The 115343-nt window shown below is 51.7% G+C and carries 99 protein-coding genes and 1 pseudogene (2 of these 100 cut by a window edge); 59 read left to right on the top strand and 41 right to left on the bottom strand.

The genetic code is table 11. The features are described 5' to 3' along the window. Positions 1–158: the 5' end (the start) of an alanine/glycine:cation symporter family protein gene (locus tag LDB27_RS18720; protein ID WP_001113804.1), read on the bottom strand. 1273 nt of this gene lie to the left of the window's left edge; only the first 158 of its 1431 coding nucleotides appear in the window; it begins with the start codon at positions 156–158; its stop codon lies off the left edge, out of view. 268 nt (positions 159–426) lie between these two features. Between LDB27_RS18720 and tal the strand changes: the two genes are divergently transcribed. Together tal and mog are read left to right on the top strand one after the other, a co-directional pair. After that, a complete protein-coding gene (tal, locus tag LDB27_RS18715; RefSeq protein WP_000130179.1) occupies positions 427–1380 on the top strand; it encodes a transaldolase in 954 nt (317 codons plus the stop codon). A gap of 110 nt (positions 1381–1490) precedes the next feature. Further along, positions 1491–2081 carry a molybdopterin adenylyltransferase gene (mog, locus tag LDB27_RS18710; protein WP_000380373.1) on the top strand — a complete coding sequence of 197 codons (591 nt, stop codon included), beginning with the start codon at positions 1491–1493 and terminating at the stop codon, positions 2079–2081. Between the two features lie 56 nt (positions 2082–2137). Here the strand turns inward: mog and satP are convergent, their stop codons facing one another. The 3 genes from satP to LDB27_RS18695 form a co-directional block, all read right to left on the bottom strand. Beyond that, the gene (satP, locus tag LDB27_RS18705; RefSeq protein ID WP_000528525.1) at positions 2138–2704 is read right to left on the bottom strand and encodes an acetate uptake transporter; all 567 of its coding nucleotides are present in this window, start codon (positions 2702–2704) and stop codon (positions 2138–2140) included. Between the two features lie 149 nt (positions 2705–2853). Continuing rightward, positions 2854–3567 (bottom strand): acidic protein MsyB, encoded by a 714-nt coding sequence (gene msyB / locus LDB27_RS18700; protein WP_001103472.1) that lies wholly within the window; start codon positions 3565–3567, stop codon positions 2854–2856. Between the two features lie 35 nt (positions 3568–3602). Further along, positions 3603–4007 (bottom strand): DUF2541 family protein, encoded by a 405-nt coding sequence (locus LDB27_RS18695; RefSeq protein ID WP_001258082.1) that lies wholly within the window; start codon positions 4005–4007, stop codon positions 3603–3605. A gap of 348 nt (positions 4008–4355) precedes the next feature. On the opposite strand from LDB27_RS18695, the gene dnaK reads away from it, so the two are divergent. From dnaK to LDB27_RS18675, 4 genes are all read left to right on the top strand, one after another. Next, positions 4356–6272 carry a molecular chaperone DnaK gene (gene dnaK / locus LDB27_RS18690; protein WP_000516126.1) on the top strand — a complete coding sequence of 639 codons (1917 nt, stop codon included), beginning with the start codon at positions 4356–4358 and terminating at the stop codon, positions 6270–6272. Positions 6273–6357: 85 nt separating this feature from the next. After that, a complete protein-coding gene (dnaJ, locus tag LDB27_RS18685; protein ID WP_001119009.1) occupies positions 6358–7497 on the top strand; it encodes a molecular chaperone DnaJ in 1140 nt (379 codons plus the stop codon). A gap of 280 nt (positions 7498–7777) precedes the next feature. After that, on the top strand, positions 7778–8725 hold the full coding sequence (locus LDB27_RS18680) for a LysR family transcriptional regulator (RefSeq protein ID WP_000534916.1): 948 nt from the start codon (positions 7778–7780) through the stop codon (positions 8723–8725). A gap of 126 nt (positions 8726–8851) precedes the next feature. Continuing rightward, on the top strand, positions 8852–9196 hold the full coding sequence (locus LDB27_RS18675) for a phage holin family protein (RefSeq protein WP_000026889.1): 345 nt from the start codon (positions 8852–8854) through the stop codon (positions 9194–9196). 60 nt (positions 9197–9256) lie between these two features. Here the strand turns inward: LDB27_RS18675 and LDB27_RS18670 are convergent, their stop codons facing one another. Together LDB27_RS18670 and LDB27_RS18665 are read right to left on the bottom strand one after the other, a co-directional pair. Beyond that, positions 9257–9790, bottom strand: coding sequence for a glycoside hydrolase family 108 protein (locus LDB27_RS18670; protein ID WP_001068134.1), 534 nt, complete (start codon positions 9788–9790; stop codon positions 9257–9259). Positions 9791–9806: 16 nt separating this feature from the next. After that, positions 9807–10250: a winged helix-turn-helix domain-containing protein gene (locus tag LDB27_RS18665; protein ID WP_000860681.1), complete on the bottom strand. Its 444-nt coding sequence runs from the start codon at positions 10248–10250 to the stop codon at positions 9807–9809. 380 nt (positions 10251–10630) lie between these two features. Here LDB27_RS18665 and LDB27_RS18660 point away from each other — a divergent pair, with 380 nt between their 5' ends. The 12 genes from LDB27_RS18660 (at position 10631) to LDB27_RS18605 (ending at position 25211) form a co-directional block, all read left to right on the top strand. After that, the gene (locus LDB27_RS18660) at positions 10631–12730 is read left to right on the top strand and encodes a glycosyl hydrolase family 18 protein (RefSeq protein ID WP_000235811.1); all 2100 of its coding nucleotides are present in this window, start codon (positions 10631–10633) and stop codon (positions 12728–12730) included. Between the two features lie 92 nt (positions 12731–12822). Further along, positions 12823–15819, top strand: coding sequence for a hypothetical protein (locus LDB27_RS18655; protein WP_000155788.1), 2997 nt, complete (start codon positions 12823–12825; stop codon positions 15817–15819). 288 nt (positions 15820–16107) lie between these two features. Beyond that, complete coding sequence (locus LDB27_RS18650) at positions 16108–16803, top strand: winged helix-turn-helix transcriptional regulator (RefSeq protein ID WP_000980522.1); 696 nt, start codon at positions 16108–16110, stop codon at positions 16801–16803. A gap of 430 nt (positions 16804–17233) precedes the next feature. Further along, entirely contained in the window at positions 17234–17776 is a 543-nt protein-coding gene (locus LDB27_RS18645; RefSeq protein ID WP_000743357.1) for a fimbrial protein BcfA, read from the top strand. Between the two features lie 101 nt (positions 17777–17877). After that, entirely contained in the window at positions 17878–18564 is a 687-nt protein-coding gene (bcfB, locus tag LDB27_RS18640; protein ID WP_000742551.1) for a fimbrial biogenesis chaperone BcfB, read from the top strand. 4 nt (positions 18565–18568) lie between these two features. Next, positions 18569–21190: a fimbrial usher BcfC gene (gene bcfC, locus LDB27_RS18635; RefSeq protein WP_001245844.1), complete on the top strand. Its 2622-nt coding sequence runs from the start codon at positions 18569–18571 to the stop codon at positions 21188–21190. Continuing rightward, positions 21191–22198: a fimbrial protein BcfD gene (locus LDB27_RS18630; RefSeq protein ID WP_000701257.1), complete on the top strand. Its 1008-nt coding sequence runs from the start codon at positions 21191–21193 to the stop codon at positions 22196–22198. Further along, positions 22199–22744 carry a fimbrial protein BcfE gene (locus LDB27_RS18625; RefSeq protein WP_001082038.1) on the top strand — a complete coding sequence of 182 codons (546 nt, stop codon included), beginning with the start codon at positions 22199–22201 and terminating at the stop codon, positions 22742–22744. It begins immediately after the preceding gene. Positions 22745–22759: 15 nt separating this feature from the next. Further along, positions 22760–23278 carry a fimbrial protein BcfF gene (locus LDB27_RS18620; RefSeq protein ID WP_001243228.1) on the top strand — a complete coding sequence of 173 codons (519 nt, stop codon included), beginning with the start codon at positions 22760–22762 and terminating at the stop codon, positions 23276–23278. Next, a complete protein-coding gene (gene bcfG, locus LDB27_RS18615; protein WP_001135036.1) occupies positions 23244–23975 on the top strand; it encodes a fimbrial chaperone BcfG in 732 nt (243 codons plus the stop codon). The genes LDB27_RS18620 and bcfG overlap by 35 nt, the downstream gene beginning before the upstream one ends. A gap of 64 nt (positions 23976–24039) precedes the next feature. Beyond that, positions 24040–24885, top strand: coding sequence for a DsbA family protein (locus tag LDB27_RS18610; protein WP_000291395.1), 846 nt, complete (start codon positions 24040–24042; stop codon positions 24883–24885). 38 nt (positions 24886–24923) lie between these two features. Beyond that, entirely contained in the window at positions 24924–25211 is a 288-nt protein-coding gene (locus tag LDB27_RS18605; RefSeq protein ID WP_000839834.1) for a hypothetical protein, read from the top strand. A gap of 99 nt (positions 25212–25310) precedes the next feature. Here LDB27_RS18605 and LDB27_RS18600 read toward each other — a convergent pair whose 3' ends face one another. After that, the gene (locus tag LDB27_RS18600; RefSeq protein WP_001250357.1) at positions 25311–25760 is read right to left on the bottom strand and encodes a winged helix-turn-helix domain-containing protein; all 450 of its coding nucleotides are present in this window, start codon (positions 25758–25760) and stop codon (positions 25311–25313) included. A 369-nt stretch (positions 25761–26129) separates the two neighbouring features. Here LDB27_RS18600 and LDB27_RS18595 point away from each other — a divergent pair, with 369 nt between their 5' ends. Then, positions 26130–27134 carry a LysR family transcriptional regulator gene (locus tag LDB27_RS18595; RefSeq protein WP_001247389.1) on the top strand — a complete coding sequence of 335 codons (1005 nt, stop codon included), beginning with the start codon at positions 26130–26132 and terminating at the stop codon, positions 27132–27134. Positions 27135–27141: 7 nt separating this feature from the next. Here LDB27_RS18595 and LDB27_RS18590 read toward each other — a convergent pair whose 3' ends face one another. After that, entirely contained in the window at positions 27142–27579 is a 438-nt protein-coding gene (locus LDB27_RS18590; RefSeq protein ID WP_000158342.1) for a winged helix-turn-helix domain-containing protein, read from the bottom strand. Positions 27580–28101: 522 nt separating this feature from the next. On the opposite strand from LDB27_RS18590, the gene LDB27_RS18585 reads away from it, so the two are divergent. Next, positions 28102–29820, top strand: a complete 1719-nt coding sequence (locus tag LDB27_RS18585; protein WP_001036504.1) for an aryl-sulfate sulfotransferase — start codon at positions 28102–28104, stop codon at positions 29818–29820. 45 nt (positions 29821–29865) lie between these two features. Here the strand turns inward: LDB27_RS18585 and LDB27_RS18580 are convergent, their stop codons facing one another. Both LDB27_RS18580 and LDB27_RS18575 read right to left on the bottom strand, forming a co-directional pair. Then, positions 29866–31437: a bifunctional metallophosphatase/5'-nucleotidase gene (locus LDB27_RS18580; RefSeq protein WP_000262864.1), complete on the bottom strand. Its 1572-nt coding sequence runs from the start codon at positions 31435–31437 to the stop codon at positions 29866–29868. A 98-nt stretch (positions 31438–31535) separates the two neighbouring features. Beyond that, positions 31536–32297 carry an outer membrane protein OmpK gene (locus tag LDB27_RS18575; protein ID WP_000791536.1) on the bottom strand — a complete coding sequence of 254 codons (762 nt, stop codon included), beginning with the start codon at positions 32295–32297 and terminating at the stop codon, positions 31536–31538. A gap of 594 nt (positions 32298–32891) precedes the next feature. Between LDB27_RS18575 and LDB27_RS18570 the strand changes: the two genes are divergently transcribed. From LDB27_RS18570 to nhaR, 6 genes are all read left to right on the top strand, one after another. Continuing rightward, a complete protein-coding gene (locus tag LDB27_RS18570; RefSeq protein WP_000831252.1) occupies positions 32892–34385 on the top strand; it encodes a sulfatase in 1494 nt (497 codons plus the stop codon). 98 nt (positions 34386–34483) lie between these two features. Continuing rightward, on the top strand, positions 34484–35674 hold the full coding sequence (locus LDB27_RS18565) for an anaerobic sulfatase maturase (RefSeq protein WP_023231150.1): 1191 nt from the start codon (positions 34484–34486) through the stop codon (positions 35672–35674). Between the two features lie 18 nt (positions 35675–35692). After that, positions 35693–36946 (top strand): hypothetical protein, encoded by a 1254-nt coding sequence (locus tag LDB27_RS18560; protein ID WP_001055827.1) that lies wholly within the window; start codon positions 35693–35695, stop codon positions 36944–36946. Between the two features lie 126 nt (positions 36947–37072). Further along, entirely contained in the window at positions 37073–38788 is a 1716-nt protein-coding gene (locus tag LDB27_RS18555; protein ID WP_023231151.1) for an aryl-sulfate sulfotransferase, read from the top strand. A 162-nt stretch (positions 38789–38950) separates the two neighbouring features. Further along, complete coding sequence (gene nhaA, locus LDB27_RS18550; protein WP_000681340.1) at positions 38951–40117, top strand: Na+/H+ antiporter NhaA; 1167 nt, start codon at positions 38951–38953, stop codon at positions 40115–40117. Between the two features lie 61 nt (positions 40118–40178). Beyond that, complete coding sequence (gene nhaR, locus LDB27_RS18545; protein WP_000062872.1) at positions 40179–41078, top strand: transcriptional activator NhaR; 900 nt, start codon at positions 40179–40181, stop codon at positions 41076–41078. A gap of 54 nt (positions 41079–41132) precedes the next feature. Here nhaR and LDB27_RS18540 read toward each other — a convergent pair whose 3' ends face one another. The 3 genes from LDB27_RS18540 to rpsT all read right to left on the bottom strand — a co-directional run bounded on the left by LDB27_RS18540 (position 41133) and on the right by rpsT (position 45309). Beyond that, positions 41133–43172 carry a TIM-barrel domain-containing protein gene (locus LDB27_RS18540; RefSeq protein WP_001116451.1) on the bottom strand — a complete coding sequence of 680 codons (2040 nt, stop codon included), beginning with the start codon at positions 43170–43172 and terminating at the stop codon, positions 41133–41135. 39 nt (positions 43173–43211) lie between these two features. Continuing rightward, positions 43212–44585: an MFS transporter gene (locus tag LDB27_RS18535; protein ID WP_000099988.1), complete on the bottom strand. Its 1374-nt coding sequence runs from the start codon at positions 44583–44585 to the stop codon at positions 43212–43214. A 460-nt stretch (positions 44586–45045) separates the two neighbouring features. After that, positions 45046–45309, bottom strand: coding sequence for a 30S ribosomal protein S20 (gene rpsT, locus LDB27_RS18530; RefSeq protein WP_001518655.1), 264 nt, complete (start codon positions 45307–45309; stop codon positions 45046–45048). Positions 45310–45414: 105 nt separating this feature from the next. Here rpsT and LDB27_RS18525 point away from each other — a divergent pair, with 105 nt between their 5' ends. The 8 genes from LDB27_RS18525 to rihC all read left to right on the top strand — a co-directional run bounded on the left by LDB27_RS18525 (position 45415) and on the right by rihC (position 53850). Further along, the gene (locus LDB27_RS18525; RefSeq protein WP_001538903.1) at positions 45415–45630 is read left to right on the top strand and encodes a DUF2575 family protein; all 216 of its coding nucleotides are present in this window, start codon (positions 45415–45417) and stop codon (positions 45628–45630) included. Positions 45631–45637: 7 nt separating this feature from the next. Next, complete coding sequence (ribF, locus tag LDB27_RS18520; protein WP_000767311.1) at positions 45638–46576, top strand: bifunctional riboflavin kinase/FAD synthetase; 939 nt, start codon at positions 45638–45640, stop codon at positions 46574–46576. A 44-nt stretch (positions 46577–46620) separates the two neighbouring features. Further along, positions 46621–49455: an isoleucine--tRNA ligase gene (gene ileS, locus LDB27_RS18515; protein WP_001563101.1), complete on the top strand. Its 2835-nt coding sequence runs from the start codon at positions 46621–46623 to the stop codon at positions 49453–49455. Next, on the top strand, positions 49455–49955 hold the full coding sequence (lspA, locus tag LDB27_RS18510; protein ID WP_000042736.1) for a signal peptidase II: 501 nt from the start codon (positions 49455–49457) through the stop codon (positions 49953–49955). Before ileS ends, lspA begins: the two co-directional genes overlap by 1 nt. Positions 49956–50109: 154 nt before the next feature. Next, positions 50110–50559 carry an FKBP-type peptidyl-prolyl cis-trans isomerase gene (fkpB, locus tag LDB27_RS18505; RefSeq protein ID WP_000047269.1) on the top strand — a complete coding sequence of 150 codons (450 nt, stop codon included), beginning with the start codon at positions 50110–50112 and terminating at the stop codon, positions 50557–50559. Between the two features lie 2 nt (positions 50560–50561). Next, positions 50562–51512 (top strand): 4-hydroxy-3-methylbut-2-enyl diphosphate reductase, encoded by a 951-nt coding sequence (gene ispH / locus LDB27_RS18500; RefSeq protein ID WP_001166423.1) that lies wholly within the window; start codon positions 50562–50564, stop codon positions 51510–51512. 199 nt (positions 51513–51711) lie between these two features. Then, positions 51712–52914 (top strand): XAC2610-related protein, encoded by a 1203-nt coding sequence (locus tag LDB27_RS18495; protein WP_023214725.1) that lies wholly within the window; start codon positions 51712–51714, stop codon positions 52912–52914. Positions 52915–52929: 15 nt separating this feature from the next. Continuing rightward, complete coding sequence (rihC, locus tag LDB27_RS18490) at positions 52930–53850, top strand: ribonucleoside hydrolase RihC (RefSeq protein WP_000741408.1); 921 nt, start codon at positions 52930–52932, stop codon at positions 53848–53850. A 21-nt stretch (positions 53851–53871) separates the two neighbouring features. On the opposite strand, the gene LDB27_RS18485 is transcribed toward rihC, so the two are convergent. From LDB27_RS18485 to citS, 6 genes are all read right to left on the bottom strand, one after another. After that, the gene (locus LDB27_RS18485) at positions 53872–54558 is read right to left on the bottom strand and encodes a response regulator (protein WP_000377415.1); all 687 of its coding nucleotides are present in this window, start codon (positions 54556–54558) and stop codon (positions 53872–53874) included. 1 nt (position 54559) lies between these two features. Further along, on the bottom strand, positions 54560–56179 hold the full coding sequence (locus LDB27_RS18480) for a sensor histidine kinase (RefSeq protein ID WP_023215404.1): 1620 nt from the start codon (positions 56177–56179) through the stop codon (positions 54560–54562). A gap of 134 nt (positions 56180–56313) precedes the next feature. Continuing rightward, the gene (locus LDB27_RS18475) at positions 56314–57615 is read right to left on the bottom strand and encodes an oxalacetate decarboxylase subunit beta (RefSeq protein ID WP_000444883.1); all 1302 of its coding nucleotides are present in this window, start codon (positions 57613–57615) and stop codon (positions 56314–56316) included. 12 nt (positions 57616–57627) lie between these two features. Next, positions 57628–59397: a sodium-extruding oxaloacetate decarboxylase subunit alpha gene (oadA, locus tag LDB27_RS18470; RefSeq protein WP_023214727.1), complete on the bottom strand. Its 1770-nt coding sequence runs from the start codon at positions 59395–59397 to the stop codon at positions 57628–57630. 15 nt (positions 59398–59412) lie between these two features. Then, a complete protein-coding gene (locus tag LDB27_RS18465; protein ID WP_001001155.1) occupies positions 59413–59652 on the bottom strand; it encodes an oxaloacetate decarboxylase subunit gamma in 240 nt (79 codons plus the stop codon). 158 nt (positions 59653–59810) lie between these two features. Beyond that, complete coding sequence (gene citS / locus LDB27_RS18460; protein WP_000183606.1) at positions 59811–61151, bottom strand: citrate/sodium symporter CitS; 1341 nt, start codon at positions 61149–61151, stop codon at positions 59811–59813. Positions 61152–61395: 244 nt separating this feature from the next. Between citS and citC the strand changes: the two genes are divergently transcribed. The 7 genes from citC to dapB all read left to right on the top strand — a co-directional run bounded on the left by citC (position 61396) and on the right by dapB (position 67597). Continuing rightward, positions 61396–62439: a [citrate (pro-3S)-lyase] ligase gene (gene citC / locus LDB27_RS18455; RefSeq protein ID WP_000934791.1), complete on the top strand. Its 1044-nt coding sequence runs from the start codon at positions 61396–61398 to the stop codon at positions 62437–62439. A gap of 29 nt (positions 62440–62468) precedes the next feature. After that, positions 62469–62762, top strand: a complete 294-nt coding sequence (gene citD, locus LDB27_RS18450) for a citrate lyase acyl carrier protein (RefSeq protein ID WP_000691461.1) — start codon at positions 62469–62471, stop codon at positions 62760–62762. Further along, positions 62759–63628 carry a citrate (pro-3S)-lyase subunit beta gene (citE, locus tag LDB27_RS18445; RefSeq protein ID WP_001247811.1) on the top strand — a complete coding sequence of 290 codons (870 nt, stop codon included), beginning with the start codon at positions 62759–62761 and terminating at the stop codon, positions 63626–63628. Before citD ends, citE begins: the two co-directional genes overlap by 4 nt. A gap of 10 nt (positions 63629–63638) precedes the next feature. Then, positions 63639–65159 carry a citrate lyase subunit alpha gene (gene citF / locus LDB27_RS18440; RefSeq protein ID WP_000665573.1) on the top strand — a complete coding sequence of 507 codons (1521 nt, stop codon included), beginning with the start codon at positions 63639–63641 and terminating at the stop codon, positions 65157–65159. Continuing rightward, a complete protein-coding gene (gene citX / locus LDB27_RS18435) occupies positions 65159–65710 on the top strand; it encodes a citrate lyase holo-[acyl-carrier protein] synthase (RefSeq protein WP_000679050.1) in 552 nt (183 codons plus the stop codon). Before citF ends, citX begins: the two co-directional genes overlap by 1 nt. Then, entirely contained in the window at positions 65688–66596 is a 909-nt protein-coding gene (citG, locus tag LDB27_RS18430; protein WP_001103238.1) for a triphosphoribosyl-dephospho-CoA synthase CitG, read from the top strand. The genes citX and citG overlap by 23 nt, the downstream gene beginning before the upstream one ends. Before the next feature lie 179 nt (positions 66597–66775). Further along, the gene (gene dapB, locus LDB27_RS18425; RefSeq protein ID WP_000544045.1) at positions 66776–67597 is read left to right on the top strand and encodes a 4-hydroxy-tetrahydrodipicolinate reductase; all 822 of its coding nucleotides are present in this window, start codon (positions 66776–66778) and stop codon (positions 67595–67597) included. A gap of 126 nt (positions 67598–67723) precedes the next feature. Here dapB and LDB27_RS18420 read toward each other — a convergent pair whose 3' ends face one another. Then, a complete protein-coding gene (locus LDB27_RS18420) occupies positions 67724–67888 on the bottom strand; it encodes a hypothetical protein (protein WP_001529894.1) in 165 nt (54 codons plus the stop codon). Positions 67889–68634: 746 nt separating this feature from the next. Here LDB27_RS18420 and carA point away from each other — a divergent pair. From carA to caiF, 3 genes are all read left to right on the top strand, one after another. Next, positions 68635–69783, top strand: a complete 1149-nt coding sequence (carA, locus tag LDB27_RS18415; protein WP_000597270.1) for a glutamine-hydrolyzing carbamoyl-phosphate synthase small subunit — start codon at positions 68635–68637, stop codon at positions 69781–69783. 18 nt (positions 69784–69801) lie between these two features. Next, the gene (gene carB, locus LDB27_RS18410) at positions 69802–73029 is read left to right on the top strand and encodes a carbamoyl-phosphate synthase large subunit (protein WP_001126310.1); all 3228 of its coding nucleotides are present in this window, start codon (positions 69802–69804) and stop codon (positions 73027–73029) included. Between the two features lie 273 nt (positions 73030–73302). Beyond that, complete coding sequence (gene caiF / locus LDB27_RS18405; protein WP_000333324.1) at positions 73303–73698, top strand: carnitine metabolism transcriptional regulator CaiF; 396 nt, start codon at positions 73303–73305, stop codon at positions 73696–73698. A gap of 76 nt (positions 73699–73774) precedes the next feature. Here the strand turns inward: caiF and caiE are convergent, their stop codons facing one another. The 6 genes from caiE to caiT form a co-directional block, all read right to left on the bottom strand. Next, positions 73775–74371: a carnitine operon protein CaiE gene (gene caiE / locus LDB27_RS18400; RefSeq protein WP_000122863.1), complete on the bottom strand. Its 597-nt coding sequence runs from the start codon at positions 74369–74371 to the stop codon at positions 73775–73777. 109 nt (positions 74372–74480) lie between these two features. Then, positions 74481–75266 (bottom strand): crotonobetainyl-CoA hydratase, encoded by a 786-nt coding sequence (gene caiD / locus LDB27_RS18395; RefSeq protein WP_000004385.1) that lies wholly within the window; start codon positions 75264–75266, stop codon positions 74481–74483. Positions 75267–75319: 53 nt separating this feature from the next. Further along, positions 75320–76873, bottom strand: a complete 1554-nt coding sequence (caiC, locus tag LDB27_RS18390) for a crotonobetaine/carnitine-CoA ligase (RefSeq protein WP_023137176.1) — start codon at positions 76871–76873, stop codon at positions 75320–75322. A 62-nt stretch (positions 76874–76935) separates the two neighbouring features. Further along, the gene (gene caiB, locus LDB27_RS18385) at positions 76936–78153 is read right to left on the bottom strand and encodes an L-carnitine CoA-transferase (protein WP_001016212.1); all 1218 of its coding nucleotides are present in this window, start codon (positions 78151–78153) and stop codon (positions 76936–76938) included. A gap of 111 nt (positions 78154–78264) precedes the next feature. Beyond that, entirely contained in the window at positions 78265–79407 is a 1143-nt protein-coding gene (gene caiA / locus LDB27_RS18380; RefSeq protein WP_000347134.1) for a crotonobetainyl-CoA dehydrogenase, read from the bottom strand. A gap of 34 nt (positions 79408–79441) precedes the next feature. Beyond that, positions 79442–80959: an L-carnitine/gamma-butyrobetaine antiporter gene (gene caiT, locus LDB27_RS18375; protein ID WP_000787073.1), complete on the bottom strand. Its 1518-nt coding sequence runs from the start codon at positions 80957–80959 to the stop codon at positions 79442–79444. 480 nt (positions 80960–81439) lie between these two features. Here caiT and LDB27_RS18370 point away from each other — a divergent pair, with 480 nt between their 5' ends. From LDB27_RS18370 to LDB27_RS18340, 7 genes are all read left to right on the top strand, one after another. Further along, a complete protein-coding gene (locus LDB27_RS18370) occupies positions 81440–82210 on the top strand; it encodes an electron transfer flavoprotein FixA (protein WP_000692185.1) in 771 nt (256 codons plus the stop codon). A gap of 15 nt (positions 82211–82225) precedes the next feature. Next, positions 82226–83167: an electron transfer flavoprotein subunit alpha/FixB family protein gene (locus tag LDB27_RS18365; RefSeq protein WP_001032188.1), complete on the top strand. Its 942-nt coding sequence runs from the start codon at positions 82226–82228 to the stop codon at positions 83165–83167. A gap of 49 nt (positions 83168–83216) precedes the next feature. Further along, positions 83217–84503, top strand: a complete 1287-nt coding sequence (locus tag LDB27_RS18360; protein WP_001287763.1) for an FAD-dependent oxidoreductase — start codon at positions 83217–83219, stop codon at positions 84501–84503. Further along, positions 84500–84787 (top strand): ferredoxin-like protein FixX, encoded by a 288-nt coding sequence (gene fixX / locus LDB27_RS18355; RefSeq protein ID WP_000203736.1) that lies wholly within the window; start codon positions 84500–84502, stop codon positions 84785–84787. Before LDB27_RS18360 ends, fixX begins: the two co-directional genes overlap by 4 nt. A 146-nt stretch (positions 84788–84933) precedes the next feature. After that, a complete protein-coding gene (locus LDB27_RS18350; RefSeq protein ID WP_001187057.1) occupies positions 84934–86274 on the top strand; it encodes an MFS transporter in 1341 nt (446 codons plus the stop codon). An 88-nt stretch (positions 86275–86362) separates the two neighbouring features. Further along, on the top strand, positions 86363–86593 hold the full coding sequence (locus tag LDB27_RS18345) for a YgdI/YgdR family lipoprotein (protein WP_001172089.1): 231 nt from the start codon (positions 86363–86365) through the stop codon (positions 86591–86593). Positions 86594–86892: 299 nt separating this feature from the next. Further along, positions 86893–87309 (top strand): hypothetical protein, encoded by a 417-nt coding sequence (locus LDB27_RS18340; protein WP_162493624.1) that lies wholly within the window; start codon positions 86893–86895, stop codon positions 87307–87309. Between the two features lie 223 nt (positions 87310–87532). Here the strand turns inward: LDB27_RS18340 and srfN are convergent, their stop codons facing one another. Then, the gene (gene srfN, locus LDB27_RS18335; RefSeq protein WP_000745957.1) at positions 87533–87823 is read right to left on the bottom strand and encodes a DUF1471 family virulence protein SrfN; all 291 of its coding nucleotides are present in this window, start codon (positions 87821–87823) and stop codon (positions 87533–87535) included. Between the two features lie 897 nt (positions 87824–88720). Between srfN and LDB27_RS18330 the strand changes: the two genes are divergently transcribed. Continuing rightward, positions 88721–90610: a sulfatase-like hydrolase/transferase gene (locus tag LDB27_RS18330; protein WP_000066316.1), complete on the top strand. Its 1890-nt coding sequence runs from the start codon at positions 88721–88723 to the stop codon at positions 90608–90610. 351 nt (positions 90611–90961) lie between these two features. Here the strand turns inward: LDB27_RS18330 and LDB27_RS23980 are convergent. Further along, a pseudogene (locus LDB27_RS23980) lies at positions 90962–91042 on the bottom strand (hypothetical protein); the annotation flags it as partial. Positions 91043–91163: 121 nt separating this feature from the next. Between LDB27_RS23980 and kefF the strand changes: the two are divergent. From kefF to folA, 3 genes are all read left to right on the top strand, one after another. Continuing rightward, positions 91164–91694, top strand: coding sequence for a glutathione-regulated potassium-efflux system oxidoreductase KefF (gene kefF / locus LDB27_RS18325; RefSeq protein ID WP_225519886.1), 531 nt, complete (start codon positions 91164–91166; stop codon positions 91692–91694). Then, positions 91687–93549, top strand: coding sequence for a glutathione-regulated potassium-efflux system protein KefC (gene kefC, locus LDB27_RS18320; protein ID WP_000377173.1), 1863 nt, complete (start codon positions 91687–91689; stop codon positions 93547–93549). The genes kefF and kefC overlap by 8 nt, the downstream gene beginning before the upstream one ends. Positions 93550–93747: 198 nt before the next feature. Beyond that, on the top strand, positions 93748–94227 hold the full coding sequence (gene folA, locus LDB27_RS18315; protein ID WP_000624379.1) for a type 3 dihydrofolate reductase: 480 nt from the start codon (positions 93748–93750) through the stop codon (positions 94225–94227). Between the two features lie 107 nt (positions 94228–94334). Here folA and apaH read toward each other — a convergent pair whose 3' ends face one another. The 6 genes from apaH to lptD are packed head-to-tail and all read right to left on the bottom strand — an operon-like array spanning position 94335 to position 101075. Further along, entirely contained in the window at positions 94335–95183 is an 849-nt protein-coding gene (apaH, locus tag LDB27_RS18310; protein WP_000257212.1) for a bis(5'-nucleosyl)-tetraphosphatase (symmetrical) ApaH, read from the bottom strand. A gap of 10 nt (positions 95184–95193) precedes the next feature. Beyond that, positions 95194–95571 (bottom strand): Co2+/Mg2+ efflux protein ApaG, encoded by a 378-nt coding sequence (gene apaG, locus LDB27_RS18305; protein ID WP_000610894.1) that lies wholly within the window; start codon positions 95569–95571, stop codon positions 95194–95196. Positions 95572–95573: 2 nt separating this feature from the next. Further along, positions 95574–96395: a 16S rRNA (adenine(1518)-N(6)/adenine(1519)-N(6))-dimethyltransferase RsmA gene (gene rsmA, locus LDB27_RS18300; RefSeq protein WP_001065402.1), complete on the bottom strand. Its 822-nt coding sequence runs from the start codon at positions 96393–96395 to the stop codon at positions 95574–95576. Next, positions 96392–97381, bottom strand: a complete 990-nt coding sequence (gene pdxA / locus LDB27_RS18295) for a 4-hydroxythreonine-4-phosphate dehydrogenase PdxA (RefSeq protein WP_000092999.1) — start codon at positions 97379–97381, stop codon at positions 96392–96394. Before pdxA ends, rsmA begins: the two co-directional genes overlap by 4 nt. Continuing rightward, entirely contained in the window at positions 97381–98667 is a 1287-nt protein-coding gene (gene surA, locus LDB27_RS18290) for a peptidylprolyl isomerase SurA (protein WP_000800482.1), read from the bottom strand. The genes pdxA and surA overlap by 1 nt, the downstream gene beginning before the upstream one ends. A gap of 53 nt (positions 98668–98720) precedes the next feature. Next, on the bottom strand, positions 98721–101075 hold the full coding sequence (gene lptD, locus LDB27_RS18285) for an LPS assembly protein LptD (protein WP_000746125.1): 2355 nt from the start codon (positions 101073–101075) through the stop codon (positions 98721–98723). Between the two features lie 253 nt (positions 101076–101328). Here lptD and djlA point away from each other — a divergent pair, with 253 nt between their 5' ends. Further along, positions 101329–102141, top strand: a complete 813-nt coding sequence (djlA, locus tag LDB27_RS18280; protein ID WP_001200595.1) for a co-chaperone DjlA — start codon at positions 101329–101331, stop codon at positions 102139–102141. A 94-nt stretch (positions 102142–102235) separates the two neighbouring features. On the opposite strand, the gene rluA is transcribed toward djlA, so the two are convergent. From rluA to LDB27_RS18260, 4 genes are all read right to left on the bottom strand, one after another. After that, positions 102236–102895: a bifunctional tRNA pseudouridine(32) synthase/23S rRNA pseudouridine(746) synthase RluA gene (gene rluA, locus LDB27_RS18275; protein ID WP_000525196.1), complete on the bottom strand. Its 660-nt coding sequence runs from the start codon at positions 102893–102895 to the stop codon at positions 102236–102238. A gap of 11 nt (positions 102896–102906) precedes the next feature. Continuing rightward, a complete protein-coding gene (rapA, locus tag LDB27_RS18270; RefSeq protein ID WP_001116966.1) occupies positions 102907–105813 on the bottom strand; it encodes an RNA polymerase-associated protein RapA in 2907 nt (968 codons plus the stop codon). A 173-nt stretch (positions 105814–105986) separates the two neighbouring features. Further along, complete coding sequence (gene polB / locus LDB27_RS18265) at positions 105987–108338, bottom strand: DNA polymerase II (RefSeq protein WP_000035717.1); 2352 nt, start codon at positions 108336–108338, stop codon at positions 105987–105989. A 43-nt stretch (positions 108339–108381) separates the two neighbouring features. Further along, on the bottom strand, positions 108382–109002 hold the full coding sequence (locus LDB27_RS18260; protein WP_000877521.1) for a YdcF family protein: 621 nt from the start codon (positions 109000–109002) through the stop codon (positions 108382–108384). Between the two features lie 517 nt (positions 109003–109519). On the opposite strand from LDB27_RS18260, the gene LDB27_RS18255 reads away from it, so the two are divergent. Then, positions 109520–109939, top strand: a complete 420-nt coding sequence (locus LDB27_RS18255; protein WP_001102193.1) for a DUF4751 family protein — start codon at positions 109520–109522, stop codon at positions 109937–109939. Between the two features lie 5 nt (positions 109940–109944). On the opposite strand, the gene araD is transcribed toward LDB27_RS18255, so the two are convergent. The 3 genes from araD to araB all read right to left on the bottom strand — a co-directional run bounded on the left by araD (position 109945) and on the right by araB (position 114003). After that, positions 109945–110640 (bottom strand): L-ribulose-5-phosphate 4-epimerase, encoded by a 696-nt coding sequence (gene araD, locus LDB27_RS18250; protein WP_000888688.1) that lies wholly within the window; start codon positions 110638–110640, stop codon positions 109945–109947. Positions 110641–110780: 140 nt separating this feature from the next. Next, entirely contained in the window at positions 110781–112283 is a 1503-nt protein-coding gene (gene araA, locus LDB27_RS18245) for an L-arabinose isomerase (RefSeq protein WP_000151701.1), read from the bottom strand. 10 nt (positions 112284–112293) lie between these two features. Further along, a complete protein-coding gene (araB, locus tag LDB27_RS18240) occupies positions 112294–114003 on the bottom strand; it encodes a ribulokinase (RefSeq protein ID WP_000951817.1) in 1710 nt (569 codons plus the stop codon). A 340-nt stretch (positions 114004–114343) separates the two neighbouring features. On the opposite strand from araB, the gene araC reads away from it, so the two are divergent. Together araC and LDB27_RS18230 are read left to right on the top strand one after the other, a co-directional pair. Next, a complete protein-coding gene (araC, locus tag LDB27_RS18235) occupies positions 114344–115189 on the top strand; it encodes an arabinose operon transcriptional regulator AraC (protein ID WP_000852387.1) in 846 nt (281 codons plus the stop codon). Positions 115190–115307: 118 nt separating this feature from the next. Continuing rightward, positions 115308–115343, top strand: the beginning of a protein-coding gene (locus LDB27_RS18230) for a DedA family protein (RefSeq protein WP_001148370.1). 732 nt of this gene lie beyond the right edge of the window; the window shows 36 of its 768 coding nt (coding positions 1–36); the start codon lies at positions 115308–115310; the stop codon falls past the right edge of the window.

Here is a 115343-nt window from a genome sequence, read left to right as displayed (position 1 = left end):
GGGCTAAGGCTGCCTTTCAGACTGCGGCCAAATTGGCGAATATAACGAAACTGAATGAATCCGGTACGCCAGGTAAACCAACATCCTGCGCCGAGCAGCAGGTAAATCATTACCGAGCCCCAGAGTATTTCGTTAATAAAACTGAAAAACTCAGGCATTAACGTCCCTCTTGTTGATGCCGGCACGCTTTGATAATCCTGTATAAGCGTGACCCATGATGTAGATGACCTTGTCAGACTAATATTAACGGCAGTTTACCATAAATACGGCGGTATCCTTTAATTGCGCATCAACCGTCGGCAGATACGCAAACAGTGCACAAGGGCAGCCAGGTGCATGTAGGCGGTTGCGCTGTGAGTGCGTCGTGTTATCATCAGGGTAGACCGGTTACATCCCCTAACAAGCTGTTTAAAGAGAAACTCTATCATGACGGACAAATTGACCTCCCTTCGTCAGTTCACCACCGTAGTGGCTGATACCGGAGATATCGCGGCAATGAAGCTGTACCAGCCGCAGGATGCTACAACTAACCCTTCTCTCATTCTTAACGCAGCGCAAATCCCGGAATATCGTAAGCTGATTGACGATGCTGTCGCCTGGGCGAAACAGCAGAGCAGCAACCGCGCGCAGCAGGTTGTTGACGCGACCGATAAGCTGGCGGTGAATATTGGCCTGGAAATCCTGAAGCTGGTGCCGGGGCGTATTTCTACCGAAGTTGACGCGCGTCTGTCTTATGACACTGAAGCGTCTATCGCCAAAGCAAAACGTATCATTAAACTCTACAATGATGCGGGTATCAGCAACGATCGTATCCTGATCAAGCTGGCGTCCACCTGGCAGGGCATTCGCGCAGCCGAACAGCTGGAAAAAGAAGGCATCAACTGTAACCTGACGCTGCTGTTCTCCTTCGCGCAGGCGCGTGCGTGCGCCGAAGCGGGCGTCTACCTGATCTCGCCGTTCGTAGGTCGTATTCTTGACTGGTATAAAGCCAATACCGACAAGAAAGACTATGCGCCAGCTGAAGATCCGGGCGTGGTTTCCGTAACGGAAATTTACGAGTACTACAAACAGCATGGTTACGAAACCGTCGTTATGGGCGCAAGCTTCCGTAACGTAGGCGAAATTCTGGAGCTGGCGGGCTGCGACCGTCTGACTATCGCGCCGGCATTGCTGAAAGAACTGGCGGAAAGCGAAGGGGCGATTGAGCGTAAGCTCTCTTTCTCCGGTGAAGTCAAAGCGCGTCCGGAACGCATTACCGAAGCCGAGTTCCTGTGGCAGCATCACCAGGATCCGATGGCGGTTGACAAACTGGCGGATGGTATCCGTAAGTTTGCGGTAGACCAGGAAAAACTGGAAAAAATGATCGGCGATCTGCTGTAATCATTAACGCGTGGCCCTGATATGGGTCACGCTACCTCTTCTGAAACCTGTCTGTCCTTCCCTTCGCAGTGTATCATTCTGTTTAACGAGACTGTTTTAACGGAATAATTATGGATACCTTACGTATTGGCTTAGTTTCTATCTCCGACCGCGCTTCAAGCGGCGTTTACCAGGATAAAGGCATTCCTGCGCTTGAGGAGTGGCTCGCTTCTGCACTGACCACGCCTTTCGAGGTCCAACGGCGCTTAATTCCTGATGAACAGGAAATTATCGAGCAAACGTTGTGTGAACTGGTCGATGAGATGAGCTGTCATCTGGTGCTGACCACTGGCGGTACCGGTCCGGCACGTCGCGACGTCACGCCGGACGCGACCCTTGCCATCGCTGACCGTGAAATGCCAGGTTTTGGCGAGCAGATGCGCCAGATCAGCCTGCGCTTTGTGCCGACAGCCATTCTATCCCGCCAGGTGGGCGTTATCCGTAAACAGGCGTTAATTCTTAATCTGCCTGGACAGCCAAAATCGATCAAAGAAACGCTGGAAGGCGTAAAAGCGGACGATGGCAGCGTTAGCGTGCCGGGCATTTTTGCGAGCGTGCCGTATTGCATACAGCTGCTTGACGGGCCGTATGTCGAAACCGCGCCGGAAGTGGTTGCCGCTTTCCGTCCGAAGAGCGCCAGACGTGAGAATATGTCATCCTGACCGGAAGATACTGATAGTAGGGTTATTCCTCCCGGTGCGGGAGGAATAAAAGAGATTTAGTGCGCTTCGCCGATTGGCAGAATAGTGCGGCCAAATTGCTCGTTTAGCACTTCACCCATCGCCAGATAAATAGCGCTGGCACCGCAAACCAGACCAACCCAGCCTGCGATATGGATAATGGCTTCGTTACCGGTGATATTGCCGACCGCCAGCAGAGCGAACAGTACGGTCAGGCTCAGGAAAACAAATTGCAGCGCGCGGGCGGCTTTCAGCGTACCAAAGAACATAAACAGCGTGAACACGCCCCACAGACCTAAATAAGCGCCGAGTAGCTGAGCGTCAGGCGCATCCGTCAGGCCCATTTTCGGCATCAGCAGGATAGCGACCAGCGTCAGCCAGAACGAACCGTAAGAGGTAAAGGCCGTTAAACCAAAGGTATTGCCTTTTTTGTACTCCAGCAGACCGGCAAAAATTTGCGCGATACCACCGTAGAAAATCCCCATCGCCAGAATAATACCGTCCAGGGCGAAAAAACCGGCATTGTGCAGGTTAAGCAGAATGGTGGTCATGCCGAAGCCCATCAGGCCCAGCGGTGCCGGATTAGCCAACTTAGTGTTGCCCATAATTCCTCAAAATCATCATAATTGAATGGTGAAATAGTTTCCCAGAATAACGAGTTCCGTATTCGGGGCGCGGCATAATAATCAGGGGGAAGAGGACTGTCTATGATCTAATAAGGGGGAAAAGAAAATATTTCCCCCTGTGAGGGCATTCACGCCTGAACGGCTGCCATCATTCGTCGCAGGCAGGCTATTTGCAACACCGCCGGAATAGTCACGCGATACGCGCTGCCGCTCATCGCTTTGACGCCGTTTAACGCCGCGCCGACCGGGCCGCCAAGACCTGCGCCGCGCAGTAATCCGTGACCCAGGATGCTCATTGCGGCATGGGTACGCAAAATGCGGGTAAGCTGGGTGGAAAGCAGGTGGGAGACCCCTTTTGCCAGACGGCGATCTTTCATGAGCAGCGGCAGCAGTTCTTCCAGTTCAGAAACTTTGGCGTCTACGGCTTGCAGAAATTCCTGCTTATGCGCCGCGTCCATCTTCTGCCAGGTATGACGTAAAAAATGCTCCAGTAGTTGCTGTTCTATTTCAAACGTCGACATGCTTTTATCTGCTTTGAGTTTTAGCCGTTTTGCGACATCCAGCAGAATCGCGCGGTACTGTTTTCCGTGTCCGCGCAATTTGTTGGCGATACTGTCGCCGCCGTAATGCTGAAACTCGCCGGCAATGAGCTGCCAGTTACGGCGGTGTTGCTCCGGGTGACCTTCCATCGCTTTGAACAGCTCGTTATGACTAAGGACGCTCGACAAGCGAGCTTTGCCCTTTTCGTTATGCGTCAGCAAACGGGCGAAATCGGCGAGTTGTTCTTCGCTACAATGCTGAAGAAAGTCTAAATCCTCGTCGTGTAAATAGGTGACGTTCATTTTCAGTCTGGCTTTTGGAATAGAAATAACAGCGATTAATCGTCGCCAATGACTTTAAGTCTCGCCATATCGGAAGAATTTACCGTATGACCTGAGAAGGTAATCTTTGATACGCAGCGTTTGTTGTCGTTATCGCTATTAATATTGATCCAGCCTGTCGTCTGGCCCTCTTTGATTGAGGAAGGGACGTTCAGGTTTTGGCTGGCGCTACGCGCAGTTTTAAAATAGACGGATGCGCCGCTAAGTTCGATGTCGCCGTGATCCGCCGTGAGTTGAATGCGCTTCACGATGCGGCAGACGGGAATTTTCAGCGCGAGATCGTTCGTTTCATTTCTGGGCATGGCAATAACACCCAGTATTTTATGGTCGTTCGCGTGCGCGACGCTACTTAACGCCAGGCCGAAAAGCAGGCCGGCGGAAATCGTTAACACAGATCGCATGGAATTTCTCTTTGACGGGTTCAATAAGCAATTACCGTCTATCATACTCTGCTCATGGCAACGATTCAGTTTTGTAATCTTTTCTTTTTATTACGATTTTCCCGTGAATGGTATTCATTTTTTAATTTATTTCATGAATATTTATCTGTCTGGTTTTTCATCGCGCCCTCTCGTCACTAAAAAATTTTTTCATCTCCCCCTTGATGACGTGGGTTACGACCCCATCTTGTAGTCAACCGCAGTGGTGAGTCTGAAAAAAAACGATTCAGGGTAGTTGAAACCGCACGTTTCGCCCTTATTACAGATTCACAACCACATGATGACCGAATTTTTAGTGGAGACGTTTAGATGGGTAAAATTATTGGTATCGACCTGGGTACTACCAACTCTTGTGTAGCGATTATGGATGGAACGCAGGCACGCGTGCTGGAGAACGCCGAGGGCGATCGCACTACGCCTTCTATCATTGCTTATACCCAGGATGGTGAAACTCTGGTTGGTCAGCCGGCTAAACGTCAGGCAGTGACAAACCCGCAAAACACCCTGTTTGCGATTAAACGCCTGATTGGCCGCCGCTTCCAGGACGAAGAAGTTCAACGTGACGTTTCTATCATGCCGTACAAAATCATCGGCGCTGACAACGGCGACGCATGGCTTGATGTGAAAGGTCAGAAAATGGCGCCGCCGCAGATTTCTGCCGAAGTGCTGAAGAAAATGAAGAAAACGGCTGAAGATTATCTGGGCGAACCGGTAACTGAAGCGGTTATCACCGTACCGGCTTACTTTAACGATGCGCAGCGTCAGGCTACCAAAGATGCTGGTCGTATCGCGGGGCTGGAAGTTAAACGTATCATCAACGAACCGACTGCCGCAGCGCTGGCTTACGGTCTGGATAAAGAAGTCGGCAACCGTACTATCGCGGTTTACGACCTCGGTGGTGGTACTTTCGATATCTCTATTATCGAAATCGACGAAGTTGATGGCGAAAAAACCTTTGAAGTTCTGGCAACCAACGGTGATACCCACCTGGGTGGTGAAGACTTCGATACCCGCTTGATCAACTACCTCGTTGACGAGTTTAAGAAAGATCAGGGCATTGACCTGCGTAACGATCCGCTGGCCATGCAGCGCCTGAAAGAAGCCGCAGAAAAAGCCAAAATCGAGCTGTCTTCTGCGCAGCAGACCGACGTGAACCTGCCGTACATTACCGCAGATGCCACCGGTCCGAAACACATGAACATCAAAGTGACTCGTGCGAAACTGGAAAGCCTGGTTGAAGACCTGGTGAACCGTTCTATCGAGCCGCTGAAAGTCGCACTGCAGGACGCTGGCCTGTCCGTGTCTGATATCAACGACGTGATCCTCGTCGGCGGTCAGACCCGTATGCCAATGGTGCAGAAAAAAGTGGCTGAGTTCTTTGGTAAAGAGCCGCGTAAAGACGTTAACCCGGACGAAGCTGTGGCTATCGGCGCAGCGGTTCAGGGCGGCGTTCTGACCGGCGACGTGAAAGACGTACTGCTGCTGGACGTTACCCCGCTGTCTCTGGGTATCGAAACGATGGGTGGCGTGATGACTCCGCTTATCACCAAAAACACCACCATCCCGACCAAGCACAGCCAGGTGTTCTCTACTGCGGAAGACAACCAGTCTGCGGTAACCATCCATGTGCTGCAGGGTGAGCGTAAACGTGCGTCTGATAACAAATCTCTGGGTCAGTTCAACCTGGATGGTATCAACCCGGCGCCGCGCGGTATGCCGCAGATCGAAGTTACCTTCGATATCGATGCTGACGGTATCCTGCACGTTTCCGCGAAAGACAAAAATAGCGGTAAAGAGCAGAAGATCACCATCAAGGCATCTTCTGGTCTGAACGAGGAAGAAATTCAGAAAATGGTTCGCGATGCAGAAGCGAACGCTGAATCCGACCGTAAGTTCGAAGAGCTGGTTCAGACCCGTAACCAGGGCGACCATCTGCTGCACAGCACCCGTAAGCAGGTTGAAGAAGCAGGCGATAAACTGCCGGCTGATGACAAAACCGCTATCGAGTCTGCCCTGAGCGCGCTGGAAACTGCCCTGAAAGGCGAAGATAAAGCCGCTATCGAAGCGAAAATGCAGGAACTGGCGCAGGTTTCCCAGAAACTGATGGAAATCGCTCAGCAGCAACATGCGCAGCAGCAGGCTGGCTCCGCTGACGCTTCTGCAAACAACGCGAAAGATGACGACGTTGTCGACGCTGAGTTTGAAGAAGTAAAAGATAAAAAATAATCGCCCTTTGAACGGGTAATTACTGGCACGGGCGAAGAGGTTTCCTCTCCGCCCGTGTATGCATGTTAAGGGCAGATAAAAAGAGATGGCGAAAAGAGATTACTACGAGATTTTAGGCGTTTCCAAAACAGCGGAAGAGCGTGAAATCAAAAAGGCGTATAAGCGCCTGGCCATGAAATATCATCCGGACCGCAATCAGGGTGATAAAGAGGCCGAAGCTAAATTTAAAGAGATTAAAGAAGCCTATGAAGTGCTGACCGATGCGCAAAAACGCGCAGCCTACGATCAGTATGGTCACGCCGCGTTTGAACAAGGCGGTATGGGCGGCGGATTTGGCGGCGGCTTTAATGGCGGCGCTGATTTCAGTGATATCTTTGGTGACGTTTTTGGCGATATCTTTGGCGGCGGGCGTGGTCGCCAACGTGCGGCGCGTGGGGCTGATTTGCGTTATAACATGGATCTCACCCTGGAAGAAGCGGTGCGTGGCGTGACCAAAGAGATCCGTATTCCGACGCTGGAGGAGTGCGACGTTTGCCACGGCAGCGGCGCGAAAGCTGGCACGCAACCGCAAACCTGTCCGACCTGTCATGGTTCTGGTCAGGTACAGATGCGCCAGGGATTCTTTGCTGTACAGCAGACCTGCCCACACTGTCAGGGACGCGGTACGCTGATCAAAGATCCGTGCCATAAATGTCACGGTCATGGGCGTGTTGAAAAGAGTAAAACTCTGTCCGTTAAAATCCCGGCGGGCGTGGATACCGGCGATCGTATTCGTCTGGCAGGCGAGGGCGAAGCGGGCGAGCATGGCGCACCGGCAGGCGACTTGTACGTTCAGGTCCAGGTGAAACAACACCCTATTTTCGAGCGTGAAGGCAATAATCTTTATTGCGAAGTGCCGATCAACTTTGCGATGGCGGCGCTGGGCGGTGAAATTGAAGTGCCGACGTTAGATGGTCGCGTGATGCTGAAAGTACCGAGCGAAACACAAACGGGCAAGTTGTTCCGTATGCGCGGCAAAGGCGTGAAGTCCGTACGCGGTGGCGCGCAGGGCGATTTGCTGTGCCGTGTGGTGGTTGAAACGCCGGTCGGTCTGAGCGAAAAACAGAAGCAATTGCTAAAAGATCTTCAGGAAAGTTTTGGCGGCCCGACGGGAGAGAAAAACAGCCCGCGTTCAAAAAGCTTCTTTGACGGCGTGAAAAAATTCTTTGACGATTTGACTCGCTAATCTTTTTCCCGTTGTATTTTTCTTCAGCCCGGGTGTTTATCCGGGCTTTTTTCTGCCTGTACGCGCCCAGGCCTCTGTTAAACGCATCGTATCCTCTCATTTGTTGATATTTTGTTTTTACTGATAAACAAATTGATGTTAATCAGCAGTTTTGTATACGCTTATTCTTTAAAAAAACGTGATGTGATGACATTAACGATTGCTTTTTTAGATGCTGTGAATTGATTTATCTTGAGTATTATCTATATTGCTTTTTTTAGTTTCCGGAGGCAGACAGCGAATGGGATCGAAAGGTGCCAACAAGAGCTTTGATTATAATTTAATCAAAATTCTTGACGCTGTTATTTTGTCAGGAAATGCGGCTATGGCGGCAAAAAAGCTAGGCATTACACCGGCTGCCGTCTCTATGGCGTTAAAGCGCCTGCAGAGTTATTACCCGGAAGAACTGTTTAGCAGAGGGAAAGGCGGGCTCATCCCCACAGCTAAGGCTGTCGACATTCACCAAAATTTCAGTCAGGTGATGAAACTGGTGGATGACACATTTCTCTGTAATAGCAAAAAAGATGAAGCGTTCCAGATAACGTTATTAGGCAGTGATATTGTTGAAAGCTATTATCTTTCTCAGCTCTATAACAGCGATATTTTTGACCGTATTTTGATAAATCATTTCTCTGTCAGAAATATGAATCGGGAGCGTATCAGCGAACTTCTGTTTACTGCGCAAGGCGATCTGTTGATTGGTGCCGAACCTTTGCTGGAGTCCGGCATAGAGAATCAAATTATTGATAGTTTTAAATCATTTGTTTGTATCTGTAGCAGTAAACACATGCTGAGTACCCTCTCACAGCTATCGCTACATCATTTTTATTCTTCGCGTCATGCGTTATATCAGCCGGGGATGGGGGCTTCAGTGATATATCATGATAGCGAGTTATTTAAGGATGAGCTTTACTATACTGGCAGGCGTATTGTCGGCTATCGCAGTGATTCGCTTAACGGTTTGATGAGCATGATCGAACGAACCTCATTGATTGCATTGATGCCTTTGAAATTAGCGCTTTTTTATAAAAATCATCGTAAATATGACATTAAATTTATTCAGCCTCCGCCCGAACTGGCTTTGAAGTCAGTTCAGGTCTATGCATCCTGGAATAAAAATAGTAGAAATATATCGACGATTAATGAGATGGTAAGTATGTTACAAACGCTTTCCTCCTTCCGTCGCTAATACACCTCATTTTTACTCTTTGATTTAATATGGTTTTAAATGATGTGCTTTGATTTTTACCCTTCTGACAGGGCGCTTACACTCCTTGTGTTAATTATTCATTTATAATGATTTCGGAGTGTTAAAATGTCTATTCCCAACCATGTGTCGACAACAGAAGTTGTGCTATTGGAGCTAGAGATCTTACTCACTATTATTTCGATTGGCGCGTGGGGAGGCTTTGTCAGCTATCTTTTACGCAAAGATAAGACAGAATATAATAGTTCTCATGAAAGTATAAAATATTGCTTAACGCAGATCGTGATTTCCTGCTTCACCAGTTTCTTGTTAAGCGCGATTGCAATCGAAAAAGAATGCAGTTTCAACATTGTTCTGTTGGCGGCAGGCTTAGGCGGTGTTTTCGCGAGTCCGATCTTAAAAATTCTTGGGCGGCGGATTAAAAAAATTATCGAAGGAAATAATTCAGATTAATTATCATTCGCAGTATCAGGCTCATCCGTGAGCCTTTTACGCGTCTTTTTTCAGCCGGGTCTAGGTCACTCTATTCTTGATCCAGCCATAAATAAATTGTTCGTTATTGTGGTTTTTTTCAGCAACGTTTAAGTAGTACGTGCCCTGACTGCAATTGAGGGCTTTCACCAAAACGGCTTCCCCTTCCTGGCCTCGCCAGGCCAAATAATGTTCGAGAGCGGCAAGCGTCCGCGGGCCAATATTGCCATCCACATGAATATCCGGGTAGCGTTTACCTTCGTGATTAAAGACGTTCAACCAGCGTTGCAGCCACGCGCTGGGGTGGTAAGCGCCTATGTTGACTGCCGCATCGCACAGCTCGAAGGAGACTGGCCACGATAGCGTCGAGATGACATCAAAGCCTGGTTTTATCCAGTAATCCTCTTCGAGAATCGCGTAGGCTTCAGCGCGGGTCAGATCCCGCATATCGCCAGCGTAGCCATGCGCTCGCGCCGTGGCTTCGGTAATGCCCCAATGGGTGGCGCCGCCTTTATCTTTAGGGTTAAATACGTAACCGCCTTCAAGCGCAATAATTCCATCTATAATTGGATTCATCTTCCCTTTCCTTCGCTTAGTGAATATGCAGATACATGAGAGAACCTAACGTTACTGAAAATACGGTCGTCAGGGCAGCGATGGTTTGCCGTACAATCTGTTTTTTTCTTCCCTTTGTTTCGCTATCCGTCGCGATAATGGCGATATCACTATTAACTTTGAGGCCTTGTCTTGGAATGGTAATAAAAAGATCGTTAATACCAAGCGCTTTAAGGTCACGTCTGATTAAATAGAGAATCTGCGTTAGATTTGCATCATTAACATAGTGGCTTCGACTTCCCCATAACGCGGTGGTTATTTTTTGTCGCTCGATAATCTCCAGATGAGCATTCTCGATGATGAAACTGAGACATTTGGCTCTCATCGCAGTCATTTTAATAACCTGTGAATTTGAGACCGTCCTCAGTTCATATTTACCTTCATTGTAAATGCAGTTGCTATTAATGATATAAGTTTTCATAACGTCTTCCTTTAGAAATGTACATCCTGGTTGTCTGTGGTGACTATATTGTATGAGAAATGTCTTAATCCAATAAATGTCACTGGTTTTATTGTATTGTCATTGTCTATAGCGAGTGTAATCACATTATTTCATTGTAATTAAATGATATTTAATTACATGATAAATGATATTTACTATGTTCTCACCAGAACGGACTAAGCGGGCGCTGAGAGGTGTTGTTTTCTCTTCGGTAGACGGTGTTGTTAACCTCATTTTTATGATTTTTATATCATCTAAAAAGATGATGTTTTGTGATTAGCTATTTTTTATGCCTGTAACGATTATGGACCCCGCAGAACGAGCTGCGACAATTTTGAAACGTAAAAGGAAATTTGAAAATGGCTACAAGCAAACTGATTCAAGGCGATACAATTACTGAAACTACCCATGCAGCGAATGGTTTTGACCCTGCAACAAGCGATGATAAAATAAGCTATACTTCCGCTCGTGTTGCGAAACCGGTATACAATAAATATAAAAATTCCACGACTAAACCGAAGGTATTCGGTTATTACACCGACTGGTCACAGTATGACAGCCGTCTGCAAGGCAATATGTCCCAACCGGGCCGTGGTTATGATTTAACCAACGTTTCACCGACGGCTTATGACAAACTGATTTTCGGCTTTGTTGGCATCACCGGTTTCAGAAAAATTGATAAAGAAAACCGCGATGTCGTAGCAGAAGCGGCAGCACAGTGCGGCAAAGTGAAATATGAGCCGACCTTCCTCGATCCGTGGGGCGATTTCCAGTCTTATATCAACCTGGGTTTTGAAACCAGCGGCTGGGATGTTGATCCGAAAACCGTGACCCAGGCTAACGCCAAAGGTATGCTGGGCGCACTGCGTGATATGCAGGCAAAAGCGAAAGCCGCAGGTCACACGCTGGCGCTCTCCATGAGTATCGGCGGCTGGAGCATGAGTAACGGGTTCCACGAAACCGCCGCTTCTGACTCTTCTCGTAAAATCTTCGCCAAAGGCGTGGTGAAACTGTTCAAACAGTTCCCGATGTTCAGCGAAGTGGATATTGACTGGGAATACCCGAACGATGAAGGGGCGGGCAACCCGTTTGGTCCGGAAGATGGCGCTAACTACGCGCTGCTGATTGCCGAACTGCGTAAACAGCTGGATTCCGCTGGTCTGAGCAATGTGAAGATCTCTATCGCTGCTTCCGCAGTGACCACGATTTTTGATCACGCTAACGTAAAAGATCTGCTGGCTGCCGGCCTGTATGGCATCAACCTGATGACCTATGATTTCTTCGGTACGCCGTGGGCGGAAACGCTTGGCCACCATACCAACCGCAAAGCGCTGGAAGAGGGCGGCTGGGCTGTCGAAACCATCGTTGATCACCTGCTGGCGGAAGGTTTCTCCGCTGACCGTATCAACATCGGTTATGCTGGCTATACCCGTAACGCTCGTCAGGCAGAAATTGAATCCCTGTCGCCGCTGAAAGGTTCTTATAACCCGGGAACAGGTGACACTACAGGTTCTTTCGAATCCGGCACCAGCGAATGGTATGACGTCATTTATAGCTACCTGGATCTGGAAAACCAGAAAGGTCGTAACGGTTTCAACGTTTACACCGACCAGGTCGCTGACGCTGACTACCTGTATAGCCCGGAATCCAAACTGTTTTTATCCCTGGATACGCCGCGTACTGTCAAAGCAAAAGGCGAATATGCAGCGAAACTGGGCCTGGGCGGCGTGTTTACCTGGACTATCGATCAGGACAACGGCGTGCTGGTTAACGCCGTGCGTGAAGGTCTGGGTTATGAAATCGAATCTGAAGTTATTGATATGGAACCGTTCTACTTCGAAGGTATCAATGTAGAAAATGGTGAAGAACAGAGCGATAGCGACGACGCGCAGAAAGTCAACCACGCGCCGAAAGCGGCGATTGAACTGCTGGTCGTAGGCGGATCTACGGTACAGCTGTCTGGCGCAGGTTCTTCTGATGAAGATAGTGATGAATTGTCCTTTAGCTGGGGCGTGCCTTCTCAAATCGCTGTGGCAGACAAAACGGCAGAAATCATTGAGGTTGTGGTACCGGAAGTTAGCGAAAAAACAGCCTTTCAGTTCACCCTGTTTGTACGCGACTGCTACAACGAACCGTCTTCTCAACAGCGCTTTGTTCTGACGGCTGTGCCTGCGCTATCTCAGGTTCAACCGGAACCGGAAGAGGAAGAAGAGATTATCGTTCCTGTACCGGACGAGGAAGAAGATACCACGCCGGCTGAGGATGATACGCCAGCAGATGACAAAACGTCACCTTACGCGCAGTGGGATGCTTTGACCGTTTATGGCGCAAACTGGGGTTCTTTCGAAATCGTTAGCTGGAAAGGCCATAACTATCAGGTGAAATGGTGGTCTATGGGCAACCAGCCTGACCTGAACTGCGGTGTCGGCGGTGCATGGACCGATCTTGGCGCTTACTAATACACGGCATTAAGCACGCTGTATTGGGCTTCATGATTTAAGCCCCGGTTTTCCGGGGCTTTTCTCCACCAGGGACAGAGGAAGAGTAGACCATGACCATTTCCATCCATGCCAGCGCATTTGACGTCAACAGCTGGTATCAAAAAATCACCTTAACCTTTATTAATGAGAGCGGTAATGCGGTCGATATGAACCATGCCGCAATATCGTTCACGGCCTCCGGGCACATCGATCCATGGGGAAATAGCGGCGGTACGCTCAAAGGGAACCTGCCGCTTACGTTGAACGATAGTTCGTATGGCACGCTGGAAACTAACAACATCATCATTAATAACAGCGATGCATTACTTCTTCAGCCGGGCGAACGCGGGACGCTCTCTTTCAGCCTCGCGGCGACACAGGTGCCGGTAAAAATGTCCACCATCACCTTGATGCTGGCGTCATCGTCATCCGAAGACACAGAGTCTGAAACCTTATCCGATGAGGAGACGCCAGCGATACCCGCCGCAGATGAACACCCCGCCGAACCCGATGCGCCGGAAAAGGATAACGACCTTCAGGAACGCGGCCTTACGCTTAACGTTAGCGAGTTGAATACCGCGAGTTGGTATCAACGCGTCACCTTTACGCTGACCAACCTCTACGCCCAGGCGGTAGATCTCAATCAGCTTCAACTGAATTTTACGGCCAGCGCGCACCCCGACCCCTACAGTCCGTTTCAGGGAACAATGCTGGGGAATCAGGCCGTGACGCTGGCCAGCGATGGGGGATGGCCCATCGAGAAGAATACCATCACCATTAATCATGACGGCGCGCTGATGCTGGCGGCGGGGGATACCGCCGAATTACAGTGCTATCTGGCCGCCACGCAGACGCCAGTTGCCATCAGCGATTTGAGCGCGACGTTGGCCCATGACCCTGCCCGTCAGGGAAAAATTTGCGTTCATTTTCCTGCCATGACGCAGACCGTGGCGCTTAAACCGGCGATTGAGCTGCTGTTTCCTGCCGGCGAAACCCGTCGCTTTGTCGGTGAGTGGGGAGAGGTGCTGACAATAGGCGATCTTAGCGCAGGAACGTATCGGCTTACCGTACCGGTACTGGCGAATGATGAGATGCAAATCGCGCCAGTCGAGTCCTCTTTTACCGTTACGCTGCAAACCGGCGATGCCGCCGCGCAGGTCCAGGTATCCTGTCTGCCGATTGTCCGTTATGCCAGCGCGCGTCTGATGATTGACGCCCCTGCGCTTGGTAATGCGAAATTGACCGTTGAGATCGCCGATGCTACGCAAGCGGATGAGCGTACCGTCACGCTTATCGCCAACCAACCGCAGTTAATCACCCGGCTACTGGCGGGGCATCATTATACGGTCAATCTGCAGCCTGCGATGATTAATAACCGCTTTATATCGGCACCCATACAGCTTACGGGTTTTATCCCTGCTGCGGCGCAGGTTGCCGAGGTTGCTGTCGCTTACCAGCAGGCAGCGATCGACACGGCGAGTTTCGTGACGGTGGATGCCACTCTACTGGGCCTGCCTGATGGCGTCGCGCCGCAGCGTTATCTGTTCAGCAGCGGTAAATATCAATACTCATTAATGCTGGAGAGCGGTAGCGATCGGCAGACGTTGGCATTACGCTTTGCGCCCGGGCTGTATGATGTTCAGACGGACGATATTTTCATCGACAGCGTGCCGTGGCGTTGTGAACAGGCCGGGCCGCTACGGTTGTTGCAAAAGGTCAACCATGTGGCGCTGGAGTTTCTGCCCGGCGTGACGCTACAGGTAAAAGGTTGGCCTGATTACCTTGCTCATGGCGGCGTGACGGTTAACGCGCCAGAGACGGTTTCTCTTTATCGCGATATACCGTTTAGCGCGTTGTTTAAATACGATGGTTTTGACGGCGGCGGCGATCCGGTTCCGGCCGCGGAGGTTGACGTGAACGGGGATGGTTTTCTGGATTACGCGACGTTACCGATCCATAAAACCGTTGCGCTGGTGCGCCAGATAGAAAAAGAAGCCGGGCGTAGCGTCATGCCGGTAATGGTTATTTATACCGCGAATGCCAGCGGCGGTAGCGCCCTGGCGGATTTACAGGATGCGCAAAAGCTACGTAACCATTTTGGTAACTTTATTACCCAGTGTCTGGCGGCGCAGTCATACAAAGATGAGACGCATCCTGTCCCGGCCACCTTTGTGCTTAACCCGGATTTTCTCGGGGCGCTACAGCAAGGACCGTATGGCTATACCGTAGTACGGCAAAAAAACAGTGTGCCGGTGAATGCCCAACTGGCGACGGCGATACAAGCATTACCGGCGATGGCTGGCTTTATCGCGCCTTCGTTGCCGACGTTTAGCGACGATCTCTACGGCTATATTCAGGCGGTGAACTATCTTGTTCGTCAGTTTGCCCCGGACGTGGCTTTTGGCTGGCAGACGAATGTCTGGGCGACAGGAACGGCGGACTGGGTGCTGCGCGATACCGCTGATCCGGTAGCTGAAGGGCAGGCGATCGCCGAATTTATTCATGAACTGGGCGTTTATAGCGGAGAATATGCGCCGGACTTTATTGCGTTTGATAAATTTGAGCGTGACTGTTTCAGTCCTGATGCGCTTGCCCACTATGGCTGGAATGCGACATGCTGGCTTAATTACCTGGCGATGGTCAAACAGGTGACGAAAGCGCTGCTGACGCCCGCCATGCTGTGGCAAATCCCTGGCGGCCATATGCCTACAGTAGAAGAGGGCGTCAGTAAAATCAGCGCTGCGCACTTTGCATCCGGCGGAACCTTTTTTATGGGGGACGCCCGCATTGGCAGCGATCCTGACACGCTCTCTTTGCAGCTACTCAATACGGCCTTAAATAGCGCGACTTACGGCGTCCCGACCGTCGGCGACTTTTTACGTAAAGATAAAGGGTATGACTGGGGCCAGATGCAGGCGCTGAACCTACCGGACTTTAACGTCTTTTCGATCTTATGGGGCGGTGGTTCTACTATCAGTATTACGACAATCCATTCTAACGGTGAAGACGGCGGCTGGCTGGCGGATAAAATGGTAGAGTATTATGCTGCTCCACGCTATTTCAGATAATATCACTGATTATTTGCATTAATCTGGACTATTAGTTTGAGATTCGAAGGCGCGCTCTTTCGAATCTCTTTTCTTGCGCCCCCTGACCTCTCATTCTTTATGCGTAATTCGTGATTAATTTTCTGTAATCATTTTGTATTAAGAATTGTCTTAATCTTAAAAATATTGCGTATTAGTGCCTTGTGAATACAGAAATACTGCATAGCGATGTTATTTATTATTAATTTAAGTACTTTTTGAGAGGTTATACTGTGGCGCTACATTGAGTAGATAACCGTTAATGAAAAAATGATGAACGACGCTTTTGCTAAAGATAATAATGAGAATTCATTACACTCTTTTCTTTTTTCTCAGCAGGCTAAACCTCACGCGGCGATTGATGCCTTATTTTCGGCCTTGTTGCCATTTGGTCAACCGTTTACGCTGGGTATCGGCGATGAGTTTTATTTACAGGCAAATGATGAACACTACATTGTATTACTGGAGTCTGGCGTTGTTTCTTTCTGTCATAATGACAAACGACTCCATATATCTTCATCGTTTGCGCCATCGGTCGTGGGTATGGTTGACAGCTATGGCGCTACCTATAATGTCCCCGCGCGACCGGAACACTTTTTGCTCGCAGAAACGGTTTGTACCGGTAGATTTGTTCGCCTGCCGGATTTTATAAAAATCGCCGATGAATGCGATTTATGGCACGACGTGGCCCGTTGTCTGGCTTACCGTCTGATGGTGATGAGCGCGCGCGATCGTGAATTAGTCGGCGTCGATTCTTATCTGAAAGTTCGGGCGCTGCTGACTGAAATCTGGGCTTATCCACAGGCCTACCGGGAAAGCATTATCGTGTTGAATTTTATTCAACGACGTACCGGGATATCGCGCAGTCGGACCATGAAGATTCTGTCTGAACTAAAAAAAGGCGGGTATATCCATATTGATAATGGGCGGCTGACGGCGCTCGGAAAACTGCCAGTGGCGTATTAATGTACTATATGCAACGATATATTTACATATCTCGACTGAATTTGCCTGTTATCGTTAATAGAATGTTTTATTGAAGGTTGTTATGAAGGCTATTTTTAAAAAGTCAATACTGCTAAAGGAGATAGGCCGAACGACTGGTGTAAAGTTAATATAAAACAATAAGTTATGCTTAGTCCTATAAAACCAAATGTCGATGATTGCAACTTGCCGTTGGCTTGCTAATAATTAATAACATCGTTATCTCATTATAACGTAAAGATTAACTCACGACGTTGAGTGGCTGTTTTATTGCTTCTGACATTTATATCAGAACAAGAAGACACTTTTTTTCGCATAAGAAAAAGTCGTGATATTGCTGTGAAAAAATATCAGCAGCCGTTTCGTTAAAAAAATCTGATTACCCTCATTTTTATATTTAAAAGGAGCTTGAATGAAAAAGCCTGTACTAGCATTAATGGTCTCTGCAATTGCCTTTGGCGGAATGTTGTCCACCGCGCAAGCGGATACTACAACCGTCACTGGCGGTACGGTAAATTTTGTCGGACAGGTCGTTGACGCCGCCTGTTCTGTTTCCGCTGACTCTGTCGATCAGACCGTGACATTAGGCCAGGTTCGCGCCAGTAAATTAACCGAGGCCGGTATGGTGGCGAATCAAAAAGAAGATTTCACCATTAAACTGGAAGACTGCGATACTCAGACCAGCCAGAATGCGGCGGTGATTTTTAATGGCCAGCAGGACGCAAACCAGCCGGGTTCGCTGGCGAATACCGCTGGGGCAGGTTCGGCGACGAATGTGGCATTACAACTTTATGGACCAGATGGCCAGGCGCTGAATATCGGTGAATCGTCCAGTACTGTTACCTTGAACGATGGCGAAAACGTTATTCCGCTTAGCGTGGATTATATCGCTACCGGTACGGCGACTGCCGGTAATGTTACCGCGACGGCGACATTTAGCATGGTTTATTCCTGATTCCTTATCGGGATTTTTTTTCTCGTCTGTTGGGAGGCGAGAAAGGGGCGTTACGCGCGTCACTGCGCGTAACAAACCGACGGCATCAGGATATTACGCAGATGAAAAAAAACGTACCGATTTTCCTTCGATTATTGCTACTGCTGTCGGCGGCCGGCCTGTCGTTTGCCGCGCAGGCGGGAGGCATTGCGCTGGGCGCGACCAGGGTGATTTATCCGCAGGGAAGTAAGCAAACCTCCTTGCCGATTATTAATTCTTCTGCCAGCAATGTTTTTTTAATTCAGTCATGGGTCGCCAATGCCGATGGTTCACGCTCGACGGATTTTATCATTACGCCGCCTCTCTTTGTGATCCAGCCTAAAAAAGAAAATATATTACGTATTATGTATGTCGGGCCGTCATTACCGACCGATCGCGAAAGCGTATTTTATTTAAACAGTAAAGCGATACCCTCTGTCGATAAAAATAAATTGACCGGCAACTCCCTGCAAATTGCGACGCAAAGCGTGATTAAGCTATTTATCCGCCCGAAAAATCTGGCGGAGGCGCCAGCTCATGCCCCGTCGACGCTTCGCTGCCGTAACGAGCGCGGCCAGCTAACGATTACTAACCCTTCGCCGTACTACGTTTCGATGGTTGAACTGTACAGCGCGGGGAAAAAACTGCCGAATACTATGGTACCGCCGAAAGGCGCGATCACTCTCCCGGCGACGCCCGGCCAGGTATCTTTGCGCACGGTAAACGATTTTGGCGCAACGACGCCAGCACGCGTTTGTCCAGCTTCATGATGTTATGCGTAATCAGCTTTTCATGACGCGATATTACTCCAGCGTAGCTAAACCCGTATTAACCCCGCTGGCGTTGGCTATCGCATTGGCGCCTGCGCCGGGGTGGGCGGAAAACTATTTCAACCCGGCATTTCTGTCTGACGACCCGTCTGCGGTGGCCGACTTATCGACCTTTTCCCGTAATGCCCAGGCGGCGGGAATGTATCGCGTTGACGTTTACCTGAACAATACGTTTCTCGCGACCAGAGACATTGCCTTCCAGGCGGTGAAAACGACGGGAAAAAGCGCGCCCACCGATGACAGCGGATTACGCGCCTGCCTGACGCCTGAAATGCTTAAAAATATGGGGGTAAACACCGGGGCGTTTCCACTGTTGGCGAAGGCGGCGGCGGGAAGTTGCCCGGATCTCGCCAGTGCGATACCGGCCGCCCGGACCCGCTTTGATTTTGCGCAGCAACGTCTCGACATTAGCATCCCGCAGGCGGCGATGGTTGCCAGCGCCAGAGGCTATATCCCACCGCAATACTGGGATGAAGGTATTAACGCGTTGCTATTGAATTACACCTTTACCGGCGCGAATAGTCAGGATCGGAGCGCAGGCGGCAGTGCGGAGAACAGCTATTTTCTTGGATTGAATAGCGGCCTTAATCTGGGGGCCTGGCGGTTACGCGACTACTCCACATGGAACGCGAATAGCGGCGATCAGAATAGCGACAGCGACTGGCAGCACATCAGTACTTATCTGGAACGTGATGTGGTCTTTTTGCAGGGAGAACTGACGGCAGGCGATAGTTATACCCCCTCCGCATTATTCGACAGCATTCCTTTTCGCGGGCTACAACTGGCGTCTGACGACAATATGTTGCCAGACAGCATGAAAGGCTTCGCGCCGACCATTCACGGCATTGCCAGAAGCAACGCGCAAGTGACCATTCGGCAAAACGGCTACATCATCAATCAGCGCTATGTGCCGCCCGGGGCATTTACTATTAATGATCTCTATCCCACCGCCGCCAGCGGCGATTTGACTGTGGAAGTCAAAGAGTCTGACGGTTCTATTAATCGCTATAACGTGCCCTATTCCGCCGTGCCGATTCTACAACGAGAAGGGCGGCTGAAGTATGCGGCGACGGTGGCGGAGTATCGTAGCGATAGTAGTCAAAAAGAGAAGGTGAAATTCACTCAGGCGACCTTGATATGGGGGTTACCGCATGGTTTTACGCTGTATGGCGGAACACAACTTTCCAGTCATTATCACGCGCTGGCGATCGGCAGCGGCGCAAATCTGGGCGACTGGGGCGCGGTGTCGCTGGATGTCACCCAGGCTACCAGTACGCTGGCGGATAATAACACCTACCAGGGGCAATCGCTGCGTTTCCTGTATGCCAAATCGCTTGCACAGTCAGGAACCAATTTACAGCTTATGGGCTATCGCTATTCAACCTCGGGCTTTTATACGCTGGATGATACCACGTGGAAACGGATGAGCGGCTATGACGATGACAGTCGGACTGACAGCGATAAAAGCAGGCCGGAATGGGCGGATTATTACAATCTTTATTATACCAGAAGGGGGAAAGTACAACTCGATATCAATCAACAGCTAGGCGGGTTGGGATCGCTTTTTATTACCGGCAGTCAACAAAGTTACTGGCACACTGATGAAAAGGATTCTTTGTTGCAGGTGGGATACAGCGATACGCTGGCGGGTATTGCATGGAGTGTTTCTTATAACAATAACAAATCCGCAGGCGATGCGGAGCGCGATCAAATTTTCGCGCTGAATATCTCGGTGCCGCTAAGTCAATGGCTGCAACACGATGATGAGGTTACGCGCCATCACAATGTTTACGCTACCTTTAGCACCAGTACGGACAAACAGCATAACGTTACGCAGAATGCGGGCCTTAGCGGCACACTGCTGGACGAAAACAATCTTAGTTACAACATACAGCAAGGTTATCAAAATCACGGTATTGGCGAAAGCGGCTCCGCCAGCCTGGAATACGATGGGGCGAAAGGCAACGCCAACATTGGCTATAACGTTAGCGATAACGGCGATTACCAGCAGGTGAATTATGGCCTGAGCGGCGGCCTGGTGGCGCACGTGCATGGAGTGACGCTAAGCCAGCCGCTGGGCAATACCAATATTTTGATTGCCGCGCCGGGCGCAGCCAACGTCGGCGTTGTCGACCAGCCGGGTATTCATACGGACGCGCGTGGCTATGCGGTGGTGCCGTATGCGACGACATATCGCCAAAACCGTATGGCGCTGGACGTTAACGCGATGGCTGATGATGTCGATATTGATGACGCGGTGACTCGCGTTGTGCCGACCGAAGGCGCGCTGGTTCTGGCCCGCTTTAAAGCGCGAGTCGGCGCGCGTGCCCTGGTAACGCTGAATCATAACGGTAAGCCTGTACCCTTTGGCGCAACGGTGACGGTGAATGATCGTCATGCGGAGGCGATTGTTGACGAGGCCGGGGAAGTCTATCTTTCCGGGTTGTCAGCGCAAGGCATTCTGCACGTTCGCTGGGGGAACCTGCCGGATCAACAGTGTGTCGCGTCCTATCATCTCTCTTCCTCCCGTCAGATTCTGAGTCGACAACATGCGGAGTGTCATTAAATGAAAATACCTCTTTTATTTGCTCTGCTGGTGGGAAGTGTCGTATCGCAGTACGCATTCGCAGACGTGTGTAAAAACGTTAACGGTGTACCTTCCAGTATTAATTACGATTTAACGACCACTCTGACGGCAGAACAAAACCAGGTGGGAAAGACGGTTCAACTGGAAAAAAGCCAGGAAGTTAATGTACAGGCGGTGTGTCCCGCCGGCGCGGCGACCAATAGCCAGACTTATCGCTCCTATGTGTCGCCATATCCGGTCGTAGAAACGAGCGGTAACTGGAAATATTTAAAGCTGGACCCGGACTATCTTGAAGGCGGAATGCGAATTGAGGATTCTTCGGCGGGCGATATCTATCCGCCAATGAACAATGTCCTGATGGGATATGATGAAAATGTGAAAGCGGGTCAACCGTTTTACGTTCGTGACTCAAATCTGGAGTTTCAGCTCAAAATTGTTAAACCGTTCGTCGGCACGGTGAATATTAGTCCTAAGACTATGTTCAATGTTTATGTCATGACCGCCGCAGGCGATCCGCTGACAGATGTCGTGTACAGCATTCTTTATAGTGGAACGGTGACCGTACCGCAAAGCTGCGAAATCAACGCCGGACAAACGATTCTGGTGAATTTCGGCGCATTGTACAGTGGCAATTTCAACCATGCAGGCCAAAAGCCGGAGGGGGTACGAGCGAAAAAATTTAGCGTACCGGTAAAGTGCAGCGGCCTGGATTCGCAGGTCAATTTAACGATGCGTCTTATCGCTACGCCGGATAGCCACGTTCCCCAGGCTATCGCTTCGGATAATGCGGATGTCGGCGTAGTGGTCGAAACCGATGAAGGAAACGCGCTTATCCCCAATGATGCACAGAGCGTCGCGCCTTTTATCACCGATAGCGCCGGACGCGCTAACATCACATTGCAAGCCTACCCGGTGAGTACAACAGGCGAAACGCCAGCGGAAGGGGCGTTTACCGCGCTGGCCAGCCTGCGAGTGGACTTTGACTAAATGAACAGATCACACTGCGCTCTTTTTGCCATGGGACTGATGCTGTGTCCACAAATCAATGCCAGCGCTGACGACCTCGCTTATAACCTCGAATTTACCGGCACTATTGTGGCGCAAACCTGCGACATAGATATTTCCAGCCTCAGTCAAAGTATTGATTTAGGGCAGTTTGCGGTCGGCGATTTTCCTTCGACAGGAACAACGACAAAATTTAAGCCCTTTAATATCAACCTCAAAAATTGTTCCCGAGGAATTGCCGGGGCGAAGATCTGGTTTACCGGCGAACCCGATCCGGACAATCCCGCGCTACTGGCGATAACCGATACCGGGATGGGAAGCGGAAACATGTTAGCAAGCGGGGTAGGGGTGGAAATTCTGAATGATGATCAGGATACCATCAGTATCAATAATGCCGACTCAGTGGTCTATCCGTTGAAAGCCGGACGCAACACGCTGTCTTTTTATATTCGCTATAAATCGACCCGGCCTACGGTCACGTCCGGGAACGCGACGGCGGTCATGTATTTCGATATGCAGTATGAATGAGGAGCCATCGTAATTATGCGTAACGATATCCTGTACGGCATCGGGATGCTGCTGGCGGCATCCGGCGTCCAGGCGCATGATGGCCGGGTCTATGTCTCCGGAACCATCACGGACAATACGTGTTCGCTCTCTCCAGACTCGGAAAATATTAACGTGGCGATGGGCGCGGTTTCTCAACGGCAGTTTTATCGCGCAGGCGACGGTTCCGCATGGCAACCTTTTGCTATCGATTTACAAAACTGCGGCAGCACTGCCAGCGGCGTAACGGTCAGTTTTAGCGGTGCGGGGGACAGCCGTAATACGGATTTATTGGCGCTTACCGCAGGGGAAAGCGACGCTTCAGGCATTGGGATTGCGCTTTATGATCAAAATAAAACCTTAATCCCACTGGGGCAGGAGAGTGATGTAGTGACGCTCAGTCCGGGCCAGGCGTCGGCGCATCTGCAATTTTACGCGCGTTATCTTGCCGATGGCGGCACGGTAACGCCCGGGGATGCCAATGCCTCCGCAACCTTCATTCTTGCCTATGAATAAGTTCTTTTTACGCTGCGCGATATATTGGTGCTTGCTTCCCATATCATGGGCGCAGGCTGGCGTGGTAATTGGCGGTACTCGCTTTATCTATCATGCGGGCGCCCCGGCATTAAGCGTACCGGTAAGTAACCATTCAGAAGCGTCCTGGTTAATTGATACGCATATTTTACCTGGCGGCCGCTGGCCCGGAACCAAAAACGAAGGAAATATCACGCCCTTCGTGGTCACGCCGCCATTATTTATGCTTTCAGCGCGCCAGGAAAACACGCTGCGGGTGGTTTATACCGGCGAACCGCTACCCGCCGACAGGGAAAGTTTGTTTACCTTGAGTATCGCCGCTATTCCCTCCGGTAAACCGGAAGCGAACCGTGTACAAATGGCGTTTCGTTCGGCTTTAAAATTGCTCTATCGCCCTGAGGGACTCGCCGGCAATCCACAGCAGGCCTACCGGCATCTGAGCTGGTCGCTTACCCCTGATGGCGCGACGGTACGCAATCCGACACCCTATTACGTTACACTCTTTTTATTACGCGCTAACGAGCGCGCCCAGGACAACGCCGGGGTCGTGGCTCCCTTTGCAACGCGTCAAACGGACTGGTGCCGGCACACGGTTCGCTGCACTGTGCGCTGGCAAAGTATTAATGACTATGGGCGGGTAATGCCAGCGCAAACCGTGGATCTGACGCGTATTCATTAACCTATTTTTCAGGCGTCTCCCGATAGCGGGAGGCTTTCCGATCTTATCGAACGAGACTTTTATTATGTATTATCACGCGTTAAAACTTTCCCGACTGGCGATGTTGACGTTGGCAGGCGTTGCCGTATCCGCCTCGGCAATCGCCGCCGATTCTGCCCCGACGTCGCAAATTGGTCCGACGGCGGAAGCCTACATCGTCAGTCATCCGGATAAAGTGGGAGAGGTGGTGGCAACGTATTTGGCCGAACATCCGGAATTTTTGGTCGCCGCCAGCGAGACATTGCATCAGCGTCAGCAGATTGCGCAACAACAGGCGTATGTTCAACTGGCATTGCAGTATCGTGCTGAGTTGCTCAGTAGCAGCAGTCCTTCCGTTGGGCCCAACGAGGCAAAAGCGGCGGTGGTGATGTTCTTTGATTACCAGTGCTCGTGGTGCAGCAAAATGGCGCCTGTGGTCGAAAACCTGATTAAGGCGAACCCGGATACCCGGTTTATTTTCAAAGAGTTTCCTATTTTTTCCTCCCGCTGGCCGGTATCCGGACTGGCGGCCAGAGTCGGCGAACAGGTATGGCTTACCCAGGGCGGGGCGAAATATCTCGACTGGCATAATGCGCTTTATGCCACAGGGAAGGTGGAAGGCGCGTTAACGGAACACGATGTCTATACCCTGGCGCAACATTATCTAACGCCGACGCAGCTGGTCGCCGTAAAAGAAGCGCAAAGCAGTGGTGCAGTACATGATGCGCTCCTCACTAACCAGGCACTGGCGCAGCATATGGACTTTAGCGGCACGCCTGCTTTTGTCGTCATGCCTCAGACGCAAAACGGTGATGTAAAACGGGTGACCGTGATCCCGGGAAGCACGACTCAGGATATGTTGCAAATGGCGATTCAGAAAGCGAAGGGGTGATATTCGCTCAGAGGAGAACGCACAGGAGTGAAAGTAAAATGAAGTCTATGCGTTGCGTCATACCGGTGATTTTACTTTCCTTTATCGTTCATGAAGGGACAGCGAAACCGACCGCTCAGATTCATTTTATGGGATCGGTTGTTGAGGCAGGCTGCTGGAATGACGTGGGAACCTTAGAAATTCAATGCCATAATAAACAGGGAGTTGAACGTTATATTATTGTCGAGAATATTATCACGCCGATATCGTCTCCTCATGCAACGGTAAAACGAGATTATTTGGATGAAGATAAGCAATTAACAGTGCTACGCATTGTCTATGACTGAACCGCGTAGCAGACCGCAGATGGTGTCCCGTCAGTGTCGTGTGAGGATATTATGAAAAATGTTCTCACCTTCCCGGGACACGGTCTACAGACTTTATCTTCAGATAAACGGCGCTAAAAAGAAAAGTACGATCAATAAAAAAAGAGTGGGAATACCAATGGATATAATTTTATTACATCGGTGAGTATGATATTGAATAGCTTGTGGCGGTATGTCAGCAGCGTCAATGATAAATCTTTCATCGATTTTTATCCCCTGCCTGGGGAGTGTAACGAACAGTTCGAAAAGCCCGATTTGTTGTAAATCTCGTCGCAGCAGATAAAGAAGTTGCGTCAAATTAGCATCGCTAACAAATTGACTTCGCTCTCCCCAAACTGCGTGTGAAATCATTTCTCGCGTAATCAACTTCCTGTAGGCGTTTTCAATAAGATAGCTTAAGCAGCGCGCACGCATTAACGTCATCTTTAGCACTTTTTTATCATGTAATGATATTATTTCTCTTAACGACTCATTATAAATAAATTCGTTATTAATAGAGTATTGTCTCATGAATTCACTCCATTTTGATATTCATAAGGTAAGTTTCACACTGTCAGTGTGTTCACTGGCGGTAAAGTACTTCTTGCATCAGCACGGATAAGCGTAGAGAATCTCAAAGAAATAAGAGAATCATTTGTGATTAAACAGGATAACATTATGCTTTTTTACTTTTTTATAAAGTGTGCCAGATGTTTTTGATGTTTTTTATAAAATAGTATCATGTGTTTTTATTTCATACAGGCTGAAATGATATCAATAAAACTATAATTTAATAACAAACAGGTAGAGGAAATGATTTACTTATTGAAATAAGTGTGGTGCAAGGTTAATCTGCGCTTTAAATGATGGTGCCAGATTATACCAGCCAGGAAAACCTATATGCGGCCAATAAAAAATGCTAAAAAAATTGACTACAATCTGATCAAAGTATTCGATACGGTTATTACTGAAGGAAATGCAACCAGGGCGGCGAGGAAACTGGATGTCACGCCTGCGGCGATCTCTCAGGCTCTTCTTCGCTTACAAAATCTTTATGGCGAAGAGTTATTTATCAGAACCCGCAAAGGATTAGTCCCGTCCAGCAAAGGTAAATCGCTCCACCAGGTATTTCGCCAGGCAATTGAATCTATAGAAAACACACTTTGCGATAAAACAGATGCTCAGGAGAGTAATGAACTCATTGTTCTGGGGAGTGATATCACTGAAAATTACTATTTTCCGGCGTTGCTGGATATGATGTTGGTGAATCGATATATTATTAAACACTATGCGATTAAAAAAACAGGGGAATACTCGCCAGCCTCCATGCTGACGCATGGTTATGCGGATGTCATCATGGGAATTCTGGATATTAAGAGTGAGATGATCGAAAGTTATCTTATTGATAATTTATCTGATTTTGTTTGTGTTTGTGGTGAAAAAAGTCCATTGGTTGGGCTTGAAAAAATTTCTTTATATAATTTTTATGCTGCCAGACATGCTGTCTATCATTCAGATATGTTCTCTTCTTTCACCGCTGATAGCATTGATTTATTCAAGAGCAGTACGCCTTATGCGGGGCGCAGGGAAATAGGTTATTATAGTGATTCACTATTTGGAGTTATCGGTGTTGTTGAGAAAAGCGATATGGTTGCGATTTTGCCAGGAAAGATTGCTACTTATTTTAGAGATGTACGGCGTTATAATATAAAAATACTACGTATGCCTGATGAAATAATTTTTCGTACGTTACCCGTTTATGCTTATCTGGCTACAAACAGCATCCATTATAAAAATGCCAAAAAACTGATATCAACATTTCAGTCGACCTTTCTTTTTAGCCAGGAAAAGCAGCCTGACGCTTTGGTTGAAGGAAGCACATCCTTATGCGATTTGTCGGTTTAATATCAAATTATCGTATTGAATAAATAACCATTATGACCATGGTCAGTAAAGCGAAAAGTAATGCCATATATTTATACCCTTCTTTTTTTAAAGAAGAGGGATGGTTTTTATTTTCATTGCTGATAATAATGTTAGCATCAACTTTAATACCAGTTCGGGGCACCGTGGAAAAAAACTGGCTCAGGCCAAAGCCTTTAAGGTCGCGCCGCAGTAGATATAAAATCTGGGTCAGATTGGCGTCGCTGATAAATTGACTTCTTTCCCCCCAAAGTTCATTAGTGAGCTGTTTTTTATAAATAATCTCTTGTTGCGCGTGATTCAGCATATATTCCAGACACTTTATACGCATTGCGGCAATTTTTATCATCTTTCCCGTTTTTATGTTTTTTAGCTCATTGGTCTTATCATTGTAAGTGTGCGTGCTGTTAATTAAATAAATAGTCATGATGTTATTTTATGGGTTTAATGGGGGTGGCGATAATAATATGCATATTAAATTTAGGGATCAACTGGCGTGACTGTAATAGCGCCTTTTTTCCAGAGAAAATCGTATCATGTCACAAAAATGATGGTTTTTTAGAAAAGCTAAAGTTTTATTTTTAGTTACTCTAAAAATAAAATGATAGTAGTGTTAATTTTTATCAGTAGATTGATGTGCTTTGATTGATTTATTGTTGGTATAAAATAATTTGAATTACGGCGTAAGGCCTATGCCAACCATTAAAAAGGTATAGGCTATTGGTCGCAAAGCATTAATGCTACATAATTGTTATGCTTTTATAGTAGCGCCAGGGAAATAAAATCTCCGGATGATAAAGAATAGTGTTAGTCTGGGTGTTATTTTATGAATGTTTTATTTTAAATTATTAAACCGATTTCTCTTGTTGACGTAGGGTTATTTGCTAAGCAACGGGCTGGCATGTTGTGGCCGCTCGTTGTCTATATCTGAATTAATAAGGAGAAACGTATGAATAAGAAAAGTTCGTCAATGGTTAACTTGCCCGCACCGCGTGAGCCGATTAACCAGAAAATCGATACCAATAACGCATTGGTGTTAAACCATAACGCCATATATGAACAACGATTAGCGGAGATCACGCAATCTAATACCTGTGACAAGGCCATTGTCACCGTAAATCCCTACGGGACCGCCCCGTTGAGTCTCTATCTGGGGATTTGGATTGATGAAGCTGCCGCGCTTGAGATCAATGTTGTTGATAGCGAAGCGACGACAGAGGCAGTGCGTTATCAATATGATGTACATCCGGGCGCTAACCTTATTCCTGTGTGTGGGATGGTATCCGCGGTGAATAATCAGATTACCCTACGCCTTGCCTCGCAAATTGTCGGGCAATATACAGTAATGACAGACGCATTACCGCCCACGGATTCGGCTAACGTGAGCCTCGGTTTCCCTATTATTAGCGTCTCCTGTCCTGCGCAGCAGGCCTCGCTGATGGAGGAAGGGCTTTATTTCTCCACTTATTTTGATCGGTATAATCTGGCTTTTGATCATAACGGGATTGTCCGGTGGTATGTAAGTCAGGAAATCCCTTCTTATAATTTTGTCAGAATGGATAATGGCCATTTCCTGGCGACGTCACAGGGAATAAACCATTGTCTGAATATGTATGAATTTGACATTATGGGACGGGTTTATACGGTTTATCTTCTCGACAATGAGTTCCATCACTCCATTCTTCCCATTGAGAACAATCTGGCGATTGCGCCTTCAGAATATAGCAATGGACGGCCAGATGGTTACTCAACCGGGAAAGATGGCGTTTCTATTATTAACTTATCTACCGGACTTGAAGTCGCCTATTACGATATGCTGTATGTGATGGATTATTCCAGATCGCCGCGTCCTTCCGGAAGCGCGCCAGGTCAGGACGTATCAATGGATGACTGGCTGCATATCAACCAAAGCTATATTAATGAACCCAACAATTTGCTGATCTGTTCCGGTCGACATCAGAGCGCGATTTTTGGCGTAAATGTGGATTCCGGCGAACTGCGCTTTATTATGGCGAACCATGAGGATTGGTCTGACGAATTCAGGCAATACTTATTAACCCCTGTCGATGATGATGGCGTCCCGCTGTATGATCTTACCTCGCCGGGAGGGATTGATGCGGCAGATAAGAATTTCTGGACCTGGGGGCAGCATAACATTGTTGAAATTCCAAATGATGAGCCTGGTATCCTGGAGTTTATGGTCTTTGATAATGGTAACTATCGTTCACGCGAAGATGCGAAAAGTCTGTTGCCGCTCGATAACTTCAGCCGGGTGGTGCAGTTTAAAATAAACCTAAACACGATGACCGTAACGCGTCCGTATGAATATGGTAAAACGGAAGTCGGGAACCGGGGCTATAGCAGTTTTGTGAGCGCTAAGCATTTATTGACTAATGGTCACCTGGTTATTCACTTCGGCGCGACGACGGTTGATGAGTTTGAACATACCATTACCGCGCAACCAGGTTCCAGCGATCTTGTCGATCCGGATGAAGGGCAACAGGCGTTAGGCCGACTGGTATTACAAGAAATCAATAAAGAGACGAAAGAGGTTTTATTCGAAGCGATGGTGACGTCGGGCTATTTCAAGAACGAAGAGACGAATGGCACGAATTATCGTTATGATATTTCTGCATTTCGGGTATACAAAATGCCGCTGTTTGCATAACTAAGTATGTTATGCGGCCGGTTATCGACCGCATAACATTATGGCTTATTTGCTAATATCATCCACGCGCATGGTGTGGTCAGGTTGAATATTGTTAACCTGCTTCATATAGTTAACCAACGCTGGTGCGGTTTGTATCCCTATATATTTGATATTTTTACCTTTAGTGAAGGTAAATCCGCCACCACCTTTACCGATAAAGGAATCCAGCGCGACGGTATAGAGTTTATTGTCTTCTACCGGTTTGCCTTTGATATCAAATTCAACAATACGCTGGCCCAGCGGTTTGGTGCTGTCATATTTAAACTGGACGGTTTTCGATACGTGCAGCATACCGTTTTTCAGATCGGCAGCGTGTGACATGATGGATTTCAGGTCTTTACCGCTGATTTCCATGCTCATGACATCGTTGGTGAACGGATACATACTCAGCACATCACCATAGGTGATATTACCTTTAGGCAATTCGGTACGGATACCGCCAGCGTTATAGAAGGCGGCGTCGGCGCCAGGAACGGTAGCCATCAGGGCGTCGGTGATTAAGTTGCCGGTTGGCGCTGATTCACCGTAAGAACGGGTTAGCACTTCCGGAGAGTGCGCGACCACCTCATCGGTAATTTTCTTAACCTTGTTATCCCATTCGTCAATTTTGGCCTGCGTGACCGGATCTGGCTTATAAGTATCCGCATACATGGTGATCAACTTACCATTGTAGCTGTCCACTTTTTTGGTTTCCGGGTTCCAGTCAAGCACCAGTTTACCTAATTCGATGGTGTACGCATCCGTGGAAACGACAAGGGTATCGCCCACTTTAATCGGTTCTGGCGTACCTTTATGCGCATGGCCGGTAATCAGGACGTTAAGTCCATAGCCTTCCAGCGATTTCGCCATATCAACGTCGGTTTTCAGCGCGCGTGCGACATCAGCCTCGCCCGCGCTGGACTGCATACCCGGCACGCCTTCGTGGGCGAGCAGCACGGTCAGGTCAACTTTCCCTTTTAACTCTTCCAGCTGTTTTTTCACATAAGGAATCGGATCGCGGCAGTCAACGCCTTCACGCACGCCTGCGGCAATCGCTTCATAGAATGCGGAAACGCCGTGCATACCGATGACGCCGATCTTGAATCCATCTTTTTCCACGATGGTATACGGTTCTTTAATTAATGGCGTATCTGTGCCGCTGTAAAAAACATTATCCAACAATACCGGGAATTGCAATTTGCTGAGTTGTTTAACCAGATTCTCATGGCCATGGTCAAATTCATGGTTACCGACAGAGACGGCGTCGTAAGGCATGGTATTTAAAATATCAATAATAGCCTCGCCTTTGGTCAGCGTACTGATAAAAGGTCCGGTGAAATAGTCGCCAGCATCAAAGAAAAAGACATCTTTCTCTTTCGCTTTTGCATCTTTGACAATTTTCGAGATGGGCGCAAAGCCCCCTACCGGACGTGTCTTGGATACATAGGGGATAATTTCCGGGGTTACATGGGCATGTAAATCGTTTGTATAATAAATTGTGATGTCACGTGCATCGGCTGAAAAGGAAATGGCTGAAGACAAACCAATGCACAGCGACAGTAGGGATATCGAAAACTTTTTGTTCATATAAACCATCCATTTACGCTACATTAAAGAAAAACAATGCCTGTAGTCGTGTCATCCACGACTACAAACGGGGGAATTTAAGTAATATTCATCAAGTTTATTGATTATTAAAACTCGAAGCCGATCAGGTAATTCATACGGTCGCCGTAGCCGTCATACCCCAATTTATTATTGAAGTAACGGTAAGAGACGGAGGCGGTCCATCGCGGCATAAATTTCCATGTAAACGTTACCGCGCCGTTCAGGCCGGTCTTCCCACCCTGCTGTTCGGCGTAGGCATCATTACGATCCATTTCAACTTCGTTCCAGTTTGAAATGACGAACTTTTCATTAAACATATCGAAGTTATAAGCCGCGACCCAACCGAGAACATAACCGTTAAAGCCTGTCGCCTGTCCATACTTTTTAGAGGTATAATCGTTCGATAAGTTATGAACAGCGAAATAGGGCTTAATAAAGCCTGATGGGCTGGTTAAACCCAGATAACCTACCCCGTACATCATGTTTAATTCATCACCGAATTTATTCTCCATCGACATATAGAGTTTCATCATTGCGGTAAAGTTAGAGCCTTCTACTACCCTATAATGTCCCAGAAATTGGGTAACATGGTTACGGCCTTCTACAGGATGGTTGAGCACGTTCATTTCATAAAATGATGCAAATTCGCCCCTGTCAAACACGGCGCCGAAATCGGCTACCGCTTTCCACACTTCGCCGCGATCGACATTGACAAAGCCTTTATTCCAGTCGCCATATCCGAAGCTAAGTTTACCGTATACGCGTTTCAATTCCGCTGCCTGGCTATTAAAGCAAGAGAAAAGAACACATGCGGCGAGTAGACTATTAATATATTTCTTATTTTTCATGCTCAACTCCATGAGGTAAAAACACAGTGAAATGTTGTGTAAAGAAGCGAATTCTAAGGAGTGTCTTTTTATACGTAGGTGATAGATGTCTCAAAAATATCAGCGACATATAATCGCCAAATATTTGTGTCAGATAATGTTGTTTATTACGAGATAACTATTTGATTTATAGTTTATGTCTCTGTTGTAAAAGTCACACCGGATAGCATGAAATTAATGAAACTTCGAATGGGAATAATCTCTCGAAAAGACAACTTACTGCCAGTAAATGAGGGTGTTACCGTTCAAACAGCAACATATATTGACATCACAATAGCGGTTCTGACATATGGGCCATATTTGAGATCTGCATCACCCGTTCGCGATTTCTTTTTTTATAGACTGCTTCAGGCGTGTTTTCTTTAGCACGAAATATATTTATGGTATTAATATTATAATGCATGTGAATAATTTTTTGCGATAAAACGATGTTAATGGAAGAAATATAAGACAAATCGAATATATATAGTGCAATTAATTCAGGCTGTATTCCGCAGCCGGGTCTATCGGCAAATATATCGTAATCAGACCGTGCGATAACTCAAAGGAGTTGAAATGAAAAGATCAGTCGTTGCCAGTATGATAGGGTTGGCGCTATGCGCTGGAAGCGTATTATCAACCGCGCAAGCGGCAACCGCAAAGCGTCCTAACTTAGTCATTATTCTGGCAGATGATTTAGGGTATGGCGATCTCGCCACCTACGGGCACCGCATCGTTAAAACACCTAACATAGACAAATTGGCGCAGGAGGGGGTGAAGTTTACCGACTATTATGCGCCAGCGCCTCTGTGTTCTCCTTCCCGCGCGGGCCTGTTAACCGGCCGTATGCCGTTCCGTACCGGAATCCGTTCCTGGATACCGGAAGGCAAAGATGTTGCGCTGGGGCGTAATGAACTGACTATCGCCAACCTGCTAAAACAGCAGGGCTACGATACGGCGATGATGGGGAAATTACACCTGAATGCGGGCGGCGATCGCACCGATCAGCCGCAGGCGAAAGACATGGGCTTTGACTATACGTTGGTTAATCCGGCGGGATTTGTCACCGATGCTACGTTGGACAACGCCAAGGAGCGCCCGCGCTATGGCGTGGTGCATCCTACGGGGTGGATTCGTAATGGCCAACATATTGGCCGCGCAGATAAGATGAGCGGCGAGTTTGTGAGCTCTGAAGTGGTGAACTGGCTGGATAATAAGAAAGACGATAATCCGTTCTTCTTATATGTCGCCTTTACCGAAGTCCATAGCCCGCTGGCGTCGCCGAAAAAATACCTTGATATGTATTCGCAGTACATGACCGACTACCAGAAGCAGCATCCGGATCTGTTCTACGGCGACTGGGCAGACAAACCGTGGCGCGGCACCGGCGAATATTACGCCAATATCAGCTACATGGATGAGCAGGTCGGTAAAGTGCTGGATAAAATTAAGGCGATGGGCGAGGAAGATAACACCATCGTCATCTTTACCAGCGACAACGGCCCTGTCACGCGTGAAGCGCGTAAGGTATACGAGCTGAACCTGGCCGGGGAAACCGACGGTCTGCGCGGGCGTAAAGACAACCTGTGGGAAGGCGGCATTCGCGTACCGGCAATCATCAAATACGGCAAGCACATTCCACAGGGGATGGTAACGGACACGCCGGTATATGGTCTTGACTGGCTGCCGACGCTGGCCAACATGATGGACTTTAAACTTCCGACCGATCGTACCTACGACGGTCAGTCTTTAGTTCCGCTCCTGAAGGACAAGACTTTAAAACGCCAGAAACCGCTGATCTTCGGTATCGATATGCCGTTCCAGGATGATCCGACGGATGAGTGGGCGATCCGCGACGGCGACTGGAAGATGATCATCGATCGCCAGAATAAACCTAAATATCTCTATAACCTGAAAACCGATCGTTTCGAGACGCTCAATCAAATTGGTAAACAGCCGCAGATTGAGAAACAGCTCTACGGTAAGTTCCTGAAGTATAAAAAGGATATTGATAACGATTCTCTGATGAAAGCCCGTGGCGATAAGCCGACGCCTGTCACCTGGGGCTAATGGAATAATTATAAAAAATTAAGTATGCCACTTAGGGCGATGCCCACCTGATCCGGTCACTCTGTGCCGGATCAGGTTCTTTTATTTCAGGGAAGGTAATGATGTTTGGGAAAAGTTGTCAGGTCATGGTTAAACCAACCGGATCGGTGTGTAACCTTGACTGCAAGTACTGTTTTTATCTGGAGAAAGAAAAGCTCTATCCGGATCGAAAAAACCATTACAAAATGTCGGAAGAGACCCTCGAACTCTTCATCAGGCAGCAGATTGCCGCACAGGATATTGATGAGGTCATTTTTGCGTGGCAGGGCGGGGAACCCACATTAATGGGCATCCCGTTTTATCGTAAAGCCGTTGAATTTCAGCAGCGCTATTGTGGCGGCAAAACCATCGTCAATACCTTCCAGACTAACGGCATCCTGATCAACGACGACTGGGCGACCTTCTTCCGGGAGCATGATTTTCTGGTTGGCGTCTCTATTGATGGCGATGCCGCGTTACACGATGAATGGCGAGTGACGCGCTCCGGAAAGCCGACGCATGAAAAAGTAGAAAATGCGGTGCGTTGTCTGGCGCAGCACGACGTAGAATTTAATACCCTCACGGTGGTTAACCGTACCAATATGCACCATCCTGTTCAGGTCTATCGCTACCTGAAAAGCATTGGTAGTCGCTATATGCAATTTATCCCTTTAGTTGAACGCTGTGGGGAAAATGGGCTGGCGCAGCCGCAGGATAAACATATCGCGATGACGCCGTGGTCGGTCGATAGCCTGCAATTTGGCCAGTTTCTGAATGCGGTATTTGATATCTGGATCCGTGAGGATATCGGCGATATCGGCATCCAGCTATTTGAACAGACGCTGGCGGCCTGGTGCGGCCTGCCGCCGCAGGTTTGCGTTTTTGCTCCCACCTGCGGCAGCGCGTTTGCGATGGAAATGAACGGCGATGTTTATAACTGCGATCACTTCGTATATCCGCAATTTAAACTGGGGAATATCCACCAGAAGACGCTGCGTCAAATGAATCAGGGCGAACAAAATCGCCAGTTCGGCAGCGATAAACAGCATTCAATGGCGCAGGAGTGCCATCGCTGTCAATGGAAGTTTGCCTGCTATGGCGGCTGTCCGAAACATCGTTTTTTACCCTCCGCGTCAGGCGCAACCAATCATAACTATCTGTGTGCAGGTTATCAGGCTTTTTTCTCGCATACCGCGACGGCGATGAGTGCCATGCGAACCCTGTATGAAAAAGGCATCTCACCTGCAGAAATAAAGTCAATATTTGTTTGAAGGTAGTATTCGCAGGGAGTGAATATGTTTTCTCACATTAATGTCGATGCTTGCAAAACGCCAGGCTGCAAAAATCTGGGGATTCTGGGGAGTCCAGACTATCTACCTCAAGGGAAAAATGTTCTCTGTCGAGCGTGCGGTTTTTTGTTCCCCATTATCTCAGCCAGATCGCTTAATCTTTTTCGCCAGGCGGCGAATCAACCCTGGAAAGGTCTGGTGAAGTCCTGTCCGCATTGTGGCGGGACGTCGCTGAAAAAATATGGATTTTCCACTAAAGGTGAACGGCGTATGTATTGCCGCCAGTGTAATAAAACGTTCATCTCCTATACCGCTATCAGGGGCGACGCCAGACAAGAGAACCTTGCCACGTTGATTGGCGAAGGAGCGTCGCTAGTTGAAATACGCGCGGCGCTGGCGATAGACAGCACGGGTTTTAGCCGCGAATTACAAAAACTGTCCCGTCGCGCTAATCAAGCGGAACGCGATTTTGTGTTTCCCGCGTTTGACATCGCTATGAGCACGCGGGCGTTTCGTGTGAAATTTAACGGCGGCGACAGCAGCTTATACGTGTTGGTGACGGCGGAAGAAGAGAGCGGTAAGGTCGTCGCGATCTCAACGAATTACTCTGCACAACCGGTGGAAGCGGATTATCAATATCATTCTGATTACGAAGAACGACTCCCGTCCGGCACGCTGGCGCATCTGGTGCAGCGAAAAGAGGCGATGACCATGCGCCGTAATGTATTATTTGATGTGGATTACGGCCCCGCCATTTTATATAAAAACGATCCGGGGATGTTAGTAAAACCCGTATTACCTGCTTATCGACATTTTGAGTTGGTTCAGGCGTTGACGGATGAGCGCTCCCTGAATGTCCAGCATTATCTCGATCACGAATGCTTCATTCTGGGCGGCTGTATGATGGCGAATTTTAGCTATCTTCGTCAGGGTCGCTGCCATATTTCGTTTGTGCGTGAAAGAGGCGTTACGCCGCCCAAGCGCGATCTCCCTCCGCGGTTGTTTTTGAGCGGCGGAATTCGCAACAACGTCTGGCGTACATTTTCCACACGGGATTATGCGATGGCGGTATGCAATCTCACAGGAAATAAAAAGGTGAGTTTGTTACGCCATGCGACGTTAAATAGCGCGACGGCGTTTATTCGCTATGTTCACAACCATCCCTTCCTGCCGCATCTTAACCGGATGTCTCCTGGCAATGTTGTTGCCGTACTGGATTACCTAAAATTTGAATATAACGCTTCACGTAACTGAATTGCTAAAATAAAAAGTGTGATGAGGTGTTGTTGCGGTATTTTATTCGGACGGCTTAAAAATCCAGAGTATTAATTTTCGTGGTCCCCATGAGGGGCGATGAGATTAATACACTGGAGATTTATCATGAATACGTTAACTGCAACGTCTGTTGTCCTTCCTGCGCCGCGTCCGGCGATTAATCAGGGTATCGATATCAATAATGAAATGGTGCTTAACCATACTGCTATTTATGAAAATTGCCTTACGCAGGTCACGCAAGAGAATACGGTAGAAAATGCGCTGATGTTGTTAGACCCTTACGGCACGGCGCCTTTAAGCGCTTATGCCGGGGTCTGGAGTCTGGAACCGGCTGAGATCATAGTCACGGTCCAGGATGCGGCAAAAACGGCGATGCCGATAGAACATCTTTATACCCTTACGCCAGGCGCAAATCTGTTGCCGGTTCTGGGGCTGGTAGCGGATACTGAAAACCGTATTGTCTTTTCTCAGGCAGATACGCCGCTTGCCGTCTATACGCTCATCACACAGCCATTACCGCCGGTAGATTCCGCGGAGGTCGTATTAGGTTTTCCGATTATCAACGTGACGCAACCTGCTACCGATGCGGACAAGATGGCGCCAGGGTTTTATTTTATTACGCATTTCGATCGCTATAATTACGCATTAGATCAGAATGGTCTGGTGCGCTGGTACGTTACTCAGGATTATCCGTCTTATAATTTTGTTCGAATTGATAATGGCCATTTCCTCACCACTTCAGAAGCGAAAAATACCTATCTGGATATGTATGAGTTCGACATGATGGGGCGTCTTCACACATTCTATAATCTCGATAATCAATTTCACCATTCTATCTGGCCGTGGGATAGCAATACCATTGTTGCGCCCTCTGAATATACCTCGGGTCGGCCCGACGATTTGAAAACCAATGAAGACGGCGTATCGGTTGTCGATCTGACTACCGGGCTGGAGACCGCTTACTACGATATGGCGAAAGTGCTGGATACGACGCGGGTTTCCCGTCCTTCAGGTACGGCGCCGGGAGAAGACCCGACGGTTAAAGACTGGCTGCACATAAACCAGAGCTACGTGAATGAGACGAATCAGTTGTTAATTGCGTCCGGGCGTCATCAGAGCGCGGTGTTTGGCGTCGATCTACAAACGCAAGCGCTACGCTTTATTTTGTCAACGCATGAAGACTGGGACGACGCTTATCAGCCTTATCTTTTAACCCCGGTCGACAGTGAAGGTGTGGCGCTTTACGACTTTAGCAAACAGGAGGATATCGACGCGGCTGACCGTGACTTTTGGACGTGGGGCCAGCATAACGTCGTTGAAATCGCCAATAATACGCCGGGCATGGTGGAGTTTATGGTGTTTGATAACGGTAACTACCGTTCGCGTGATGACAGCAAAAGTCTGTTACCGCCGGATAACTACAGCCGCATTGTCCATTTCGTGGTGAATATGAATGAGATGACCGTTATGCGGCCATTTGAATACGGCAAGGAGCTGGGCGCGCGTGGCTACAGTAGCTGCGTTAGCGCGAAAGCGATCCAGCAGAATGGCAATATTGTGGTGCATTTTGCTGACTGCACGTTTGATGAAAATGGCCGCGCCATCTCTTGCCAGCCTGGCGAGAGCGATATTATCGATCCGCAGGCGGGCAGCGAGGCGATGGGGCTGCTAATTTTACAGGAGATTGCGCCTACGGAGAAAACCGTGCTTTTTGAAGCGACCATGACGTCAGGTTACTACAAAAACGCGGAAACGAACGGGGAAGGCTATCGCTACGATATTACCAGTTTCCGGGTGTATAAAATGGATCTGTACGCGTAGCGGTCTATCATCAATGACTGACTGCACTAAAAAAGTCCGGCGTAAGTCGGACTTCATTTCGTAAAAAGCGAGCTATTCATCATATATAATCTAATTTTAACGATGAGTCAGGCGAGGTAAGATAGTAGATTCGAAGAATTCACCTGATTGAGAGAATAAAAAGTGAAACATCTGCACCGATTTTTTAGCAGCGATGCCTCTGGGGGCATCATTCTCATCATCGCCGCTGCGCTGGCTATGCTGATGGCCAATATGGGCGCGACCAGTGGATGGTATCATGATTTTCTGGAGACGCCGGTTCAGCTACGGGTTGGGGCGCTTGAAATCAACAAAAACATGCTGCTGTGGATCAACGATGCGCTGATGGCCGTGTTTTTCCTGTTGATTGGTCTGGAAGTTAAGCGTGAACTGATGCAAGGCTCGTTAGCCAGTCTGCGCCAGGCCGCTTTTCCGGTGATTGCCGCCATCGGCGGGATGATTGTACCGGCATTGCTCTATCTGGCCTTTAACTACTCCGATCCGGTCACTCGCGAGGGCTGGGCTATTCCTGCCGCGACGGATATCGCCTTTGCGCTGGGCGTGTTGGCGCTGTTGGGCAGCCGGGTTCCGCTGGCGCTGAAAATATTCCTGATGGCGCTGGCAATCATCGATGATCTCGGCGCCATCGTTATTATCGCACTGTTTTATACCAGCGATCTTTCTATCGTCTCGCTGGGCGTGGCGGCGTTCGCGATTGCCGTGCTGGCGCTGCTGAACCTGTGCGGCGTCAGACGGACTGGGGTATATATTCTGGTCGGGGCAGTGCTGTGGACGGCGGTACTGAAGTCCGGCGTTCACGCGACGCTGGCAGGCGTCATTGTCGGCTTCTTTATTCCGCTGAAAGAAAAACACGGTCGCTCGCCGGCGAAGCGTCTGGAGCATGTTCTGCACCCGTGGGTCGCGTACCTGATCCTGCCGCTCTTCGCTTTTGCGAATGCCGGCGTTTCTCTTCAGGGCGTCACGATTGACGGTCTGACCTCCATGCTGCCGCTGGGAATTATTGCCGGTCTGCTGATTGGTAAGCCGCTGGGGATTAGCCTGTTTTGCTGGCTGGCGCTGCGTTTCAAGCTGGCGCATCTGCCGCAGGGGACCACTTATCAGCAAATCATGGCGGTCGGCATTTTGTGTGGCATTGGCTTTACGATGTCCATCTTTATCGCCAGCCTGGCATTTGGCAATGTCGATCCGGAACTTATTAACTGGGCGAAATTGGGCATTTTGATTGGTTCATTGCTCTCCGCAGTGGTGGGGTATAGCTGGTTGCGCGCGCGTTTGAACGCGCCGGCATAACCAGTACGAAGGAAAGGGGGAGCGATGTATCGCTCCCTTACGACATTGAACAGGGAGAGAAATGAGCATGTCTCATATTAACTACAACCATCTTTATTACTTCTGGCATGTCTATAAAGAAGGTTCTGTCGTGGGTGCCGCAGAGGCGCTTTTTCTGACGCCGCAAACCATTACTGGTCAAATTAAAGCCCTGGAAGAGCGTTTACAGGGGAAGCTATTTAAACGTAAGGGACGCGGTCTTGAGCCCAGCGAACTGGGCGAGCTGGTTTTTCGCTATGCGGATAAAATGTTTACGCTAAGCCAGGAGATGCTGGATATCGTCAATTACCGCAAAGAATCAAACCTGTTGTTTGATGTCGGCGTCGCCGATGCTTTATCCAAGCGTCTGGTCAGCAGCGTTCTGGATGCGGCGGTGGTGGTGGACGAACCCATACATCTGCGTTGCTTTGAGTCGACGCACGAAATGTTGCTCGAACAGCTCAGCCAGCACAAGCTGGATATGATTATCTCCGACTGCCCGATAGATTCCACGCAGCAGGAGGGGCTATTCTCAGTCAAAATCGGCGAATGCAGCGTCAGTTTCTGGTGTACGAATCCGCTTCCTGAAAAAGCGTTCCCTGCCTGCCTGGAAGAGCGACGGTTGCTGGTGCCGGGACGTCGCTCAATGCTGGGGCGTAAGTTGTTGAACTGGTTTAATTCGCAGGGGTTGCAGGTTGAGATCCTCGGTGAATTTGATGACGCGGCCTTAATGAAGGCGTTTGGCGCGACGCATGATGCGATTTTTGTGGCGCCGAGCCTTTATTCGCTGGATTTTTATGCCGATGAGTCGGTAATAGAGATTGGGCGCGTGGAGAATGTCATGGAAGAATATCATGCGATTTTTGCCGAAAGAATGATCCAGCATCCGGCGGTGCAGCGTATTTGCAATGCGGACTACTCGGCATTGTTTAAGCTTCAGTAGACATACCTACCGTAATACTTCCGGCTGCGGTACTAGCCCGCAGCCGGAGTCATTCTACAAATTCAGTAGGCTGCGGTACTGCCCACCTTCGCGGATAAACACCGGAATTCTGTTCAGTGGCGTAGCGTACTGCAGTGTTTGCCCTCCTGAATAGCTTTCACCGGTCGCAAGATCCGTCCATGTTTCCCCTTCCGGTAGCCAGATATCACGTTCGCGCATACCTTCATGCATGACGGGGGCGATCAGCAGGTCAGGACCAAAACAATACTGGTCGGTGATTGCCCAACTTGTTTCCTGTTCGGGGAATTCAAAGAACAGGGGGCGCATCACTGGCGTATTGTGCTTATGGGTTTCCTCCATCAGCGCTTTGATATAGGGCTTGAGTTTTTCTCGCAACGCCAGGCAACCTGTCAGTACGTCGCATACTTCCTCACCGTAGCTCCAGACTTCGTTCGGTGCGCCGGTCGGGCACTGGGCGATACCATCCCGGTACGGTTGTGCGGGTAAAATCTGCGGATCGCGGTTGCCGTGCAGACGCATCACCGGGCTAAAGACGCCCCACTGGAACCAGCGAATCAGCAATTCATGGAATTTCGGATCGTGAATATTACCGCCATGAAAACCGCCGATATCCGTCGTCCACCACGGTATCCCCGCGATTCCCATATTGAGTCCGGCGGCAAACTGGTTGCGTAGCGATCTAAACGAGGAGTGAATATCACCTGACCAGACCAGCGCGCCGTACTTCTGACTGCCGGCCCAGGCGCAGCGTAGCAGGTTGATAACCTGGTCTTCGCCATCGGCTTTCATGCCGTCAAAAAAGGTTTTAGCGTACATACGTGGGTAGATATTGCCCACTTCCAGTACCGGCCCGGCGTGGTAGCGATAGTTGTCGTAGTCGTAAACGCTGAACTCAGGTTCGGCTTCATCTAACCAGAATAGCTTCACGCCTTTATCGTAATAGTTGCGTTTGGCTTTGCCCCAGACGTAGTCGCGCGCGCCCGGATGAGTCGCATCAAAGTAAGTGGTATTGCCGAGGAAATCCATATTGATCGGCAAGCCACGTTCCGTTTGTACCAGCCAGCCGTTTTCGCGCATCTCCCGATAGCTTTCGGTACGGTTATCTACCGTCGGCCAGACGGAGACCATCAGCTCAATTCCCAGCGATTTCAGCTCGGCAATCATGGCATCAGGATCGGGCCAGTCGCGCGCATCGAACATCCAGTCACCCTGATTCGGCCAGTGAAAGAAGTCGATAACGATCACTGAGATAGGCAGATTGCGACGCTTATATTCGCGGGCGACCTCCAGCAGCTCTTCCTGCGTGCGATAACGGAGTTTGCACTGCCAGAAGCCCATGGCGTAGTCCGGCATCATCGGCGGTGTGCCGGTAGCCAGCGCGTAAGCCCGGCTAATTTCTGCCGGGGTATCGCCAGCCGTGATCCAGTAGTCCAGCTGTTCGCTGACCTGCGCTTCCCATTCGGTAACGTTTTGGGCAAAGGTTACGCGTCCGACTGCCGGATTGTTCCATAAAAATCCGTAGCCCAGACTGGAGAGCATAAACGGTACTGAGGCCTGGGAGTTACGTTGCGCCAGCTCAAGCACGCATCCTTTGAGATCCAGGTTGGCCTGTTGATACTGCCCCATACCATAAATTTTTTCCCCTTCGGTGGCTTCGAAGCGGGCTTTCAGTGAATATTTCCCACCCTGAATAGGGCGGAACTCGCGTCCCTCAAGGTTGAGTGCGCTGACGTACTGGCCGTGAGATGATTCATCCTCGCCAATTTCGCCCCGCAGGCGCCAGAACTCCTGCAACAGGGGTTTGTGTGGATGGCGGTAAAAGGTAACTTGTCCTTTTTGATTGACGATAGCGATAATTTTGCCGTTGGTCAGCGTTGCCTGGTGGTGCTCATAATCAATGTGGCACTGACTTTCTGCGACTGGCTCAGTCAATGCCCAGTCTTCATTTCTCATTACCGGCAGATGACGGCCGCTGCGTACGCGCAGGCTGTTCTCGCCCCAGGGTTCAATCCATAAATAGCGATCGTTTTGCTGCCAGACCAGACGACGCGGGTCTTGTTGCATAAATGGCATGGTGGTGCCTCCCATATTCGAGGGTGAAGGTAAAGAACGTTATGAGTTGATGGTTTCCAGATCGTGGCGAATCTTCTCTTCCATCGCTTCGTATTTGCGAAAGAAAAGTAGTGGGATCGCTGCGAGCGCGAAGAGTAGGGCGGGTGCCCAGATAAAGGCCCAGATAATTCCCTCCAGACCCGCAGCACTCTGGGCATGGTTGGGGACATAGCCAAAACTGTTCATGATCCAGGCGGCGAAAGCGGTGCCGAGGCCACTACCCATCTTGATGCAGAAGGTGCTGCCGAAGGCGATAAGAATGCCGGTAGCCTTAATACCGGTTTTCCAGGCGCCGAAATCGACGGCGAACCCCAGCATGGCAAACGGCATTGAGCAGGCGATACCGCTGCCGATATTGCCGAGTATCCAGGCGGCGATGAGGAAAGTAATGTTGTCCGCTGCCAGCCACATCATGACGCCGCCAAACGTGGCGACCAGCAGACCGCCTACCCATATCCAGGTTTTAGCCAGGTATTTGCTAAAGAAGGGGATAGCGATGATAAACAGGATCTGAATCGTCGCCAGGCTGTTAATCAGCGGTACCAGATCTTTACGGTCGAGGTTGTAGGTCAGATAATAGACAATGGTCGTGTTGCGCTGCTGTAGGGCAATCCAGAAGATCAGATTAGCCAGCACCATCAGGATCCACGGCCAGTTACCTTTCATCGCCGCGAAACTTTTTTTCATCGGCAACTTAGGTTCATGCTGTATTTTATCCGTATCCATTTCACGAATGTTTTTAAACGCAAAGAGCGTTAGCGCGCAGGATATAATGGCAAATGTAATTGCCGTATAAATAAAACCAGCGTGATCATCACCGTTACCTAAAAAAGCGACTAACGGCAAGGCGGTCGCGTTCATTAATAAAACCCCAATTTGCCCACCGGTCATTCGCCAGGAATTTAAAACCAGTCTTTCCTTGGGAGATAAGGTCATCAGGGGTAATATTGCACTGAGTGGTGTATTAAGTCCGGTAAATAGAATGCTGGCAATCATATAAGATATTGCTGCATAGATGGCTTTTCCTGTCATACTGATATCAGGAGACCAAAATGATAGCGCGCTGAATACCGCAAAAGGCAGCGGTAACCATAAAAACCAGGGACGACATTTACCGTAGCGTGAACGCGTTTTATCGATGATGATCCCCCATATGGGGGCGTCTATGCCATCGATAATACGCGCCAGCAGCAGGATAACGCCTGCTACGGCAAGGCTAATGCCCGCAACGTCTGTGTAGAAATATAAAATGTACGTTGAACCGAAGCAGTACAGCAGATTACCCGCCACATCCAAAGAGCCGTAGCTAATACGCTGTAGTAAAGACAATGATGCTGACCCGGAAGGCTGGGTATCCTCAATGACAGAACTCATAATGATAACTCCGATATTGGTACGATACGCCCAGAAAAACAACCTCTACTTTCTAAGCAAGTTTTAAATATTATTTTTATGTCGTTTCTGAATTTAACCTCAGATTAAAATGAGTGAGTAAGGTGTACATGAAAAGTAGTTAACCCGACGGCATCAATCAATTATCAAATCTTACATCAGGATTGCGTTTATTAGTTTTTGAATGAGCGATGTTTCTATTTGCTAAGGTGGTCACAGTTTTTTTAATAATGAAATAAAAAAAGGAAAACAGTGAAAGAAAATAACTTTCACGTATTACGTGACGTGGCTAAGGGAGGAGTAGCTGAAAAAAGAGGCTGGTTAGTAAGAGCGTTAACGAGTGAGATCGGCGCCAGCGGTTGACGAGAAAAACGCCAGATAGCAGGCATAAAAAAACCCGCTTTACGCGGGTTTTTTTACAAAGCTGATAACAAGCAGGCGATTAAGCCAGTTTGTTGATCTGTGCAGTCAGGTTAGCTTTATGACGTGCAGCTTTGTTTTTGTGGATCAGACCTTTAGCAGCCTGACGGTCCACGATCGGTTGCATTTCGTTAAATGCTTTCAGTGCAGCAGCTTTGTCGCCAGCTTCGATAGCTGCGTATACTTTCTTGATGAAAGTACGCATCATAGAGCGACGGCTTGCGTTGTGCTTACGAGCCTTTTCAGACTGAACGGCGCGCTTCTTAGCTGATTTGATATTAGCCAAGGTCCAACTCCCAAATGTGTTCTATATGGACAATTCAAAGGCCGAGGAATATGCCCTTTTAGCCTTCTTTTGTCAATGGATTTGTGCAAATAAGCGCCGTTTAAATTGCAGCACTCGTTGCGTAGTGATGGCGCAGGATTCTACCAGCTTGCGTGCTGTGAATACAGCCTTTCCATGAGAAAAATTGCATTAAGCGGCGGGTTTTGGGGCGGAGTTTGCCGCATGGCGATGAAAAGCATCTTCTTTATGTTTCCTCAGGGCAATAGTCGGTTAACCTTGACCGCTGTACAAGGTATACTCTTGCGATTTTCACTGTTTTGAGTCAGACATGAAGCTGATACGCGGCATACATAATCTCAGTCAGGCCCCGCATGGGTGTGTGCTGACCATTGGTAATTTCGACGGCGTACATCGGGGGCATCGCGCTCTACTGCAGGGTTTGCAGGAAGAAGGACGCAGACGCGGTCTGCCGGTGGTGGTCATGATTTTCGAACCGCAGCCGCTGGAGCTGTTCGCGACGGATAAAGCGCCCGCTCGCCTGACGCGCCTGCGTGAAAAACTGCATTACCTTGCGCAGTGCGGCGTGGACTATGTGCTGTGCGTGAAATTCGATCGCCGCTTTGCCGCTTTGACGGCGCAAACGTTTATCAGCGAACTGCTGGTGGAGCGACTTGGCGTGCAATTTCTTGCCGTCGGCGATGATTTCCGCTTTGGTGCTAGCCGCGCGGGCGATTTCTTGTTATTACAGAAGGCGGGGGCGGAGTATGGTTTTGCGGTTTCCAGCACCCAAACCTTTTGTGAAGGCGGCGTGCGTATCAGTAGTACCGCAGTGAGACAGGCGCTGGCGGAAGATAACCTGGCGCTTGCCGAAAGCCTGCTGGGACATCCCTTTACTATTTCCGGGCGTGTCGTTCATGGCGACGAGCTGGGACGTACCATTGGCTTCCCGACGGCGAACTTACCGCTGCGCCGTCAGGTCTCCCCGGTAAAAGGGGTCTATGCGGTGGAAGTCACCGGGCTTGGCGATAAGCCGTTACCCGGCGTAGCGAACATTGGCACTCGTCCAACGGTGGCTGGCGTGCGTCAACAACTGGAAGTGCATCTGCTGGACGTTGTAATGGACCTCTACGGTCGCCATATAGATGTAATACTGCGTAAAAAGATACGTAATGAGCAGCGATTTGCGTCGCTTGATGAGCTAAAAGCGCAAATCGCACGCGATGAGTTAACGGCCCGCAAGTTTTTTGGGCTAGCCGGGCAGGTGTAATCCTGACGGTGTTTATCAAACCGAAATACGGAACCGAGAATCTGATGAGTGACTATAAATCGACCCTGAATTTGCCGGAAACAGGGTTCCCGATGCGCGGCGACCTCGCCAAGCGTGAACCGGGAATGCTGGCGCGTTGGACCGATGATGATCTGTACGGCATCATTCGTGCGGCCAAAAAAGGCAAAAAAACCTTCATTCTGCATGATGGCCCTCCATATGCGAATGGCAGCATTCATATTGGTCACTCAGTTAACAAGATTCTGAAAGACATTATCGTGAAGTCCAAAGGACTGTCGGGATTTGACTCGCCTTACGTGCCGGGCTGGGACTGTCACGGTCTGCCTATCGAGCTGAAAGTCGAGCAGGAGTTCGGTAAGCCGGGCGAGAAATTTACTGCCGCTGAATTCCGCGCCAAGTGCCGCGAATATGCCGCCACTCAGGTTGACGGCCAGCGTAAGGACTTCATTCGTCTGGGCGTGTTGGGCGACTGGTCGCATCCGTACCTGACCATGGACTTCAAAACCGAAGCCAACATCATCCGCGCGCTGGGCAGAATTATCAAAAACGGTCATCTGCACAAAGGCGCTAAGCCGGTGCACTGGTGCGTTGACTGCCGTTCCGCGCTGGCGGAAGCGGAAGTTGAATATTACGACAAAACGTCGCCGTCTATCGACGTGGCGTTCCGCGCCGTCGATCAGGATGCGGTGAAAGCGAAGTTTGGTTTGCCGGGCGTGAGCGGCCCGATCTCGTTGGTTATCTGGACCACCACGCCGTGGACACTACCGGCTAACCGCGCCATCTCCCTGGCGCCGGACTTTGATTATGCGCTGGTGCAGATTGACGGCCAGGCGGTGATTCTGGCGAAAGATCTGGTTGAAAGCGTCATGCAGCGTATTGGCGCGGCTGAATACACCATTCTCGGCACAGTTAAAGGCGCGGAGCTGGAACTGCTGCGCTTTACCCATCCGTTTATGGGCTTTGACGTGCCGGCGATCCTCGGCGATCACGTCACCCTGGACGCCGGTACCGGCGCGGTACATACCGCCCCTGGTCACGGCCCGGATGACTACGTGATCGGTCAAAAGTATGGCCTGGAAACGGCTAACCCGGTTGGGCCGGACGGCGCTTACCTGCCAGGCACATATCCAACGCTTGACGGTGTTAACGTCTTCAAAGCGAACGATATCGTTATTGAACTGCTGAAAGAAAAAGGCGCGCTACTGCATGTCGAAAAAATGCAGCACAGCTATCCGTGCTGTTGGCGTCACAAAACGCCGATCATTTTCCGCGCGACCCCGCAGTGGTTCGTCAGCATGGATAAAGAAGGGCTTCGTCAACAGTCCCTGAAAGAGATCAAAGGCGTTCAGTGGATCCCGGACTGGGGTCAGGCGCGTATTGAATCAATGGTCGCTAACCGTCCTGACTGGTGTATCTCACGTCAGCGTACCTGGGGCGTACCGATGTCGCTGTTCGTGCATAAAGAAACGCAGGAGCTGCTGCCGATTGAGCGTACTCTGGCGGCGATGGAAGAGGTGGCGAAACGCGTCGAAGTTGACGGTATCCAGGCATGGTGGGATCTCGACCCGAAAGAGATCCTCGGCGAAGATGCTGATCAATACGAGAAAGTTCCGGATACGTTGGACGTTTGGTTTGATTCCGGTTCCACCAGTTACTCCGTGGTTGACGCACGTCCGGAATTCGCCGGTCACGCTGCCGATATGTATCTGGAAGGCTCTGACCAGCATCGCGGCTGGTTTATGTCCTCCCTGATGATTAGCGTGGCGATGAAAGGCAAAGCGCCATACCGCCAGGTACTGACTCACGGCTTCACCGTCGATGGTCAGGGGCGCAAAATGTCCAAGTCCATCGGTAACACCGTGTCGCCGCAGGATGTGATGAATAAACTGGGCGCGGATATCCTGCGTCTGTGGGTGGCGTCTACTGACTATACCGGCGAAATGGCGGTCTCTGACGAGATCCTCAAACGCGCCGCCGACAGCTATCGTCGTATCCGTAATACCGCGCGCTTCCTGCTGGCGAACCTCAATGGCTTCAATCCGGCCACCGATATGGTCAAACCGGAAGAGATGGTGGTGCTGGACAGGTGGGCGGTGGGCTGCGCGAAAACGGCGCAGCAAGAGATTCTGAAGGCATACGAAGCTTACGACTTCCATGAAGTGGTACAGCGCCTGATGCGCTTCTGCTCCGTTGAAATGGGCTCGTTCTACCTCGACATCATCAAAGACCGCCAGTACACCGCGAAGGCCGATAGCGTCGCGCGTCGTAGCTGCCAGACTGCGCTGTATCATATCGCAGAAGCTCTGGTTCGCTGGATGGCGCCGATCATGTCCTTCACGGCTGATGAAATCTGGGGCTACCTGCCGGGCGAGCGTGAAAAATATGTCTTCACCGGCGAATGGTACGACGGGTTGTTTGGCCTGGAAGAGAATGAAGAATTTAATGACGCATTCTGGGACGATGTCCGCTATATCAAGGACCAGGTCAACAAAGAGCTGGAAAATCAGAAAGCCAATGGCATCAAATCGAACCTGGAAGCAAAAGTGACGCTGAAATATGCTGACGATGCTAACGGTACGATCAAGAAGCTGAAACTGTTGGGTGAAGAGGTCAGATTTATCTTCATTACTTCCCAGTTCGTGATTTCTGAGCAAGCGGGGGGTATTGATGATGAAAATATTCAGTACAATGCTGGTAATACGACAGTTCAGGCAGTGGTAACGCGTGCCGAGGGTGATAAGTGTCCGCGCTGCTGGCACTACACTACTGATGTCGGCAAGGTGGCGGAACATGCAGATATCTGCGGACGCTGTGTCAGCAACATCGCCGGTAATGGCGAACAACGTAAATTTGCCTGATGAGTAAACCACTCTGTTCAACAGGACTACGCTGGCTATGGCTGGTAGTAGTCGTGCTGATTATCGATTTGGGCAGCAAATACCTGATCCTCCAGAATTTCGCTCTGGGGGATACGGTAGGGCTGTTCCCGTCGCTTAATCTGCATTATGCGCGTAACTACGGCGCGGCTTTTAGCTTCCTGGCGGATAGCGGCGGCTGGCAGCGCTGGTTCTTTGCCGGGATTGCGATAGGGATCTGCGTAATTCTTTTGGTGATGATGTATCGCTCGAAAGCGACGCAGAAGCTGAATAACATCGCTTATGCGTTAATCATCGGCGGCGCGCTGGGGAATTTGTTCGATCGTCTGTGGCACGGCTTTGTTGTCGATATGATCGATTTTTACGTCGGCGACTGGCATTTCGCGACGTTCAACCTTGCCGATAGCGCGATCTGTATCGGTGCTGCGCTGATAGTACTGGAAGGCTTTTTGCCGAAGCCGACAGCGAAAGAACAGGCATAAGCGTAAATACCGGGTGGCGCTTATCCGGTTTTGTAGGCCTGATAAGCGCAGCGCCATCAGGCAAACGTGGTGCCGGATGGCGGTGAAAACGCCTTATCCGGCCTACGGTTTTATCGTTCTTTGTGCCTCCGGGCAAAACACGTGAGCAATTTGCATGTCTAAATCCGTACAGAGCAACAGCGCGATCCTCGTTCACTTCACCCTGAAACTGGATGATGGCTCAACGGCGGAATCTACCCGCAATAACGGCAAGCCAGCCCTGTTCCGTCTTGGCGATACCTCGCTTTCCGAAGGTCTGGAGCAGCAGCTTCTGGGGTTGAAAGAAGGGGAAAAGAAAGCGTTTTCGCTGGAGCCTGACGCCGCGTTTGGCGTCCCCAGTCCGGACTTGATCCAGTATTTCTCGCGCCGTGAGTTTATGGCGGCGGGCGAACCGGAAGTCGGGGCGATTATGCTTTTTACCGCAATGGATGGCAGCGAAATGCCTGGCGTGATTCGCGAAATCAACGGCGACTCGATTACCGTTGATTTTAACCATCCGCTGGCCGGGCATACCGTTCACTTTGATATTGAAGTGCTGGAAATCGATCCGGCGCTGGAGGCATAAACATGCAGATCCTGTTGGCCAACCCACGCGGTTTTTGCGCCGGGGTAGACCGCGCTATCAGCATTGTTGAAAATGCGCTCGCCATTTACGGCGCGCCAATTTACGTTCGGCACGAAGTCGTGCATAACCGCTATGTAGTGGACAGCCTGCGCAAGCGCGGGGCGATCTTTATAGAACAAATTAGCGAAGTGCCGGATGGCGCCATTCTGATCTTCTCCGCTCATGGGGTTTCCCAGGCGGTGCGTAACGAGGCGAAAAGCCGCGATCTTACCGTTTTTGACGCCACCTGCCCGCTGGTGACGAAAGTCCATATGGAAGTGGCGCGCGCCAGCCGTCGCGGTGAAGAGTCTATTCTCATCGGCCACGCCGGGCACCCGGAAGTGGAAGGCACCATGGGCCAGTACAGCAACCCGGAAGGGGGGATGTACCTGGTTGAGTCGCCAGAGGACGTCTGGACGCTGAATGTCAAAAATGAAGGCAAGCTCTCCTTCATGACGCAAACCACGCTTTCCGTGGACGATACGTCCGATGTGATTGATGCGCTGCGTAAACGCTTTCCGAAAATCGTCGGCCCGCGCAAAGACGATATTTGCTATGCCACTACTAATCGTCAGGAAGCGGTGCGGGCGCTGGCGGAGCAGGCTGACGTGGTGCTGGTGGTCGGCTCGAAAAACTCTTCTAACTCTAACCGGCTGGCGGAACTGGCCCAACGGATGGGAAGAACCGCGTTTCTTATCGACGATGCGACGGATATCCAGGAGGCGTGGGTGAAAGACGCCGCCTGCGTCGGCGTCACCGCTGGCGCTTCCGCGCCGGATATTCTGGTGCAGAATGTTATTGCGCGTCTGCGCGAGTTTGGCGGCGGCGAAGCTGTCACGCTTGAGGGGCGCGAAGAAAATATTGTTTTCGAAGTGCCGAAAGAGCTGCGTGTGGATGTTCGTGAGGTCGAATAAGATTTCACAATTCAGAAATCTGCCTGATGACGCTACGTTGACCAGATCTTAAGAATTTCTTTTGATATTCAATGTGCGACAGGAAGAATAAGGCGTAGTCGTCATCCTTTGCTAATGCCCCACCTTTTTGCTATTCATCTGAAAAACCAGCACAATCGTTGCTGGTTTTTGGGTTGTAATGCCTACAGGGATAAGGGAAATGGGCAAAATAAAATATGGATTGGCAACGTTACTCGCCATCGGATTTTGGATGGGCGCGACAAGCGCCACGGTGCTGGAGCTACCCGCCTGGGAGCGAAACTATACCGGAACTATCGCGGGGAAACCGGTAAACGTTAATATCACGCGATTTGGTAACACGCTTTATGGGTATTACTGCTATGAACCCTGCAATCAGCACAAGGCAGCGATTGTTCTACGCGGCTCACTCCAGGATAAAGAGGTGCATCTTGAAGAACGCGTAAAGGCGCTTTCAGGTTACTGGAATGCGGAAATCTCCAGCAGTGAGATTAAAGGCGAATGGACGTCCGCAGATAAAAAACGACATTTTCCTGTTGCCCTTATCTACCTCAAACCTAAAAACTCCCCTGATATTGTGCTGGTCACGAACACGAATGATGCAGGGGGTTACGACCCTTCCAAAGAGATTGATTGCGGCAATACGCCGGCCATTTCGGCGATAAAATTATACCGTGATGGTAAACTCATACAGACCTTAGATACCGCCTCGGTGGGCACTTGTAGCCCGTTTATGCCTCAATGGGGGGATGTCAATTTTGATGGCTACCCGGATCTGTCGATTGTAACAGAGCTACTTGCAGGGCCGAATGCTCCAGAACAAACATGGCTCTATGACCCCGCCAAACAGCGTTATGTTGATGCGCCAGCGTCTTATCAGGAAATCACTTCACCAGAGATCGATGCTGAACATAAACAGATTGTTAGCTATTGGCGCGGTGGTTGCTGCAGTCATGGCGTCAATGTGTATCGCTGGAAAGGAAAAACGATTGAACTGATCGATCGCGGTGAAAGCTATTTTCAGCCTGTGATCAGTAAAGGCAAAATGTATAACTGCTACATGATACCTTCCTACGCTGATGGGCGTATTATTTATCCGCTAGTACGTAAAAATGGTCATTTGACGCCGCCTTTTAGCCTTGATGAGACGTGTCAACCTTTTTGGCTAACCGGTAATGTTCGTACCGTGATTCAGGCAGAAAAACCCGGCGCTGAGCCCGAATCGCTTGAGATTCAGTGGCAGGAAAACAAAGCATCGCCAGGGCGTTTTTGCCCATTAGTTCCGTTTGTCGAAGGTAATAAGCTAAGTCCGCGTCTGGTGACGGATGACGATGTGCCTGATACCTGTATCAGTCGCGCTGAGTACGAAGATATAAAACAATAGGTCAGGAGAGCGTTAATGGCAGCATCCCTACACATTATTCTTGATACCGATCCAGGCATTGATGACGCCGCCGCGATTGCCGCTGCGCTGTTTGCCCCCGAGCTGGATCTGCAACTGATGACCACCGTTGCCGGCAACGTTTCGGTCGAAAAAACCACCCGTAACGGCTTACAGCTCCTGCATTTCTGGGACGCCGATGTGCCACTTGCCCAGGGGGCCGCGACGCCGCTGCTGCGTCCGTTACGCGATGCGGCATACGTCCACGGCGAATCCGGCATGGAAGGCTATGATTTTGTCGACCATCAGCGCCAACCGTTGGCGAAGCCAGCGTTTATCGCTATCCGGGATGTGCTGATGAACGCCCCGGAGCCCATGACATTGGTGGCGATAGGGCCATTGACCAATATTGCGTTGCTACTGATGCACTATCCGGAGTGCCGCTTCAACATTCACCGGCTGGTGATTATGGGCGGTTCCGCAGGGCGCGGCAATTTTACGCCTAATGCTGAATTTAACATTGCTGTCGATCCGGAAGCCGCCGCCCACGTATTTCGTAGCGGCATTGAGATTGTGATGTGTGGGCTGGACGTCACCAATCAGGCCGTGTTGACGCCGGAGTATCTGGCTACGCTTCCTGCGCTTAATAAAACCGGCGGCATGCTGCATGCATTGTTCAGCCATTACCGCAGCGGCAGTATGCAAAGCGGTCTGCGGATGCACGATCTCTGCGCTATCGCCTGGCTGGTGCGTCCGGAGCTTTTTACCCTGCAATCCTGTTTTGTGGCCGTAGAAACGCAGGGGCAATATACCGCAGGTACCACGGTGGTGGATATTGAAGGGCGTCTGGGGCAGCCCGCCAACGCGCAGGTGGCGCTGGCGCTGGATGTGGACGGTTTTCGTCAGTGGGTGGCTGAGGTGTTTGCCTGTGCGCCGTAATTACATGTTGGCGCCATAATCTCATACTTTGCCGCGATAGAGTCTCTCCGGCCTGCCCACTTTCCCGTAGCTGATCTCCGCTTCGAGAAAGTTATTTTTCACGCCTTGTTCCAGATAGCGTCGGGCAGTGGTTTTACTGCTGCCCAGAATTTGCGCCAGAGTGTCTGCTGTATGTACTGCCTGCGGGTCGGCGAATATTTGTCGTACCCGGTTGAAGGTGTTTTCATCAATTCCCCGCAGTCCGCTATTCGGTTCTGCGGTTTGTTCTTTGGCCTGGATATTAAATAAGGCATCAACGTGCGTCTGGTTTGCCTGCTCACTGGAACGTAACGAACTGCGGTAACGGGTGAACCGCTCCAGGGTATGCTGCAGGCGCTGATAATGTACCGGCTTAATCAGATAATCGAATACGCCCATGCGTAAGGCATCGCTGATGGTATCCATATGATTGTCGGCGGTAATGAAAATAATTCGCCCCGTGTAGTTGGTGCTGATGGTATGACGAATTAAATCGATCCCTTTGCCATCGGGTAAAAAATTATCTAATAGAATTAACTGTGGTTGATAGAGGCGTATTTGCTTCTTTGCACTTTCCAGTTTGTCTGCGATGCCGACGATTGAAAACTGGGGAAAAAGCTTGATGGTGTCCACCAGGATTTCCGCTAGCATCGGTTCGTCTTCAACGATGAGTGTCGTAATGCTATCCATGTTATTCTTCTCTGGTAAAAGGGATATAGAGGGTAAAAATGGTGCCAAAAGGATTATTGTTATCGACGATAATGTCACCATTGGCCTGCTTGACGTAGCTGTGCACCAACCATAATCCAATTCCGTGATCGCCGTTGTTGTGGGTGGTCACTCCACGCTCGAAAATATGCTGGCGGATATTTTCGTCAATACCACATCCCTGATCGGCAACTTCAATAATGACTTCATTACCTTCGCTGTTGATCAGGCACTCAATCTGTCGCGAGCCTTCGCGATTGAGCAGGGTGGCGTTATAGGCGTTGTCCAATAAATTGCCAACAATCGAAATCCATTCATTATGCGAGAGCGATGACGGCAGGTGTTCAACAAAGCTTGAAGGATCGAAAATCAGCTCCAGCCCCAGCTCTTTTGCCCGATAATATTTACCGATTAATAGCCCCGCAAGGTGGTGGTCGCGGAAATTATGGGAAATAAAATCGAGTACTTTCTGGTGGCTTTCCGATTGCTGCTGAATCAGCGCCAGCGCATTATCGTAGCGCTTCAGGAACAGCAGTCCGGCAATGGTGGAAATAAGGTTGCGATGCTCATGCTGCACGGCGCGCAGGTTATCGGCGTATTGCCGCACCTGACTTAACTGCAGGCTGAGTGTATTGATATCGTCTTTGTTGCGAAAGCTAATAACCCAGCCCTGAGGCTGGTTGTCAATAATGACCGCCATGCGACTGGCGATGACTTTCATTTGGTTAAAGGTGACGATCTCATCTTTTTTGTTTTTTTGCGGCGCATCGTAAAAAAAAGCCTCCGGCAACACGATATGGTGGATTGCATAGCCAATGAGTTCAGACTCCGGTTGGCTCAGATTCAGTAAGCGGCGAGCCGTTTGGTTAATGGCGGTAATACGGTGATGGGAGTCAATGGCGATCAACCCTTCAAATACCGACTCAAACAACACGCTTTGCTGAATTAATAGTTGTGAAAGCTGCTGCGGCTCCATGTTAAGCATCTGCTTTTTAATATGCAGCGAGAAGCGGCGGGCGCAGTACAACAGTACCAGCAGCAGTAACGCCATCGGGAACAGCAACGAGCTGATTTGTAAGTTAAGCCAGCTCTCCAACTGTTCCAGAGTATAGCCGACGGAAACAATACCGATGACTTTACCGGTACTGTCCTGAATCGGGGATTTACCACGTAAGGAAGAGCCTAATGAACCTTTGCGCACCGATACGTAGCTTTTAGCGTTATACAGTGCGTCGTCGCTATCGCCGCCCTCCATATATTTGCCGATCTCATTCGGGTTGACGTGATACAGTCGCTGACCTTTTTCGTTGCCAACGGTAATGTAAGTCGCGTCCGAAAACGAGCGCATTGGGTCAATCAGCGCTTTGATGCGTGGCAAATCATGCGCCTCTACGGCTTCAACTAATTCTGGCATAGCGGATATTTGCATTGCCTGAATAAGCGCACGTTGGCCCACCTGATAATGCAGGCGCTCTTTCGTGATATCGGTCAGATACCAGGTGATTGCCAGCATCACGATGGTGGATGTAAACAGGATCAGTAGAAATATCCGGTTTTGAAACGAGCGTCTGGCAAACCAGTGTGTAATTTCCCGTATAAACATATTGGTATTTAGATATTTAATTACGGTATTTTCTTGCATTCGGCATCACCGGAACCTGAACCAGTTCATACTTACTTTTCTTTCAGAAAAAATTTGGATGAAAATGGGATACGACATGCGTATCCCATCCACTATTACATCGCCAGCACGTATTTCAGCATCACCCCGGCAGCTATCGCCGAGCCAATCACCCCCGCCACGTTCGGGCCCATCGCGTGCATCAGCAGGAAGTTCTGCGGGTCCGATTCCAGCCCCACCTTGTTCGATACGCGTGCCGCCATCGGCACCGCCGACACCCCCGCCGAACCGATAAGCGGGTTGATTTTGTTCTTACTGCACAGGTTCAGCAGCTTCGCCATCAGCACCCCGGCCGCCGTCCCAATCCCGAACGCAATCACACCCAGCAGCAGAATGCCCAGCGTCTGCGGCTGCAGGAACTTGTCCGCCACCAGCTTCGCGCCCACCGACAGCCCGAGGAAGATGGTCACGATATTAATCAGCCCGTTCTGTACCGTGTCGCTCAGACGCTCCACCACGCCGCTTTCGCGCATCAGGTTGCCAAAGCAGAACATCCCCAGCAGCGGCGCGGCGTCCGGCAGCAGCAGGGCCACCAGCATGAGCAGCACCACCGGGAAGAGGATTTTTTCCCGCTTGCTGACGGTGCGCAGCTGCACCATGCGGATTTTGCGCTCAGTCTCCGTGGTCAGCGCCTTCATAATCGGCGGCTGGATTAACGGCACCAGCGCCATATACGAATACGCCGCCACCGCGATGGCCCCCAGCAGCTCCGGCGCCAGCTTGCCCGACAGATAAATCGCCGTCGGGCCGTCCGCGCCGCCGATAATGCCGATGGCCGCAGCCTGCGGCAGGGTGAAGGAAATCAGGCCGAAGTAGTTCAGCGTCAGCGCCCCCAGCACCGTAGCGAAGATACCGAACTGCGCCGCCGCGCCGAGCAGCAGGGTGCGCGGGTTGGCCAGCAGCGGGCCGAAGTCGGTCATCGCCCCCACGCCCATAAAGATGACCAGCGGCGCGACGCCGGAGCCAATCGCCACTTTATAGAACAGCGCCAGTACCCCCGGCGTGTAGCCCATGTCCACCGCCAGATTTTCCATCTGACTCTGCACTGACGGCAGCGCCAGCGCTAATGCCTCTTTAATGGCGTGCACGTCCGGCGCGCAGTTAAGCTTCGCGGCAATCACCGCCAGCTGCCCGGCGTCGTGATGCGCCAGCAGGCTCTCCAGCGCGGTCAGCGCCATGCCCGCTTCCGGGATGTTGGAGAGCAGGCCGCCGAAGCCAATCGGCAGCAGCAGTAACGGTTCGAACTTTTTCGCTATCGCCAGCCACAGCAACAGCAGGCTGACCAGCAGCATGATGGCCTGGCCCGCGCCAAGGTGCATCAGCCCCATGCCCTGAAGCAGGGCGTTCAGACTTTCCATTTCAGTTCTCCGTTACGCCAGCGTCATCAGGGTGTCGCCGACGGAAACCGCGTCCCCGGACTTCACCGCAATACCGCGTACCGTCCCGGCCTGCGCGGCGCGGATTTCGGTTTCCATCTTCATGGCCTCCAGAATCAGCAGCACATCGCCTTCGGCCACCGTCTGGCCCTCGGTGGCAATCACCTTCCAGATGTTGCCCGCCAGCGGGGCGGTGACCGGGGTGCCTGCGCCTGCCGGGGCGGCTGCCTGAACCGGTGCGGAAGACGGGGTGGCAGCAGTGAGCTGGCTGATATCGCCGCCGTCGCTGACCTTCACCACAAAGGCTTTGCCTTCCACTTCCACGGTGTAGATACCGGAGGCGGCAGGCTTCTCTGCTTTTGCCACCGGCTGCGCGGCTTCCGCCTGCGGCAGTGGCTCAAACGCCGCCGGGTTGTGGCGGTTCTCAAGGAATTTGAGGCCGATTTGCGGGAACAGCGCCACGGTGAGCACGTCGTCGATGGCGTTTCCCGCAAGCTGGATGCCCTTCTCCTGCGCCTGGCGCCTGACGTCCGCTTCCAGTTCAGCCAGTTCCGGTTTGAGTAAATCCGCCGGACGGCAGGTCACCGGGGCTGCCCCTTCCAGCACGCGGGCCTGTAACGCGGCGTTAACCGGCACCGGGGTGTGGCCGTATTCGCCTTTCAGAATGCCCGCCGTTTCTTTGGCAATGGTTTTGTAGCGTTCGCCGGTCAGGACGTTGAGCACCGCCTGGGTGCCGACAATCTGCGAGGTGGGGGTCACCAGCGGGATAAAACCGAGGTCCTCGCGCACGCGGGGGATTTCCGCCAGCACCTGGTCGAGTTTGTCCGCCGCGTTCTGCTGCTTCAGCTGGCTTTCGAGGTTGGTCAGCATTCCGCCCGGCACCTGCGCCACCAGAATGCGGCTGTCGTAGCCCTTCAGCTGGCCTTCAAAGGCGTGGTATTTCTTGCGCACCTCGCGGAAGTACGCGGCGATGTTTTCCAGTTTCAGGATATCCAGCCCGGTGTCGTGCTCAGTACCTGCCAACGTCGCCACCAGCGCCTCGGTGGCCGGGTGGCCGTAGGTGGCGCTCATGGAGGAAATCGCCGTGTCGACGCCGTCAACGCCCGCCTCGATGGCCTTCAGCAGCGCCATCTCCGCCATCCCGGTGGTGGCGTGACAGTGCAGGTGCAGGCGCACCTCAAAACGTTTTTTGATTTCACTGACCAGCTCAAAGGCGACCATCGGCGTCAGGATGCCGGACATATCCTTGATGGCAATCGAGTCAACGCCGGTTTCCAGCAGTTGCTCCGTTAAATCCAGCCAGGTCTGCAGGGTGTGCGCCGGGCTGGTGGTGTAAGAGAGCGTGCCCTGGGCGTGTGCGCCGTGGCTGCGCACCGCCTGCAGGGCGGCTTTCATATTGCGCGGGTCGTTCATGGCATCAAACACGCGGAACACGTCCATGCCGTTTTTCACCGCGCGTTCGACAAAACGCTCCACCACGTCATCGGCGTAGTGGCGGTAGCCGAGCAGGTTCTGGCCACGCAGCAGCATCTGCAGCGGGGTTTTGGGCATGGCTTTTTTGAGTTCGCGCAGGCGCAGCCACGGGTCTTCGCCGAGAAAGCGAATGCAGGCGTCAAAGGTGGCGCCGCCCCAGCATTCGAGGGAGCCGTAGCCCACGTCATCGAGCGCGGCGGCAATGGGCAGCATATCATCAAGACGCAGACGGGTGGCGAACAGGGACTGGTGGGCGTCGCGCAGGACGACATCGGTAATGGCAATAGTCATGGATCCCTCCGGGAATTAAGCGTTAAGGCGGTGATGGTGAATGGCGGCGGCAATCACCGGCTTTAAGCGGGTGAAGTCGTCCACGACGGGAACGGCGCGCGGTGCGGGCGCGGCGACGGGTTCCGGGAAGAAGCGAGTAATCACGGCAGACATGCCGCGAATAGCAAAGATGAGCAGGAACAGAAAGCTCAGTACGAACCCCATCCCTAAAAACATCAGGGTGAAACCTTCACCCAGTAGTACAGCTTCATTCATGAATCATTTTCCATAATGAGAGGCACGACGGTGGCCTTGACGACAACCTTCCTGGTGAATCCGGCTAAGGAGTAGAGTGGATTTCCCTTGGCCACCTCTGGCTTTGGCCTCTACTTTTCTCCAGGTCGTTTGCGGCAAAGACACCGCCGTGCGTTTTTTTACACCATCATGCTGAACACGATGCTAGCGATAACCAGCACAATACCGCCGCCCAGACGAGAGGAAATTTGTGCATATGAAATGAGGTTCATACGGTTACAGGCGGAGAGCACTTCCAGATCGCCGGAGCCGCCGCGGTTGGCCATACAAAGACCCGCAGTAATGGATGATTCAATCGGGTAGAAGCCAATCAACCAGCCCCCGATAGCTGCGCCAACGACAGCGCCGACCACAATGATCGCGGCGATAACGACGTTGGCGAACGTCAGGGCGTCGATGATCTCTTGCAGATCGGTGTAGCAAACACCCACACCTACCATCAACACCCACAGCAGTTGTTTGGAGAAGAAGTCAGAAAGACGTTTTGCCCCGGCTTTAATCTCCGGTGAGCAAAGACCTGATGCGTTCAGCGCAGCAACAATCAGAACCATCCAGGCGAAGTAGTGAATAGAGACGCCGCCGATGCTTGGCAGAATTTTCTTGGCAACAACATAGGCCAGCAGGAAGCAGGTGGTGGATAGCACCATGCCAACCGCCGTTTCACGATGGGTAATCTGACCGGCCTTTTCATCATCTTCGGTTTTGAAGGAAGCCTTACGAACCAACTCGCCTTCACCGCTAAGCCAGGTGTATTTTTTGCCAATCATATCGAGGAGGGCGGCGAAAATAATGGCGAAGATATTCGCAATGGTCAGAATAGCAATAGCCGTTGAGTAGTACTCTTCGCGAGAACGTCCGGTAACCGAGTGATAAATTTCAGACAAAGGCACGGCGCCTGCGCCGTTACCACCGCCCATAATCGGCAGAACGTACAGCATCATGATACGGTCGATCGGGATACCGAAGCACAGACCAATGACGATACCGAAAAGGGACGCGCCGACGATCCCGGCGAGGATGGTTGGGATATAGCCCAGCAGTGATTTTAATAGCAGCTTACGGTTTACCGACAGGATAGCGCCTGTGATCAACACCGCGATAAACAGGTTAAGGAAGTTGCTTTTATCCATTACGTTGCTGATCGCATCAATTTCTTTCTGCGTAAATATGCCAGCATAGACAAAATAAGCTGCAACCAGAAATATCATAACCGGTGCGCCGCCAATATATTTATTGAAGATCGGTAAACGTTTGCCGATTTCACCAAAAATGGCCCCCATCACAAACATAAGGGCAAAACCACCGACTAAGTCAGTAGGTATAGCATTATAAAAATGAGAAAGTAATAAAGTAATTAATGCAAAAGCATAAAGCGGTAGCGGCATACCAAAGATTTTGAATCTGAGTAAATCGCTAGCCCCCTTTCTCTCCGTAGCCGAAGCCTGGGTCATGTTGGTCATAAACATTTTCCTGTGTATTGATGGGTAACAAGACCTGCGCATACTAATAAATTCAATGAACCGTGAGATGTGACTATCTTCACTGAATGGTTGTGTTTTTAATTAATTTAATTGTTTTTATTAACTCTGATTAATTAAGGAAATAAAAACTATAAAGGTCATAAAGGCAGCGGGGAAAGTGTGATGTCTATTCCAGACGAATAATATAAACACTGGCGAAATATGCGGCGTTATTTGCTGACGGATGCTGAATAGAGTGAATCTGATATTTAAACGCATTTATTTGCAAAAGGATGTATTGCGTCGCGAGTCGGTCGCCATGTTTCTGGAGGGCGAGGGACTCGCCCTGGAAGACGATTGTGAAATCGCGGTATGCGCATATTGGCAGGGTGAGATAGTTGGATGCGGCTCGCTGGTCGGGAACGTACTGAAATGCATCGCTGTTTCCCCAGTTTTACAAGGGGAAGGGCTCAGCCTCAAACTGCTGACTGAGTTGCTTACATTGGCCTACGAGTTAAACCGCAGCGAGCTTTTCCTGTTCACTAAGCCGCAAAATCGGTTGCTGTTTTCTGGCGCGGGGTTTTGGCCCATTGCGCAGGCAGGTCAGCTGGCGGTGTTAATGGAGAACAGCAGTGAACGGTTAGCGCGCTTTTGTCGCCAACTGGCGCTTTATCGTCAACCGGGAAAAACGATCGGCGCCATCGTCATGAACGCCAATCCGTTTACATTGGGCCACCGTTATCTGGTGGAGCAAGCGGCTGCGGCCTGTGACTGGCTGCATCTGTTTGTGGTCAAAGAAGATGCTTCATTTTTTTCCTATACCGACCGTTGGGCGCTGATCGAACAAGGAATCGCGGGCATTGACAACGTCACGTTGCATTCCGGCTCCGCTTATATGATCTCGCGTGCGACGTTTCCCGGCTATTTCCTCAAAGAAAAAGGGGTTGTGGACGACTGCCATTGCCAGATCGATCTGCAACTCTTCCGTGAACATCTGGCTCCAGCTCTGGGGATTACCCATCGTTTTGTCGGCAGTGAACCGTTTTGTCCTCTGACCTGTGCCTATAACCAGCGAATGCACGACATTTTACACGATCCGAAGCGCAGCGGCCCGGTTATTGAGGTCGTCGAGCTGGCGCGGGTGGAGAAAAACGGCACGGCTATTTCCGCCTCTCGCGTCAGAAAACTGTATAGCGAACGTAATTGGCCGGCGATAAGCGCGCTGGTGCCTGCTGGTACCCTGGCATATCTGCAGCGGCATGCCGCCAGACACACTGAAACCATATGACGTAACACCGTTAACAAGGAACATAACTAATGAAAATCATTAAAGATGCCCTGGCAGGCACGCTGGAATCCAGCGATGTGATGATCAGGATTGGTCCATCCAGCGAGCCAGGAATTCGGCTGGAGCTAGAGAGTCTGGTGAAGCAGCAGTTTGGCGCGGCGATTGAGCAAGTCGTGCGCGAAACGCTGGCGAAGCTGGGCGTTGAACGCGCGCTGGTTAGCGTCGATGACAAAGGCGCACTGGAGTGTATTTTACGCGCCCGAGTGCAGGCGGCGGCGCTGCGCGCTGCAGAACAAACGGAAATTCAATGGAGTGCGTTATGAGACCACGTCGCAGTATGTTGTTTATCCCCGGCGCAAATGCGGCCATGTTGAGCACCTCGTTTGTCTATGGTGCGGACGCGGTGATGTTCGACTTAGAAGACGCCGTAGCGTTACGTGAGAAAGATACCGCCCGTCTTTTAGTCCATCACGCGCTTCAACATCCGTTCTATCAGGATGTTGAAAAAGTGGTGCGCATTAATCCACTGAACACGCCGTTTGGTCTGGCCGATCTTGAGGCCGTCGTGCGTGGTGGCGCGGATATTGTGCGTCTGCCGAAAACCGACAGCAAAAACGATGTGCTGGAGCTGGAAGCGCAGGTCGAACGGATCGAACGTGAATGCGGACGCGAGGTCGGCAGTACCAGGCTGATGGCGGCGATCGAATCAGCGAAAGGCGTGGTCAATGCCGTCGACATCGCCACCTCCAGCCCGCGCATGGTGGCAATTGCGCTGGCGGCATTTGATTACGTGATGGATATGGGCACCAGCCGGGGCGATGGCACCGAGCTGTTCTACGCCCGCTGCGCAGTGCTGCACGCGGCGCGTGTTGCGGGTATTGCCGCCTATGATGTTGTTTGGTCGGATATCAATAATGAAGAAGGCTTCCTGAAGGAAGTGCAGTTGGCGAAAGGACTTGGTTTTAACGGTAAGTCCTTAGTGAATCCACGTCAGATTGAGCTGTTACATCAGGCTTATTCTCCGACACGTAAAGAAGTTGAGCATGCGTATGAGGTGATTGCCGCCGCTGAAGAGGCTGAGTCTCGCGGTCTGGGCGTCGTTTCACTCAACGGCAAAATGATTGACGGCCCGATTATCGACCACGCGCGCAAAGTGGTGGCGCTGTCGGCTTCCGGTATTCGTGATTAAGGAAGGAACCATGAAAGAGACTGTAACCATGCTCAACCAGCAATATGTCGTACCGGAAGGATTACAGCCCTACCAGGGGGTAACAGCGAACAGCCCGTGGCTTGCCAGCGAAACGGAAAAGCGTCGGCGTAAAATTTGTGACTCGCTTGAAGAGGCTATCCGTCGTTCCGGGCTTAAAAATGGCATGACGATATCCTTCCACCATGCGTTTCGTGGTGGCGACAAAGTCGTCAATATGGTGATGGCGAAGCTGGCGGAAATGGGATTCCGCGATCTGACGCTTGCCTCCAGCTCATTAATTGATGCCCACTGGCCGCTTATCGAACACATTAAAAATGGCGTGGTGCGGCAGATTTACACCTCCGGGCTGCGCGGCAAGTTAGGGGAAGAGATCTCCGCTGGCCTGATGGAAAACCCGGTACAGATCCACTCTCACGGCGGCCGCGTAAAACTGATTCAGAGCGGTGAGCTGAATATTGATGTCGCTTTCCTCGGCGTGCCGTGCTGCGACGAATTTGGTAATGCGAACGGCTTTAGCGGCAAGTCACGCTGCGGCTCTTTGGGGTATGCGCAGGTTGATGCGCAGTACGCTAAATGTGTGGTGCTCCTGACTGAAGAGTGGGTCGAGTTCCCCAATTATCCGGCCAGTATCGCGCAGGATCAGGTTGATTTGATCGTGCAGGTGGATGAGGTAGGGGATCCGGAAAAAATCACTGCGGGCGCGATTCGTCTGTCCAGCAACCCGCGTGAACTGTTGATCGCCCGACAGGCGGCCAATGTAATCGAACACTCAGGCTATTTTTGTGACGGTTTCTCGCTGCAAACCGGCACCGGTGGCGCATCTCTGGCGGTCACCCGTTTCCTGGAAGACAAAATGCGTCGCCACAACATTACGGCGAGTTTTGGCCTGGGCGGGATCACCGGCACCATGGTGGATCTGCATGAGAAAGGGTTGATCAAAGCGCTGCTGGATACGCAATCATTCGATGGCGATGCAGCCCGTTCGCTGGCGCAGAATCCACATCATATTGAAATCTCAACCAATCAATACGCGAACCCCGCCTCTAAAGGCGCGGCATGCGAACGCCTGAATGTGGTGATGCTGAGCGCACTGGAAATTGACGTGAATTTCAACGTTAACGTGATGACCGGTTCAAACGGCGTACTGCGTGGCGCATCGGGCGGCCATAGCGATACGGCAGCAGGGGCCGATCTCACCATTATTACCGCACCGCTGGTCCGTGGCCGAATCCCATGCGTGGTGGAAAAAGTGCTGACTACCGTCACGCCTGGGGCAAGTGTTGATGTGCTGGTTACCGACCATGGTATTGCGGTGAACCCTGCGCGTCAGGATCTGCTTGATAACCTGCGTGCTGCGGGCGTGGCGCTGATGACCATCGAACAACTGCAACAGCGCGCTGAGCAACTGACCGGTAAACCGCAGCCGATTGAGTTTACCGATCGGGTGGTGGCTGTGGTGCGTTATCGCGACGGTTCAGTGATTGACGTGATTCGCCAGGTTAAAGGCTGATGAAGGGCACAGACCTGCTGTACCAGGGCCAGGCAGTTACGCTGGAGGAGATGCTACAAGCGCGCGATAAACGTGCCGCCAGGCAGCGTCAGGCGTTGAACTGCTATCGGCTACCGTTGATTTCCCTCACGCTGGTTGCACCGGGCGCCGTTAAAAACTCAGCGGTCTGGCGGCGTGTCGCCGATTATGCAATTGCCGAAATACTGGCGCTTTGCGAACAGAAGGAGTGGGTCAACGTCTGGGAAATGCAGGTGAATGAACGCAGCGGCCCGGAATGGATGGCAGCGGTCTGTGCGCCGGCAATGGCGTTGAAACAGCACATGTCGACACTAGAGATGAGCCATCCGTTAGGGCGGCTTTGGGACATCGACATTATTGATAGCGACGGTAAGTCGCTATCACGCCGTGAACTCGGGCATCCTGCCCGGCCATGTTTGATATGCCAGCAGGATGCTCATCTCTGTGCCCGGGGCAAGCATCACACCCTTGACCTTTTGTTGGATGAAATTGCACGAAGGATTGAATGCTATGAACGTGAGCGTTGTGACTGAACGGCGTACGCCAGCGTACTCATCGCTGGCGGCTGGCGAACTTAATGGGTTGGTTGCAAGAGCGCTGCTGACGGAAGCCAGGCTGACACCAAAACCCGGTCTGGTCGATATTCGTAATTCGGGAGCGCATAGGGATATGGATCTGGCGGCATTTGAACGTAGCACTACCGCCATTGCTCCGTGGATGGAAAAGTTTTTTATCATGGGCAACAACACGGCGGCGCTGGCGGCAGAAAATGTCCTGGTGATGCTGCGTCCGCTGGGGATGGCCTGTGAGAACGATATGCTACAGGCGACCAATGGTGTGAATACCCATCGCGGGGCGATTTTCGCTTTTGGCCTGCTGAGCGCAGCGATTGGCCGACTTCTCGCGCGGGGAGAACCGTTGGAGCAAAATCGTATCTGCGACCAGGTTGCCCGCCTGAGTCGGAATATTGTTGCCCACGAGCTCTCAGCAAAAAAAGCGGGAAAACTGACAAAGAGTGAAACCCATTTCCAGTGCTATGGCCTGTCGGGCGCGCGGGGAGAAGCGGAAAGCGGTTTTCGAACCGTCAGAACGCAGGCTTTGCCGGTGTTTAACCGGGTCGTGCAGGAGCATGACGATACCCATCTTGCCCTGCTGCAAACATTGTTGCATCTGATGGCGTGGAATGATGATACCAATCTGGTGTCACGGGGAGGCCTGGAAGGGCTTTACTACGTGCAGCAGCAGGCACAAAAATTGTTGTGGCAAGGGGGCGTATTGGTTGAGGGGGGCATTGAAGCGATGCAGTCCCTCGATGATGAACTCATCCTGCGTAACTTAAGCCCTGGCGGTAGCGCGGATTTACTGGCAGTGACCTGGTTTTTAAGTCATTTTCCTGCCGGTTCCCTCTATCCTGAGTAAGTTTCTCTTCTTTCATTCTCTCCAGCAATGATTCATCCTGCGGGATGAATCATGTCTTTTACTGATATCGCTCCCTGTTTATCATTAATTTCTAATTATCGGCGATTTTAGATGGCGGCCTCCGGGCGCGCTGGTTACTCTGAAAACGGTTTACGCAATTTTTACAAAAGAGAATAGCTATGCATGAAGCACAGATCCGCGTTGCGATTGTCGGCGCCGGTGGCCGCATGGGACGGCAGTTAATCCAGGCCGCCATGGCGATGGAAGGTGTTCAGCTGGGTGCCGCGCTGGAGCGCGAAGGCTCTTCATTGCTGGGTAGCGATGCGGGCGAACTGGCAGGCGTGGGGAAAACGGGCGTCATCATTCAAAGCGATCTGGCGTCGGTCAAAGATGATTTCGATGTTCTGGTCGATTTTACCCGTCCTGAAGGCACACTGGCGCATCTGGCATTCTGCCGTAAACATGGTAAAGGGATGGTGATTGGTACTACCGGCTTTGACGACGCCGGTAAACAGGCCATTCGCGAGGCGTCGCAAGAGATTGCGATCGTTTTCGCCGCAAACTTTAGCGTCGGCGTTAACGTCATGCTCAAGCTGCTGGAGAAAGCCGCGAAGGTAATGGGCGACTACACCGATATTGAAATTATTGAAGCGCACCACCGCCATAAAGTGGATGCACCGTCGGGTACGGCGCTGGCAATGGGCGAGGCAATCGCCGGGGCGCTGGATAAAGATCTGAAGGACTGCGCGGTCTACTCGCGTGAAGGTTATACCGGCGAGCGCGTACCGGGAACGATTGGCTTTGCAACCGTTCGGGCGGGCGACATCGTCGGCGAACATACCGCGATGTTTGCCGATATTGGCGAGCGCGTAGAGATTACGCATAAAGCTTCCAGTCGCATGACGTTTGCAAATGGCGCGTTGCGATCGGCATTATGGCTAAAAACGAAGAAAAATGGGCTATTTGACATGCGGGATGTGCTGGGACTGGATGTACTATAACGACTAAATACCTTCGTGATGTGGTTGTGGTAATCAAGATTAATTGATTACAAAGGGCAATATATTATTGCCCTTTTGTTTTTTGCCCCCCGGTTATTCGGTCAGATAAATAACGCCTTTCACCATTCATGTTTCGACAGTTTCTTCGCCCACGATATGTTCTGCCGTTGTTTTCGCGTTAAGAATAGTCAGTTTAAAGACATCCGGGCCAACGGCATCCATTTGCGTGACGTAATTGCCATTACGATAAATGCGGTTAATTAGTCCTTCAGGCGCATCGGTACGGGCCATTACGTTCAACGGGAAAAATACTGCCTGAACTGATGTTAGTCATATTCAGCCGCAGTGGCTTACCGTATGCAAAAGGCACCTCGACCAGACTGATAAGACTGATATCCATCGTGGGGTTAGCGCTGTTCCTCGGGGGCGTTTTATCTCTTTTGTTTCAATAGGTTAGCTTTTTTATGCTGTAGTGAGGCTGGTTGTGGTTCAATCGTATGCGCTAGTCTTAAAAAAAAAGAAGTTAGACCTTTATATCGCGATTGTGATTCTCATTACATTATCTTAATTTGCTGTTTTTGTCGATTTTTTGATATGTTTGGTTTGTTTTTTATTTTAACAAGTGCTTGATTTTTAAATTGTTTTTATCGTTAATTTGCTTTATTTTGAATTTTTATTCATTTAATGGTATTAGTGGTTATTAAATTAATTTTTATCGTTGTTTTTCGTTGTTTTAATGTGAAATTTGACCATTTGGTCCACTTTTTATCGTTCCAGTCAGCTTTTTTCGAACTCAAGGAAGCGCAAGCGTTTTCTATCGTCACTTAGTTGATCTTTTTGCCTATTAAATAGGATAACTTCCTTATAATGTGCAAAATAACATAAAAAACACCCTCTTTAAGTTGACTTTTATCCGGCTTAACTTCAGAATGCCGCCGTTTGCCAGAAATCCACGGGTAAGCAAATTTGCATTGCTTCATACTGACTGAATGAATTAATATGCAAATAAAGTGAGTGAATATTCTCTGGAGGGTGTTTTGATTAAGTCAGCGCTATTGGTTCTGGAAGACGGAACCCAGTTTCACGGTCGGGCCATTGGGGCAACGGGTTCGGCGGTTGGGGAAGTCGTTTTCAATACTTCAATGACCGGTTATCAAGAAATCCTCACTGATCCTTCCTATTCCCGCCAAATCGTCACTCTTACTTATCCCCATATTGGTAATGTCGGCACCAATGAAGCCGATGAAGAATCTTCTCAGGTACATGCACAAGGTCTGGTAATTCGCGACCTGCCGCTGATTGCCAGCAACTTCCGTAACACCGAAGACCTCTCTTCTTACCTCAAACGGCATAACATTGTGGCGATTGCTGATATCGATACCCGCAAGCTGACGCGTCTGCTGCGTGAGAAAGGTGCACAGAACGGCTGCATCATTGCAGGCGATAGCCCGGATGCGAAGCTGGCGCTGGAAAAAGCGAAAGCATTTCCTGGACTGAACGGTATGGATCTGGCGAAAGAAGTGACCACGGCGGAAACTTACCGCTGGACGCAGGGTAGCTGGACGCTGAAAGACGGTTTACCGGAAGCGAAATCTGAGGATGACCTGCCGTTCCACGTGGTGGCCTACGATTTTGGCGCCAAACGCAACATTCTACGTATGCTGGTGGATCGCGGCTGCCGCCTGACGGTGGTGCCAGCGCAGACCTCTGCTGAAGAGGTGCTGGAAATGAATCCGGACGGCATCTTCCTGTCAAACGGCCCTGGCGACCCGGCCCCGTGCGACTACGCGATTACTGCTATCCAGAAATTCCTCGAAACCGACATTCCTGTGTTCGGCATCTGCCTCGGCCATCAGCTACTGGCGCTGGCGAGCGGTGCGAAGACCGTTAAGATGAAGTTCGGCCATCACGGCGGCAACCATCCGGTAAAAGATATGGACCGAAACGTGGTGATGATCACCGCGCAGAACCACGGCTTTGCGGTGGATGAAGACTCGCTGCCAGCCAACCTGCGCGTGACCCACAAGTCGCTGTTCGACGGCACCCTGCAGGGCATTCACCGTACCGATAAACCGGCGTTCAGCTTCCAGGGCCACCCGGAAGCCAGCCCCGGCCCGCACGATGCTGCACCGCTGTTCGACCACTTTATCGAGCTTATTGAGCAATACCGTCAGTCCGCGAAATAATCAGGAGTAATAAGAGCCATGCCAAAACGTACAGATATAAAAAGCATCCTGATTCTGGGCGCGGGCCCGATTGTTATCGGTCAGGCGTGTGAGTTTGACTACTCCGGCGCTCAGGCGTGTAAAGCGCTGCGCGAAGAGGGTTACCGCGTCATTCTGGTGAACTCCAACCCGGCCACCATCATGACCGACCCGGAAATGGCCGATGCCACCTACATCGAGCCGATTCACTGGGAAGTGGTGCGCAAAATCATTGAAAAAGAGCGTCCGGATGCGGTGCTGCCGACCATGGGCGGCCAGACGGCGCTGAACTGCGCGCTGGAGCTGGAGCGGCAGGGCGTGCTCGAAGAGTTCGGCGTCACCATGATTGGCGCCACCGCCGACGCCATTGATAAAGCCGAAGACCGTCGTCGCTTCGATATCGCGATGAAGAAAATTGGTCTCGACACCGCGCGTTCCGGTATCGCGCACACTATGGAAGAAGCGCTGGCGGTTGCCGCTGATGTGGGCTTCCCGTGCATCATCCGTCCGTCCTTTACCATGGGCGGCACCGGTGGCGGTATCGCTTACAACCGTGAAGAGTTCGAAGAAATCTGCGAACGCGGTCTGGACCTCTCGCCAACCAACGAGCTGCTGATTGATGAATCGCTGATCGGCTGGAAAGAGTACGAGATGGAAGTGGTGCGTGATAAAAACGACAACTGCATCATCGTCTGCTCTATCGAAAACTTCGACGCAATGGGTATCCATACTGGGGACTCGATCACCGTGGCCCCGGCACAGACGCTGACCGACAAAGAATACCAAATCATGCGTAACGCCTCGATGGCGGTACTGCGTGAAATCGGCGTCGAAACTGGCGGTTCTAACGTCCAGTTCGCAGTAAACCCGAAAAACGGTCGTCTGATCGTTATCGAAATGAACCCGCGCGTCTCCCGCTCCTCGGCGCTGGCGTCGAAAGCCACCGGTTTCCCGATTGCCAAAGTGGCCGCCAAACTGGCGGTGGGTTATACCCTCGACGAGCTGATGAACGACATCACCGGTGGCCGTACACCGGCCTCCTTCGAGCCGTCTATCGACTACGTTGTCACCAAAATTCCGCGCTTTAACTTCGAGAAATTCGCCGGTGCCAACGACCGTCTGACCACCCAGATGAAATCGGTTGGTGAAGTGATGGCGATTGGCCGCACGCAGCAGGAATCCCTGCAAAAAGCGCTGCGCGGCCTGGAAGTGGGCGCTACCGGCTTCGACCCGAAAGTCAGCCTCGACGACCCGGAAGCGCTGACTAAAATCCGCCGCGAGCTGAAAGACGCGGGCGCTGATCGTATCTGGTATATCGCCGATGCCTTCCGCGCAGGTCTCTCCGTTGACGGGGTGTTCAACTTGACCAACATCGACCGCTGGTTCCTGGTGCAGATTGAAGAGCTGGTGCGTCTGGAAGAGAAAGTGGCTGAAGTCGGGATTACCGGCCTCAACGCCGACTTCCTGCGTCAGCTCAAGCGCAAAGGTTTTGCCGATGCGCGTCTGGCGAAACTGGCGGGCGTGCGCGAGGCGGAAATCCGCAAGCTACGCGACCAGTATGACCTGCACCCGGTCTACAAGCGTGTGGATACCTGCGCGGCGGAATTCGCCACCGATACCGCCTATATGTACTCCACTTATGAAGATGAGTGCGAAGCGAACCCGTCCGTTGATCGCGATAAAATCATGGTCCTCGGCGGCGGCCCGAACCGTATCGGCCAGGGCATCGAATTTGACTACTGCTGCGTACACGCCTCGCTGGCGCTGCGCGAAGACGGTTACGAAACCATTATGGTCAACTGTAACCCGGAAACCGTCTCCACCGACTACGACACTTCCGACCGTCTGTACTTCGAGCCGGTGACGCTGGAAGACGTGCTGGAAATCGTGCGCATCGAGAAGCCGAAAGGCGTTATCGTGCAGTACGGCGGCCAGACGCCGCTGAAGCTGGCGCGCGCGCTGGAAGCGGCAGGCGTGCCGGTTATCGGCACCAGCCCGGACGCCATCGACCGCGCGGAAGACCGTGAACGCTTCCAGCATGCGGTTGACCGTCTGAAGCTGAAGCAACCGGCCAACGCCACCGTCACCGCCATTGAACAAGCGGTTGAGAAGGCGAAAGAAATTGGCTACCCGCTGGTGGTACGTCCTTCTTACGTGCTGGGCGGTCGGGCGATGGAAATTGTCTACGACGAAGCCGACCTGCGTCGCTACTTCCAGACCGCAGTCAGCGTCTCTAACGATGCGCCGGTACTGCTGGACCGCTTCCTTGATGATGCGGTTGAAGTGGACGTGGACGCTATCTGCGACGGCGAAATGGTGCTGATTGGCGGCATCATGGAGCACATCGAGCAGGCTGGCGTACACTCCGGCGACTCCGCCTGTTCCCTGCCGGCCTACACGCTGAGCCAGGAAATTCAAGACGTGATGCGCCAGCAGGTGCAGAAGCTGGCTTTCGAGTTGCAGGTGCGCGGCCTGATGAACGTGCAGTTTGCGGTGAAAGACAACGAAGTCTATCTGATTGAAGTCAACCCGCGTGCGGCGCGTACCGTACCGTTCGTCTCCAAAGCCACCGGCGTGCCGCTGGCGAAAGTAGCGGCGCGCGTGATGGCCGGCAAATCGCTGACCGAGCAGGGCGTGACCCAAGAAATTATCCCGCCGTACTACTCGGTGAAAGAAGTGGTGCTGCCGTTCAACAAATTCCCCGGCGTTGACCCGCTGTTAGGGCCAGAAATGCGCTCTACCGGGGAAGTGATGGGCGTCGGTCGTACCTTCGCGGAAGCGTTCGCCAAGGCACAGTTGGGCAGTAACTCCACGATGAAGAAACAGGGCCGTGCGCTGCTCTCCGTTCGCGAAGGCGACAAAGAGCGCGTGGTGGATCTCGCGGCCAAGCTGCTGAAACAGGGCTTTGAGCTGGATGCCACTCACGGTACGGCGATTGTGCTGGGCGAAGCCGGTATCAACCCGCGTCTGGTGAACAAGGTGCACGAAGGTCGTCCGCACATTCAGGACCGCATCAAGAATGGCGAATATACCTATATCATCAATACCACCGCAGGCCGCCGCGCGATTGAAGACTCCAGGGTGATTCGTCGTAGCGCGCTGCAGTATAAAGTGCATTATGACACCACGCTGAACGGCGGTTTTGCAACGACGATGGCGCTCAATGCCGATGCCACCGAGAAGGTAACCTCGGTGCAGGAAATGCACGCGCAGATCAAAAAGTCGTAAATAAAGAGTCCGGTGGATATTGCTCTAACCGGACCTGTAATATAATTCTGAAAGGGTTTCTGTAAAGAAACCCTTTTTTTATCTTGCGTAAGGTCATTCCTGGAGAAGTCCGTTTCCGTAACCACATTTTCTATGTAATAAGCACGATATTGCTCACACTAATCAATATTTAAGTCGCATACTATCTTGCATATCCACAATTTTAATATGGCTTAGTTTTTATTAGTTTGGACAGGCCGTAGCCAGATTTTTAATTTGTGAAATGGTGTGCTTATGTGTGAAAAATATGTTGAAAGACCGCTTTATTTGTTAATTGCTGACTGGATGATGGCAGAGAACCGATGGATCACGGCCAGGGAGATTTCCCGTCAATTTGATATTGAACACTGCAAAGCAATTAATACGCTCTCCTATATTCTGTCAGAAGTGGGGGAAATTGTTTGTGAAGTGAAGATGATCCCTAACCAGATTGCAGGACGAGGCTGCCAGTGCCAGCGTCTGGTGAAAGTCGTGAGTATCGACTCTCAACTCTATCGCCGATTGAATCATAATTTGCAGGAAAGAAAAGTGAGCGTGGCGAAAGCGCCGCGACTGTCTGCCGTTCCCCCCACAGAGCTAAACCGTGAGCAGAAATGGCAGATGATGCTCTCCAAGAGTATGCGTCGCTAATTGTCTGTTTACCTGATGGCGGGGTAAACGGTAATTGACGCGTAGGCCGGATAAGCGTGAGCGCATCCGGCATCAATTACTGTGCTGATTTTGGCTTCACGTCCGTCGTGCCTTTCAGGCGCGGCCGGTTTTCTTCGACCTGCGTTAACGGCTTCGTTTCAGATAACCCCGTTCGACAACGGATCGCAAGATCCTGATATTCTTTAGTGTTGAGGCGTTTCCAGTGCAGCTCCTGGTCCGTAACCTGGCGTAGTACGCGCGCCGGTGATCCCACCAGCAGTTGCCTTGCCTCACCCTGAAATCCGGCTTTGACAAAACTCATGGCGGCGACAATGCTCTCTTCGCCAATCACTGCGCCGTCCATAATGACGCTATTCATGCCGACCAGGGCGTCCCGTCCCACCACGCAGCCATGTAGAATAGCGCCGTGGCCGATATGGCCGTTTTCATGCACGATGGTATCGGTATCGCAGTAGCCATGCATAATGCAGCCATCCTGCAGATTAGAGCCTGCCTCCAGGATCAGGCGACCATAATCCCCACGCAATGACGCGAGTGGGCCAATATAAACACCAGCACCCACGATGACATCGCCAATCAGCACGGCGCTGGGATGGACAAACGCGTCCGGGTGCACCACCGGGATCAGTCCTTCAAAGGCGTAATAGCTCATGGTTGTACCTCGGTTTTTTTGCCGGATGGCGGCGTAAACACCTTATCCGGCCTACGGTTGCGCATGTGCTGTAGGCCGGATAAGCGAAGCGCCATCCGGCATAGTCACATTAACGACCCTTCCACACCGGATCGCGTTTTTCGGCAAATGCCTGCGGTCCTTCGAGCGCATCTTCTGAATGCAGTACCGACGGATAATGTTTCAGCACGCCGCTGCGGATGTAGCGGTAGCCTTCTTCTACCGGCATTTCGCTGGTCGCGCGATAAATCTCTTTCAGCGCCGCGATAGCCAGCGGGGCGCTATTGACCAGTTGTTGCGCCAGTTCGCGCGCGCTCTCCATCAGTTCGCTCTGGCTGACAACGCGGTTCACGACTCCCCAACGCAGCGCTTCTTCGGCGCTCATTCGTCTGCCGGTCATCACCATTTCGTTGACGATAGCCGGTGGCAGCAGCTTAGGCAGACGCAATACGCCGCCGCTGTCAGGCACGATGCCGAGCTTTGCTTCCGGCAGCGCGAAGCTGGCGTTTTCGGCGCAGACAATAAAGTCCGCCGCCAGCGCCAGCTCAAAACCGCCGCCAAACGCGTAGCCGTTCACCGCGGCGATAACCGGCTTATCGAGGTCAAATATTTCGGTTAAACCGGCAAAGCCGCCGGGACCAAAATCAGCATCCGGCGCTTCACCTTCCGCTGCCGCTTTTAAGTCCCAGCCAGCAGAAAAGAATTTCTCCCCGCCGCCGGTAATGATTGCTACGCGTAATTCCGGATCGTCACGGAAATTAAGAAAAGCTTCACCCATTGCAAAGCTGGTTTTGGCGTCAATGGCATTCGCTTTAGGTCGGTCAAGGGTAATTTCCAGGATCGGGCCGTTACGGGTCAGATGTAATGACTCACTCATAGTTCATCTCCAGATAAATAGTTTCCCGGCGGGAGGGATTCCTGCCGGAAGGTTTATTTCAGATTTTTTTTGATTATTTTTCCTGAACAGTTGCGTGGCAGGTCAGTTCTGATCTCCATAAAAGAGGGAACCTTGAATTTCGCCATATTGTTTTCGCAAAAGCTGAAAAACTCGGCTTCGCTTAATGTTTCACCTTCATTAAGGACGATAAACGCTTTAATGGCTTCATCACGGATCGCATCTTTAATACCGACCACCACAATGTCCTGAATTTTCGGATGTGCAGAAATAATATTTTCCAGCTCGACGCAGGAGACATTTTCTCCGCCACGTTTAATCATGTTGCAGCGTCTGTCGACAAAATAGAAATAGCCATCCTCATCCTGGTAACCCGAATCACCGGTATGTAACCAGCCCTCTGGTTCCAGCGCCCTGGCGGTTGCTTCCGGCTGCATGTAATACTCTTTGAAGATAGTCTTGCCGGGGATGCCTTTAATACAGATTTCGCCAATTTCTCCGGCGGGCAGCGGGCGATTTTGATCGTCGCGAATTTCAGCTTCATAGCTAAAACCCACGCGACCAATGGAAGGCCAGCGCCGTTTGTCTCCGGGACGGTCGCCAATAATTCCGACAATGGTTTCAGTCATACCATAAGAGGTCAGCAGCCTGACGCCAAAGCGTTCGGTAAAGGCGTCTTTTTCCTGCGCGGATAGATTGAGATAGAACATCACTTCACGCAGATGATGCTGCCTGTCCGTTGGTGCGGAGGGCTGAACCATCAGCGTGCGGATCATCATCGGGATGCACTCGGTCACCGTCGCCTGATATTTACGTACCTGATCCCAGAAGGCCCGGGCGCTGTACTTTTCCAGGAGCACAAAGGTACTGCCGGCGGAAAAGGCTGGCATTGCGGCGGTACACTGGCAGTCGATATGAAAAGCGGGCATCACCGTCATGTACACGTCATCATCGCGCAGGGCGATTTGCCAGGCAGAGTAGTAGCCTGCAAAACGCAGGTTATAGTGGGTAATCACCACCCCTTTTGGACGCGAGGTGGTACCGGAGGTAAACAGAATTTCCGCCGTATCGTCAGTGGATAACGCGGGCGTATAGCACAGCGTGGCCGACTGGCGTGCTTGTAGTTGGGTAAAGTGACTCACGCCATCGTCAGCCGGAAGCTGCTCGCCAATCAGACAGATATGATTAAGCGGAGTGCTCTTGTCCTGGCGTATTTCACGGTACATAGGATAAAACTGGACGCTGGTAACCAGCAGACTCACCTGGCTGTTTTGCAGGATCCAGGCGCTTTCTTCGCCCAGTAAGCGGGCATTAATCGGCACCATAATGGCGCCGATTTTTGCCAGTCCAAACCAGCAAAAGATGAATTCCGGACAGTTATCCAGATGCAGCGCGACCCTATCACCCTTGCGGATCCCTAAGGAGTAAAAAAGGTTCGCCGTGCGGTTAATCTCTTCATTGAGCGAAGCATAGCTAAACTGCCGAACGATTCCCTCACAGGATTCGAAAATTAACGCCGTTTTATCTCCGTACACCCCGGCCAGGTCGTCCCACATCTGACGTAAGTTTTGTCCGCCAACGATATCCATATTGCTTTATCCACTGAAATCAGGCGTGAGCGCTAACCGGAAACCCGATTAGCGCATCGCGTTTAATCCTCAACTTTGGCCAGGCCTTTGCCGACCAGTTCCTTAATATCTGCTTCGCTATAACCAATGTTTTTCAGAATGGCGGCGGTATCCATGCCGTGTGACGGCATGCCACGCCAGATTTTCCCCGGGTTGTTTTTAAATTTCGGCATGATGTTCGGCCCCTTACAGGTGCGACCGTCCATTGTTTGCCACTGAGTAATCGATTCGCGGGCAACGTACTGCGGATTACCTTCCAGTTCCGGAATGGTGAGCACCTTCGCACAGGCGATATTCAGCTCAGCAAAGCGCGCCTGAACGTCGGCGATAGTGTGTGTTGCCAGCCAGGCGTCCAGTTTCTCTTCGACGAGCGGGCCGTAAGGGCATTCCACGCGATGGATGAGCTGCGTGCCTTCCGGAACTTCCGGCGTACCGAGAATGTGGGCCAGGCCAATATCTTTAAAACACTCGTTGATTTGCGTGATGCCGACCAACTCCATGACGATGTAACCATCGGCGCATTTATACAGGCCGCAACCGGCGTAGTAGGGGTCTTTCCCTTTCGTCATACGTGGACAGATTTCGCCGCCGTTGAAGTAGTCCATCATGAAGTACTGACCCATGCGCAGCATCACTTCGTACATGGCGATATCGATGCTTTCACCTTTACCCGTTTCGCGTACTTTGTGCAGGGCTGCCAGCGCGGCTGTCGTCGCGGTCATCCCGGAGAAGTAATCGGCGGTATACGGGAAGGCTGGCATCGGCTGATCAACGTCGCCGTTTTGGATCAGATAACCACTGAATGCCTGCGCGATGGTGTTATACGCCGGAAGATTGGTGTACTCCTCGGTACCATACTGGCCGAAGCCGGAAAGGTGGGCAATGACCAGTTTCGGGTTATGTTCCCACAGCACTTCATCGGTAATACCGCGGCGGGCAAAGGCCGGACCTTTACTGGCTTCAATGAAAATATCGGTGGTTTCCATCAGCTTCAGAAACGCTTCCCGGCCTTCATCTTTGAAAATATTCAGCGACAGGGCGTGCAGGTTACGGCGTGAGAGCTGCGGATAGTTAGGCTGCACGCGGATGGTATCGGCCCATGCGACGTTTTCAATCCAGATAACCTCAGCGCCCCATTCGGCGAACATCTGTCCGGCGAACGGACCGGCGATTTCGATTCCTGAAAAAACAACGCGTACCCCAGCAAGCGGGCCAAAGGTTGGCATTGGTAAATGATTCATCATTTTTCTCCTGGCATTTTTTGCGGTATGTAGGCCGGATAAGCACAGCGCCATCCGGCATGATTGCCTGATGGCGACGCCCCGCGTCTTATCAGGCCTACAAGGGATCGATTAGCGGTATTGCTTGAGTACCGCACGACCCAACGTCAGGATCTGCATTTCGTCAGAACCACCAGAAACACGGTCAACGCGCAGGTCACGCCAGAAACGCGTGATGCGGTGGTTGCCCGCGATACCAACACCTCCCAGTACCTGCATGGCGGTGTCTACCACTTCAAACGCGGCGTTGGCGCAGAAGTATTTGCACATGGCCGCGTCGCCGGAGGTAATCGTGCCGTTATCTGCTTTCCACGCGGCTTCCAGCAGCATATTTTTCATGGAGTTCAGTTTGATCGCCATATGCGCAAACTTCTCCTGAATCAGCTGGAAACGACCAATAGCTTCACCAAACTGCACGCGCTGATTAGCGTAACGCGCCGCGTCTTCAAAAGCGCACATTGCGGTACCGTAGTTGGTCAGCGCGACGAGGAAGCGCTCATGGTCAAACTCTTCTTTCACGCGGTTGAAGCCGTTACCTTCCCGACCGAACATGTCTTTTTCGTCCAGTTCAACGTCATCAAAGGTGATTTCACAGCAGCTATCCATGCGCAGACCGAGTTTCTCCAGTTTGTTGACCTTGATACCCGCTTTGCTCATGTCCACAAACCACTCGGTGTAAACCGGTTTATCCGGCGATGCACCGTCTCTCGCCATGACCACGATGTACGGGGTATAGGCGCTACTGGTGATAAAGCACTTACTGCCATTGAGATAAACCTTACCATTTTTGCGTGTATAAGTGGTTTTCAGACTACCAACATCCGATCCCGCTCCCGGTTCGGTGATAGCAGAGTTCCACATCTGCTTACCGGTGCCCCGGAACGCCATGATTTTATCAATTTGCTCCTGAGTCCCTTCACGCAGGAAAGTGTTAAAACCTCCCGGCAATTGGTACAACACGTAAGTTGGCGCGCCAAGACGTCCCAGCTCCATCCAGACGGCGGCGACGGTAACAAAACCCGCTTCCAGACCGCCGTGTTCTTCCGGGATCAGCAGGCTATCAATACCCATATCCGCCAGCGCTTTTACAAAACGCTCAGGGTAGACGCTGTCACGATCGCACTCGGCAAAATAAGCTTCCCAGTTCTCACTGGCCATCAGTTCGCGAATACCGGCGACAAACAGCTCCTGTTCGTCATTTAAGTTGAAATCCATCTTTCAGCCTCTTGATCAATTGGGTTAATAAGAATTACTTGTCTTTCCAGTGCACTTTGGCGTCTTTAATAAAGGACAGCGTCACCATAATGTTGACGAAGAACAGCGGGCATCCTCCGGCGATAATCGCGGTCTGAATCGGCTTCAACCCACCCAGCGCCAGCAGAACGATACCGATGATGCCGACCAGCACCGACCAGCCGATACGCACTAACAGAGGCGGCTCTTCACCATCGCGAACTTCACGACAGGTCGACATCGCCAGGGTGTAAGAGCAGGCGTTAATCAGCGTGACGGTGGCAATAAAGCAGAGGATGAAGAAGCCCCACATGGTGGCGGTGCTGAGCGGCAAGGCGGCCCAGGTTTCGATAATGGCGCGCGCCACGCCGTGTTGTTCAATCAACTGCGGAATGTTGAGGATGTTTTTATCCATCAGCAGCAGCGTGTTGCTGCCCAGCACTGTCCACAGGATCCAGGTAGACGCGGTCAGACCCATCACCATCCCGAAGCACAGTTCACGTACGGTACGACCACGGGAAATACGGGCCAGGAAGATACTCATCTGGATGGCGTAAATAACCCACCACGCCCAGTAGAAAACAGTCCAGCCCTGTGGGAAGCCGCCTTTACCGATGGCGTCGGTATAGAACAGCATCCGTGGCAGGTGCATTAACAGCATCCCGACGGAGTCGGTGAAGTAGTTCATGATGAAGCTGGCGCCGCTGACGATAAACACCCAGCCGAGCATCAGGAAGCTCAGGTAGCTACGCACATCGCTGGCGATTCTGACCCCTTTTTGCAGGCCGCAGGCCACGCAAATCGCGTTCAGAATGATCCAGCAGGTAATGATGATGGCATCCAATTGCAGCGTATGCGGAATACCGAACAGCCATTGCATACACTCGGTGACCAGCGGGGTAGCCAGACCGAGGCTGGTGCCCATCGCGAAGATCAGCGCCACCAGGTAGAAGTTATCGACGATGGTACCGAACAACCCTTTCGCATGCTTTTCACCGACGAGCGGTACTAGCGTGGAGCTGGGGCGGATGACATCCATCTTGCGTACAAAGAAGAAGTAGGCGAAAGCCACGGAAAGGAAGCTATAGGTTGCCCACGGTAGCGGCCCCCAGTGGAACAGGCTGTACGCCAGACCTATCTCTTTCGCGCCGGTGGAATTGGGTTCCAGGCCGAACGGCGGGGTGGAGATATAGTAGTAGATCTCAATAGAGCCCCAGAACAGAACTGCAGCGGATGTACAGGAGGCGAACATCATGAAAATCCAGCTGGCGGTGCTAAACTCCGGTTTTTCGTCACCTAATCTCTTTTTGGCATAGGGGCCAAAAACCAGCCAGAACCAGCCGAAGAGCATGACGACCATATACCATTCAAATGCCCAACCCCAGACGTTGGTGACATAACTGAATACCGCATTAATAACGACGTTAGCGGCATCAAGATCTCTGACTGTTAGCCAGCAAAGTATCCCGACAATTATTAATGGCGGAAAAAAAACCTTCGGTTCAATTCCCGATTTTTTCTTTTCATTTTTCATAAGTGAATTCCAGTGTGAAAACGAAATTTATTTAGCGTGCCAGTCCATGAACGTTTGTTTATTTATTATTAATGATTTGTTGATAAGTTTTTAACCTCTGGGACGCCTCAATGAGTAACTCATGATGGGTATTCACTTCGGGTGATTCTGTTATCTTCGTCACACTTTTTTGCGTTGATTATTTTGTGTCTAAATTTTGATTTTTGCTTTATTTATCAATTAGTTGGTTGTGGTTTTTTAACTTTTTTAAGTATCTGACGTTCAATATTGTTGAGCCAGCAAACAATATTGAAAATTTTCATATTTGGCATATTTCTTTCAATATTGGTGAGGTGCGTAACACTATTGAAAGTTACGAATATCAATGTGTGACATTTTCAATATTGGTGATTAAGGTTTTATTTCCGAATTAAAGAGCGTGATATCTGTATTTAACACCGCCGATATAAATACGTTTCCTTCATGATTTCTGGAGATGCAATGAAGATAATTACTTGCTACAAATGCGTACCTGATGAGCAGGATATTGCGATTAATAATGCTGACGGAACACTCGATTTCAGCAAAGCGGATAGCAAAATCAGCCAATATGATCTGAATGCAATTGAAGCTGCTTGCCAGTTAAAACAGCAGTTGGGAGACGCTCAGGTTGTCGCCATGAGCGTTGGCGGCAAAGCGCTGACTAATGCAAAAGGGCGCAAAGATGTCCTCTCTCGTGGCCCTGATGAACTGATTGTGGTCATTGACGATCAATTTGAGCAGGCGCTGCCGCAACACACCGCTACCGCGCTGGCCGCTGCCGCGCAAAAATCAGGTTTCGATCTGCTTATCTGCGGCGACGGTTCTTCCGATCTTTATGCTCAGCAGGTTGGTTTGCTGGTGGGCGAAGCGTTGAACATTCCGGCGATTAACGGCGTGAGTAAGATCCTCTCTCTTACCGACAGCACATTGACGGTAGAACGCGAACTGGAAGATGAAGTTGAAACGCTGAGCATCCCGCTCCCGGCGGTGATCGCGGTTTCCACCGACATTAACACCCCACAAATCCCTTCGATGAAAGCCATTCTTGGCGCGGCGAAAAAACCGGTTCAGGTCTGGTCGCCTGCGGATATCGGGCTGAACAGCGTACCCGCGTATTCCGCACAACAGGTTGCCGCACCGAAGCAGCGCGAGCGTCAGCGTGTGGTGATTGAAGGTGACGGTGAAGAACAAATCGCCGCGTTTGTCGAGAATCTGCGCAAAATCATTTAATTATCAGGGGATGTTATGAACAAATTTTCCAGTGTCTGGGTATTCAGCGATACCCCTTCTCGTCTGCCCGAACTGATGAGTGGCGCGCAGGCTGTAGGTGAAAAAGTTAACGCGTTCGTACTGAACGAAGCGGATAGCGCGACAGCATGTCACTTAGGCGCGGATCATGTCTGGCTGCTCAGCGGCAAACCAGAAGACCGCATGATCGAAGACTACGCTGCTGCGATGGCTGAGACTATTCGTCAGCATAGCGAGGGCGGCGCGGTGCTGCTGCCGAATACGCGTCGGGGCAAGCTGTTGGCGGCAAAGCTGGGCTATCGCTTGTCGGCTGCGGTTTCCAACGACGCCAGCGACGTCGCCCTGCAGGATGGAAAAGCGGCGGTTAAACATATGGTCTACGGCGGTCTGGCGATAGGGGCAGAGACCATCGCTTCGCCGTTTGCCGTGATCACACTCAGCAGCGGAACGTTTGACGCACAACAACCGGATGCTTCCCGCAGCGGCGAGATGCACACCGTGCAGTGGCAGGCTCCAGCCACTGCCGTGACCCGCACCGCAACCCAGGCGCGTCAGAGCAACAGCGTTGACCTCGACAAAGCGCGTCTGGTGGTCAGCGTGGGACGCGGCATCGGCAGCAAAGAGAATATCTCGCTGGCCGAAGCGCTGTGCCAGACGATTGGCGCCGAGCTGGCCTGTTCTCGCCCGGTGGCGGAAAACGAGAAGTGGATGGAGCACGAGCGCTACGTCGGTATCTCCAACCTGATGCTCAAGCCTGAACTGTATCTGGCGGTGGGGATCTCCGGGCAGATCCAACACATGGTCGGCGCCAACGGCGCGCAGACGATTTTCGCCATCAACAAAGATAAAAACGCGCCAATCTTCCAGTATGCGGATTTTGGCATCGTTGGCGATGCGCTGAAGATCCTGCCTGCGCTGACGGCTGCCTTAGCGCGATAAACCATTTCGGGCAGGATGCGAAGGTATCCTGCCGCTGACAGGAGTACGTATGTCCGAAGATATCTTTGATGCCATCATCGTGGGTGCAGGTCTGGCCGGTTCGGTTGCGGCGCTGGTGCTTGCTCGCGAAGGTGCACAGGTGCTGGTTATCGAGCGCGGCAATTCTGCTGGCGCGAAGAATGTCACCGGTGGGCGCTTGTATGCACATAGCCTGGAACGCATCATTCCCGGCTTTGCGGATCAGGCCCCCATTGAACGCATGATCACCCACGAAAAACTCGCCTTTATGACCGACAAAGGGGCGATGACGATGGATTATTGCAACGGCGAGGACGCCGCATCGTCGCAAGTTTCTTATTCCGTTTTGCGCAGTAAATTTGACGCCTGGCTGATGGAGCAGGCCGAAGAGGCGGGGGCGCAACTGATCACCGGTATTCGCGTCGATAACGTCGTTCAGCGTGATGGCAACGTCGTGGGCGTGGAAGCCGATGGCGATATTCTGGAAGCCAAAGTCGTAATCCTCGCTGACGGGGTGAATTCTCTGCTGGCTGAAAAGCTGGGCATGGCCAAACGCGTTGAGGCATCGCATGTTGCTGTCGGCGTGAAGGAACTGATCGAACTGCCGAAGTCGGTCATTGAAGATCGTTTCCAGTTACAGGGCAACGAAGGTGCCGCCTGTCTGTTTGCCGGGGCGCCAACCGATGGTCTGATGGGCGGTGGCTTCCTGTATACGAATGAAACAACCCTTTCCCTGGGGCTGGTCTGTGGACTTCATCATCTGAAAGACGCGAAAAAATCGGTCCCGCAAATGCTGGAAGATTTCAAACAGCATCCGGCAGTTGCTCCGCTGATCGCCGGTGGCAAGCTGGTGGAATATGCCGCACACGTTGTACCCGAGGCGGGAATGAATATGCAGCCTGAACTGGTGGGCGATGGCGTACTGATTGCCGGAGACGCCGCCGGCATGTGTATGAACCTCGGCTTTACCATCCGGGGTATGGATCTCGCCATATCCGCAGGCGAAGCGGCGGCGAAGACGGTGCTTTCGGCGATGAAGCGCGACGATTTTAGCAAGCAGTCGTTGGGGGAATACCGTCAGCATCTGGACGAAGGTCCGATGCGCGATATGCGTATGTATCAGAAACTGCCGGCTTTTCTTGATAATCCCCGCATGTTTACCGCCTATCCCGAAATGGCGGTCAATATCGCGCGCGACCTGTTCACCGTGGATGGCTCCGCTCCGGTGCCGATGCGTAAAAAAATCCTGCGCCATGCGAAGAAAGTGGGCTTCATCAACCTGATGAAAGATGGCCTGAAAGGAGTGACCGTATTATGACATCTCCCGTTAATGTGGACGTCAAACTGGGCGTCAATAAGTTCAATGTGGATGAAGACAGCCCGCACATCATTCTCAAAACCGATCCTGATAAACAGGCGCTGGAGGTGCTGATTAAGGCCTGTCCGGCGGGACTGTATAAAAAGCAGGACGACGGCAGCGTTCGTTTTGATTACGCCGGGTGCCTGGAGTGCGGAACGTGCCGGATCCTCGGCCTTGATACGGCGCTGGAAAAATGGGAATACCCGCGCGGGACGTTTGGCGTGGAGTTCCGCTACGGCTAATAAGTACGAAGTTGTGCCCCCGTTGGCCGGATAAGATGCGGTAGCGTCGCCATCCGGCAATCATGTGGCGCCAATGCCGGATGGCGGCGGAAACGCCTTATCCGGCCTACAGATGCGCTTTGCCCGTGTTGAAACAGGACATCACCATGCAGCAGCCCAGGAACTTTGATGACCTTAAATTCTCCTCCATTCATCGCAGAATTATGCTGTGGGGAAGCGGCGGCCCGTTCCTTGATGGCTACGTGCTGGTGATCATTGGCGTGGCGCTGGAACAACTGACGCCGCTATTGCACCTTGATGCTGAATGGATTGGCGCGCTCGGTGCGGCTACGCTTGCCGGACTGTTTATCGGCACCTCGTTGTTTGGCTATATTTGCGATAAAGTCGGGCGGCGTAAAATGTTCCTGCTTGATATTATCGCTATCGGCGTTATCTCCGTGGCGACCATGTTTGTTTCCACGCCGCTTGAATTGCTGGTGATGCGCGTTTTAATTGGCATTGTTATCGGCGCGGATTACCCTATCGCCACTTCCATGATTACGGAGTTTTCCAACACCCGCCAGCGCGCGTTCTCCATCGGTTTTATCGCCGCGATGTGGTACGTCGGCGCGACCTGCGCCAACCTGGTGGGTTACTGGCTGTATGACATGGAAGGCGGCTGGCGCTGGATGCTTGGCAGCGCCTTTATCCCGTGCTTAATCATTTTGATTGGCCGCTTTGACCTGCCGGAATCGCCACGCTGGCTATTGCGAAAAGGACGGGTAAAAGAGTGCGAACAAATGATGATCAAACTGTTCGGCGAACCGGTCTGCTTTGACGATGAGCCGCCGCAGGAGACCCGCTTCCTGCAACTGTTTAATCGCCGTCATTTCCCGTTTGTACTGTTCGTTGCGGCTATCTGGACCTGTCAGGTAATCCCGATGTTCGCTATCTATACCTTTGGGCCGCAGATCGTCGGGTTACTCGGCTGGGAGCAGGGGCGCAACGCGGCGCTCGGCAATGTGGTGATTAGCCTCTTTTTTATGCTGGGCTGTATACCAGCGATGTTCTGGCTAAACAGTATTGGCCGTCGCCCTCTGCTTATTGGCAGCTTCGCCATGATGACTATCGCGCTGGCACTGCTGGGGCTGGTGTCAAATCTGGGCATCATACTGGTCGTGGTGGCGTTTGCGGTATACGCCTTCTTTTCCGGCGGGCCGGGCATACTGCAATGGCTTTATCCTAATGAACTCTTCCCGACGGATATTCGCGCTTCGGCCGTGGGGGTCATCATGTCATTAAGCCGCATCGGAACCATTGTCTCCACCTGGGCATTACCAATTTTTATTACTCGTTACGGCATTAATAACGTCATGCTGATTGGCGCGTTGATTTCGTTAGTCGGGCTTGGCGTATCGGTGATGTTTGCCCCGGAAACTCGCGGCTTGACGCTAACACAGACCGGAAACATGACTTTGCGCGGAACGCCATCGGATAACCCTCGTTAAGAGTGTTCTGCATTTCTCCTTGCTTTTCGCCAATAACGCTACAGTTAACAGTCACATGCTAAAACAACTGAAAAGCAGGGAGAACACCATGCAAAAACGTCTTATGACCGCACTGTTTACCGCAGCAACACTATTCACCGTCGCAGGATGCTCTTCTAACCAGGCGGTTGAAACCACGGATGGCAAAACTATTGTCACCGACGGGAAACCCGAGGTCGATAACGATACCGGTATGGTGTCTTACAAAAACGCCGCCACCGGGAAAACCGAACAGATTAACCGCGATCAGCTGAAAAATATGAGCGAGCTGGATAATTAATTCAATTTTTTCTGATTAGCCGCTCAATAATATTCTCTCTTTATGCGCATCCATTTATTCCCATGCGAATAAACGGATGCCTGAACAGGCAGGGACGCCGGAAAACGTCGAAATACGTTAGACCATTCGCCCGTGTTCCCGCTTTCCCCACCGCGCTGTCCGCTTACATGAGGTTACACTCATCGACATTTCTCTGAACAGCGGCTCAACATTTCCCGGAAAAAAACATATCGCAGGGCATTTATCCTTATGATTAGGTATAAATGACCAGGTATAAGGAACAGGAGTCTGTAATGAAACTGAAACTAATACCTTTTTATTTGCTCGCGCTATTTTCTGCCGTCTCCGGAGCTACGGAGATAAACGCCTGCAAAGACCTGATCGGAACATGGAAAACCACGGCAGATAACCCGCCTTATACCATGACAATATTGCCGCCAGTAGAAGGCTGCGGGGAAAAATGTGTGAAACTGAACGTACAGTATGAACTTGACGTGACTCACCGCAACGCGCTTTATTGCCATGAAGGACAAGAGGGGGTAAAAGGGCAGGGCCCCATGGTGATAGCATTTGAAGGGGCGTATGGTGGACACGCTATTGGAACCTATAACCGACAGCTGCAATTACTTTGGGCTGGCGTAATACCGAAAAATAAAAAGGGGAAATGGATAACGAAAATGGAAAATTACTGGTTCAGGCAGGTAAAAGCGCACTAAATATTACCTTAAAACAGCCCGCAAAACCGTCTTATTCACGAAGGGCTTACTGCCTGCGCGCGCCCATTCCAACGGCTTGCCTGCCCCGGATGAACTGTTGATAAAAAAGAGGGCCAGCATCTGTTTCCAGACGGCCCTGAGTGGATTGTGACGGAACATGGCACCTTGCTGGCGCTCTCTTATTATTTCATGCCTGTGCCCTCGTTATGGCGCAATCAGAGCTTTATTTCGTCGCATCGTTATAAACTTCGGCAACGGCTTCAAAATTCGGACCATGCTCACGTGCAGCGATAATATGGTAATATTTTCCGCCTTTCGCATCGGCTAATGCTGACAGTTTTTCGCGTAGATCAGAGGGTGAGGAAATCTGCCCGCCACTCTGGGACACATTTATGGTGCCGACCTTAACCAGTTTGAAGTGGCTGATTTCTTGCTTAGAGACCTGCTCTGCCGCAAGCGTGCTGAATGAAGCAACCGTTGCCAGTAATGCGGCGGCAATAATGCGTTTTTTCATGGTTCTGTTCCTGTTGCATTGATGATAAGGTTTGCGCAATATCAGTAATCCGTAACGAAATTATTTATCCCCTTCATACTTCAGGTTGCTTACGGGTTGGCTACGGATTACTCGGCCCACCTATGGGCCTCGCCCTGACGGGCCGTCGCACGCGACGTTCAAATCTGCTCCCGGCAGATTTGCCGCTCACCCCAGTCACATAATTATCTATGCTCCAGGGGACTCACTCCCTTGCCGCCTTTAAGCAACTCGAATTATTTTGGGTATATAACCTCGGTTGATTATCTGAAAATAGACTTATTTGGTGTGACCGTCTTATATCTTGTTATAGTCACCTCTTTATGTTGTTGTCAATGTAAAATAATGCACTGTCAGTTAAAAAGAAACTTAACCCCCTGTAAATAATAGTTTTTATATTATTTCTTGTAATGACGGAATTTTTATTGAATCACGCGGCAATACGCTAGTTTTATTCATAAGCAACATAACAGAATGAGTTATGTTTTAATTTCCCAGAGTGATATTACCGGTTGTATGTCTATGGTTGCGCGGCCTGTTACTGATAGTGTTTCTTTCGGGGAGATTTTCTTGTAGCGGCATAGGGTAATCACCGTAGCTGAAGGGAAAAGGCACGAACACAGCGCTATAGAGTATGTTTAATAATGTATTTTTTTATGAAGTAATGTCTGCAGTTGTATCTCTAAAATAAAAATAATGAGCTTTTCATCTAAATAATTTTTCAGTGAATTATGGTTATTTATTAATATATTTCTAATTTGAAATACAAATCAATTTATAACACATATTCTTACCCGGAAGGCATTGATACATATCCACGCTTCCTCGTACAGTAATAAATGAATATGTGATAAAGTTACTGACTACAGGTATAATAATATGAGTAATAAAAAAAATCTGTCCGCAGAAGAGACGGATCTTACGCGTAGGAAACTGTTAACCAGCGCCGGTATTCTTGCCGCCGGCGGTATGCTATCCGGCGCGGTAAAGGCTGATGAAAAATGCGCCGTCAAGGCGAAACCGGCGTGGGATAAACCGTTTACCGGCGAAATCCCGGAAAAATTGCCAGAAGGATATAATATTCTGTTAGTCGTGACCGACCAGGAGCGTTTTTTTCCTACGTTTCCTTTCCCGGTACCCGGCAGAGAGCGGCTCATGAAAACGGGGGTGACATTCTGTAATCATCAGAATACCAGTAATGTCTGCACGCCTTCCCGCTCCGTATTGTATACCGGCTTACATATGCCCCAGACAAAGATGTTTGATAATCTGGGATTGCCCTGGATGCCTTATGACCTTGACCCCGCTCTTGGAACCACAGGCCATATGATGCGGGAACTGGGATACTATACGGCCTATAAAGGTAAGTGGCATCTTACAGAAAAACTGGAGAAGCCTTTGCCTGACGAAAAAGATGAGGATATTGATGTCGGGGATATTCCTGAACCAGAATTACATAAAATTATGGAAAAATATGGTTTTGCTGACTATCACGGCATCGGCGATATTATTGGCCATAGTAAAGGCGGCTATTTTTATGATTCAACCACCACGGCTCAGACTATAAATTGGTTAAGATGCAAGGGGCAGCCCTTGAATGACCAACACAAGCCCTGGTTCCTGGCCGTTAACCTCGTTAATCCTCATGACGTCATGTTTATTGATACCGATAAAGAGGGAGAAAAGGTACAGTGGCGTGGCGAGTTGGATCAGGATGATAATACCCTGGCGCCCACGCAGCCGCCGGAAAACGAGCTTTATCAGGCAAGCTGGCCGAACTATCCGCTGCCGGCAAACAGGCATCAATCATTCAATGAGCAGGGAAGACCGCCGGCGCATCTTGAATACCAGACGGCGCGCGCTGCGCTGGAAGGGCAGTTTCCTGATGAAGATCGTCGTTGGCGTAAACTGCTTGACTACTATTTCAACTGTATCCGCGATTGTGATACTCACCTTGACCGGATATTAAATGAACTTGATGCCCTCAAGTTAACTGATAAAACGATTGTTGTATTTACTGCCGATCATGGCGAATTAGGCGGAAGCCATCAGATGCACGGTAAAGGCGCTTCCGTTTATAAAGAACAGATCCATGTACCGATGATTATTTCCCACCCGGCGTACCCCGGTAATAAGAAATGTCAGGCGTTGACCTGTCATCTTGATATTGCGCCGACATTAGTTGGGCTGACCGGTTTGCCGGAAGAAAAACAGCACCAGGCGTTAGGCAACCGCAAAGGCGTTAATTTTAGCGGATTGCTAAAAAACCCGGAGGGTGTTGCGGTTAATGCGGTGAGAAATGCCAGCTTATATTGCTATGGCATGATCTTGTATACCGATGCCCATTATCTCCACCGCGTTATCGCGCTACAAAGAGATAAACAAAAAACGGTGGCGCAAATCAAGCAGGAAATATCCCATTTGCATCCTGATTTCAGCCATCGTTCAGGGACGCGGATGATTAACGATGGTCGTTATAAGTTTGCGCGTTATTTCTCGCTAAGGGAGCATAATACGCCGGAAACCTGGGAGGATCTTATTAAGTACAACGATCTTGAACTTTACGATCTTAAAAATGATCCCGATGAGAACCATAACCTTGCTGCTGATAAACAGAAATATCAGGATCTCATACTTACGATGAATGAAAAACTGAATAAAATTATCAAAGACGAAATTGGCGTGGATGACGGCAGTTTTATGCCGGATGCGGCCCGTGAGCCGTGGGATCTTACTATTGAGCAGTTTAACCGCATGGCGAAAGATTAAGAGCCTGGCCCATTAGGCTATTTTATTCGCCATTTTGGGACCGGGCAGTGCTCAAAATCCTCACGTACTACGTGTACGCTCCGGTTTCTGCGCGCTGGTCGGCCCCAAACTGGCTTCAACAATTACGCCTGGTGGGCCAGGCTCTAAGTGCCTGACCCATTAGGTTAATTTATGCGTCGGCGATCTGGCATCCAGCGTGTCTGGAGGTTCAGATGCTGTTGGCGCTGCGCTTATTGGGCCTGTGTCATCATGTAATAGATTGATATTACAGTCATTACAGGCAAATTTAGCGCAGCGCCGTCCGGCAAGAAGGCCTTAAACCGATTTGTCAGCGATTTAAGGCTGCTATCATCACCGACCTTTCCACACCGGATCGCGCTTTTCCGCAAACGCCTGCGGCCCTTCGAGAGCGTCTTCCGGGGGAAGGATGGCGTCAACTCCTTGCTGGCGTTAATTCAATTTTTTCTGATTAGCCGCTCAATAATATTCACTATTAGCCTGGCGAATTTGTCACTACACTTTGTGATAAAAAACAGATCATCACAGGCTAATCATGATCCTCATTATTTATGCGCACCCGTATCCGCATCATTCTCATGCGAATAAGCGGATGCTTGAACAGGCAGGGACGCTGGAAAACGTCGAAATACGTTCGCTTTATCACCTCTATCCCGATTTCAATATTGACGTTGCCGCCGAGCAGGAGGTGCTGTCGCGCGCAAGCCTTATCGTCTGGCAGCATCCGATGCAGTGGTACAGCGTCCCTCCTTTACTCAAATTATGGATGGATAAAGTCCTCACCCACGGCTGGGCTTACGGTCATGGCGGTACGGCATTACACGGTAAACATCTGCTGTGGGCGGTAACGACCGACGGTGGTGAAAACCACTTTGCTATCGGTTCACATCCGGGATTTGACGTCCTTTCTCAGCCGCTACAGGCGACGGCGCTCTATTGCGGCCTTAAATGGCTGCCGCCGTTTGCCATGCACTGCACGTTCATTTGCGATGACGACACCTTACAGGCGCAGGCGCGTCAGTATAAACAGCGTTTACTGACATGGCAGGAGGTGAATCATGGATAGCCATACTCTACTGCAGGCGCTGATCTATCTTGGTTCGGCGGCGTTGATTGTGCCGATTGCGGTACGTTTGGGCTTAGGATCGGTGCTGGGGTATCTGATTGCGGGGTGTATTATCGGCCCCTGGGGACTACGGCTGGTGACGGACGCCGAATCTATTCTGCATTTTGCGGAAATCGGCGTCGTGCTGATGTTGTTTGTTATTGGGCTTGAGCTGGACCCGCAACGGTTATGGAAGCTGCGCGCCTCGGTATTTGGCGGCGGCGCGTTACAGATGGTGGTCTGCGGCGGACTGATTGGTCTGTTCTGTATGTTTCTTGGCCTGCGTTGGCAGGTGGCGGAACTGATTGGCATGACGCTGGCGCTTTCGTCCACGGCTATCGCCATGCAGGCAATGAATGAGCGTAACCTGACCGTTTCGCAAGTAGGGCGTAGCGCATTTGCAGTGCTCTTGTTCCAGGATATCGCGGCGATCCCGCTGGTGGCGATGATTCCTCTGCTGGCCGCCAGCGGCGCATCCACCACGCTTGGCGCGTTTGCGCTATCGGCGTTGAAAGTCGCAGGCGCGTTGGCGCTGGTGGTGCTGCTGGGACGCTACGTCACGCGCCCGGCGCTGCGCTTTGTCGCGCGTTCTGGTTTGCGGGAAGTGTTCAGCGCCGTGGCGCTATTTCTGGTGTTTGGTTTCGGCCTGTTGCTGGAAGAGGTTGGGCTGTCAATGGCGATGGGCGCGTTCCTGGCGGGCGTTCTGCTGGCGAGTTCGGAATATCGTCATGCGCTGGAAAGCGATATTGAACCCTTTAAGGGGTTGCTGCTGGGGCTGTTCTTTATTGGCGTCGGCATGTCGATTGATTTCGGCACGCTGGTGGAGAATCCGCTGCGCATTCTGCTGTTGTTGGCCGGTTTTCTGACAATCAAAATCGTCATGCTGTGGCTGGTCGCGAGGCCCCTGGGTGTACCGGCAAAACAGCGTCGCTGGTTTGCCGTCTTATTAGGCCAGGGAAGTGAGTTTGCGTTTGTGGTTTTTGGCGCGGCGCAAATGGCGGGTGTACTTGAGCCGGAATGGGCAAAAGCGCTGACGCTGGCGGTCGCGCTGTCGATGGCGGCAACGCCGATTTTTCTGGTGCTGCTGACGCGCATGGAGAAGACCGCGACGGGTGAAGCGCGCGAGGCGGATGAAATCGACGAAGAGCAGCCGCGGGTTATTGTGGCCGGGTTTGGACGATTTGGGCAGATAGCCGGGCGTCTGCTGCTGTCGAGCGGGGTGAAGATGGTGGTGCTCGATCACGACCCCGATCATATCGAAACGCTGCGTAAATTCGGCATGAAGGTTTTTTATGGCGACGCGACGCGTATGGATTTGCTGGAATCTGCCGGAGCGGCGAAGGCGGAGGTATTGATTAACGCCATTGACGATCCGCAAACCAATTTGCAACTGAGTGAACTGGTGAAGTCGCATTTCCCGCATCTGCAGATTATCGCCCGCGCCCGTGATGTCGATCATTACATTCGCCTGCGCCAGGCTGGTGTGGCGATGCCCGAACGTGAAACCTTCGAAGGCGCGCTCAAAAGCGGACGACAGGCGCTGGAAGCGCTGGGGCTGGGGCGTTATGAAGCTCGCGAGCGCGCGGATCTGTTCCGCCATTTTAATACCCGGATGGTGGAAGAGATGGCGAAAGGGGAAAACGATCCGTTATCTCGCGCCGCCGCCTATAAACGTACCAGCGCGATGTTGAGCGAAATTATTACCGAGGACCGGGAGCATCTGTCGTTGATTCAGCGCCACGGCTGGCAGGGAACGGCTGAGGGCAAACATTCCGGGGAGGCCGCTGATGAACCCGAGGTCAAACCGTCAATCTAAAGTAAAAAATGTGATGTTCTGCAAACTTTACTGCTAATTGGCTGTTTTTGAACTACTGTAATGCTGGCGCTCCACATCAAATGAGTGGCGTCGCCAGCAGAACGAAAAATTTTCGTGCTCATCCTCTTTTCGTCAGTCGACGAAAGATTGCGCTTTACGTATAGTGGCGGCAATTTTTTTTGTATCAGGAAATAATTAATGATCAGTCTGATTGCGGCGTTAGCGGTGGATCGCGTCATCGGTATGGAAAACGCCATGCCGTGGAACCTGCCTGCCGATCTCGCCTGGTTTAAACGTAACACGTTAAATAAACCTGTCGTCATGGGACGTCACACCTGGGAGTCCATCGGACGCCCCTTACCGGGACGTAAAAATATTGTTATCAGCAGCCAGCCAGGCACCGACGATCGCGTGCAGTGGGTGAAGTCTGTCGATGAGGCGATTGCCGCTTGCGGCGACGCGCCGGAAATTATGGTCATTGGCGGCGGGCGCGTGTACGAGCAGTTCCTGCCAAAGGCGCAGAAGCTTTATCTGACGCATATTGATGCGGAAGTCGAAGGCGATACCCATTTTCCGGATTATGAACCGGATGACTGGGAATCGGTATTCAGTGAGTTTCACGATGCCGACGCGCAGAATTCTCACAGCTATTGTTTCGAGATTCTGGAACGTCGTTAATACTGTAGTGCCGGATGGCGGCGAAACACGCCTTATCCGGCCTACTCTTGAGCCAGATGTAGACAGATGTAGGCCTGATAAGCGTAGCGCCATCAGGCATAAACCTATCAGGCGTTGACCGCTTCGCCTTCGCCCATATCCATCTGGCGGTTTGACGGCTGCACAAAATACTGTTTATCTTCCCAGCGTAAACAGGTCAACTCCCCGCCCCAGCAGCAGCCGGTATCCAGCGCGTAAATACCCTCCGGCGTCCCTTTCCCTTCCAGCGACGCCCAGTGCCCGAACGCAATACTGTAAGCCTCGCTCACCGGCCCCGGAATGGCGAACCACGGCTTCAGCGGCGCAGGGGCATTTTCCGGCGACGCTTTGCTGTACATATCCAGTTGACCGTTAGGAAAGCAGTAACGCATACGGGTAAAGGCATTAGTAATAAAGCGTAGCCGCGCCAGACCGCTTAACTCCGGCGACCAGTTATTCGGCATATCGCCATACATCGCGTCGAGGAAAAAGGGGTACGAGTCGCTCGACAGCACCGCTTCAACATCGCGGGCGCACTCTTTTGCCGTCTGCAAATCCCACTGCGGGGTAATACCCGCATGCGCCATGACCAGCTTTTTCTTTTCATCTACCTGCAACAGCGGCTGACGGCGTAACCAATTCAACAGCTCATCGGCGTCCGGCGCTTCAAGAAGCGGGGTCAGCCGGTCTTTAGGTTTGTTGCGGCTAATCCCGGCGAATACGGCCAACAGGTGTAAATCGTGATTCCCCAGCACCAAACGCACGCTATTGCCAAGCGATTTGACGTAGCGTAACACGTCCAGCGAACCGGGACCGCGGGCGACCAAATCGCCAGTCAGCCACAGAGTGTCTGTGTCTGGCGTAAATTCCACTTGCTGTAATAAGGCGATCAGTTCGTCGTAGCAACCGTGAACGTCGCCGATGAGATAAGTTGCCATTGTTATAATTTTAGTGAATGAGTGTAGGGACGGCGAGTCGAAACACGGGAATGTCGATGGTAAAGGCGTCGCCATTTTCATCGATCATTTCGTAATGACCCTGCATGGTGCCCAGCGGCGTTTCAATTACCGCGCCGCTGGTGTACTGATACTCTTCGCCAGGCGCAATGCGCGGCTGGACGCCAACCACACCTTCGCCCTGGACTTCGGTTTCACGGCCATGGCCATTGGTAATCAGCCAGTAGCGGCCCAACAGCTGCACTGGCGCCCGGCCCAGATTGCGGATGGTTACGGTATAGGCAAAAACGTAACGTTCATCGTCAGGTGAGGATTGCGCCTCAATGTAGACGCTTTGCACCTGAATACACACTCTGGGCGAATTGATCATGTTTAACTCTCCTTCAAAGGCGCGTTTTCCGACAGATAATTGGCCATCTGGCAGTACTGCGCGACAGAGATATTTTCCGCGCGCATTGCCGGGTCAATACCCATTTCCGTCAACGTCTCAACGCTAAAAAGGTTGCCGAGACTGTTACGGATCGTTTTACGGCGCTGGTTAAAGGCCTCGGTGGTAATACGGCTCAACACGCGAATATCTTTAACCGGGTAAGGCATTGTTGCGTGTGGAACCAGACGCACCACGGCGGAGTCCACTTTGGGCGGCGGCGTGAAGGCGGATGGCGGCACTTCAAGCACCGGGATCACCTGACAGTAATATTGCGCCATCACGCTTAAACGACCATACGCTTTGCTGTTCGGCCCTGCAACCAGACGATTTACCACTTCTTTTTGCAACATAAAGTGCATGTCGGCAATGGCATCAGTATAGCTAAAGAGATGGAACATCAGCGGGGTGGAGATATTATAGGGCAGATTGCCGAACACACGCAGCGGTTGGCCCAACTGCGTAGACAGCTCGCCAAAGTTCATGGTCATGGCGTCCTGCTGATAAATAGTCAGCTTCGGCCCTAAGAACGGATGGGTTTGCAAACGCGCCGCCAGATCGCGGTCAAGTTCAATGACCGTGAGCTTATCCAGTCGTTCGCCGACCGGCTCCGTCAGCGCCGCCAGACCGGGGCCGATTTCAACCATCGCCTGGCCTTTTTGCGGATTAATAGCAGAAACAATACTGTCGATCACAAACCGATCGTTGAGAAAGTTTTGCCCGAAGCGTTTACGGGCTAAATGGCCCTGATGGACTCGATTATTCATTGGGTATTAACAATCATTTTGATGGCGAGATTAAGCGCCGTAATAAAACTGCCGACATCCGCTTTTCCACGGCCCGCCAGTTCAAGCGCGGTGCCGTGGTCAACGGAGGTTCGAATAAAAGGTAGGCCGAGCGTAATATTCACTCCCCGACCGAATCCCTGGTATTTTAGCACGGGCAGGCCCTGATCGTGGTACATCGCCAGCACCGCGTCGGCATTATCGAGATATTTGGGCTGAAACAGCGTATCAGCAGGTAGCGGCCCGTTGAGTTTCATCCCCTGCGCCCGCAGCTCGTCGAGCACCGGAATGATGGTGTCTATCTCTTCCGTGCCCATATGACCGCCTTCGCCCGCGTGCGGATTCAGGCCACAGACAAGAATGCGCGGTTCGGCAATACCAAATTTGGTCCGCAAATCGTGATGCAAAATAGCAATCACTTCGTGCAAAAGCGCAGGGGTGATGGCGTCTGCAATCGCCCGTAGCGGCAGATGCGTGGTCGCCAGCGCCACGCGAAGTTCTTCGGTTGCCAGCATCATCACGACTTTTTTCGCCTGCGAACGCTCTTCGAAAAACTCGGTATGACCGGTAAACGGAATGCCTGCGTCGTTAATAACGCCTTTGTGCACGGGGCCTGTGATCAGCGCGGCAAATTCACCGTTCAGACAGCCATCACACGCTCGCGCCAGCGTCTCTACCACATAGGGGCCATTTTCTACCGTCAACTGACCGGGGATGGCAGGCGCGTGCAGCGAGACCGGCAATAGGGTCAGCGTTCCCGCGGGCTGCGGCGCAGCGGGGACATCAGGCGAGTAAGGGAGAAGCGAGAGGGGCAGGCCGAGCATGGCGGCCCGCTCCGTCAGGAGCGCGCCGTCCGCACAGACGACCAGTTCAATCGGCCACGCGCGTTGCGCCAGTTGGACAACAAGATCGGGGCCAATCCCGGCGGGTTCGCCGGGAGTGATAACAACGCGTTGCGCACTGCTCATTAGTTACTCAAAATCTTAACGTAAGCGCTGGCGCGCTGTTCTTGCATCCAGGTCGCCGCTTCTTCTGAGAATTTACGGTTCATCAGCATACGATAAGCGCGATCTTTCTGCGCCGCATCGGTTTTGTCTACCTTACGCGTATCCAGCAATTCGATCAGATGCCAGCCGAAAGAGGAGTGTACCGGCGCGCTTATTTGGCCTTTATGCAGCTTCGTCAGCGCGTCGCGGAACGCCGGATCGAAAATATCTGGCGTAGCCCAACCCAAATCACCGCCCTGGTTAGCGGAGCCCGGGTCCTGAGAGTACTCTTTCGCCGCAGCGGCAAATGTGGTTTTACCACTCTTAATGTCAGCCGCGATTTCTTCCAGCTTCAGGCGCGCCTGCTGATCGTTCATGATCGGCGACGGCTTAAGCAGAATGTGACGAGCGTGAACTTCGGTCACGGAGATACTCTGGCTCTGACCGCGCAGGTCGTTTACTTTCAGAATGTGGAAGCCGACGCCGGAGCGAATCGGGCCGACAATGTCGCCTTTCTTCGCGGTGCTCAGCGCCTGGGCGAAAATCCCCGGCAGCTCCTGGATACGGCCCCAGCCCATCTGACCGCCTTTTAGCGCCTGCTGGTCGGCAGAGTAGGTAATCGCCAGTTTGCCGAAATCTGCGCCGTTACGCGCTTCTTCAACAATGCTTTCCGCCTGGCGCTGCGCGTCGTTAACCTGCTCGGAGGTTGGGTTTTCCGGCAGAGCAATCAGGATATGGCTCAGGTTCAGCTCGGTGCTGGCGTCGTTTTGGGTGCCAATCTGTTTTGCCAGCGCGTCAACTTCTTGCGGCAAAACGGTGATACGGCGACGAACCTCGTTGTTGCGCACTTCAGAGATAATCATCTCTTTACGAATCTGGTTACGGTAGGTTGAATAGTTCAGCCCATCGTAAGCCAGACGGCTGCGCATCTGATCCATCGTCATATTGTTTTGTTTGGCGATGTTGGCGATGGCCTGATCCAACTGCTCATCCGTGATCTTCACCCCCATCTTCTGACCCATCTGCAGGATAATTTGATCCATAATCAAACGTTCCAGGATCTGGTGACGCAGCGTGGCGTCGTCCGGAAGCTGCTGACCTGCCTGACCCGCGTTGAGTTTGACTGATTGCATTAAGCCATCAACGTCGCTTTCCAGCACGACGCCATTATTGACGACGGCTGCGACTTTATCGACTACCTGGGGGGCAGCGAAACTGGTATTCGCGATCATGGCGATACCGAGAAGCAGCGTTTTCCAGTTCTTCATACTTTTTCCATTTCAATTAACCGCAATGCGGATTACGTTGTAAATCAATCAGATTACATAGAGCTTTGGTACGGCAGAATGTTCGAACGCAACATTTCTTGCGTGCCGAGGCCGTAGTTAGAGCTCAAACCGCGCAGCTCAATGTTGAAGCCAATCGCGTTATCATAAATCGCGTGTTGTTTATCGTTATCCCAACCGTTCAGCTTACGTTCGTATCCGACGCGGATCGCATAGCAGCAAGAGTTGTACTGCAAGCCGAGCATCTGGTCTGCAGGTTTGCTCGAATTGGTATCGAAGTAGTACGCGCCGACAATCGACCAGCGATCGGCAATCGGCCAACTTGCCACCGCGCCCACCTGGTTGATGCCGTTTTTATACTGCTCTGCCGTGGAATAATACGAAGGCAACGTAGCCTGAATATATTCCGGGCTGGCATAGCGGTAGTTCAACTGTACCAGACGATCCTGATCCCGACGGTATTCGAGGCTGCTGCTGCTGGTAGCGACGCTATCCAGACGGGTATCGTACTGCACTCCGCTACGCAGCCCCCAGCGTTCTGAAATACGCCAGTAAGTGTCGCCTGCCCAAACCAGCGAACCGGTTTTGTCGTCATTCTCCCATTTAATGTTGTCATCGCCGGTGCGAGACTCCGTGAAATAGTAGATTTGACCAACAGAAACGTTAAAACGTTCAACGGCGGCATCATCATAAACGCGTGTTGTGACGCCGGTCGTGACCTGGTTGGCGGAAGCAATACGGTCGAGACCGCCATAAGTGCGGTCGCGGAACAGGCCGTTATAGTCGGATTGCAGCAAAGAAGAATCGTAGTTATAGATGCCGCTCTGGTCGCGGTACGGCACATACAGGTACTGCACGCGTGGTTCCAGCGTCTGGGTATACCCCGGCGCCAGCATCGCCATATCGCGTTCGAAGACGAGCTTACCGTCGACTTTAAACTGTGGCATGACGCGGTTAACCGAATCTTCCAGTTTTTTGCTGTTATTGGCGTTGTACCAGTCCAGATTCGTTTGCTGATAGTGCGTCGCCATCAGCTTCGCTTCGGTGTTCAGGCTGCCCCAGCGGTTGGAGAGCGGCAAATTGATGGTTGGCTCCAGGTGGACGCGGGTCGCTTCCGGCATATTGTCTTTGGTGTTGACGAAATGTACCGCCTGGCCGTAAATCCGGGTATCAAACGGCCCGAGATCGTTATAGTAGTAGTTAACGTCTAACTGCGGCTCCGCAGAGTAGCTGCTGGTGTTCTGATCGTTAAACACCTGGAATTGTTTGGTCGACACCGTAGCGTCAAAGTTTTGTACGGCGTAGCCGACGCTGAATTTCTGCGTTGCGTAGCCGTCGGTACTGGAACCGTACTTACTGTCGAAATCATTAAAATAGCTGGAGTCGCTGACTTTGGTGTAATCGACGTTAAAACGCCACACCTGATCCATCACGCCTGAGTGCTGCCAGTAGAATAACCAGCGGTGCTTATCGCCCTCTTTGGGATGTTCGTCCTCGTAGACTTTATCAGAAGGCAGATAATCTAATTCCATCAACCCGGCGCCTGCCTGCGTGAGATAACGGAATTCGTTCTCCCACATAATATTGCCGCGGCGGTGCATATAGTGCGGGGTGATGGTGGCGTCCATATTGGGCGCGATGTTCCAGTAATACGGTAAGTAGAACTCGAAATAGTTCTTGGTCGTGTATTTCGCGTTCGGGATCAGGAAACCTGAGCGACGTTTGTCACCGACGGGGAGCTGTAAATAGGGGCTATAAAAGATCGGAACCGGACCTACTTTAAACCGGGCGTTCCAGATCTCCGCAACCTGTTCTTCACGGTCATGGATGACTTCACTCCCCACCACGCTCCAGGTATCGGAGCCAGGCAGACAGGAGGTAAAGCTGCCGTTTTCCAGAATGGTATAGCGGTTTTCGCCGCGCTGCTTCATGAGATCGGCTTTACCGCGTCCCTGACGGCCCACCATCTGGTAATCGCCTTCCCAGACGTTCGTGTCTTTGGTGTTCAGGTTTGCCCAGCCCTTCGGCCCTTTAAGGATGACCTGATTGTCATCATAATGCACATTACCCAGCGCATCGACGGTGCGTACAGGTTCCGGCTGACCTTCCGCCTGCTTCTGATGAAGCTGCACTTCATCCGCTTGCAGGCGGCTATTCCCCTGCATAATGTCCACGTTGCCGGTAAAAACGGCATCGTCCGGGTAGTTACCTTTAGCGTTATCGGCATTGATAGTAACCGGCAGATCGTTGGTATCGCCTTTTACCAGAGGACGATCGTAGCTCGGCACGCCCAACATACACTGTGAGGCGAGATCGGCTGCCAGCCCCTGATGACTATAAAGGGCGCTGGCGATCATGGTGGCCAGAAGAGTGGGAATACGTTTTTTCATACGTTGTATTTATTGTTCCATCATCGGTAGCGTTGCGCGTGACAAACGGTCACAGCCTAACTTACTCATCTTCGCTGCGCCAGTGTTAATCCTGCCGTTTAGCGTCTGTGGTGTTAGGCACGGCATTGAATGACAGGTATGATAATGCAAATTATAGGCGATGTCCCACAATTGACCGTAGCCTTCATTCGCAGAAAAGCACCTTATTTTGTGGGAGATAGCCTCACCGATAGCGTAACGTTTTGGGGAGTCTATGCAGTACTGGGGAAAGATAATTGGCGTCGCCGTAGCCCTGATGATGGGCGGCGGCTTTTGGGGCGTGGTCCTGGGTCTGCTGGTGGGCCATATGTTCGACAAAGCCCGCAGCCGAAAAATGGCGTGGTTTGCCAACCAGCGGGAACGGCAGGCGCTGTTTTTTGCCACCACCTTTGAGGTGATGGGCCACTTAACCAAATCAAAAGGACGGGTGACGGAAGCGGATATTCATATCGCCAGTCAGTTGATGGATCGTATGAATTTACACGGCGATTCACGTACAGCCGCGCAGAACGCCTTTCGGGTCGGAAAAGCGGATAATTACCCATTACGTGAAAAGATGCGGCAGTTTCGTAGCGTCTGCTTCGGGCGTTTTGATCTGATCCGGATGTTTCTGGAAATTCAGATCCAGGCGGCGTTTGCCGATGGCTCGCTACACCCTAATGAGCGGGAAGTGCTGTATGTGATTGCGGAAGAGCTAGGTATTTCCCGCGTACAGTTCGATCAGTTTCTGCGCATGATGCAGGGCGGCGCGCAGTTTGGCGGCGGTTATCATCAACAGTCCGGCGGCGGCTGGCAGCAGGCGCAGCGCGGCCCGACGCTGGAAGATGCCTGTAATGTGCTGGGGGTTAAAACCACCGACGATGCAACCACCATTAAACGCGCTTATCGCAAACTGATGAGCGAGCATCATCCCGATAAGCTGGTGGCCAAAGGTTTGCCGCCGGAAATGATGGAAATGGCGAAGCAAAAAGCGCAGGAAATTCAGAAAGCGTATGAGCTAATCAAAGAACAGAAAGGCTTCAAGTGATTGAATTGCCGGATGCGACTAGCGCCTTATCCGGCCTACGTTAATGAATGTAGGCCGGGCAAGCGAAGCGCCCCGGCATAAATTGGCTCAGAATTTAAAAATCTGCCGGGACTTTAAACGTCATGCTGTTACCGTAAGCGGGATGGGTAATGGTCAGCATTTCGGCGTGTAACTGCAAACGCGGCGCCAGCGACAACGCTTCCGGCGAGGCGTAAAACCGATCGCCTAAAATCGGGTGGCCTAACGCCAGCATATGCACACGAAGCTGATGCGAACGTCCGGTGATCGGTTTTAGCACCACGCGGGCGGTATTATCCGCCGCAAACTCCACCACGTTATATTCCGTTTGCGCCGGTTTGCCGGTTTCATAACACACTTTCTGCTTTGGCCGGTTCGGCCAGTCGCAGATGAGCGGTAAGTCGACCAGTCCTTCCGCCGGGGAGGGATGCCCCCATACGCGCGCCACATACTGCTTTTTCGGCTCACGTTCGCGGAACTGGCGTTTTAGCTCCCGCTCCGCGGCTTTGGTCAGCGCCACTACAATCACGCCGCTGGTGGCCATATCCAGACGATGCACCGACTCTGCCTGCGGGTAGTCGCGCTGGATACGCGTCATAATGCTGTCTTTGTGCGCTTCCAGACGCCCCGGCACGGACAACAGGCCGCTGGGCTTATTGACCACCATAATGTGCTCATCCTGATACAGGATAACCAGCCAGGGTTCCTGCGGCGGATTGTAGTTTTCCATCCCCATGTACGGCTCCGTTATTGGTGCGTGACGACGATAAGACGCAGCGCGTCCAGACGCCAGCCTGCCTGATTCAGGCTTTCCAGCACCTGCTGACGGTTACTGTCGATAGCGGCAAGTTCGTCGTCGCGAATGTTCGGGTTGACGGCGCGCAGCGCTTCCAGACGCGACAGTTCCCCGGACAGTTTTTCATCCGCCTCGCGACGCGCGTTATCAATCAGCGCTCTGGCGGACTTTTCAATCTGCGTCTCGCCCAGTTGCAAAATGGCGTGGACGTCCTGTTGCACGGCGTTCACCAGTTTGCTGCCGGTGTGGCGATTCACGGCGCTGAGCTGACGGTTGAAGGTTTCAAACTCGACCTGGGCGGCCAGATTGTTGCCGTTTTTATCTAACAGCATACGTACCGGCGTCGGCGGCAGGAAGCGGTTCAGTTGTAGCTGTTTCGGCGCCTGCGCTTCCACGACGTAAACCAGTTCGACCAGCAGCGTGCCGACGGGCAGCGCTTTATTTTTCAACAGCGAAATGGTGCTGCTGCCGGTATCGCCGGAGAGGATCAGATCCAGTCCGTTACGGATGAGCGGATGTTCCCAGGTAATAAACTGCGCATCTTCGCGAGACAGGGCTACGTCACGTTCAAACGTGATAGTACAGCCGTCTTCCGGCAGGCCGGGGAAATCCGGCACCAACATGTGGTCGGACGGCGTCAGCACGATCAGGTTGTCGCCGCGATCGTCCTGGTTAATGCCGACGATATCGAACAGGTTCATGGCGAACGCGATCAGGTTGGTGTCGTCGTCCTGTTCTTCAATGCTTTGTGCGAGCTGTTGGGCTTTTTCTCCGCCGTTGGAGTGGATCTCCAGCAGGCGGTCGCGGCCCTGTTCTAACTGGGCTTTTAGCGCTTCATGCTGTTCGCGGCAGGATTTGATCAGATCGTCAAACCCGTCGGTTTCTTCAGGCGCGGCCAGATAGTTAATCAGACTGGCGTAGGCTGAATCATAAATCGCGCGACCGGTCGGGCAGGTGTGCTCAAAGGCGTCCAGCCCTTCGTGATACCAGCGAACCAGCACCGACTGGGCGGTTTTTTCCAGGTACGGGACGTGGATCTGGATATCATGCGCCTGGCCGATACGATCCAGACGACCAATACGCTGTTCCAGCAGATCCGGGTTAAACGGCAAGTCGAACATCACCAGATTGCTGGCAAACTGGAAGTTACGTCCTTCGGAGCCGATTTCAGAACATAACAGCACCTGCGCGCCGGTATCTTCTTCGGCGAACCAGGCGGCGGCGCGGTCGCGTTCGATAATCGACATGCCCTCATGGAACACGGCGGCGCGGATGCCTTCGCGTTCGCGCAGCACCTGCTCCAGCTGTAACGCGGTGGTCGCCTTAGCGCAGATCACCAGCACTTTTTGCGAACGATGGCTGGTCAGATAGCCCATTAGCCACTCAACGCGTGGGTCGAAGTTCCACCAGGTGCCGGTATCGCCTTCGAACTCCTGATAAATTTGTTCCGGATAGAGCATATCGCGGGCGCGATCTTCCGCGCTCTTACGCGCGCCCATAATGCCGGAGACCTTAATGGCGGTCTGATACTGGGTCGGCAGCGGCAGTTTTACCGTATGCAGTTCACGTTTCGGGAACCCCTTGACGCCGTTACGGGTGTTGCGGAACAGAACGCGGCTGGTGCCGTGGCGATCCATCAGCATCGACACCAGCTCATCACGGGCGGCCTGCGCGTCGTCGCGATCGCTATTAGCGGCCTGCAACAGCGGTTCAATATCCTGTTCGCCGATCAGATCGCCCAGCCTGTTCAGTTCGTCGTTGCTGAGTTTATTGCCCGCCAGCAGCATGGCCACCGCATCAGCGACAGGGCGGTAGTTTTTCTGTTCTTCGACAAACTGTTCGAAATCGTGGAAACGGTTCGGATCGAGCAGGCGCAGACGGGCGAAATGGCTTTCCATCCCCAGTTGTTCTGGCGTGGCGGTCAGCAGCAGCACGCCCGGTACGCGTTCAGCTAACTGTTCGATGGCCATATATTCACGGCTCGGCGCATCGGTACTCCACACCAGATGATGCGCTTCGTCGACCACCAGCAAATCCCACTCGGCGTCGCACAAATGTTCCAGACGCTGCTTATTACGGCGGGCGAAATCCAGCGAGCAGATCACCAGTTGTTCGGTTTCAAACGGGTTATACGCGTCGTGCTGCGCTTCGGTATAGCGTTCGTCATCGAACAGCGCGAAGCGCAGGTTGAAACGGCGCAGCATTTCTACCAGCCACTGGTGTTGCAGGGTTTCCGGAACGATGATCAATACGCGTTCCGCCGCGCCGGATAATAACTGTTGATGCAGAATCATCCCGGCTTCAATGGTTTTACCTAAGCCCACTTCATCCGCCAGCAGTACGCGCGGCGCGTGGCGACGACCCACATCATGAGCGATATTAAGCTGATGCGGGATCAGGTTGGTCCGCTGACCACGCAGGCCGCTGTATGGCATCCGGTACTGCTCGCTCTGAAATTTACGGGCGCGATAGCGCAGCGCGAACCGATCCATTCGATCGATTTGACCGGCGAACAGACGATCCTGGGGCTTACTGAAAACCAACTTGCTGTCGAGCAGAACTTCGCGCAGCGTCACATTGGTCTCTTCGGTATCCAGGCGGGTGCCGACATAAACAAGCAGGCCATTTTCTTCTTTTACTTCATCGATATGTAGCTGCCAGCCTTCATGGCTTGTAATCGTATCGCCAGGGTTGAACATGACGCGGGTCACGGGAGAATCACTACGCGCATACAGGCGGTTTTCCCCCGTGGACGGGAAAAGTAAGGTGACGGTTCGCGCATCCATCGCAACAACGGTTCCAAGTCCCAGCTCGCTTTCTGTATCGCTGATCCAGCGTTGACCAAGTGTAAAAGGCATATGTGTTCGGCTCTATATCTTTAATTGCAGGCATTACTCGCCATTCCCAGGCGACAGCACTGGATAATTGCGAGTATACGACCCCGCTACCAGGCTAATGTGGTAGTGGCGTTAATTAGGTCCAGGAATGGAAAGGGCGCTATGGTACTGGAAGGCGGCGCTTTCGTCACGCGTCAAAATAGCCCCAGTTGCCCGGTCAGTAGTGTAGCAAAATTATCTTCAACGAAGGGAAGAATTCCTTCCGCCACGGGTTGTAGCTGGCGGGTAAGATAGTGTTCGTAATCCAGCGGCGACTGCTGGTAATCCACGGGCTCGGGGCCGTTAACAGTCCAGACATATTTTATGGCGCCGCGATTCTGATACTGCGCCGGACGACCCCGCTTCAGGTTTTGTTCATCCGCCAACCGGGCGGCGCGAACGTGCGGCGGGATGTTACGTTGGTACTCATGTAAAGGGCGACGCAGACGCTTGCGATAAACCAGCTGCGCGTCCAGTTCGCCCGCCATCAGTTTATCAATAGTCTCGCGCACATAGTCTTGATAAGGTTCATTGCGAAAAACGCGCAGATACAGCTCCTGTTGAAAGCGCTGCGCCAGCGGCGTCCAGTCGGTCCGCACCGTTTCCAGACCTTTAAATACCATGCGCTGACTGTCGCCTTCCTGAATCAGGCCCGCGTAGCGTTTTTTACTGCCAGTATCCGCGCCGCGGATGGTCGGCATCAGAAAACGGCAAAAGTGGGTTTCAAACTCCAGCTCCAGCGCGCTGGTCAAATTTTGCTGTTGTAACGTCTGCGCCCACCATTCGTTCACGTGACGCACCAGCCTGTGCCCGATTTCCGCCGCGTCGGCTTCTGAATGCGCGCGCCGGAGCCAGACGAAAGTGGAATCGGTATCGCCATAAATTACGTTATAACCCTGCGCCTCAATCAGCGCTTTGGTCTGGCGCATAATCGCATGGCCGCGCATGGTGATTGACGACGCCAGACGGGGATCGAAAAAGCGACAGGCCGTGGTGCCGAGTACGCCATAAAAGGCGTTCATAATGATTTTAAGCGCCTGCGAGAGCGGTTTATTACCCTGACGTTTGGCTTCATCGCGCCCGTGCCAGATTTGGCTAACAATTTCCGGCAGGCAGTGCTTTTCTCGTGAAAACCAGGCGTCAAGGAAACCTTCGGTACTGTGTTCCGGATCCGGCTGCGCCATGCCTTCGACCAGCCCGACGGGATCAATCAAAAACGTGCGGATAATCGACGGGTACAGGCTTTTATAATCCAGCACCAGTACTGAATCGTATAATCCGGGTTGTGAATCCATTACGTAGCCGCCGGGACTTGCCAGCGGCGGCACTTCGCCGAGATTGGGCGCGACATAGCCGGCGCGGTGCATTCGCGGAAAGTAAAGATGCCCAAATGCGGCGACCGAACCGCCGTGGCGATCGACCGGCAGGCCGTTGATCGTCGCGCGTTCCAGCAAAAACGGCATGATCTCGGTTTTATGGAAAATGCGCGTGACCAGCTCGCAGTCTTTCAGGTTGTAGGTGGCGAGGGCGGGTTTATCCTGGGCAAAGCGGCGATCGATCTCATCCATACGATCCCAGGGATTATCAATGGATTTTCCTTCGCCGAGCAGTTCCTGCGAGACGGCTTCCAGCGAAAAAGACGAAAAATTCCAGAACGCGGATTTAAGCGCGTCGATACCATCGATAATGACTCGCCCTCTGGCCTGGGCGAAAAAAACGCCGTTTTTGAAGCCATGTTCGCGCCACTCCAGTTCGCTATTGTCTCGCCCCAGCCGTAAAGGGATACGGTAGCGTTCGGCATGTTTTTGCAGCATACGCAGGTCGAACTGCACCACGTTCCAGCCGATGATGACGTCGGGATCATGTTCGGCAAACCAGGCGTTGAGTTTTTCCAGCAGCTGCGGGCGGCTGGCGACATACACAAGCTCGAAGTCCAGTTGGCGGTCATCGCCATTCGCCGGGCCCAGCATATAAACGGTACGCTGGCCGCAGCCTTCCAGACCAATGCAATACAGTTCGCCGTGTCGCGTGGTTTCGATATCCAGCGAGACCCATTTTAGCGGCGGTCGATAGTCGGGGTGGGGTTTAAGACGCGCATTGCGGATAACGCCGTTGCGCATCTCGCCGTCTACCCAAACGGGCGACGTAATAAAACGTTCCATCAGGTAACGTTCCGGCGGGCGTACATCCGCTTCATAAACGGTGACGCCGTTTTCGCGCAGCAGTTTCTCCATCCGCATAAGCTGGCGGTGAGTGCGGCAATACAGACCGGATACCGGCTGACGATGAAAGTCTCGCAGCTGGAGCGGCGTCAGGCGATAGTCTTTTTCCGCCTGTAGCAGCGAGGCGGCGCGGGAGGTCTGGCTGGTCGGAATAAACGCCACGGACTCCTGCGGCGCCAGCGTCGCCTGCACAGGGCCGTTGTCTGTCGCCAGCCAGAAAGAGACCTCCGTTCCTTGCGGCGTATCCCGCCAGTGCCGGGTTAAAATGAAACCTGCCTGCGCCACGATGATTACCTGTCTAAAAAATTCACGCTAATTATAACCTGTTTTAGGGGGTAATACTGTTATTTTGTACAGGCATATAACGTAAAAGCCGATATCCGCTGTAATAAAAAGTTTCTCGCAGTAAGAAGCGGGTTTTCGCCCACCAGGATTTATAGCGGGTGGATCGCGTGGGTGATGAGCGGCTATCGATACCATTATCCTGAGCGATAGTTTTCAGACGCAGCATATGCAGCGGATCGCTGACCAGTAACGCTGTGCGCCATTGTTGTTGCCGCTGTATCTGTTTTGCGTAACGAATATTTTCGCGCGTCACGGTAGAGCGCTCTTCAATAAAAATCGCCTTAGCCGGAATGCCTTTTTCCAGAACGTATTGACGGGCTATCGCCGCGTCGGAAACCGTTGCGCCAGCGCCGTAGCCGCCGGTTAATACCAACGCGCGGACAATGTGTTGTTGGTAAAGCCAGATGGCATGATCCAGTCTGGCCTGAAAAACGGGAGAAGGCGTTTTTCCGCTAACGCCTGCTCCTGCGACAATCGCGCAGTCAGCTACGCACGTCTGGTCTTGCTGACTGAACTGATAAATAGCGATAGCGTTATTGATAAACACCGTGGCCATAATGAGAATTATGCCTGCCGCGATTCTGGTGATGTAGCGATATTTCATGAATGAGTTCGTTCCCCGTGACGGGTGTAATGAATATTTTAACGATAAAAGAACTTTTAGCGTCAGATATTTTTGCTGACGTGTATTTATCAATATAATGATGTCGGTGTAGACAGCTGATATAATTATCCTATAACTGCTAATTTTGAATCATGTTTATTTACAATTTTTATCCATAGGTTGGCTGTTTTGTGTCAAGTCTGTTTCCATACATTAAGTATTTTTCAGAATAGTGCTTGCTTGAATCTGTTACTTATTTCTCGGATTAACAAAAAAGCGATATTTTTTGTTTGTTTTAATTAATGAAAAGTGTAAGAATTTCATTTGAAACATCCGCGCCGTCAGGTAGAGATATAATATTTCAATTGGCCGCTATGGTTAAATAAAAATGGATTACAGTGCGAATTCGTCGGGAACTCTCTGCATAATTTAATTTTTATTTTAGAATATAATTTTATTTTGACTTTCAGGTGCGGGTGTTTTTATCAAAATGTGTGGTATTCGGGAATTATCTTTTATGAATGTGAATATGCAGGCGTGTCCGGTAGGGAACGACCATTATCTTTTCGTCAATACTCAACGCGCTAACCCTTCTATAAAAACCGTGAGTCGATTTTTTGAGTATAAAACATGGACAGATCAGATTTGGCGTACCGAAATTATTGAAAACGGCAATGCTTTTTTTCACTGGCAAGGACACGACAGAAAAAACGGACATCGGGATACCATTATTAACTATCTGTTAAATGGGCAACGCTGGCAGTCAACAATCGAAGATTATATTTTCTTCCATGCGCTGGAAGGAAAAGTGTTGCAGGGACATTATGATAATATTATTGAATATGTGAGTTCTGATAATTACGTCTATCAAAGCGCATTTGCTGAATATATCACCGACCAGACTCATCAACGCGCCCCCAATGGGACGCGTTTTTAGAGACATTACTGCCCGTAATAGGCTTTTGCGCCGTGTTTGCGTAGATAGTGTTTATCCAGAAGGGATTGCTGCATATCGGGCAACTGCGGCGCAAGCTGGCGGCAGAAGATCCCCATATAGGCCACTTCTTCCAGCACGATGGCGTTATGCACTGCATCCTCGGCATTTTTACCCCAGGCAAACGGGCCGTGCGAATGGACAAGCACGCCGGGCATTTGAGCGGCGTCAATACCTTGTTTTTCAAAGGTTTCAACAATGACATTGCCCGTTTCCCATTCATACTCGCCATTAATTTCCGCTTCGGTCATTTTGCGAGTGCAGGGAATCGTACCGTAGAAATAGTCGGCATGGGTGGTTCCCGTCGCCGGAATCGGCTGACCCGCCTGCGCCCAGATAGTCGCGTGGCGCGAATGGGTGTGTACGATGCCGCCGATAGTCGGAAATGCCTGATATAACAAACGGTGGGTTGGCGTATCGGACGACGGTTTCTTATGACTTTCAACGACTTCACCGGTCTCCAGGCTGACCACCACCATATCGTCAGCGGTCATGACGCTATAATCGACGCCGGACGGCTTAATCACCAGTACGCCGCGTTCGCGATCGACGGCGCTGACGTTACCCCAGGTGAGGGTGACCAGGTTGTGTTTTGGCAGCGCCAGATTGGCTTCCAGTACCTGGCGTTTGAGATCTTCTAACATTGTTTTCTCCCTGCCGGATGGCGCTTCGCTTATCCGGCCTACGAGCGACGGTGTGCCTGATGGCAACACAAATGCCTTATTCGGCCTACAGGACCGTAGGCCCGGTAAATGCAGTGCCGCCGGGCAATCCGTTTCACCAATTAACGTTTGAACCCGTAATACACTTCATTCCAGCGCAGCGCGTCCTTAAAGGCCGGCAGACGGGTATCGTTATCAATTACCGCGATTTCGATATCGTGTATTTCTGCGAACTGGCGCATATCGTTCAGATCCAGCGCGTGGCTGAAGACGGTATGGTGCGCGCCGCCAGCCAGAATCCACGCTTCGGAGGCGGTCGGCAGATCCGGCTGCGCCTTCCACAGCGCGTTAGCCACCGGCAGTTTCGGCAGGGAGTGCGGCGTTTTTACGGTGTCAATGCAGTTGACCAGCAGGCGATAACGATCGCCGAGGTCGATCAGGCTGGCGACGATCGCCGGGCCGGTTTGGGTATTGAAAATCAAACGCGCCGGATCTTCCTTACCGCCAATGCCGAGGTGCTGGACGTCGAGGATCGGTTTCTCTTCCACCGCGATGGACGGACACACCTCCAGCATGTGCGAGCCGAGCACCAGATCGTTGCCTTTCTCGAAGTGGTAGGTGTAATCCTCCATAAATGAGGTGCCGCCCTGCAGACCGGTTGACATCACTTTCATAATGCGAAGCAGAGCGGCGGTTTTCCAGTCGCCTTCGCCCGCAAAGCCGTAGCCCTGTTGCATCAGACGCTGTACGGCCAGACCCGGAAGCTGTTTCAGACCGTGTAAATCTTCAAAGGTAGTAGTGAATGCGTGGAAGCCGCCCTGTTCCAGGAAACGCTTCATACCGAGTTCAATGCGCGCCGCTTCCCGCACGTTCTGGCGTTTATCGCCGTGGATCCGGGTGGCGGGCGTCAGGGTATAGCTGCTTTCATATTCGTCAATCAGAGCGTTGATATCGCCGTCGCTGATGGAGTTCACCACCTGCACCAGATCGCCGACCGCCCAGGTATTGACCGAAAAGCCAAATTTGATTTGCGCGGCCACTTTATCACCGTCAGTCACTGCGACTTCACGCATATTGTCGCCGAAGCGGCAGACTTTTAGCTGGCGGGTATCCTGTTTAGAGACCGCCTGGCGCATCCAGGCGCCGATACGCGTATGGGCCTCTTTATCCTGCCAGTGGCCAGTGACGACCGCGTGCTGCTGACGCATCCGCGCACCGATGAAGCCGAACTCGCGGCCGCCGTGCGCAGTCTGGTTCAGGTTCATAAAGTCCATATCGATGCTGTCCCACGGCAGGGCGGCGTTAAATTGGGTATGGAATTGCAGTAGTGGTTTGTTAAGGATACTCAGCCCGTTGATCCACATTTTGGCCGGGGAGAAGGTGTGCAGCCAGACCACCAGCCCCGCGCAGCGATCGTCATAATTGGCGTCACGACAAATGGCGGTAATCTCATCCGGCGAGGTGCCCAGCGGTTTTAATACCAGTTTACATGGCAGTTTGGCTTCGGTATTCAGCGCGTTGACCACATGCTCGGCATGTTGAGTGACCTGACGCAGGGTTTCTGCGCCATACAAATGCTGGCTGCCAATCACAAACCATACTTCATAATTATCAAAAATCGTCATTGTCGTGTCCTTAATGAGTCAGGATTGCCTGATTGGCCGGGGTCGTTGGCGCCGGCGCGGCAGTCGGAAGATAATGTTGTTCTGCGCTTAGCGCCCACTGCTGGTAGCGGCGGTAAAGCTGTTCGAGGCGTTGCGCCTGTTCAGGGCGGGGACGCAGAGTGCGTTCTACCGCGCTTGCCATGCTTTGCTGGGCGGCAGGAATATCGGCATGGACTTTCGCAGCGACGGCGGCAAAGATAGCGGCGCCTAATGCGCAACACTGGTCGGAAGCGACGATCTGCAACGGACGATTCAGTACGTCGCAGCAGACCTGCATAATGACCTGATTTTTACGGGCGATGCCGCCAAGCGCCATCACGTTATTGACCGCGATACCCTGATCGGTAAAACACTCCTGAATGGCGCGCGCGCCGAAGGCGGTCGAAGCGACCAGACCGCCAAACAGCGCTGGCGCGTCGGTGGCGAGATTGAGATCGGTAATGACGCCTTTCAGACGCTGATTAGCGTTTGGCGTGCGGCGACCGTTAAACCAGTCGAGCACCACCGGCAGGTGATCCAGGGACGGATTTTTCGCCCAGGCGTCGGTGAGCGCTGGCAGTAGCTGCTTCTGGCTGGCGTTAATCTGGGTTTTCAGTTCCGGGTGCTGCGCGGCAAGTTGCTCCAGCGGCCAGCTCAACACGCGGCTAAACCAGGCGTAGATGTCGCCGAAAGCGGACTGGCCCGCTTCCAGACCGATAAAGTTCGGCACCACGCTGCCATCAACCTGACCGCAAATGCCTTTCACGGCGCGATCCCCGACGCTCTGTTTATCCGCAATCAGAATGTCGCAGGTAGACGTGCCGATGACTTTTACCAGCGTATTGGGCTGCGCGCCCGCGCCGACCGCGCCCATGTGACAGTCGAACGCGCCGCCGGAAATCACTACGCTTTCCGGCAAGCCGAGGCGCTGCGCCCATTCGGCGCACAGGGTGCCCACGGGCAGATCGGCGGTGAAGGTTTCGCTAAATAACGGGTAGCGCAGATGACGGTTAATGCACGGATCGAGTTCATCAAAGAAGCTCGCGGGTGGCAGGCCGCCCCAGCTTTCATGCCACAGCGTTTTGTGCCCGGCGCTGCAGCGGCCACGGCGGATATCCTGCGGGCGAGTGGTGCCGGAAAGCAGCGCCGGCACCCAGTCACACAGCTCAATCCACGAGACGGCGGCCTGCGCGACGGCGCTATCCTGACGGGTGACGTGCAGAATCTTCGCCCAGAACCATTCGCTGGAGTAAATGCCGCCAATATAGCGGGAGTAGTCGACCTTACCTGGCTTATGGCACAGACGAGTGATTTCGTCGGCTTCTTCCACGGCGGTGTGATCTTTCCACAGTACAAACATCGCATTCGGGTTCTCGGCGAACTCCGGACGCAGCGCCAGGACGTTACCGTCGGCGTCAATCGGCGCTGGCGTAGAACCGGTGCTGTCAACGCCAATGCCAACGACATTTGCGCGTTGCGCGGCGCTTAGTTGTGCCAGAACGGCTTTCAGCGCGGCCTCCATTGACTCCATGTAGTCGCGCGGATGATGACGGAACTGGTTGTTCGGGCCGTCGCAATAACGGCCTTCTTGCCAGCGCGGATACCACTCTACACTGGTGGCGATCTCGTCGCCGGTGGCGCAGTCCACTGCCAGAGCGCGCACTGAATCACTGCCAAAATCGAGGCCAATTGCAATTGCCATCGTCTTACTCCATCCAGAAAAACAGGTATGGAGAAACAGTAGAGAGTCGCGGCAAAAACCGTCAGGCAGGATTCGCTAATCTTATGGACAAAAATGCTAATGCTTTGCAAAGTGTGACGCTGTGCAAATATTCAATGTGGACATTCCAGCCATAGTTATAGACACTTCTGTTACTTAATTTTATCGCCTGAACTGTACGCTTTTGTTACAAAGCGCTTTTCACAAGCGGGGTTGATACGTGCTTTCATCACGCACAAGGTCTTGCGGAGACGTAAGCACTGTCGTCCTGGTCAATATGGACAATTTGTTTCTTCTCTGAACATCGGGGGGTAGAGAAATCATGGCTGAAACGCAAAATGATCCGCTATTGCCGGGATATTCATTTAATGCCCATCTGGTCGCCGGGCTGACGCCGATTGAAGCGAATGGATATCTGGATTTTTTTATCGATCGTCCGTTGGGCATGAAGGGATATATTCTTAACCTGACCATCCGCGGAGAGGGCGTCATTAATAATAATGGCGAGCAGTTTGTCTGTCGGCCTGGCGATATATTATTGTTTCCGCCGGGCGAGATTCATCACTATGGACGGCATCCGGACGCCAGCGAGTGGTATCACCAGTGGGTTTATTTCCGGCCTCGCGCCTACTGGCAGGAGTGGCTGACCTGGCCGACAATCTTTGCCCAGACAGGATTTTTCCGCCCGGACGAGGCGCGCCAGCCGCATTTCAGCGAACTGTTCGGGCAGATCATCAGCGCCGGGCAAGGGGAAGGTCGCTATTCTGAGCTACTGGCGATCAATCTGCTGGAGCAGTTGTTGCTCAGACGTATGGCGGTAATTAATGAGTCGTTGCATCCGCCGATGGATAGCCGTGTGCGCGATGCCTGCCAGTATATCAGCGACCATCTGGCGGACAGCCATTTTGATATCGCCAGCGTCGCCCAGCATGTCTGCCTGTCGCCCTCCCGGTTATCGCATCTGTTCCGCCAGCAGTTAGGCATTAGCGTATTGAGTTGGCGCGAAGATCAGCGTATCAGCCAGGCGAAACTCCTGCTTAGCACCACGCGAATGCCGATAGCGACCGTTGGGCGCAATGTTGGATTTGACGATCAGCTCTATTTTTCGCGGGTATTTAAAAAATGCACCGGGGCAAGTCCTAGCGAGTTCAGGGCCGGATGTGAATAAAAAGTGAATGATGTGTCCACAAAGATGTCATAAGCCGTAACTATTCGGATAATTGACGGCTTGACGAAGGGGGGCGGGGTAAGCAGAATCCCTGCTTCATCACGCTGACGGACACACTATGCAAGCACTGCTGGAACACTTTATCACCCAATCC

It is taken from the genome of Salmonella sp. JXY0409-18 (assembly GCF_020268625.1).
In the GTDB taxonomy this organism is placed as follows: Bacteria; Pseudomonadota; Gammaproteobacteria; order Enterobacterales; family Enterobacteriaceae; genus Salmonella; species Salmonella enterica.
The sequence above is the reverse complement of the archived record's forward strand: the minus strand, read 5'-3'. Positions and strand labels throughout refer to the sequence as shown.

Coding starts and splice junctions, on each gene's coding strand:
- tal (WP_000130179.1), top strand. CDS start 427: ATGACGGACAAATTGACCTCCCTTCGTCAGTTCACCACCGTAGTGGCT.
- mog (WP_000380373.1), top strand. CDS start 1,491: ATGGATACCTTACGTATTGGCTTAGTTTCTATCTCCGACCGCGCTTCA.
- satP (WP_000528525.1), bottom strand. CDS start 2,704: ATGGGCAACACTAAGTTGGCTAATCCGGCACCGCTGGGCCTGATGGGC.
- msyB (WP_001103472.1), bottom strand. CDS start 3,567: ATGAACGTCACCTATTTACACGACGAGGATTTAGACTTTCTTCAGCAT.
- LDB27_RS18695 (WP_001258082.1), bottom strand. CDS start 4,007: ATGCGATCTGTGTTAACGATTTCCGCCGGCCTGCTTTTCGGCCTGGCG.
- dnaK (WP_000516126.1), top strand. CDS start 4,356: ATGGGTAAAATTATTGGTATCGACCTGGGTACTACCAACTCTTGTGTA.
- dnaJ (WP_001119009.1), top strand. CDS start 6,358: ATGGCGAAAAGAGATTACTACGAGATTTTAGGCGTTTCCAAAACAGCG.
- LDB27_RS18680 (WP_000534916.1), top strand. CDS start 7,778: ATGGGATCGAAAGGTGCCAACAAGAGCTTTGATTATAATTTAATCAAA.
- LDB27_RS18675 (WP_000026889.1), top strand. CDS start 8,852: ATGTCTATTCCCAACCATGTGTCGACAACAGAAGTTGTGCTATTGGAG.
- LDB27_RS18670 (WP_001068134.1), bottom strand. CDS start 9,790: ATGAATCCAATTATAGATGGAATTATTGCGCTTGAAGGCGGTTACGTA.
- LDB27_RS18665 (WP_000860681.1), bottom strand. CDS start 10,250: ATGAAAACTTATATCATTAATAGCAACTGCATTTACAATGAAGGTAAA.
- LDB27_RS18660 (WP_000235811.1), top strand. CDS start 10,631: ATGGCTACAAGCAAACTGATTCAAGGCGATACAATTACTGAAACTACC.
- LDB27_RS18655 (WP_000155788.1), top strand. CDS start 12,823: ATGACCATTTCCATCCATGCCAGCGCATTTGACGTCAACAGCTGGTAT.
- LDB27_RS18650 (WP_000980522.1), top strand. CDS start 16,108: ATGATGAACGACGCTTTTGCTAAAGATAATAATGAGAATTCATTACAC.
- LDB27_RS18645 (WP_000743357.1), top strand. CDS start 17,234: ATGAAAAAGCCTGTACTAGCATTAATGGTCTCTGCAATTGCCTTTGGC.
- bcfB (WP_000742551.1), top strand. CDS start 17,878: ATGAAAAAAAACGTACCGATTTTCCTTCGATTATTGCTACTGCTGTCG.
- bcfC (WP_001245844.1), top strand. CDS start 18,569: ATGCGTAATCAGCTTTTCATGACGCGATATTACTCCAGCGTAGCTAAA.
- LDB27_RS18630 (WP_000701257.1), top strand. CDS start 21,191: ATGAAAATACCTCTTTTATTTGCTCTGCTGGTGGGAAGTGTCGTATCG.
- LDB27_RS18625 (WP_001082038.1), top strand. CDS start 22,199: ATGAACAGATCACACTGCGCTCTTTTTGCCATGGGACTGATGCTGTGT.
- LDB27_RS18620 (WP_001243228.1), top strand. CDS start 22,760: ATGCGTAACGATATCCTGTACGGCATCGGGATGCTGCTGGCGGCATCC.
- bcfG (WP_001135036.1), top strand. CDS start 23,244: ATGCCTCCGCAACCTTCATTCTTGCCTATGAATAAGTTCTTTTTACGC.
- LDB27_RS18610 (WP_000291395.1), top strand. CDS start 24,040: ATGTATTATCACGCGTTAAAACTTTCCCGACTGGCGATGTTGACGTTG.
- LDB27_RS18605 (WP_000839834.1), top strand. CDS start 24,924: ATGAAGTCTATGCGTTGCGTCATACCGGTGATTTTACTTTCCTTTATC.
- LDB27_RS18600 (WP_001250357.1), bottom strand. CDS start 25,760: ATGAGACAATACTCTATTAATAACGAATTTATTTATAATGAGTCGTTA.
- LDB27_RS18595 (WP_001247389.1), top strand. CDS start 26,130: ATGCGGCCAATAAAAAATGCTAAAAAAATTGACTACAATCTGATCAAA.
- LDB27_RS18590 (WP_000158342.1), bottom strand. CDS start 27,579: ATGACTATTTATTTAATTAACAGCACGCACACTTACAATGATAAGACC.
- LDB27_RS18585 (WP_001036504.1), top strand. CDS start 28,102: ATGAATAAGAAAAGTTCGTCAATGGTTAACTTGCCCGCACCGCGTGAG.
- LDB27_RS18580 (WP_000262864.1), bottom strand. CDS start 31,437: ATGGTTTATATGAACAAAAAGTTTTCGATATCCCTACTGTCGCTGTGC.
- LDB27_RS18575 (WP_000791536.1), bottom strand. CDS start 32,297: ATGAAAAATAAGAAATATATTAATAGTCTACTCGCCGCATGTGTTCTT.
- LDB27_RS18570 (WP_000831252.1), top strand. CDS start 32,892: ATGAAAAGATCAGTCGTTGCCAGTATGATAGGGTTGGCGCTATGCGCT.
- LDB27_RS18565 (WP_023231150.1), top strand. CDS start 34,484: ATGATGTTTGGGAAAAGTTGTCAGGTCATGGTTAAACCAACCGGATCG.
- LDB27_RS18555 (WP_023231151.1), top strand. CDS start 37,073: ATGAATACGTTAACTGCAACGTCTGTTGTCCTTCCTGCGCCGCGTCCG.
- nhaR (WP_000062872.1), top strand. CDS start 40,179: ATGAGCATGTCTCATATTAACTACAACCATCTTTATTACTTCTGGCAT.
- LDB27_RS18540 (WP_001116451.1), bottom strand. CDS start 43,172: ATGCCATTTATGCAACAAGACCCGCGTCGTCTGGTCTGGCAGCAAAAC.
- LDB27_RS18535 (WP_000099988.1), bottom strand. CDS start 44,585: ATGAGTTCTGTCATTGAGGATACCCAGCCTTCCGGGTCAGCATCATTG.
- ribF (WP_000767311.1), top strand. CDS start 45,638: ATGAAGCTGATACGCGGCATACATAATCTCAGTCAGGCCCCGCATGGG.
- ileS (WP_001563101.1), top strand. CDS start 46,621: ATGAGTGACTATAAATCGACCCTGAATTTGCCGGAAACAGGGTTCCCG.
- lspA (WP_000042736.1), top strand. CDS start 49,455: ATGAGTAAACCACTCTGTTCAACAGGACTACGCTGGCTATGGCTGGTA.
- fkpB (WP_000047269.1), top strand. CDS start 50,110: ATGTCTAAATCCGTACAGAGCAACAGCGCGATCCTCGTTCACTTCACC.
- ispH (WP_001166423.1), top strand. CDS start 50,562: ATGCAGATCCTGTTGGCCAACCCACGCGGTTTTTGCGCCGGGGTAGAC.
- LDB27_RS18495 (WP_023214725.1), top strand. CDS start 51,712: ATGGGCAAAATAAAATATGGATTGGCAACGTTACTCGCCATCGGATTT.
- rihC (WP_000741408.1), top strand. CDS start 52,930: ATGGCAGCATCCCTACACATTATTCTTGATACCGATCCAGGCATTGAT.
- LDB27_RS18485 (WP_000377415.1), bottom strand. CDS start 54,558: ATGGATAGCATTACGACACTCATCGTTGAAGACGAACCGATGCTAGCG.
- LDB27_RS18480 (WP_023215404.1), bottom strand. CDS start 56,179: ATGTTTATACGGGAAATTACACACTGGTTTGCCAGACGCTCGTTTCAA.
- LDB27_RS18475 (WP_000444883.1), bottom strand. CDS start 57,615: ATGGAAAGTCTGAACGCCCTGCTTCAGGGCATGGGGCTGATGCACCTT.
- oadA (WP_023214727.1), bottom strand. CDS start 59,397: ATGACTATTGCCATTACCGATGTCGTCCTGCGCGACGCCCACCAGTCC.
- LDB27_RS18465 (WP_001001155.1), bottom strand. CDS start 59,652: ATGAATGAAGCTGTACTACTGGGTGAAGGTTTCACCCTGATGTTTTTA.
- citS (WP_000183606.1), bottom strand. CDS start 61,151: ATGACCAACATGACCCAGGCTTCGGCTACGGAGAGAAAGGGGGCTAGC.
- citC (WP_000934791.1), top strand. CDS start 61,396: ATGCTGAATAGAGTGAATCTGATATTTAAACGCATTTATTTGCAAAAG.
- citD (WP_000691461.1), top strand. CDS start 62,469: ATGAAAATCATTAAAGATGCCCTGGCAGGCACGCTGGAATCCAGCGAT.
- citE (WP_001247811.1), top strand. CDS start 62,759: ATGAGACCACGTCGCAGTATGTTGTTTATCCCCGGCGCAAATGCGGCC.
- citF (WP_000665573.1), top strand. CDS start 63,639: ATGAAAGAGACTGTAACCATGCTCAACCAGCAATATGTCGTACCGGAA.
- citX (WP_000679050.1), top strand. CDS start 65,159: ATGAAGGGCACAGACCTGCTGTACCAGGGCCAGGCAGTTACGCTGGAG.
- citG (WP_001103238.1), top strand. CDS start 65,688: ATGAACGTGAGCGTTGTGACTGAACGGCGTACGCCAGCGTACTCATCG.
- dapB (WP_000544045.1), top strand. CDS start 66,776: ATGCATGAAGCACAGATCCGCGTTGCGATTGTCGGCGCCGGTGGCCGC.
- LDB27_RS18420 (WP_001529894.1), bottom strand. CDS start 67,888: ATGGCCCGTACCGATGCGCCTGAAGGACTAATTAACCGCATTTATCGT.
- carB (WP_001126310.1), top strand. CDS start 69,802: ATGCCAAAACGTACAGATATAAAAAGCATCCTGATTCTGGGCGCGGGC.
- caiF (WP_000333324.1), top strand. CDS start 73,303: ATGTGTGAAAAATATGTTGAAAGACCGCTTTATTTGTTAATTGCTGAC.
- caiE (WP_000122863.1), bottom strand. CDS start 74,371: ATGAGCTATTACGCCTTTGAAGGACTGATCCCGGTGGTGCACCCGGAC.
- caiD (WP_000004385.1), bottom strand. CDS start 75,266: ATGAGTGAGTCATTACATCTGACCCGTAACGGCCCGATCCTGGAAATT.
- caiC (WP_023137176.1), bottom strand. CDS start 76,873: ATGGATATCGTTGGCGGACAAAACTTACGTCAGATGTGGGACGACCTG.
- caiB (WP_001016212.1), bottom strand. CDS start 78,153: ATGAATCATTTACCAATGCCAACCTTTGGCCCGCTTGCTGGGGTACGC.
- caiA (WP_000347134.1), bottom strand. CDS start 79,407: ATGGATTTCAACTTAAATGACGAACAGGAGCTGTTTGTCGCCGGTATT.
- caiT (WP_000787073.1), bottom strand. CDS start 80,959: ATGAAAAATGAAAAGAAAAAATCGGGAATTGAACCGAAGGTTTTTTTT.
- LDB27_RS18370 (WP_000692185.1), top strand. CDS start 81,440: ATGAAGATAATTACTTGCTACAAATGCGTACCTGATGAGCAGGATATT.
- LDB27_RS18365 (WP_001032188.1), top strand. CDS start 82,226: ATGAACAAATTTTCCAGTGTCTGGGTATTCAGCGATACCCCTTCTCGT.
- LDB27_RS18360 (WP_001287763.1), top strand. CDS start 83,217: ATGTCCGAAGATATCTTTGATGCCATCATCGTGGGTGCAGGTCTGGCC.
- fixX (WP_000203736.1), top strand. CDS start 84,500: ATGACATCTCCCGTTAATGTGGACGTCAAACTGGGCGTCAATAAGTTC.
- LDB27_RS18350 (WP_001187057.1), top strand. CDS start 84,934: ATGCAGCAGCCCAGGAACTTTGATGACCTTAAATTCTCCTCCATTCAT.
- LDB27_RS18345 (WP_001172089.1), top strand. CDS start 86,363: ATGCAAAAACGTCTTATGACCGCACTGTTTACCGCAGCAACACTATTC.
- srfN (WP_000745957.1), bottom strand. CDS start 87,823: ATGAAAAAACGCATTATTGCCGCCGCATTACTGGCAACGGTTGCTTCA.
- LDB27_RS18330 (WP_000066316.1), top strand. CDS start 88,721: ATGAGTAATAAAAAAAATCTGTCCGCAGAAGAGACGGATCTTACGCGT.
- kefF (WP_225519886.1), top strand. CDS start 91,164: ATGATCCTCATTATTTATGCGCACCCGTATCCGCATCATTCTCATGCG.
- kefC (WP_000377173.1), top strand. CDS start 91,687: ATGGATAGCCATACTCTACTGCAGGCGCTGATCTATCTTGGTTCGGCG.
- folA (WP_000624379.1), top strand. CDS start 93,748: ATGATCAGTCTGATTGCGGCGTTAGCGGTGGATCGCGTCATCGGTATG.
- apaH (WP_000257212.1), bottom strand. CDS start 95,183: ATGGCAACTTATCTCATCGGCGACGTTCACGGTTGCTACGACGAACTG.
- apaG (WP_000610894.1), bottom strand. CDS start 95,571: ATGATCAATTCGCCCAGAGTGTGTATTCAGGTGCAAAGCGTCTACATT.
- rsmA (WP_001065402.1), bottom strand. CDS start 96,395: ATGAATAATCGAGTCCATCAGGGCCATTTAGCCCGTAAACGCTTCGGG.
- pdxA (WP_000092999.1), bottom strand. CDS start 97,381: ATGAGCAGTGCGCAACGCGTTGTTATCACTCCCGGCGAACCCGCCGGG.
- surA (WP_000800482.1), bottom strand. CDS start 98,667: ATGAAGAACTGGAAAACGCTGCTTCTCGGTATCGCCATGATCGCGAAT.
- lptD (WP_000746125.1), bottom strand. CDS start 101,075: ATGAAAAAACGTATTCCCACTCTTCTGGCCACCATGATCGCCAGCGCC.
- djlA (WP_001200595.1), top strand. CDS start 101,329: ATGCAGTACTGGGGAAAGATAATTGGCGTCGCCGTAGCCCTGATGATG.
- rluA (WP_000525196.1), bottom strand. CDS start 102,895: ATGGGGATGGAAAACTACAATCCGCCGCAGGAACCCTGGCTGGTTATC.
- rapA (WP_001116966.1), bottom strand. CDS start 105,813: ATGCCTTTTACACTTGGTCAACGCTGGATCAGCGATACAGAAAGCGAG.
- LDB27_RS18260 (WP_000877521.1), bottom strand. CDS start 109,002: ATGAAATATCGCTACATCACCAGAATCGCGGCAGGCATAATTCTCATT.
- LDB27_RS18255 (WP_001102193.1), top strand. CDS start 109,520: ATGAATGTGAATATGCAGGCGTGTCCGGTAGGGAACGACCATTATCTT.
- araD (WP_000888688.1), bottom strand. CDS start 110,640: ATGTTAGAAGATCTCAAACGCCAGGTACTGGAAGCCAATCTGGCGCTG.
- araA (WP_000151701.1), bottom strand. CDS start 112,283: ATGACGATTTTTGATAATTATGAAGTATGGTTTGTGATTGGCAGCCAG.
- araB (WP_000951817.1), bottom strand. CDS start 114,003: ATGGCAATTGCAATTGGCCTCGATTTTGGCAGTGATTCAGTGCGCGCT.
- araC (WP_000852387.1), top strand. CDS start 114,344: ATGGCTGAAACGCAAAATGATCCGCTATTGCCGGGATATTCATTTAAT.